Origin of the sequence: Neomicrococcus aestuarii, from assembly GCF_014201135.1 — a bacterium.
Lineage (GTDB): Bacteria > Actinomycetota > Actinomycetes > Actinomycetales > Micrococcaceae > Neomicrococcus > Neomicrococcus aestuarii.
In genome coordinates this window covers 922,743-1,038,085 of the sequence record NZ_JACHDR010000001.1, presented here as the reverse complement: position 1 = coordinate 1,038,085, position 115,343 = coordinate 922,743, and the positions used below count along the sequence as shown (strand labels likewise).

Annotated in this window: 103 protein-coding genes, 1 tRNA gene, 3 pseudogenes, 2 riboswitches and 1 other annotated feature (2 of these 110 cut by a window edge); of the genes and pseudogenes, 64 read left to right on the top strand and 43 right to left on the bottom strand. The window is 58.4% G+C overall.

What is annotated here, in order from left to right:
• Positions 1-345 carry the 3' end of an ABC transporter permease gene (locus tag HD598_RS04615; RefSeq protein WP_183664151.1) on the top strand. The gene continues 498 nt to the left of window position 1, outside the view, so only the last 345 of its 843 coding nucleotides appear in the window; the start codon falls outside the window, past its left edge; it ends in the stop codon at positions 343-345.
• Positions 346-382: 37 nt separating this feature from the next.
• Here HD598_RS04615 and HD598_RS04610 read toward each other — a convergent pair whose 3' ends face one another.
• The gene (locus tag HD598_RS04610; protein WP_183664149.1) at positions 383-1,591 is read right to left on the bottom strand and encodes an MFS transporter; all 1,209 of its coding nucleotides are present in this window, start codon (positions 1,589-1,591) and stop codon (positions 383-385) included.
• A gap of 111 nt (positions 1,592-1,702) precedes the next feature.
• Here HD598_RS04610 and HD598_RS04605 point away from each other — a divergent pair, with 111 nt between their 5' ends.
• The 3 genes from HD598_RS04605 to trpS all read left to right on the top strand — a co-directional run bounded on the left by HD598_RS04605 (position 1,703) and on the right by trpS (position 4,267).
• The gene (locus tag HD598_RS04605; RefSeq protein ID WP_071894040.1) at positions 1,703-2,266 is read left to right on the top strand and encodes a hypothetical protein; all 564 of its coding nucleotides are present in this window, start codon (positions 1,703-1,705) and stop codon (positions 2,264-2,266) included.
• 98 nt (positions 2,267-2,364) lie between these two features.
• A complete protein-coding gene (locus HD598_RS04600) occupies positions 2,365-3,189 on the top strand; it encodes an exodeoxyribonuclease III (protein ID WP_183666585.1) in 825 nt (274 codons plus the stop codon).
• Positions 3,190-3,208: 19 nt separating this feature from the next.
• Positions 3,209-4,267, top strand: a complete 1,059-nt coding sequence (trpS, locus tag HD598_RS04595) for a tryptophan--tRNA ligase (protein ID WP_183664147.1) — start codon at positions 3,209-3,211, stop codon at positions 4,265-4,267.
• 124 nt (positions 4,268-4,391) lie between these two features.
• On the opposite strand, the gene HD598_RS04590 is transcribed toward trpS, so the two are convergent.
• From HD598_RS04590 to HD598_RS04570, 5 genes are read right to left on the bottom strand one after another with little or no spacing between them, the layout of a single operon-like run.
• Positions 4,392-5,825, bottom strand: coding sequence for an LLM class flavin-dependent oxidoreductase (locus HD598_RS04590; protein WP_183664145.1), 1,434 nt, complete (start codon positions 5,823-5,825; stop codon positions 4,392-4,394).
• On the bottom strand, positions 5,822-6,937 hold the full coding sequence (locus tag HD598_RS04585; protein ID WP_183664143.1) for an ABC transporter permease: 1,116 nt from the start codon (positions 6,935-6,937) through the stop codon (positions 5,822-5,824). Before HD598_RS04585 ends, HD598_RS04590 begins: the two co-directional genes overlap by 4 nt.
• Complete coding sequence (locus HD598_RS04580; protein WP_183664141.1) at positions 6,934-7,938, bottom strand: ABC transporter permease; 1,005 nt, start codon at positions 7,936-7,938, stop codon at positions 6,934-6,936. The genes HD598_RS04585 and HD598_RS04580 overlap by 4 nt, the downstream gene beginning before the upstream one ends.
• Positions 7,935-9,473: a sugar ABC transporter ATP-binding protein gene (locus tag HD598_RS04575; protein WP_183664139.1), complete on the bottom strand. Its 1,539-nt coding sequence runs from the start codon at positions 9,471-9,473 to the stop codon at positions 7,935-7,937. The genes HD598_RS04580 and HD598_RS04575 overlap by 4 nt, the downstream gene beginning before the upstream one ends.
• Positions 9,463-10,506: a substrate-binding domain-containing protein gene (locus HD598_RS04570; protein ID WP_183664137.1), complete on the bottom strand. Its 1,044-nt coding sequence runs from the start codon at positions 10,504-10,506 to the stop codon at positions 9,463-9,465. The genes HD598_RS04575 and HD598_RS04570 overlap by 11 nt, the downstream gene beginning before the upstream one ends.
• Before the next feature lie 86 nt (positions 10,507-10,592).
• Positions 10,593-10,683: riboswitch (SAM riboswitch) on the bottom strand.
• Positions 10,684-10,791: 108 nt separating this feature from the next.
• Between HD598_RS04570 and HD598_RS04565 the strand changes: the two genes are divergently transcribed.
• Positions 10,792-11,022, top strand: coding sequence for a hypothetical protein (locus tag HD598_RS04565; protein ID WP_183664135.1), 231 nt, complete (start codon positions 10,792-10,794; stop codon positions 11,020-11,022).
• Between the two features lie 108 nt (positions 11,023-11,130).
• Here the strand turns inward: HD598_RS04565 and HD598_RS04560 are convergent, their stop codons facing one another.
• The 5 genes from HD598_RS04560 to sdhC form a co-directional block, all read right to left on the bottom strand.
• Positions 11,131-12,360, bottom strand: coding sequence for an acyl-CoA dehydrogenase family protein (locus HD598_RS04560; protein ID WP_183664133.1), 1,230 nt, complete (start codon positions 12,358-12,360; stop codon positions 11,131-11,133).
• A gap of 91 nt (positions 12,361-12,451) precedes the next feature.
• Positions 12,452-12,542, bottom strand: a riboswitch (SAM riboswitch).
• 386 nt (positions 12,543-12,928) lie between these two features.
• The gene (locus HD598_RS04555) at positions 12,929-13,702 is read right to left on the bottom strand and encodes a succinate dehydrogenase iron-sulfur subunit (RefSeq protein WP_071894034.1); all 774 of its coding nucleotides are present in this window, start codon (positions 13,700-13,702) and stop codon (positions 12,929-12,931) included.
• The gene (sdhA, locus tag HD598_RS04550; protein WP_071894033.1) at positions 13,702-15,489 is read right to left on the bottom strand and encodes a succinate dehydrogenase flavoprotein subunit; all 1,788 of its coding nucleotides are present in this window, start codon (positions 15,487-15,489) and stop codon (positions 13,702-13,704) included. The genes HD598_RS04555 and sdhA overlap by 1 nt, the downstream gene beginning before the upstream one ends.
• A 103-nt stretch (positions 15,490-15,592) precedes the next feature.
• Entirely contained in the window at positions 15,593-16,042 is a 450-nt protein-coding gene (locus HD598_RS04545) for a succinate dehydrogenase hydrophobic membrane anchor subunit (RefSeq protein ID WP_071894032.1), read from the bottom strand.
• A gap of 3 nt (positions 16,043-16,045) precedes the next feature.
• Positions 16,046-16,441: a succinate dehydrogenase, cytochrome b556 subunit gene (gene sdhC / locus HD598_RS04540; RefSeq protein ID WP_071894031.1), complete on the bottom strand. Its 396-nt coding sequence runs from the start codon at positions 16,439-16,441 to the stop codon at positions 16,046-16,048.
• Between the two features lie 256 nt (positions 16,442-16,697).
• Between sdhC and HD598_RS04535 the strand changes: the two genes are divergently transcribed.
• From HD598_RS04535 to HD598_RS04450, 18 genes are all read left to right on the top strand, one after another.
• Complete coding sequence (locus tag HD598_RS04535) at positions 16,698-17,810, top strand: mannose-1-phosphate guanylyltransferase (protein WP_183664131.1); 1,113 nt, start codon at positions 16,698-16,700, stop codon at positions 17,808-17,810.
• Positions 17,811-17,816: 6 nt separating this feature from the next.
• A complete protein-coding gene (locus HD598_RS04530) occupies positions 17,817-19,055 on the top strand; it encodes an amidohydrolase (protein WP_071894029.1) in 1,239 nt (412 codons plus the stop codon).
• Between the two features lie 240 nt (positions 19,056-19,295).
• On the top strand, positions 19,296-20,417 hold the full coding sequence (locus HD598_RS04525) for a BMP family lipoprotein (RefSeq protein ID WP_071894028.1): 1,122 nt from the start codon (positions 19,296-19,298) through the stop codon (positions 20,415-20,417).
• A 131-nt stretch (positions 20,418-20,548) separates the two neighbouring features.
• A complete protein-coding gene (locus HD598_RS04520) occupies positions 20,549-22,129 on the top strand; it encodes an ABC transporter ATP-binding protein (protein WP_183664129.1) in 1,581 nt (526 codons plus the stop codon).
• Positions 22,126-23,466, top strand: a complete 1,341-nt coding sequence (locus HD598_RS04515) for an ABC transporter permease (RefSeq protein WP_183664127.1) — start codon at positions 22,126-22,128, stop codon at positions 23,464-23,466. The genes HD598_RS04520 and HD598_RS04515 overlap by 4 nt, the downstream gene beginning before the upstream one ends.
• A complete protein-coding gene (locus tag HD598_RS04510) occupies positions 23,463-24,746 on the top strand; it encodes an ABC transporter permease (protein ID WP_071894026.1) in 1,284 nt (427 codons plus the stop codon). The genes HD598_RS04515 and HD598_RS04510 overlap by 4 nt, the downstream gene beginning before the upstream one ends.
• 10 nt (positions 24,747-24,756) lie before the next feature.
• Positions 24,757-25,164 carry a cytidine deaminase gene (locus HD598_RS04505; protein WP_071894025.1) on the top strand — a complete coding sequence of 136 codons (408 nt, stop codon included), beginning with the start codon at positions 24,757-24,759 and terminating at the stop codon, positions 25,162-25,164.
• 57 nt (positions 25,165-25,221) lie between these two features.
• On the top strand, positions 25,222-26,535 hold the full coding sequence (locus HD598_RS04500) for a thymidine phosphorylase (protein WP_071894024.1): 1,314 nt from the start codon (positions 25,222-25,224) through the stop codon (positions 26,533-26,535).
• 20 nt (positions 26,536-26,555) lie between these two features.
• The gene (locus HD598_RS04495; RefSeq protein ID WP_183664125.1) at positions 26,556-27,248 is read left to right on the top strand and encodes a DedA family protein; all 693 of its coding nucleotides are present in this window, start codon (positions 26,556-26,558) and stop codon (positions 27,246-27,248) included.
• A gap of 89 nt (positions 27,249-27,337) precedes the next feature.
• On the top strand, positions 27,338-28,618 hold the full coding sequence (locus HD598_RS04490) for an adenosine deaminase (RefSeq protein WP_071894022.1): 1,281 nt from the start codon (positions 27,338-27,340) through the stop codon (positions 28,616-28,618).
• A gap of 32 nt (positions 28,619-28,650) precedes the next feature.
• The gene (locus HD598_RS04485; protein ID WP_071894021.1) at positions 28,651-29,310 is read left to right on the top strand and encodes a MazG nucleotide pyrophosphohydrolase domain-containing protein; all 660 of its coding nucleotides are present in this window, start codon (positions 28,651-28,653) and stop codon (positions 29,308-29,310) included.
• A 122-nt stretch (positions 29,311-29,432) separates the two neighbouring features.
• Positions 29,433-30,713, top strand: a complete 1,281-nt coding sequence (gene eno / locus HD598_RS04480; protein ID WP_071894020.1) for a phosphopyruvate hydratase — start codon at positions 29,433-29,435, stop codon at positions 30,711-30,713.
• Positions 30,714-30,792: 79 nt separating this feature from the next.
• The gene (locus HD598_RS04475) at positions 30,793-31,659 is read left to right on the top strand and encodes an FtsB family cell division protein (RefSeq protein WP_183664123.1); all 867 of its coding nucleotides are present in this window, start codon (positions 30,793-30,795) and stop codon (positions 31,657-31,659) included.
• 139 nt (positions 31,660-31,798) lie between these two features.
• A complete protein-coding gene (locus HD598_RS04470) occupies positions 31,799-32,506 on the top strand; it encodes a DUF501 domain-containing protein (RefSeq protein WP_409366173.1) in 708 nt (235 codons plus the stop codon).
• Positions 32,506-33,477, top strand: a complete 972-nt coding sequence (locus HD598_RS04465; protein ID WP_183664120.1) for a Ppx/GppA phosphatase family protein — start codon at positions 32,506-32,508, stop codon at positions 33,475-33,477. The genes HD598_RS04470 and HD598_RS04465 overlap by 1 nt, the downstream gene beginning before the upstream one ends.
• Before the next feature lie 83 nt (positions 33,478-33,560).
• Entirely contained in the window at positions 33,561-34,955 is a 1,395-nt protein-coding gene (locus HD598_RS04460) for a S8 family serine peptidase (protein WP_409366172.1), read from the top strand.
• 69 nt (positions 34,956-35,024) lie between these two features.
• Positions 35,025-36,407 carry an NAD(P)/FAD-dependent oxidoreductase gene (locus HD598_RS04455; RefSeq protein ID WP_183664116.1) on the top strand — a complete coding sequence of 461 codons (1,383 nt, stop codon included), beginning with the start codon at positions 35,025-35,027 and terminating at the stop codon, positions 36,405-36,407.
• Between the two features lie 112 nt (positions 36,408-36,519).
• A tRNA-Leu gene (locus tag HD598_RS04450) sits at positions 36,520-36,595 on the top strand.
• A gap of 79 nt (positions 36,596-36,674) precedes the next feature.
• Here the strand turns inward: HD598_RS04450 and HD598_RS04445 are convergent.
• Entirely contained in the window at positions 36,675-37,586 is a 912-nt protein-coding gene (locus HD598_RS04445; RefSeq protein WP_183664114.1) for a helix-turn-helix domain-containing protein, read from the bottom strand.
• A gap of 178 nt (positions 37,587-37,764) precedes the next feature.
• On the opposite strand from HD598_RS04445, the gene HD598_RS04440 reads away from it, so the two are divergent.
• Both HD598_RS04440 and HD598_RS04435 read left to right on the top strand, forming a co-directional pair.
• A complete protein-coding gene (locus HD598_RS04440) occupies positions 37,765-38,664 on the top strand; it encodes an aldo/keto reductase (RefSeq protein WP_183664112.1) in 900 nt (299 codons plus the stop codon).
• A gap of 103 nt (positions 38,665-38,767) precedes the next feature.
• Positions 38,768-39,805: an alcohol dehydrogenase catalytic domain-containing protein gene (locus tag HD598_RS04435; RefSeq protein WP_183664110.1), complete on the top strand. Its 1,038-nt coding sequence runs from the start codon at positions 38,768-38,770 to the stop codon at positions 39,803-39,805.
• 300 nt (positions 39,806-40,105) lie between these two features.
• Here the strand turns inward: HD598_RS04435 and HD598_RS04430 are convergent, their stop codons facing one another.
• From HD598_RS04430 to HD598_RS04410, 5 genes are all read right to left on the bottom strand, one after another.
• On the bottom strand, positions 40,106-41,557 hold the full coding sequence (locus HD598_RS04430; RefSeq protein ID WP_183664108.1) for an MFS transporter: 1,452 nt from the start codon (positions 41,555-41,557) through the stop codon (positions 40,106-40,108).
• A gap of 348 nt (positions 41,558-41,905) precedes the next feature.
• Positions 41,906-42,841 (bottom strand): ABC transporter substrate-binding protein, encoded by a 936-nt coding sequence (locus tag HD598_RS04425; protein ID WP_183664106.1) that lies wholly within the window; start codon positions 42,839-42,841, stop codon positions 41,906-41,908.
• A gap of 48 nt (positions 42,842-42,889) precedes the next feature.
• On the bottom strand, positions 42,890-43,588 hold the full coding sequence (locus tag HD598_RS04420; protein WP_071894010.1) for an ABC transporter permease: 699 nt from the start codon (positions 43,586-43,588) through the stop codon (positions 42,890-42,892).
• Positions 43,585-44,256: an ABC transporter permease gene (locus HD598_RS04415; RefSeq protein WP_071894009.1), complete on the bottom strand. Its 672-nt coding sequence runs from the start codon at positions 44,254-44,256 to the stop codon at positions 43,585-43,587. Before HD598_RS04415 ends, HD598_RS04420 begins: the two co-directional genes overlap by 4 nt.
• Positions 44,253-45,065, bottom strand: coding sequence for an ABC transporter ATP-binding protein (locus HD598_RS04410; protein ID WP_183664104.1), 813 nt, complete (start codon positions 45,063-45,065; stop codon positions 44,253-44,255). The genes HD598_RS04415 and HD598_RS04410 overlap by 4 nt, the downstream gene beginning before the upstream one ends.
• 135 nt (positions 45,066-45,200) lie before the next feature.
• Between HD598_RS04410 and HD598_RS04405 the strand changes: the two genes are divergently transcribed.
• Positions 45,201-46,190: a zinc-binding alcohol dehydrogenase family protein gene (locus HD598_RS04405; RefSeq protein ID WP_183664102.1), complete on the top strand. Its 990-nt coding sequence runs from the start codon at positions 45,201-45,203 to the stop codon at positions 46,188-46,190.
• A 21-nt stretch (positions 46,191-46,211) separates the two neighbouring features.
• Here the strand turns inward: HD598_RS04405 and HD598_RS04400 are convergent, their stop codons facing one another.
• Together HD598_RS04400 and HD598_RS04395 are read right to left on the bottom strand one after the other, a co-directional pair.
• Positions 46,212-46,619 carry a barstar family protein gene (locus HD598_RS04400; protein WP_183664100.1) on the bottom strand — a complete coding sequence of 136 codons (408 nt, stop codon included), beginning with the start codon at positions 46,617-46,619 and terminating at the stop codon, positions 46,212-46,214.
• A gap of 112 nt (positions 46,620-46,731) precedes the next feature.
• Entirely contained in the window at positions 46,732-48,114 is a 1,383-nt protein-coding gene (locus tag HD598_RS04395) for an amino acid permease (RefSeq protein WP_183666583.1), read from the bottom strand.
• Positions 48,115-48,542: 428 nt separating this feature from the next.
• Here HD598_RS04395 and HD598_RS04390 point away from each other — a divergent pair, with 428 nt between their 5' ends.
• From HD598_RS04390 to HD598_RS04380, 3 genes are read left to right on the top strand one after another with little or no spacing between them, the layout of a single operon-like run.
• Complete coding sequence (locus HD598_RS04390) at positions 48,543-50,108, top strand: type I restriction-modification system subunit M (protein ID WP_183664098.1); 1,566 nt, start codon at positions 48,543-48,545, stop codon at positions 50,106-50,108.
• The gene (locus HD598_RS04385) at positions 50,105-51,292 is read left to right on the top strand and encodes a restriction endonuclease subunit S (protein ID WP_183664096.1); all 1,188 of its coding nucleotides are present in this window, start codon (positions 50,105-50,107) and stop codon (positions 51,290-51,292) included. Before HD598_RS04390 ends, HD598_RS04385 begins: the two co-directional genes overlap by 4 nt.
• On the top strand, positions 51,289-54,393 hold the full coding sequence (locus tag HD598_RS04380) for a type I restriction endonuclease subunit R (protein ID WP_183664094.1): 3,105 nt from the start codon (positions 51,289-51,291) through the stop codon (positions 54,391-54,393). Before HD598_RS04385 ends, HD598_RS04380 begins: the two co-directional genes overlap by 4 nt.
• 32 nt (positions 54,394-54,425) lie before the next feature.
• Here the strand turns inward: HD598_RS04380 and HD598_RS04375 are convergent, their stop codons facing one another.
• From HD598_RS04375 to HD598_RS04365, 3 genes are all read right to left on the bottom strand, one after another.
• The gene (locus HD598_RS04375) at positions 54,426-54,653 is read right to left on the bottom strand and encodes a hypothetical protein (RefSeq protein WP_183664092.1); all 228 of its coding nucleotides are present in this window, start codon (positions 54,651-54,653) and stop codon (positions 54,426-54,428) included.
• Positions 54,653-54,991: a hypothetical protein gene (locus HD598_RS13295; protein ID WP_221244594.1), complete on the bottom strand. Its 339-nt coding sequence runs from the start codon at positions 54,989-54,991 to the stop codon at positions 54,653-54,655. Before HD598_RS13295 ends, HD598_RS04375 begins: the two co-directional genes overlap by 1 nt.
• Before the next feature lie 77 nt (positions 54,992-55,068).
• Positions 55,069-56,336, bottom strand: a protein-coding gene (locus HD598_RS04365; RefSeq protein ID WP_183664090.1) for an IS3 family transposase whose coding sequence is annotated in 2 segments (ribosomal slippage) — positions 55,069-56,048 and positions 56,048-56,336 — 1,269 coding nt in all. Because the reading frame shifts where the segments join, the coding sequence is not laid out codon by codon here.
• Positions 55,918-56,049: a sequence feature (AL1L pseudoknot), on the bottom strand. (Overlaps the previous gene by 132 nt.)
• A 592-nt stretch (positions 56,337-56,928) precedes the next feature.
• Between HD598_RS04365 and HD598_RS04360 the strand changes: the two genes are divergently transcribed.
• Positions 56,929-57,378: a hypothetical protein gene (locus HD598_RS04360; RefSeq protein ID WP_183664088.1), complete on the top strand. Its 450-nt coding sequence runs from the start codon at positions 56,929-56,931 to the stop codon at positions 57,376-57,378.
• Positions 57,379-58,234: 856 nt separating this feature from the next.
• On the opposite strand, the gene HD598_RS04355 is transcribed toward HD598_RS04360, so the two are convergent.
• Positions 58,235-59,523 (bottom strand): IS3 family transposase gene (locus HD598_RS04355; protein ID WP_183662812.1). Its coding sequence is split into 2 segments (ribosomal slippage): positions 58,235-59,250 and positions 59,250-59,523, totalling 1,290 coding nucleotides; the frame shifts between segments, so codons are not numbered across the junction.
• 223 nt (positions 59,524-59,746) lie between these two features.
• Here HD598_RS04355 and HD598_RS04350 point away from each other — a divergent pair.
• Positions 59,747-60,673, top strand: coding sequence for a hypothetical protein (locus tag HD598_RS04350; RefSeq protein WP_183664086.1), 927 nt, complete (start codon positions 59,747-59,749; stop codon positions 60,671-60,673).
• 65 nt (positions 60,674-60,738) lie between these two features.
• Here the strand turns inward: HD598_RS04350 and HD598_RS04345 are convergent, their stop codons facing one another.
• The 3 genes from HD598_RS04345 to HD598_RS04335 all read right to left on the bottom strand — a co-directional run bounded on the left by HD598_RS04345 (position 60,739) and on the right by HD598_RS04335 (position 64,550).
• Positions 60,739-61,581 (bottom strand): ATP-grasp fold amidoligase family protein, encoded by an 843-nt coding sequence (locus HD598_RS04345; RefSeq protein ID WP_183664084.1) that lies wholly within the window; start codon positions 61,579-61,581, stop codon positions 60,739-60,741.
• Between the two features lie 106 nt (positions 61,582-61,687).
• Positions 61,688-62,656 (bottom strand): glycosyltransferase family protein, encoded by a 969-nt coding sequence (locus tag HD598_RS04340; RefSeq protein WP_183664082.1) that lies wholly within the window; start codon positions 62,654-62,656, stop codon positions 61,688-61,690.
• Positions 62,649-64,550, bottom strand: a complete 1,902-nt coding sequence (locus HD598_RS04335; protein ID WP_183664080.1) for a glycosyltransferase family protein — start codon at positions 64,548-64,550, stop codon at positions 62,649-62,651. The genes HD598_RS04340 and HD598_RS04335 overlap by 8 nt, the downstream gene beginning before the upstream one ends.
• 492 nt (positions 64,551-65,042) lie before the next feature.
• Between HD598_RS04335 and HD598_RS04330 the strand changes: the two genes are divergently transcribed.
• From HD598_RS04330 to HD598_RS04310, 5 genes are all read left to right on the top strand, one after another.
• Positions 65,043-66,317 (top strand): hypothetical protein, encoded by a 1,275-nt coding sequence (locus tag HD598_RS04330; protein WP_183664078.1) that lies wholly within the window; start codon positions 65,043-65,045, stop codon positions 66,315-66,317.
• Between the two features lie 131 nt (positions 66,318-66,448).
• Positions 66,449-67,765, top strand: coding sequence for a UDP-N-acetylglucosamine 1-carboxyvinyltransferase (gene murA, locus HD598_RS04325; RefSeq protein ID WP_183664076.1), 1,317 nt, complete (start codon positions 66,449-66,451; stop codon positions 67,763-67,765).
• 13 nt (positions 67,766-67,778) lie between these two features.
• Positions 67,779-68,573, top strand: a complete 795-nt coding sequence (locus HD598_RS04320) for a lysophospholipid acyltransferase family protein (RefSeq protein WP_183664074.1) — start codon at positions 67,779-67,781, stop codon at positions 68,571-68,573.
• Positions 68,573-69,595 (top strand): NAD(P)H-dependent glycerol-3-phosphate dehydrogenase, encoded by a 1,023-nt coding sequence (locus HD598_RS04315; RefSeq protein ID WP_183666581.1) that lies wholly within the window; start codon positions 68,573-68,575, stop codon positions 69,593-69,595. The genes HD598_RS04320 and HD598_RS04315 overlap by 1 nt, the downstream gene beginning before the upstream one ends.
• Positions 69,592-70,725 (top strand): D-alanine--D-alanine ligase family protein, encoded by a 1,134-nt coding sequence (locus HD598_RS04310; protein ID WP_183664072.1) that lies wholly within the window; start codon positions 69,592-69,594, stop codon positions 70,723-70,725. The genes HD598_RS04315 and HD598_RS04310 overlap by 4 nt, the downstream gene beginning before the upstream one ends.
• Here HD598_RS04310 and HD598_RS04305 read toward each other — a convergent pair.
• Positions 70,722-71,204, bottom strand: coding sequence for a DUF3515 domain-containing protein (locus HD598_RS04305; RefSeq protein ID WP_183664070.1), 483 nt, complete (start codon positions 71,202-71,204; stop codon positions 70,722-70,724). The genes HD598_RS04310 and HD598_RS04305 overlap by 4 nt on opposite strands.
• Before the next feature lie 77 nt (positions 71,205-71,281).
• Here HD598_RS04305 and HD598_RS04300 point away from each other — a divergent pair, with 77 nt between their 5' ends.
• From HD598_RS04300 to rsmD, 4 genes are read left to right on the top strand one after another with little or no spacing between them, the layout of a single operon-like run.
• Positions 71,282-72,361: an LCP family protein gene (locus HD598_RS04300; RefSeq protein WP_183664068.1), complete on the top strand. Its 1,080-nt coding sequence runs from the start codon at positions 71,282-71,284 to the stop codon at positions 72,359-72,361.
• A gap of 9 nt (positions 72,362-72,370) precedes the next feature.
• Positions 72,371-73,363: a DAK2 domain-containing protein gene (locus HD598_RS04295; protein WP_183664066.1), complete on the top strand. Its 993-nt coding sequence runs from the start codon at positions 72,371-72,373 to the stop codon at positions 73,361-73,363.
• A complete protein-coding gene (locus HD598_RS04290; protein ID WP_183664064.1) occupies positions 73,363-75,549 on the top strand; it encodes an ATP-dependent DNA helicase RecG in 2,187 nt (728 codons plus the stop codon). The genes HD598_RS04295 and HD598_RS04290 overlap by 1 nt, the downstream gene beginning before the upstream one ends.
• 11 nt (positions 75,550-75,560) lie before the next feature.
• Positions 75,561-76,139, top strand: a complete 579-nt coding sequence (gene rsmD, locus HD598_RS04285) for a 16S rRNA (guanine(966)-N(2))-methyltransferase RsmD (RefSeq protein ID WP_183664062.1) — start codon at positions 75,561-75,563, stop codon at positions 76,137-76,139.
• 51 nt (positions 76,140-76,190) lie between these two features.
• Here the strand turns inward: rsmD and HD598_RS04280 are convergent, their stop codons facing one another.
• Together HD598_RS04280 and HD598_RS04275 are read right to left on the bottom strand one after the other, a co-directional pair.
• Positions 76,191-76,973 (bottom strand): spermidine synthase, encoded by a 783-nt coding sequence (locus HD598_RS04280; protein ID WP_183664060.1) that lies wholly within the window; start codon positions 76,971-76,973, stop codon positions 76,191-76,193.
• Positions 76,970-78,253, bottom strand: coding sequence for an aminotransferase class I/II-fold pyridoxal phosphate-dependent enzyme (locus HD598_RS04275; RefSeq protein WP_183664058.1), 1,284 nt, complete (start codon positions 78,251-78,253; stop codon positions 76,970-76,972). The genes HD598_RS04280 and HD598_RS04275 overlap by 4 nt, the downstream gene beginning before the upstream one ends.
• A 48-nt stretch (positions 78,254-78,301) precedes the next feature.
• Here HD598_RS04275 and coaD point away from each other — a divergent pair, with 48 nt between their 5' ends.
• From coaD to HD598_RS04240, 7 genes are all read left to right on the top strand, one after another.
• On the top strand, positions 78,302-78,775 hold the full coding sequence (coaD, locus tag HD598_RS04270; RefSeq protein WP_183664056.1) for a pantetheine-phosphate adenylyltransferase: 474 nt from the start codon (positions 78,302-78,304) through the stop codon (positions 78,773-78,775).
• A gap of 117 nt (positions 78,776-78,892) precedes the next feature.
• Complete coding sequence (locus HD598_RS04265) at positions 78,893-79,522, top strand: YceD family protein (protein ID WP_232318040.1); 630 nt, start codon at positions 78,893-78,895, stop codon at positions 79,520-79,522.
• A gap of 2 nt (positions 79,523-79,524) precedes the next feature.
• Positions 79,525-79,728: a 50S ribosomal protein L32 gene (rpmF, locus tag HD598_RS04260; protein ID WP_071893404.1), complete on the top strand. Its 204-nt coding sequence runs from the start codon at positions 79,525-79,527 to the stop codon at positions 79,726-79,728.
• Positions 79,729-79,736: 8 nt separating this feature from the next.
• On the top strand, positions 79,737-80,423 hold the full coding sequence (gene rnc / locus HD598_RS04255; protein WP_071893405.1) for a ribonuclease III: 687 nt from the start codon (positions 79,737-79,739) through the stop codon (positions 80,421-80,423).
• Between the two features lie 5 nt (positions 80,424-80,428).
• Positions 80,429-81,361, top strand: a complete 933-nt coding sequence (gene mutM / locus HD598_RS04250; RefSeq protein WP_183664054.1) for a bifunctional DNA-formamidopyrimidine glycosylase/DNA-(apurinic or apyrimidinic site) lyase — start codon at positions 80,429-80,431, stop codon at positions 81,359-81,361.
• Positions 81,362-81,485: 124 nt separating this feature from the next.
• The gene (locus HD598_RS04245) at positions 81,486-82,313 is read left to right on the top strand and encodes a hypothetical protein (RefSeq protein ID WP_183664051.1); all 828 of its coding nucleotides are present in this window, start codon (positions 81,486-81,488) and stop codon (positions 82,311-82,313) included.
• A 336-nt stretch (positions 82,314-82,649) separates the two neighbouring features.
• The gene (locus HD598_RS04240; protein ID WP_183664049.1) at positions 82,650-83,645 is read left to right on the top strand and encodes a GIY-YIG nuclease family protein; all 996 of its coding nucleotides are present in this window, start codon (positions 82,650-82,652) and stop codon (positions 83,643-83,645) included.
• A gap of 987 nt (positions 83,646-84,632) precedes the next feature.
• On the opposite strand, the gene HD598_RS04235 is transcribed toward HD598_RS04240, so the two are convergent.
• On the bottom strand, positions 84,633-85,067 hold the full coding sequence (locus HD598_RS04235) for a hypothetical protein (protein ID WP_183664047.1): 435 nt from the start codon (positions 85,065-85,067) through the stop codon (positions 84,633-84,635).
• Positions 85,068-85,097: 30 nt separating this feature from the next.
• Entirely contained in the window at positions 85,098-85,679 is a 582-nt protein-coding gene (locus tag HD598_RS04230) for a hypothetical protein (protein ID WP_183664045.1), read from the bottom strand.
• A gap of 77 nt (positions 85,680-85,756) precedes the next feature.
• On the opposite strand from HD598_RS04230, the gene HD598_RS04225 reads away from it, so the two are divergent.
• Positions 85,757-85,996, top strand: a complete 240-nt coding sequence (locus HD598_RS04225) for a hypothetical protein (RefSeq protein WP_183664043.1) — start codon at positions 85,757-85,759, stop codon at positions 85,994-85,996.
• A 385-nt stretch (positions 85,997-86,381) separates the two neighbouring features.
• On the opposite strand, the gene HD598_RS04220 is transcribed toward HD598_RS04225, so the two are convergent.
• The gene (locus HD598_RS04220) at positions 86,382-86,771 is read right to left on the bottom strand and encodes a heavy metal-responsive transcriptional regulator (protein ID WP_183664041.1); all 390 of its coding nucleotides are present in this window, start codon (positions 86,769-86,771) and stop codon (positions 86,382-86,384) included.
• Positions 86,772-86,955: 184 nt separating this feature from the next.
• Here HD598_RS04220 and merA point away from each other — a divergent pair.
• Positions 86,956-88,400 (top strand): annotated as a pseudogene (gene merA, locus HD598_RS04215) (mercury(II) reductase).
• 38 nt (positions 88,401-88,438) lie between these two features.
• Positions 88,439-88,777 carry an organomercurial lyase gene (gene merB, locus HD598_RS04210; protein ID WP_260170491.1) on the top strand — a complete coding sequence of 113 codons (339 nt, stop codon included), beginning with the start codon at positions 88,439-88,441 and terminating at the stop codon, positions 88,775-88,777.
• A 612-nt stretch (positions 88,778-89,389) separates the two neighbouring features.
• Here the strand turns inward: merB and HD598_RS04205 are convergent.
• The 5 genes from HD598_RS04205 to HD598_RS04185 form a co-directional block, all read right to left on the bottom strand.
• Positions 89,390-89,911, bottom strand: coding sequence for a hypothetical protein (locus HD598_RS04205; RefSeq protein ID WP_183666904.1), 522 nt, complete (start codon positions 89,909-89,911; stop codon positions 89,390-89,392).
• Positions 89,835-90,290, bottom strand: coding sequence for a helicase associated domain-containing protein (locus HD598_RS04200; RefSeq protein WP_260170490.1), 456 nt, complete (start codon positions 90,288-90,290; stop codon positions 89,835-89,837). Before HD598_RS04200 ends, HD598_RS04205 begins: the two co-directional genes overlap by 77 nt.
• A gap of 210 nt (positions 90,291-90,500) precedes the next feature.
• Entirely contained in the window at positions 90,501-92,939 is a 2,439-nt protein-coding gene (locus tag HD598_RS04195) for a heavy metal translocating P-type ATPase (RefSeq protein WP_183664039.1), read from the bottom strand.
• Entirely contained in the window at positions 92,936-93,160 is a 225-nt protein-coding gene (locus HD598_RS04190) for a heavy-metal-associated domain-containing protein (RefSeq protein ID WP_183664037.1), read from the bottom strand. Before HD598_RS04190 ends, HD598_RS04195 begins: the two co-directional genes overlap by 4 nt.
• A 252-nt stretch (positions 93,161-93,412) precedes the next feature.
• Positions 93,413-93,820, bottom strand: a complete 408-nt coding sequence (locus tag HD598_RS04185; protein ID WP_183664035.1) for a MerR family DNA-binding protein — start codon at positions 93,818-93,820, stop codon at positions 93,413-93,415.
• A gap of 38 nt (positions 93,821-93,858) precedes the next feature.
• On the opposite strand from HD598_RS04185, the gene HD598_RS04180 reads away from it, so the two are divergent.
• The 5 genes from HD598_RS04180 (at position 93,859) to HD598_RS04160 (ending at position 100,285) form a co-directional block, all read left to right on the top strand.
• The gene (locus HD598_RS04180) at positions 93,859-94,059 is read left to right on the top strand and encodes a hypothetical protein (RefSeq protein ID WP_183664033.1); all 201 of its coding nucleotides are present in this window, start codon (positions 93,859-93,861) and stop codon (positions 94,057-94,059) included.
• A gap of 244 nt (positions 94,060-94,303) precedes the next feature.
• Positions 94,304-94,969 carry a vitamin K epoxide reductase family protein gene (locus HD598_RS04175; protein WP_183664032.1) on the top strand — a complete coding sequence of 222 codons (666 nt, stop codon included), beginning with the start codon at positions 94,304-94,306 and terminating at the stop codon, positions 94,967-94,969.
• A 282-nt stretch (positions 94,970-95,251) separates the two neighbouring features.
• On the top strand, positions 95,252-95,881 hold the full coding sequence (locus HD598_RS04170; protein ID WP_183664030.1) for a DedA family protein: 630 nt from the start codon (positions 95,252-95,254) through the stop codon (positions 95,879-95,881).
• 535 nt (positions 95,882-96,416) lie between these two features.
• Positions 96,417-99,167 (top strand): heavy metal translocating P-type ATPase, encoded by a 2,751-nt coding sequence (locus tag HD598_RS04165; RefSeq protein ID WP_311538948.1) that lies wholly within the window; start codon positions 96,417-96,419, stop codon positions 99,165-99,167.
• Positions 99,168-99,403: 236 nt separating this feature from the next.
• On the top strand, positions 99,404-100,285 hold the full coding sequence (locus HD598_RS04160; RefSeq protein WP_260170488.1) for a F510_1955 family glycosylhydrolase: 882 nt from the start codon (positions 99,404-99,406) through the stop codon (positions 100,283-100,285).
• A 131-nt stretch (positions 100,286-100,416) separates the two neighbouring features.
• Here HD598_RS04160 and HD598_RS04155 read toward each other — a convergent pair whose 3' ends face one another.
• The 5 genes from HD598_RS04155 to HD598_RS04135 form a co-directional block, all read right to left on the bottom strand.
• Positions 100,417-101,037 (bottom strand): DUF3105 domain-containing protein, encoded by a 621-nt coding sequence (locus HD598_RS04155; RefSeq protein ID WP_260170487.1) that lies wholly within the window; start codon positions 101,035-101,037, stop codon positions 100,417-100,419.
• Between the two features lie 41 nt (positions 101,038-101,078).
• On the bottom strand, positions 101,079-101,768 hold the full coding sequence (locus tag HD598_RS04150) for a DUF305 domain-containing protein (protein WP_183664024.1): 690 nt from the start codon (positions 101,766-101,768) through the stop codon (positions 101,079-101,081).
• A gap of 264 nt (positions 101,769-102,032) precedes the next feature.
• Positions 102,033-102,233 carry a hypothetical protein gene (locus tag HD598_RS04145; protein ID WP_183664022.1) on the bottom strand — a complete coding sequence of 67 codons (201 nt, stop codon included), beginning with the start codon at positions 102,231-102,233 and terminating at the stop codon, positions 102,033-102,035.
• Positions 102,234-102,235: 2 nt separating this feature from the next.
• A complete protein-coding gene (locus HD598_RS04140) occupies positions 102,236-102,475 on the bottom strand; it encodes a hypothetical protein (RefSeq protein ID WP_183664020.1) in 240 nt (79 codons plus the stop codon).
• A 566-nt stretch (positions 102,476-103,041) separates the two neighbouring features.
• On the bottom strand, positions 103,042-103,248 hold the full coding sequence (locus HD598_RS04135; protein WP_183664018.1) for a hypothetical protein: 207 nt from the start codon (positions 103,246-103,248) through the stop codon (positions 103,042-103,044).
• 69 nt (positions 103,249-103,317) lie between these two features.
• Between HD598_RS04135 and HD598_RS04130 the strand changes: the two genes are divergently transcribed.
• From HD598_RS04130 to HD598_RS04085, 9 genes and pseudogenes are all read left to right on the top strand, one after another.
• Positions 103,318-103,491: a YHS domain-containing protein gene (locus HD598_RS04130; protein ID WP_221244593.1), complete on the top strand. Its 174-nt coding sequence runs from the start codon at positions 103,318-103,320 to the stop codon at positions 103,489-103,491.
• A gap of 251 nt (positions 103,492-103,742) precedes the next feature.
• Positions 103,743-104,114 (top strand): annotated as a pseudogene (locus HD598_RS04125) (transposase); the annotation flags it as partial.
• 17 nt (positions 104,115-104,131) lie between these two features.
• Positions 104,132-104,557, top strand: a pseudogene (locus tag HD598_RS04120) (AAA family ATPase); the annotation flags it as partial.
• A gap of 626 nt (positions 104,558-105,183) precedes the next feature.
• Positions 105,184-106,377, top strand: coding sequence for an LCP family protein (locus HD598_RS04110; RefSeq protein WP_183664011.1), 1,194 nt, complete (start codon positions 105,184-105,186; stop codon positions 106,375-106,377).
• Positions 106,378-106,453: 76 nt separating this feature from the next.
• On the top strand, positions 106,454-107,743 hold the full coding sequence (locus HD598_RS04105) for a glycosyltransferase family 4 protein (RefSeq protein ID WP_183664009.1): 1,290 nt from the start codon (positions 106,454-106,456) through the stop codon (positions 107,741-107,743).
• The gene (locus tag HD598_RS04100) at positions 107,740-109,479 is read left to right on the top strand and encodes a glycosyltransferase family 4 protein (protein ID WP_183664007.1); all 1,740 of its coding nucleotides are present in this window, start codon (positions 107,740-107,742) and stop codon (positions 109,477-109,479) included. Before HD598_RS04105 ends, HD598_RS04100 begins: the two co-directional genes overlap by 4 nt.
• Positions 109,480-109,530: 51 nt before the next feature.
• Positions 109,531-111,663, top strand: coding sequence for an acyltransferase family protein (locus HD598_RS04095; protein WP_183664005.1), 2,133 nt, complete (start codon positions 109,531-109,533; stop codon positions 111,661-111,663).
• Positions 111,664-111,859: 196 nt separating this feature from the next.
• Positions 111,860-113,092 (top strand): UDP-N-acetyl-D-mannosamine dehydrogenase, encoded by a 1,233-nt coding sequence (gene wecC, locus HD598_RS04090; protein WP_071893418.1) that lies wholly within the window; start codon positions 111,860-111,862, stop codon positions 113,090-113,092.
• A gap of 85 nt (positions 113,093-113,177) precedes the next feature.
• Entirely contained in the window at positions 113,178-114,734 is a 1,557-nt protein-coding gene (locus tag HD598_RS04085; RefSeq protein ID WP_183664003.1) for a glycosyltransferase family 4 protein, read from the top strand.
• A gap of 76 nt (positions 114,735-114,810) precedes the next feature.
• Here the strand turns inward: HD598_RS04085 and HD598_RS04080 are convergent, their stop codons facing one another.
• Positions 114,811-115,343 carry the final stretch of a glycosyltransferase gene (locus tag HD598_RS04080; RefSeq protein WP_183664001.1) on the bottom strand. It continues 2,059 nt past the right edge of the window, so 533 of the gene's 2,592 nt are visible here — the last part of the coding sequence; its start codon lies off the right edge, out of view; the stop codon is at positions 114,811-114,813.

Below are 115,343 nucleotides of genomic sequence, written 5' to 3'. Positions count from 1 at the left end.
TTGCTTATGGTTCCCGCGGCCGTGCTGATTGCGTTCGGTTTCGCGTCCATCGGCATGGGCATTACCAGTTACCTCAAGAAGTTCCAGCAGCTGGATTGGATCAACTTTGTGATGCTGCCGATGTTCTTGTTCTCGGCGACGTTCTACCCGTTGAGCGTGTACCCGGAGTCGGTGCAGTGGTTCATTCAGGCGATGCCGCTGTGGCACGGTGTGGAGCTCATGCGCCAGCTGTCGATCGGCTACTTCACGCCGTCCATGCTGGTTCACGTGGGCTACTTCGTGGTCATGATCCTGGCGGGGGTCACGCTGACCACTAACCGCTTGCGGGCTCTGTTCTTGAAATAGCAATTTCCCGTACGACGACGCAGCTCGCTTCCCGCTTTTAGCCGCGGGCTGGTTGCCGCTTGCGCGCAAAGACGGCCACGTACACCGCGGTCAGTGCCAGCACGAAGAGCGAGACGATTCCGAACGTGGCGGACGGTGAGGTCGCTGCGACGATCGCTCCCGCGATGACCGGACCGGTTCCCATGCCCGCGTCGATGCCTAAGAAGAAGGTGCTTACCGCGAAGCCGATGCGGTGACGTTCCGCTTGTTTGATGGCGAGGGTTTGACCTGCTGAGAGCAGATTTCCTTGGCCTAGGCCCACGAGCGCTGCCGCGATTAATACAGTGGCCACGTTCTGCGCCATGGAGAGCGTGAAGAGTCCAGCGGCGAAAACAACGAAGGCTGGGATCAGGACAATGTTGAATCCTTTGCGATCCATGAGGCGGCCCGTGAATTGCCGGGACGCGATGGTCACCACTGCGTACACCAAGAAGAACCAAGAAACACCCGTTCCAAGGTCGCGTTCGTTCGCGAGACCGTTCAGGTACGTGACGATGGTCGCGTAGCCCAGCGTCCAGGCGGCACCAATAATCGAGATGGGGATGGCTGCTGGCTCCACAAAGCGAGAGATCCAGTTGCCTTTCGGAGAGTCGTCGGATGGTGCTGCTGGCTGTGCCGCGATGGGGGAGCCGGCCAGCTTTAGAAGTGCTATGACCACCGAACCCAAGACTGCGACCATGACGGCAGCCCAAGAAACCGCCTCAAAACCAAAAGTGCGGAACAGCGGCAATCCAACGAGGGGACCGGCCGCAACACCGATTACCGTGGAACTCGCGAACCAGCTGGTTCCTTCAGCCATGCGCATCGCGGGCACACGGTGAAGTGCGAGGGACGCGGTCACGCTCGAACCAATCCCGAATACCACGCCATGCGTGAATCGTTCAACGAGCAACACTTCAAAAGTTCCTGTCATGCGGTACAGGATGGGGAAGACGGCAAAGAGAGCGAACATGCCAAGCGCTAATCCGAGCATCGAAAATCGTGACATTGCCGGTCCAGCGAAGAGACGAGCGATCAGCGCGCCAATGATGAAGAGCCCTGACGCCGCTCCGCCTTGAGCGTCACCCACTGCAAAACGTTGGATTGAATAGGCCGCAACTGTGGACAAGAAAAGATGGACCGTGAAGAACACCAAGGCGTTACCGCTGCAGGCCAAGAGGAACCCGCGCGTCCACAACGGCTCCCTATGGGCAGAGGTACTCATCATGCATTCACGATAAATGACAATTGAACTGTGAAGCGGAATACAACCTGCGCTCGCGGCGAACGTGACACAAGACGTCATGGATGAAGGGGTTGTTCTGGAAGAATAGAAGGTATGCAAAGCTTGGGAAATTCTTCGACGAACGCGTCGGGTCAACGAAAGATCACGGTTGGCGCGAGCACCATCTCACTCGCGGTCATGATGACCATTTTCCTGGTGGCCGTGGTTTTCGCCGCCAACCAGAACGATGTCATCGGTTGGCTAGTTGTCATCATTTCCCTCGGCTGGCTCTTGCTGTCCCTCTTCTTGGTGCTCGGCCTGCGCCGCGGAGCCAAGAAGGTCAACGAAACCATTCAGCGCACCACCGCTGACATGGCGCCCCGCGCTCAAACGGCCCCTTCGCAGACCACGGTCTACGCCGAGGCTGACCGCACGCGCGATCTCAAGCTGGACCACTCGTTCAAAATTGTTCAGGTCCAGGCTGGCGTCATTAAGCAGTACCTCGACGGCGGAACCACGGAATCCCGCGAAATGGTTGATCGTGCCATCGAGACCATCGAAATCACCGCATCCAATGCCCGTGACATGATGAAGAGCTCCGGTTCGGCACCGTCGGGTCGTGGTTCGGCCCAGTCCAACGGTGGATCTGAGCCGCTCTCGGGCGACATCATCAGCTAACGAAAGGCGCGAGTGTGACTACCTCAGCACATGAACCCGCAAGCGAGGCAACTGCGGAAGCTCCGTCGTCGTCCTCAGTAGAAACCGCCGCACCCGTGGTGAGCTATGAAGCGAAGGCTCCGGGCGCGCTGCGTATTGCCTCCGTGAATGTGAACGGTATCCGTGCCGCGTACCGCAAGGGCATGCCCGAGTGGCTCGCCGCGCGCGACGTGGACATCTTGGCGCTGCAAGAGGTGCGCGCCCCTGACGCGATTTTCCACGAGCTGCTGGGCGACGACTGGCACATTCTGCACGCTGAAGCCGAAGCGAAAGGCCGCGCAGGTGTGGCGATTGCCAGCCGCAAAGCGCCGGTAGCGACGCGCGATCACATCGGCGATGACTACTTTGTGACCTCCGGTCGCTGGGTTGAAGCCGACTTCGAACTGCCCAACGGCGAGACCATCACCGTGGTGAGCGCCTACGTGCACTCCGGTGAAGTGGACACCCCCAAGCAGGTTGATAAGTACCGCTTCCTCGACGTCATGGTGGACCGACTGCCCGCACTCAAGCAGGCCGCGGATCACGTGCTGATCATGGGTGACCTCAATGTGGGCCACACGCAGCGCGACATCAAGAACTGGAAAGCCAACCAGAAGAAGGCCGGGTTCTTGCCGGAAGAGCGTGCGTACTTTGACCGTTTCTTCGGGGAAGAGATCGGGTACATGGATGTGCACCGCTCGCTCGCCGGAGACGTCGATGGCCCGTACACCTGGTGGTCCCAGCGCGGAAAAGCGTTTGATACGGACGCTGGCTGGCGCATCGACTACCACATGGCAACTCCTGCCTGGGCCGCAAAAGCCACGAGCGCCGTGGTTGACCGCGCCCCATCCTGGGACACCCGATGGTCCGATCACGCTCCGCTCGTGATCGATTACCAACTCTAAAAAGGATTTTCTGAATCTCATGGCAGATGTAACTTCGAAGACAAAAAACCTGCCCGGCGTGAGCGCTTCTGATCGCATGCGCGTGCTCTCCGGCATGCAGCCCTCCGCCGAGTCACTGCACTTGGGTAACTACCTTGGCGCGCTCGTGAACTGGGTGCGCGAGCAGGACGAATACGACGCATTCTTCTTCATCCCTGACATGCACGCCATCACCGTGCCCCAGGATCCGGCCGAGCTTCGCGAACGCACCCGCAAGACCGCCGCGCAGTACATCGCCGGTGGTATTGATCCGGAGAAGTCCACGTTGTTCGTGCAGTCTCACGTGCCCGAACATGCGCAGCTTGCGTGGGTCATGATGTGCCTGACTGGCTTTGGCGAGGCTAGCCGCATGACGCAGTTCAAGGACAAGTCCGCGAAGCAAGGCGCCGATAACGCCGGCGTTGGCCTGTTCACCTACCCGATGCTCATGGCTGCAGACATCCTGTTGTACCAGCCCAAGGGTGTGCCCGTGGGGGATGACCAGCGTCAGCACGTGGAGCTCGCTCGCGATCTTGCGCAGCGCTTCAACTCACGCTTCGGCGAGACGTTCGTGGTGCCCGAAGCCTTCATTCAGAAGGGCGGCGCGCGCATCTACGATCTGCAGGATCCAACGTCCAAGATGTCCAAGTCCGCGTCTTCACCGAATGGTCTGATCAACATCCTCGATGACCCGAAGGTGATCGCCAAGCGCATCAAGTCTGCCGTGACGGATGATGACACCGTGGTGGCGCATGACCGTGCCTCCAAGCCCGGCGTCACCAACCTCTTGGAAATCCTCTCGGCAGTTACGAACACTCCAGTGGACACTCTCGTGGCGTCCTACGAAGGCAAGATGTATGGCCACTTGAAGGTGGACGTGGCTGAAGCCGTGGTGGCTGCTGTTTCGCCGATCCGCGAGCGTACGGAACAGCTTTTGGCTGATCCTGCCGAGCTGGACCGCTTGCTGGCGCGCGGCGCTGAGAAGGCCCGCGAAGTTTCGCAGCCCGTTCTGGACGCTGTCTACGAGCGCGTTGGCTTCTTGCCGCCGTTCAAGGGCTAATTGCGTCGTCTCTAATTTGTAAGACGCCAAAGGCGCCGGTTCGCAAACCAAAGTTTGGTTGCGGGCCGGCGCCTTTGCTGTGCCAAACGGCGATCAACGTGAACACGCGTTTCAGCTCAACGAATTATCGCGACAACACGTTTTCCGGAGAATCGGTGGCGGCTGAATCTGCTGCGGACGGCAAGCCAACGTAAGCGTTACGGTATTGGGCGGCAGGGTGTGAGTCTGCCACACGCTTGTTTCCTTCACCGGCTACATATTCACGAAGCGTGTTTCCTTCGTACTCGTCCCACACTCGTCCCCGCTTTTGAAGTTCTGGGACAACGAGATCCGTGAATTGTTCGAAAGACCCTGGCGTGATGGCGTAGGCAAGGTTGATGCCATCAAGTCCAGAGTCATCAACCCAGCGTTCGACCTCATCAGCCACAGTTTCGGGCGAGCCAACAAAGACGGGACCGATGCCACCTACGCCCAAATACTCCGCAATGTCTCCGGGAGTCCAACGTTTGTTCGGGTTTGCCACAGTGAAAATGGACAGAGCAGAGCGCGCCGCATTGGTGTCAATGTACGCAAGTTCCTGATCGGTAGCGTATTGGCTCAAGTCCAAGCCCGACCATCCTCCGTAGAAGGTCATTGAGCCCTCTTGAGATGAATAGGACTGATACTCCTTGAAGAGCTTCTCAGCTGCAGCGTCAGAATCGGCGACCACGGTTGTGACGAGAGCAAACATCTTGGCCGCGTCTCTCGGGCGGCCAACAAGCTCTAGTTCATCTCGAAAAGCGTCCGTCTGCTTGCGTGTCACGTCCGTATTGATGGAGTTTAGGAAGACCCCTTCACCGTGCTGCGCGCCGAATCTACGGCCGCGACTGGAAGCACCCGCTTGGAAGATCGCAGGCGTTCGCTGAACGGACGGTTCGGACAGATGAATGCCGGGGACGTTGAAGTGTTCTCCAGCATGATTGATGGGGTGGACCTTAGACGGATCGGTGAAGACGCCGCGCTCGCGGTCTCGAACTACTGCACCGTCTTCCCAAGAACCTTCCCAGAGCTTATAGACAACCTCCATGAACTCGTCCGCTAGGTCATAGCGGGCATCATGATCGAGTTGCTTCTTGTATCCCAAGTTTCGCGCCGCTGACTCAAGGTAGCTCGTGACGACATTCCAACCGATGCGGCCTCGGGTGAGGTGATCGAGAGTGGAGAACTTTCGGGCCAGCGCGTACGGCTGTTCGTAGGTGAGTGCGCTAGTGACCGCGAAAGCGAGGTTTTTTGTAACGGATGCCATCGCTGAAACTTGCATAAATGGGTCATTGAGCGGCACTTGATCTGCGTCGATGAGCGCTGGAGCGCTGGAGTTTTTATAGACGTCATAGATTCCCAGCACATCAGCGAGGAAGAGTGCATCAAATTTTCCGCGTTCAAGGATCTTTGCGAGGTCTGTCCAATACTCGATGGTGTTGTACTCATCCGCTCGATTGTCCGGGTGTCGCCAGAGCCCGGGACTTTGGTGGGAAACGCAGGTCATATCAAAGGCGTTAAGGCTGATGCGCTTGCTCATGAAGAAGCTCCTTCGGGGCTAGTTTTCTTAGTGGTAATCCACCGAGTGAGTTCGAACGTTCGTCCTTCCTGCTTGGCAAGAAGTGCTGCAATCACGAGGATCGCCAGCAAGACGATGCCGCGGCCAAGTCCCTGCCAGAAGAAGGACAAACCAATGAGGTTCATTCCATTGCTCAATAGAGCGAAAATGAGAACGCCGACAAGGGTTCCTGGGACACTGACGCGTCCGAATCGGCTAAGAGTTGCCCCGATGCAGACGGCTCCAATCGCATCCATGAGGTAAGCCTGGCCGCTGCCCGGAACAAAGCTGTTTGTGCGCGATGCAAGAATCACACCGGCAAATCCAGCAATTAGTGAGCAGAGCACATAGCTGCTGGCAATGAGGCGCTTGGTTTTGAGTCCGCTCAATAGTGCTGCGCCTGGCTGTTCGCCTGTGTGAGTAAGCCGGCGTCCAAATCGTGTAACTCCCAAGAGAAGCCCTACGACTACTGCGACAACTAAAAAGTTGATGACAGCTGCATCTATCTCTAGCCAATATCCCCGACCAATGACTGCGAATCCTTCGGGAACGCGTGGTGCAGATAAATAGATCGGGGCTCCGCCGCTCGTGAACAGCTGTTGAACGCTCGTACCGACGAACCAAATGCTCAAGGTGGCGAGGAACGGGGGGATTCTCAAAAGGACAACGAGTCCTGCGTTGATGAGTCCCACAATGAGTGCGGCCAGCAAGCCGCCGACCACGGCAACCCACGCCCGGTAACCGTCGTAGATCAATGCTGCGGAAGCAAGCGCCCCAAGATCCAAAGCTACTCCGATGGAGAGATCGATACCGCCAGCACGAATCACGATCGTGAGTCCCGTTGCTACAAGGGCTAGTAACGCCATCTGGCTGATGACAGAGACCAAGTTTCCGCTAGTGAGAAACGTGGGGGTCATAACGCTGAAGGCGAAGAGAATGACACCAAGCGTGACCGGAGCGATTGCTCGTGTCAGCGTTTGAGCCGTGATCCGCGGGCGCGCCTTCACACTGGAACTGGCCGAAGCGCTCGGTACTTCAGCTATTTCGGCTGACGAACGAGGCATGGACTCTTCGATTTTCTGGTCAATACTCACTTGGCGGATCGCCCCTTCAAAGTTACTGAGGCGAGCACAACAAGGATCAAGAGACCCTTAGCGGCACCAACCCACTGGCTCTCCACGCCTATCAGTGTGAGTCCGTTGCTTAGCGCGGCAACGAAAATTGCGGCTAGAACGGTCCCGGGAACACTAACGAGCAGACGATTCGAGAAAATGATGGACATGTAGCTCACCAGAATGATGTCCAGGAGAATCTGACCGCCAATACCTGGAACAGCCGCGGATAGTCGCGAAATCAGGAGAACACCTGCGACGCCGGCCAATAATGAACTAATGAGGTAACTGGAGAAGCGGTATTTATTGACGGAAATTCCGGCGACGGTTGCAGCCGTGGGGTTTTGGCCCACTGCGTAACTGTTGATTCCCCAAGAGCTACGGCTATAAATTGCCCAGGAAACCGCTCCCACGAGGAGAAGCGTCCAGGCGCTCAGCGGTAGTCCCAAGAAAGTTCCCTCACGAAGGGCAACAAATAGTGAACCTTCGGCGACAACTTTGATGTTGTTGCTGACCACCAATTCCAAAGACGTTGCTATACCCATGGTGGCGAGTGTTGCTAGAAGTGGGCGGAGGCCAAGCAGCACGGAGGCTCCGTTGATCAAACCGATCACCAAGGCGGTTCCGAATCCACCAAGAATGGCAAGAAAAGTATTGGCGCCGCTGACGGTCAACACAGCCGTGACGGCGCCAGAGAGACCGGCCACAGCTCCGCTTGAAAGATCGATACCACCGCTCAAGACGTCGTCACCGCCGCAAATGATGACGATCGCCAACCCCACGCCGGCAACAGCAAAAACCGACGCCTGCGTGAGGATGGTGATGATGTTTCCGTATGTCAGGAAATAGGGGGACCCAAGAGTAAAAATGACGAGTACAGCTGCAAGGGCGATGTACCCAAGCTTTCCGAAGAACTTCCCACTTGTCTTTCCTGGTGCGGACGTCGTGGAACTGGTGGTTGCGGATGCAGTGAGGACGCTCATGCCAACTCCTTTACTCGTTCGTTGGAGCTGGCGTCGCCCGAGGACGCCAACCTTAAGATTTGATCCGTCGTTACGTCATGTCCTGAGAGCTCGGCAACGATGCGGCCGCGATACAGGACGAGGATACGATCCGCGATGCCCACTAGTTCTTCCAGATCAACGGTGACGACAAGTGCACCGGCGCCGGAATCCACGAGGCTGTTTAGTTGTTCGTAGATTTGAGTGCGGCTTCCCACATCAACCCCGGAAGTCGGCTGATCAAGGACCAATACACTCGCTTCACTTGCCAACCACTTACCAAGCACCACCTTCTGCTGGTTACCACCAGAGAGGTTTCCAACCACATATTCGGGGTCCGTTGGACGTACATCGAGCTGGGAGATAAGAGCACGGGAAACAGCCCGTTCCTTCGCCACGTTTGTAAGCCCGAACAACCTACCCAAACGACTCAAGCTGGAGACGACCAGATTTTCACGTACCGTACTCCTCTGGAAAGCGCCGTTAGCGCGGCGGTTAGAAGGGACGATTCCGCCGCCGAAAGATACAAACTCTGCCGGGCTTTGCACCTCGTGTTCACGAACGTGGACAGAACCCGTATGTGATTTGGCTCCGACGACGGCATCCGCAAGATTTTCAATTCCTGAGCCGACGAGTCCCGTTACACCTACGATCTCGCCTGCGTGGACGGTCAGAGAAACATCAGTCAAAGATCCTGAAGAAGTTAAGCCGGACAATCGCAAGACGGCACTGTTTGACTGGGCTTTTCGTGGGATGCGACCGTGATCAAATTCTGTGACGTGTCGACCGACCATCAGCTCAACAATCTGGGCAATGGTTGCACCGTCTTGGAAGCGTACGTCCGCAACTTTGAGACCGTTTCTAAGAACGGTTACTCGGTCAGTGATTTCTTCGAGCTCTTGCAGATAGTGGGAGACGAAAATGATTCCCACACCCTGAGCCTGGAGCCGACGCACTACGTCAAAGAGCTGGCTAACCTCTTTAGAAGCCAGAGGTGCTGTGGGCTCATCCAGGATGAGAACTTTCGGGGAGGAAAGTACTGCCCTTGTTATTTGAATGAGCTGTTGTTGTGCAACCGTGAGCTCCGAAACGAGTGCATGCGGGTCAAGGGACTGACCCGTGACTTCAGTGATCTTTACCGATGCTTCGCGAGCAACCTTTCGAAGATTGCTAAGTGCTCCAGACAGTTGGGGGAGGCCCAAGAATAGTTGTTCGTAGACACGAAGCTGAGGAGCAAAATGTCGCTCTTGGTGGATCACAGCAATGCCCAGCGCCTCGGCGTCAGCCGGGCGATTGATGCTTACGAGTTCGCTGTTCAGGCGGATCGACCCCTCGTCAGCTGCATACAGTCCTGTCAGGACCTTGATGAGGGTGGACTTTCCCGCTCCGTTCTCACCAACGAGACCAAGGACTTCTCCCGAGTGGAGGTCCAATGACACGTCCGAAAGGACCGTTACAGCGCCAAATCTTTTCGTGATGCCGCTTAAGGACAGTAGTGGCTCGAGGTTAGATTCCAAGGTCAGCACGCACCTTCGCAACATTTTCCTTGTCGATGAAGATGGGATCGACGTAGGTGGTTTTCCGAACTTTGTCTTCTTCTCCGCCGAGGAAGCGGGCGATATTTTCCGCAGAACGGACAGCAATGGCATCTGTCGGCTGCCCGACGGTGAACTGGTATGCGCTATTCGGATCTGCGATGAGATCCAAGGCACCAGGTTCGGCGTCCACGCCGTATAGGCCAATTTCCTCTCGGTTCGCCGTGTCGAGGGCCTGCGCCGCACCGATCAGTGGCATATCCCAGCAGGACCAGATGGCGTCTACGGACCCTTCCGGCAGGCGGCGCAACTGATCCGAGATCTGATTCTTTGCGTCTTCGATGGTGTCTTCGTATTTATCTTGAAGTTCCGGTTCGATGATCTTGATCTCTGGATAGTCCTTGAGAACTAACAGCAGACTCTCGTATCTGATGCGGCAGGGCGTGACACCTGGGAACCCATTGAACGCGAGAATCTCGCCATTTCCACCGATATCTTCGGCTAGCGTCCGAGCCAAATGGGTGCCAATGTTCCAGTTATCGCTCGTTACGTTGTTCTTGCTGTAAGGCGTCTGAAAGTCAATGGTGAAAAGCGGAATTCCAGCGGCGTCCACCTTTGCTAACGCAGGTGTCAGAGTTTGAGCATCGCCTAGGATCACTACGATCGCATCTGGCTTTTGAGTGATGAGATTCTCGACATTCGCCACATGTTTGTCATCCTTGGCTTCCGCCTGAGTCGCGATGACCTTACCGCCGAGTTCCTTAATACGTGCTTCTAGCTCCTGATAGACGCCTCGACTGTAATCATGCAAGATGTCTTTGGCCGCAATTCCAATGGTCTTGCCCTCGAGGGATGGAACTTCGGCTAGTTCCACTTCACTTGCTGCTCCTGCCACTGCGCCTACGGGTGCAGAAGCAGGTTGCACGGGTTCTTTGAGCGAGCAGCCGGAAATTCCAACTGCAAGCGCGAGCGCAGACACTGAAAAAAGTGCAGCAAATTTGCGTCCGTTAATCACGGGTTCTCCTTCGTCATTGTGATCCGAAGGAATCTCGAGAATTGCGCACGATTGATCAGAAATGAGCAGCGTTGCGGGCGCCCGAGTTTCCATCGATTCTGGCGTTAGCACTATGACCCCTCGGTCAATTTGCTGCGGCGTCAACGAGCCAGATCTCTCAGCCGCTCTGGATGGGTGCTAATAGACAATCAGAGTCTGAAGAGCAATCCAAAGAATGTTACATCTTCGGGAATATTCGGGTTTCGTGCGAAATAATTTCACTAGCAAACAAAATGTGTAGGATCATTGCCTGAATCTTCTACGCAGGAAGGTGATGCCTCGTCAATCTCCGTTCGTATCGTCGAATGGCTAACTCTTGACGTCCCTTTCAACCTTCGTAAGACTGTGGCCAGAGTGAAAGTTTGGGGGAGTATGCCTGGACTTTTAGGTTGGAACTTAGTCATGGGGATTTCCGTCGTGGCATTGATTGCCGTGATCGCTGTTGTGGCGATGGTGCTGCGGAGGAATTCGCGCTGACTTCAAGAATCTGGAGACGTGGAAAGCGCCGGCTCTCATGACCAAAGTTTGGTTGCGAGCCGGCGCCTTCGTTTTCTCCCTAGATGCCTAGATGAAGGCGATCAAGGTTTAGGTGTAAAGGGAAAGTGGCGGAACTTCTCCGTTGAGGTAATAAGCACCAACCTCGATCTTCTTGTAGTCCACGGGATCGTGAAGCGTGTGCGTGCGTACGTTGCGCCAATAAAGGTCAAGGCCAACGCTGTTCTTGGTGGAGCTAGCGCCGGTGACCTCGTAAATACGGTTGGAAACCTCGATGCCGATTTCGGTCGAAACTACCTTGAGCTCAGCGATCTCATTCGCGTAAGCCCAGCGCTCTTCGGAAGTGAGGGCACCTTGGCGAGCTGCGACGTCGTCGAATTTCTTATTCAGCTTTTCCGCAAGTGCGGCAACCGCGGCGGTGCGCGCCTTCAATTCGCCGAGCGTACGCTGGAAAATCTTGTCCTGCGCGTACGTATCTACACCGGAGAGGAACCAAGAGTTCTTGCGGCCGAGAAGGATCTCGCGGCCACGCGTCAAGGCACCTTCGGCAGACCCAAGGTAGAAGTTGGAGAACGCCAACTGGATGCTAGGAGTCAGGATGGTGGAGATGGGTTCGTCGGTGACTTCGCCGAGAACATCCACGGGATTGATGCGAACATTGGTGTTCCGAACGCTTCCGGAACCCGTAAGGCGCTGGCCGAGGTTGTCCCAGTCATCCACCAACTCGAGGCCTTCACGCGTGGTCTCGAGAACGAACGCGATGATCTTGCCCTGGTTGATTCCGTCAGCGACTAGCGCGTTGAAGACGATGACATCGCCGACGCCGGAACCCGTGGAGAAGTGCTTGAAACCGTTCAGGCGGTAGCCGTCACCATCTGCCGTTAGCGTGAGGTCGGGGTCAACCGGGTTGACCGAGTCGCCCCAGAGCCAGTTACCGTTCAGCGTTGCTTGCCACCACGCTGGTTGCGTTTCAGGAAGCGCGTAGAACGCGATGCCGCTCTGGTTGATGTAGTGGTAAGCAAGCAGCTGACCGATGGAGCCGTCGACGCTAGAGATGATGCGGACAGCGTTGAAAGCCGTTTCCCAGTGTCCGCCGGCGCCACCGAATTCTGCTGGCACCAACAAGTTGAGAAGACCGCTGTCCTTCAGGAGCTGGACTTCTTTGTGTGGCTGCTGGTTGGCGCGATCGCGTTCCAGAACATCCTTCTGAAGCTCGTTGGCGACATTGCGAGCAATGCCGTTCCAGTACGCGAGCTCGTCGGCGGATGCATTTCCCTGATACGGGACACGCGGTAGGGCTTGGATGGCCGTGGTGGTCATTGGTAGATCTCCTTCGTTGATGAGTAACAGAAGGAATCCCGAGAACTGCTCGCCGAGCCTGCCGAAGCATGAATCATTGCCAGCGCCCGAGGTTCCATCGATTCTGGCGTTAGCACTATGACCCGAAGGTCAATTTGCTGCGGCGTCAACGAGCCAGATCTCTCAGCCGCTCTGGATGGGTGTGACTATCAAAGCAGGAAAATGGAGCATATAGCGATTCATTGTGACGCAGATGACGTAAAGGGAGGTATTTCGTCGTAATGCTTGATTTGGTGATCTTTTAGCGTCAAAATTCGCCGATTTGAATGATGCAAGCGTCGATGTGAGGCCAAAATTCATCAACCTCCTTCCTATGCGAGCACGTTTTGCTACAACTTTTTCGAGTTTCGTCGTCGTGAACTGGCCGCACATGGGCGGCGTTGTAGTGAAGTGGCCTCACATGGCGGGGGTCGCGTTGGGAACGCTGGAGGACTCGGGGGAGTGGGAAACGTAAACTCGGCGGGAAACGCAAAGCGCGCCATCCCCGAAGGAGTGACGCGCTTTGTCTGTGCTTAGTGAAGCGCAGCTATTAGAACTGGCGAGCCAGGATAGCCTGCTTGACTTCCGAGATGGCCTTGGTGACCTGGATGCCGCGTGGGCAGGCCTCGGTACAGTTAAAGGTGGTGCGGCAGCGCCACACACCTTCCTTGTCATTGAGGATTTCGAGACGCATGTCGCCGGCTTCGTCACGGGAGTCGAAGATGAAGCGGTGAGCGTTCACGATCGCTGCCGGGCCAAAGTACTGGCCATCGGTCCAGAACACTGGGCACGAAGACGTGCACGCAGCGCAGAGGATGCACTTGGTGGTGTCATCGAAGCGCTCGCGATCCTCAGGGGACTGGTAGCGCTCCTTGGAAGGCTCGTGTCCCTTGGTGATCAAGAACGGCATGATCTCGCGGTAGGACTGGAAGAAAGGTTCCATATCCACGATGAGGTCCTTCTCCACCGGAAGGCCCTTGATGGGCTCAACGGTGATGGGCTTGGAGGTGTCCAAGTCCTTGAGGAGGGTCTTGCACGCAAGGCGGTTGCGGCCGTTGATGCGCATGGCGTCAGAGCCACACACACCGTGAGCGCAAGAGCGGCGGAAGGACAACGAGCCGTCGATCTCCCACTTCACCTTGTGAAGAGCATCAAGCACGCGGTCCGTGCCGTACATCGTGAGCGTATATTCGTCCCACTTTGCTTCTTCAGAGAACTCTGGATCGTAGCGACGCACCTTCAAGGTGATGTCGAACGATGGGATCTCTCCGCTGCCGCCGTCAGTCTTGAGGTCAATCTTGGATGCTGGTTCTACGGTGCTCATTAGTACTTACGCTCCATCGGCTCGTAACGGGTGAAGACCACAGGCTTCGTTTCAACGCGCATACCCTTGACGCCTTCGGTCTCTGCAGACTGGTCCATGTACATCATGGTGTGCTTCATGAAGCGCTCGTCGTTGCGGTCCGGGAAGTCTTCACGGTAGTGACCACCGCGGGACTCTTCACGGTGCAATGCAGACACCGTCATGACTTCAGCCAAGTCGAGCAAGAAGCCCAGCTCAACGGCCTCGAGGAGGTCCAGATTGAAGCGCTTGCCCTTGTCCTGGATCGAGATGTTCTTGTAGCGCTGGCGCAAAGACTCGATGTCGGCCAAGGCCTGAGCAATGGACTCGCCGGTGCGGAACACCTGCATGTTGAGGTCCATGCTGTCCTGAAGTTCCTTACGGAGAACAGCGATCTTCTCGGTGCCGTTGCCGTTGCGGATGGACTCAAGAAGAGCGACGGTGTCGTTCTCAGAGTTCTCAGGTAGCTCAACGAACTCGGCGTTGCGAGCATACTCAGCGGCAGAGATGCCGGAGCGCTTGCCGAACACGTTGATGTCGAGGAGCGAGTTGGTGCCCAAACGGTTGGAACCGTGAACGGACACGCAAGCAACCTCACCAGCGGCATAGAGGCCAGGAATGACGGTGTCATTGTCCTGGAGAACTTCGCCCTTGATGTTGGTTGGGATACCGCCCATGACGTAGTGCGCCGTTGGGAACACTGGAACTGGCTCGGTGTAAGGCTCAACGCCCAAGTACGTGCGAGCGAATTCGGTGATGTCCGGGAGCTTGGCATCGATGTGAGCAGGCTCAAGGTGGGTGAGGTCCAAGAGGACGTAGTCCTTGTTCGGGCCAGCACCGCGGCCTTCGCGAACCTCATTAGCCATAGAGCGGGCAACGATGTCACGAGGAGCCAAGTCCTTGATGGTTGGAGCGTAACGCTCCATGAAGCGCTCACCGTCAGCGTTACGGAGGATGCCACCTTCGCCTCGAGCTGCTTCGGAAAGCAAGATGCCCAAGCCGGCGAGGCCGGTCGGGTGGAACTGCACGAATTCCATGTCCTCGAGTGGGATACCGCGGCGGAACGCGATGCCCATACCGTCACCAGTCAAGGTGTGAGCGTTAGAGGTGGTCTTGAAGACCTTGCCAGCGCCACCGGTGGCGAAGACAACCGACTTGGCCTGGAAGACGTGAAGTTCGCCGGAAGCGAGGTCGTAGGAGACAACGCCTGCAACGCGCTTCTGCTTGTACGGCGTGCCGTCTTCGCGAGTCGCGTCTTCTTCAACGATGAGGAGGTCAAGTACGTAGTACTCGTTGTAGAACTCAACGTTGTGCTTGACGCAGTTTTGGTACAAGGTCTGAAGAATCATGTGACCGGTACGGTCTGCTGCGTAGCACGCACGGCGAACAGGTGCCTTGCCGTGGTCACGGGTGTGGCCACCGAAGCGACGTTGGTCGATCTTGCCTTCCGGCGTACGGTTGAACGGCAAGCCCATCTTCTCGAGGTCAAGCACAGCATCGATGGCTTCTTTAGCCATAACTTCTGCTGCGTCCTGGTCTACGAGGTAGTCGCCACCCTTGATGGTGTCAAAGGTGTGCCATTCCCAGTTGTCCTCTTCCACGTTGGCGAGGGCTGCACACATGCCGCCCTGTGCTGCGCCGGTGTGGGAGCGGGTGGGGTAAAGCTTGGTTAGAACGGCGGTGCGAGCGCGCTGTCCTGATTCGATCGCTGCGCGCATGCCAGCGCCACCGGCGCCGACGATGACAACGTCAAACTTATGTACCTGCATTCTCGATGCTCTTTCTTGTCTCTGATTCTGTGCCGCGTTCGTTACCGATGCTCTCGCCAAGATGCGGAGAGTCGTTCGGCAACGGAATCATCTAGCTAGCGGATTATTTGCAGACTTCCAGTGCGGAGCCAGGGATGCATGGGTCAAACGTGAAGATGACCAGCGTGCCCAGAACCACAATCACGGCGGTTGCAATGTAGAGGACAAGCTTGAGCCAGAAGCGCGTGCCATCCTTCTCTGCGTAGTCGTTGATGATGGTGCGCAGACCGTTGGTGCCGTGCAACATGGCGAGCCACAGCATGGCGAGGTCCCAGAACTGCCATACCGGGTCAGCCCACTTGCCGGCGACGAAGCCGAAGTCGATGCCGCGCACACCTTCGTCAACCAGAAGGTTGGTGAAGAGGTGACCGAAGATCAGGACTACCAAGACGACGCCGGAGAGGCGCATGAACAACCATGCGATCATCTCGAAGCGGCCGCGTCCCGTGGTGGCGCGGTTGTACTTGGAATCAATGCGACCCGTGCGGGGAGCTACAAATTCTGTAGTGCTCATGGCCTAGTGACCTCCAAATGCGAGCGAGAGGTGACGAATAGCAAAGCCGATGAAAGCGACAGCCCAGATGATGAGCACGCCCCACAGCATTTGCTTGTGGTACTTCGGTCCCTGCTTCCAGAAGTCAACCAAGATCAAGCGGAGACCATTGAAAGCGTGGAACATGATGGCTGCTACAAGGCCGAGTTCGCCGAGTGCCATCAGAGGGTTCTTGTACGTGGCGATGACTGCGTCATAAGCGCCGGGGGATACGCGCACAAGTGACGTATCCAGTACGTGAACTAATAGGAAAAAGAAAATAACGACACCAGTAATACGGTGTCCGACCCAGGACCACATGCCTTCACGGCCGCGGTAGAGGGTGCCCGAAGATGCCTTCGACACTGAAATAACCTCCATGCCTCGCAGTGGCGTTCGTGGTTGTCCAACGAGATTCGGCGCCGGTGCGTGAGCCTTGCTCGTTCGATCCTAGCCCCTGAGCGCCAGCTGAGTCCTCAGGGTAGGTAGTGCGTGTGATGATGTTCACGACTGCTCAAGTTTATCCCTTAATGTGACGCGAGATTTCGATAATTACGCAACTCAAAGATGGCCTATTTATCGTCATTAGTGGGACGTCATTCCTAATAATTCCAGAGCGTTGGGCTAACCTTTCCTCATGACTGATGCGGTACTGCAACGCTTTTATTGCGTGATCCCTGCCGGTGGCACCGGAACTCGCTTGTGGCCTCTGTCTCGAGCCAATGCTCCAAAATTCCTTCACGACCTCACTGGCTCGGGGTCCACGCTGATTCGCGCTACCTATGACCGGTTGGCCGAGCTAGCGGATCACCGCGTCATGGTGGTGACCGGAAACGCGCACCGCGATGCAGTCCTAGAACAGCTTCCTGAGCTTGATGACAACAGCCTGGTTCTCGAAAGCGAACCCAAAGATTCCGGCGCAGCCATTGGCCTCGCCGCCGCCATCCTGTACCACCGCGATCCCGAATCCATCATGGGTTCCTTCGCCGCTGACCAAGTGATCGGCCCGGTCCCCGTCTTCCAGGACACCGTTAAAGAAGCCGTCCACGCTGCGGCGACGGGCAAGATCGTCACGATCGGCATCACGCCCACCTACGCCTCCACCGGCTTCGGCTACATTCGCCAAGGCGAAGAGCTGGGCATCGAGAACGCTCCGCACGCAAAGAATGTTGCAGAGTTCGTGGAAAAGCCCAGCGAAGAAGTCGCTAAGAAATACGTCGAATCCGGTCTATACCTCTGGAACGCCGGCATGTTCGTGGCCCCCACCAAGCTCATGTTGCAGCACCTGGAACAGAATGAGCCCGAGCTCTACGCAGGTCTCATCGAAATCGCAGAAGCGTGGGACACCCCGCAGCGTCACGAAACAACCGCGCGCTTCTGGCCCACCCTGAAGAAAATCGCTATTGACTACGCGGTAGCCGAGCCTGCAGCGGCAGCTGGGGACGTCGCCGTCGTACCGGGTCACTTCACGTGGGATGACGTAGGGGACTTCGCCGCCATTGGCCGCCTCAACCCCGCCGCGGAATTGGGCGGGCTTACGGTGCTGGGGGACAAGGCGCGCGTGTATGCGGACCAAGCCAGCGGCGTTGTGGTCAGCGATACCCACCGGGTCATCGCGCTGATCGGAATTGACGACGTGGTGATTGTTGATACGCCTGACGCGCTCTTGGTCACCACTAAAGAACATTCGCAATCTGTTAAGAAAGCCGTTGAAGCACTCAAAGCTCAAGGCGATACTGACGTACTCTAGTTCCCAATGAAAACGGCTAATAACACGGACATTCCTCGCCTGGCTGGGCGCGTTGCAGCGCTCGAGCCGGAATTGATCGCGTTCCGGCGGGATATTCACTCCCACCCGGAGCTGTCCTTCCAAGAGCACCGCACTACCAAGCGGATTCTAGACACCCTAGAGGCTGCCGGTCTTGATCCGGTTCCCCTTGAGGGCACGGGGGCGTACGTGGATATTGGATCGGGAAAGATTCAGTTGGGGTTGCGCGCTGATATAGACGCGCTTCCTGTGCTGGAGGAAACCGGTCTGGCGTACGCGTCTATTCGCGAGGGCGTGGCTCACGCGTGCGGTCACGACATTCACACCACGGTGATGGTGGGCGTGTCCTTGTTGCTGAAGCAGTTGCACGATGAAGGTCAGCTGCATGGTCGTATTCGTGTCATTTTCCAGCCGGCTGAAGAGAAGATGCCAGGCGGCGCACTGCAGGTCATTGAGCAGGGCGTTTTGGATGAGGTTCCGCGTATTTTGGCGTTGCACTGTGAGCCTCGCATTGACGCCGGCACCATCGGCACGCGCATCGGCGCCATTACGTCCGCGAGCGACACCATCAAGATTGAGCTTCTCGGCCGCGGCGGTCACACCTCGCGCCCGCACCTCACTGAGGACTTGGTCTTCGCGCTCGCTGAGATCGCAGTGAACGTTCCCGCGATTCTGAATCGCCGTATTGACGTGCGCTCCGCGGTGTCCGTGGTGTGGGGTCAGATTCACGCAGGCTCCGCTCCGAACGCGATTCCCGCGACCGGTTACATGGCTGGAACCATGCGTTGCCTCGACGGCGAAGCGTGGGCTGACGCGGCGGATTTGCTAGATGAAGTGGTCAACCAGGTGGCTCAGCCGTACGGCGTTGAGGTCAAGCTTGAACACACGCGCGGCGTGCCTCCCGTGGTGAACACGGAAGAGGAAACGGACCTCATTGAAGAGGCCGCGCGCAATGAAATTGGTTCGCACGCAATCGTGCTGACGCCGCAGTCCATGGGTGGCGAGGATTTTGCGTGGATGACGCACCGGATTCCGGGCGCAATGTTACGTTTGGGCACCCGTACGCCGGGCGGCGAGACCTACGACTTGCATCGCGGCGACTACATTCCGGACGAGCGCGCCATCGCTACGGGAGTGCGCGTCATGGCTTCGGCTGCGCTGCACGCGATTGCGTACCCGCGGCAAACCCTGCAGGTGATTCCGCAGGACGCTGAGCCTACTGACTAGGGATTTCCTAGGGAGTACGACGACGCAGCTCGGCTAAGCAGGTTGACTACCGTAAGGTAACAATTGCGTGTCAATTCTGATTCAGGGGCGGTGTGAGGCTAGTCTCGCGGGCCGCTTTTCGGTATTGTTTGACAAGCTCTGTTCGTTAACAGCTTCTTGCCAGTTTGGCGAAATGTTTCGGATGTAGCTCTCAGGAAACATCCTGTCTCTCCATTCTTGTCCGGTTCCAGGAGGAATCACATGACCGTAAAGAGCACCGCCAAGCGCTCCTTCACTCTCACCGCTGCCGCACTCAGCGTTGCAGCAATGACCCTCGCCGGTTGTGGCGCAGCTCCAACTGCTTCGAGCAGCAGCTCTGCAGCTTCCGGAAGCGCCAGCGCAACCGCTACTGATTTCACGGGCTGCATCGTCTCTGACGAAGGCGGCTTCGATGACGAGTCTTTCAACCAGGCTTCTTATGACGGCCTCCAGAAGGCAAAGACTGACCTTGGAATTGAGACTAAGCAGGCTGAGTCCAAGGCTGCGACTGATTACGGTCCAAACCTTTCTTCCATGGTTCGCGGTGGCTGCAACTTGACCGTCACGGTTGGCTTCAACCTCGGTGACGCAACTAAGGCTGCTGCTAAGGCAAACCCTGACGCTCACTTCGCAATCGTTGACTACAACGATCCTGAGTTCACGGACAACGTCAAGCCAATCGTTTACAACACCCACGAAGCTGCCTTCTTGGCTGGCTACTTGGCTGCTGGCATGACCAAGACCGGCAAGGTTGCTACCTACGGCGGCATGCAGATCCCAACCGTCACCATCTTCATGGACGGTTTCGTTGACGGCGTTGCTTACTACAACGAGCAAAAGGGCAAGTCCGTCAAGGCTCTTGGCTGGGACAAGGCGAAGAAGACCGGTACGTTCACGGGTGACTTCTCCAACAAGGAAAAGGGCAAGACCAACACCATCAACTTCGTCAACGAAGGCGCTGACATTGTCATGCCAGTTGCCGGCCCCGTTGGCGCTGGCACCATCGACGCTGCTAAGGAATTGAAGAGCGCCGGTAAGGAAGCCAGCGTGATCTGGGTTGACCTTGATGGCTACGAGTCCCTGTCCTCCGGCAAGGAATTCATCCTTTCTTCTGTCGTGAAGGAAATGGGCAAGTCCGTTGAAGACGTTATCAAGGCTGACATCGAAGGAAACTTCGACAGCGAAGCTTACGTTGGAAACTTGGAGAACGAAGGCGTGTCTTTGGCACCGTTCCACGATTTCGATTCCAAGGTTCCTGCGGAACTCAAGACTGAACTTGAAACCTTGAAGGCGGATATCATTTCCGGCAAGGTCAAGGTTGAGTCTCCATCCGCTAACAACTAATTGAAAGCGGCCTGCACAGGCTAACCGTTTGCACAGTGCGCCGCCCGTTTTGACCTGTTGGTCAGGGCGGGCGGCGCACTCGTGTCGCCGATCGTTTTCGCCACCGAGCACGGGAAGAGCAAAGGCAAAGCATGAAGCTGGAACTGAGGGGAATCACCAAGAAGTTTGGTAGTTTCACCGCAAATGACAACATCAACCTCTTGGTGGAACCAGGGCAGGTGCACTCTCTTTTGGGAGAAAACGGCGCCGGCAAGTCCACCCTGATGAACGTGCTGTTCGGGTTGTACGAAGCAACAAGCGGCGAAGTTCTGCTTGATGACAAGAAAGTCAGCTTCTCGGGACCCCGTGAGGCTATGGCCGCAGGCATTGGCATGGTGCACCAGCACTTCATGTTGATCCCCGTGTTCACAGTGGCGGAGAACGTGGCGCTCGGCTCCGAATACACCGGCGTGGCAGGAAAGCTGGATCTCGAGAAGACCCGAGCGAAGATTCGTGAGATCTCGGATCGCTATGGTTTTGACGTTGACCCGGATGCGCTGGTTGAAGAACTCCCGGTGGGTGTTCAGCAGCGCGTTGAAATTATCAAGGCCCTGGTGCGTGACGCCGAGGTCCTCATCTTGGACGAGCCCACCGCAGTGCTCACCCCCCAAGAAACGGACGAGTTGCTGGAGATCATCAACCAGCTCAAAGCTTCCGGCAAATCAATTGTTTTCATTTCCCACAAACTTCGCGAGGTCAAGGCGATCTCTGACAAGATCACCATCATCCGCCGCGGCAAGGTAGTCGGCACGGCAGAACCAAGCGCACCAGCCACGGAGCTCGCGTCCCTCATGGTGGGCCGCAGCGTTGATCTGCACCAGGAAAAGAACCCGCCCAAGCTCGGTGCGGAGTCCTTCGTGGTCAAGAACCTCACCGTCCTGGACCACAACGGAACCAGTGTGGTGGATGACGTGTCCTTCTCCGTCTTTGAAGGCGAAATCCTTGCCGTGGCCGGTGTTCAAGGTAACGGCCAGACAGAGTTGACCGAAGCCATTATGGGCCTGCAGCCCCACACGCGTGGCTCCGTCCAGCTCAACGGCCGCGAACTCGTGGGCCGGTCCGTCAAGGACATCATCGAGGCGGGCGTCGGATTCGTTCCTGAAGACCGCAGCACCGATGGTCTCATTGGCGAATTTACGGTGGCTGAGAACCTGGTGCTGAACCAGTACGATCGCAAGCCTTTCGCTCGTGGTCTAGCCATGCGCCCTAGCGCCGTGGACAAGAACGCGTTCAAGTTGGTTCAAGAGTTTGATGTGCGCACGCAGTCTCCACAGAGCGCGGTGGGAACGCTCTCCGGCGGTAACCAGCAAAAGGTTGCCATGGCTCGTGAGCTGTCCCGTTCGCTCGAGCTGTTCATCGCCTCCCAGCCCACGCGAGGCGTGGACGTGGGATCCATCGAGTTCTTGCACAATCGCATCGTGAAAGAGCGCGACGCCGGAACGCCCGTGATCATCGTGTCCACCGAACTTGATGAAGTCATCGAGCTCGCGGACCGCATCGCCGTGCTCTACAAGGGCAAGCTCATGGGCGTCGTCGCAGGCGACACGGACCGAGACACCTTGGGCCTGATGATGGCAGGCATGTCAGCCGAAGAAGCAGACGCTACGAGCGCCGAAACGCCAGCCACTTTGACCTCCACTGACGAAGATTCAACCGCAGGAGAAACGCGATGAGCGAGACCCCGCTCCCAGCGCCGGCAACCGGGCCGGACAACAACCAGCCGGATATCGACCAGTTAGGCAAGGCGGGCGAACAGCGCCCGGCTGCGGCTGCTGTTGCAACACCGTCCACGCCAAGCGGCTCTGACTTCAACGAGCCAAAGGATTCCGTCTGGTCCCGCATTGTAAGCGCTTCCGGACTCGTCTCGATCCTCGCGATCGTGGCATCGCTGATCTTTGGCGCGATTCTTATCATTCTGACGGACCCCAAGGTGTCGGCAGCGTCGTCGTATTTCTTTGCGCAACCGGGGGACACCCTCACCGCAGCCTGGAAAGCGGTCTCTAACGCCTACGGAGCGCTTTTTGAATCCGCGTTCTTCAATCCGCAGGGCCGCAACTTTGGGGACATGATCTACCCCTTCACGGAAACTCTCACGGTTTCCACGCCGCTGATCCTCGCGGGTCTTGGCGTGATGATTGCGTTCCGTGCCGGCATGTTCAACATTGGTGCGCAAGGTCAGATCGTCATGGGCGCCGCACTTGCCGCGTATGTAGGGTTCTCTTGGAACCTTCCAGTGGGTATTCACCTGATCGTGGTGATTCTCGCGGGCATTGTCGGTGGCGGCATCTGGGCCGGTATTGCCGGCTTCTTGAAGGCCAAGACCGGTGCGCACGAAGTGATCGTGACCATCATGCTCAACTACATCGCGTTGAACCTCGTGGCGTACTTCTTGACGTTGCCGTCCTGGTTGCGACCTGGATCTAACAACCCCATCTCGCCGATCGTGCCGGAGTCCGCTCAGCTACCACTGTTGCTCGGCGAAAACTTCCGCTTGCACTGGGGCTTCATCATCGCGCTGCTCGCTACCGCGTTCTGCTGGTGGCTGCTCAACCGCTCCACCGTGGGCTTCGAGATGCGCGCAGTCGGCGCCAACCCAGCCGCGGCCCGCACTGCAGGCATGAGCGTTTCCAAGGGCTACATTGTGGCCATGGTGATCGCTGGTGCGCTTGCTGGTTTGGCCGGCGTCGCTCAGATCTCCGGTACCGAGCACTCCCTCACGGTGGGCATCGCAGCATCGTTCGGCTTTGACGCCATCACGGTGGCGCTCTTGGGCCGTTCCAAGCCCATCGGCACCATGTTCGCTGGTCTGCTCTTCGGCGCTCTTCGCGCTGGTGGTGTGGGCATGCAGACCGAAACTGGTGTGCCGATCGACATTGTGCTGGTGGTCCAGTCCTTCATTGTTCTTTTCATTGCGGCACCGCCGCTGGTTCGCGCTATGTTTGGCCTCAACGCTGGGGCTAAGCGCGCGAAGAAGCGTGCCGCCAAAGCCGCCGCTGGAGGTGCAGCATGAGCGCAGTAACTCTTGAACCCACAGTTTCAACGCACAAGGCCGTCATCCGCAACTGGGGTGCTCCCATTGCCATGGCCGTTCTCGCGCTGATTGCACTTCTTGTCTTTGGCATCCGCAACCCGGGAACCACGGCGAGCTTCGGCATTTCCAATGCCAACGACGCCATCCAGCTTCCCGCGCTCAACGTCAACACGGCTTTGTGGGGCTGGATCTTCTCTATCATCCTGGTGGCCCTCGCGGCCTACGCCCTCTACACGACGGCAAAGAAGGGCATCATCTCTTCGTGGGTGGGCTGGGGCTTCGCGTTTGTGTTCGTGGCCGCCTTCTTGGTGTGGGTCATCGGCTCCGCAAACACCACGAGCGTGTTCTTGACCGGTCTGATCGCCGGCTCCTTCACCCTCGCAGTTCCCCTGATTTTCGGTAGCCTCTCCGGCGTGCTCGGTGAGCGCGCGGGCATCGTCAACATTGCGATTGAAGGACAGCTCCTCGCGGGTGCCTTCGCAGCCGCCGTGGGCTCCTCCATCACGGGCAGCCCGTGGGTTGGCCTGATCTGCGCTATGGCCGCGGGCCTCTTGGTGGGCCTTGTGCTTGCCGTCTTCGCCATCAAGTACGTGGTGGATCAGATCATCGTGGGCGTGGTGCTGAACGTGCTGGTCACTGGTTTGACGAGCTTCTTGTTCTCGCAGGTCCTCGCGGATAACGCCGAAACGTTCAACAGCCCGGTTCACTTCGAGACCATCCGTATCCCGGTGCTGGCCGATATTCCGATCTTCGGCAACATCCTCTTTAACCAGACCATCGTTGGCTACCTCATGTACGTGGCCGTCATTGGTATTTGGTACGCACTGTTCAAGACTAAGTGGGGCTTGCGCGTGCGTGCCGTGGGCGAGCACCCCACCGCCGCTGACACCGTGGGCATCAACGTGAACCGCACTCGCTACCTCAACACCATGTACGGTGGCGCGGTGGCAGGCCTCGGCGGCGCGTTCTTCACACTGGTGTCCTCCGGGTCCTTCTCGAAGGAAATGACTGCCGGTCAGGGCTTCATCGCGCTCGCCGCGTTGATCTTCGGCCGCTGGAACCCGATCGGCGCATTCTTCGCCGCTTTGCTCTTCGGCTTCGCCACCAACCTGCAGTTCGTGCTCTCCATTTTGGGCACGCCGGTTCCGAGCCAGTTCCTCATCATGCTTCCGTACGTGGTCACCATCGTGGCTGTGGCCGGCTTGGTGGGCAAGTCCCGCGGTCCTGCCGCCGCTGGTGTGGCCTACGTCAAGGGTTAAGGATTTTTTGATGACGACGACGCAGCTCGCCGACGCTGATTGGCAGCGGCTTAAAGAGGCGGCTAGTTCCGCGATGACCCACGCGTACGCCCCGTATTCGGGCTACGCCGTGGGCGCCGCGGCGCTCACGAGCGATGGCCGCGTAGTGTCCGGATGCAACATCGAGAACGCAGCCTACGGCGTGGTCTTGTGTGCTGAATGCACCATGGTGGGCGAGCTGCACATGGGTGGTGGCGGAAAGCTGCGGGCGTTCTATTGCGTCAACGGCGAAGAAGACATCATCATGCCGTGTGGCAGGTGCCGCCAGCTCTTGTTTGAGCACAGCGCCGAGGACTTCGAAATCATGACCCCGCACGGGGTGCGGGACATGGACTACTTGCTGCCCGACGCCTTCGGCCCCCGCAACCTCGGCCTCTAATCACAAGGCCCCTCTGGTTGAGGGACCAGCTTCAGATACCTAGCTTCAGGAGATTTAGTGAGCACCGCAGAAAACTTTGACGCTGTTGACATCATCCGCGTCAAGAGGGACAAGGGCATCTTGTCTCCCGAACAGATCGACTGGACCATCGACGCTTACACGCGCGGCATCATCGCTGATGAGCAGATGTCGGCGCTGAACATGGCCATCCTGCTCAACGGCATGAACCGCGAAGAAATCAGCCGCTGGACGGCGGCCATGATCGCCTCGGGCGAGCGCATGGATTTCTCCGCCCTGCGCACTCCAACCGGTGGCGTTAAAGCAACGGCGGATAAGCACTCCACCGGCGGCGTGGGGGACAAGATCACCTTGCCACTCGCCCCACTGGTGGCCGTGTTTGGTGTAGCTGTTCCGCAGCTCTCCGGCCGCGGTTTGGGCCACACGGGTGGCACGTTGGACAAGCTGGAATCCATCCCGGGATGGCGTGCAGCCCTGTCCAACGAAGAGATGATGGCGCAGCTTCAGGACGTGGGCGCTGTCATCTGTGCGGCCGGTTCCGGCTTGGCGCCAGCGGACAAGAAGCTCTACGCGCTACGCGATGTGACCGGCACGGTTGAAGCCATCCCACTCATCGCTTCCTCCATCATGAGCAAGAAGATTGCCGAAGGCACCGGAGCACTGGTTCTGGACGTCAAGGTGGGCTCCGGCGCTTTCATGAAGAACCTCGAGGATGCCCGCGAGCTGGCACGCACCATGGTGGACCTGGGAACGGACGCTGGCGTGAACACCGTGGCGCTCGTGACCAACATGGACACCCCGCTGGGCCTGACGGCCGGAAACGCTATCGAGGTGGAGGAATCCATCGAGGTACTCGCCGGTGGTGGACCAGCTGACGTGGTGGAACTGACGGTCAAGCTCGCCGAAGAAATGCTCGCGGCAGCAGGCGTCACGGACGCCGATCCTGCAGCGGCGCTCAAGGACGGCCGTGCCATGGACGCATGGAACCGCATGATTGAAGCTCAAGGCGGAGACCCTCGTGCCACCTTGCCAGTGGCCAAGGAGTCCGAGGTCATCGTGGCGCCGGAAGATGGCGTGCTCACCAAGCTCGACGCCATGAGCGTGGGCGTTGCCGCCTGGCGTCTCGGCGCTGGCCGCGCCCGCAAGGAAGACGCTGTTCAGGCCGGAGCAGGCGTGCGCATGCACGCGAAGCCGGGGGAGACCGTGAAGAAGGGCCAACCTCTCTTCACGTTGTTGACGGACACTCCGGAGAAGTTTGTTCGCGCCCACGAGGCCCTCGAGGGAAGCTTCGAGATCTCGGCTTCAGGAAATTATCAGCCAACCGCACTAATCTTGGACAGAATTTCACGCTGACCTCACAGATTTAGGGGCTCATGGAAGCCGTCAACGAAGCGATCATCATGGCATCAGCCGCTTGGTGGGTGTTGCCAGCACTTTTTGTGTTCTGCGTCGTTGACGGCTTCTTTCCTGTTGTCCCCAGCGAATCGCTGATCGTGGCGTTGGCCTCTGTGGCCGTCACCTCCGGTTCCCCAAACTTCTGGCTACTAGTTCCAGTGGGGGCGCTGGGAGCGTTCTACGGCGACCAAGTGGCGTACCGCCTAGGGCGCGCCGTCGGAACCGAACGATGGCGGTGGATGCGCACACCTCGTGCGCGCAAAGCCTTCACGTTTGCACACCACGAACTCATGCGCCGCGGGGCGCTGTTGCTATTCACCGCCCGCTACATTCCGGTGGGCCGCGTCGCCGTGAACTTCACCGCCGGAGCCACCCGTTTCCCGCCCAAACGCTTTGCGCTCCTCGACGCTTTTGGATGCCTCACCTGGTCCGCGTACTCGAGCGCCGTGGGTGCCATTGCGGGCCAATGGATGGAACACAACAAGCTGCTGGGCATTGTGATTTCCGTGGTGGTCGCCATGATCTTGGGCTTCCTCTTGGACAAACTCGTGAACTTCATCCTGAAGAAGCTCGGCCGGAATATCGAAGTGGATGTCTCGGGAATTGATGTGCTCCGCGACGAACGAAACGGTGCGGCGTCGTCGTCCTCAAAACCCGGTCTGGAACGCTAGCCGCACGCGATAACCGGCCCTGAGCGAAACTCACGCACCACGGCCCTGAATTGGTGCGCGCGGGCAGTAAAACCCACTAGGCTGAAAGCGTGACTGACGAAACGATTCTCACGGCCTATTCCCCCGAATTCGACTTCCGCGATCTCCCTAAGGTTTCCCTCCACGATCACTTGGACGGCGGACTTCGTCCGGCCACCATCATTGATCTTGCGAAGGAAGTAGGGCACGAGCTTCCGGCTAACACGCCAGAAGAACTCGAGGAATGGTTCCTAGAGTCCGCTGACTCCGGCTCGCTTGAGCGTTACCTAGAAACTTTTGACCACACCATTGCAGTGATGCAGACCAAGGACGCCTTGGTTCGTATTGCTCGCGAGTTCGTTGAGGACCTCGCCGATGACGGCGTGATCTACGGCGAAGTACGCTGGGCTCCTGAACAGCACACCAAGAACGGCCTGACCATGTCAGATGCCATCGAAGCAGTGCAGCAGGGCCTCGACGAAGGCGTGGACGCTGTGCTCGACGCCGGCGGACGCATCCAGGTGGGACAGATCATCACCGCCATGCGCCACGCTGACAACGGTGTTGAGGTAGCAAAGCTTGCCCTCAAGTACCGCGATTCCGGCGTTTGCGGCTTTGACATTGCAGGAGCCGAGGATGGCTTCCCACCGTCAAAGCACAAGGAAGCGTTCGATCTTCTCGCTGAAAACTTCTTCCCCACCACGGTTCACGCCGGTGAAGCCGCAGGCCTCGACTCCATCAAGGACGCTCTCCTTGTAGGCCGCGCTTTGCGCTTGGGCCACGGCGTGCGCATCGCTGAGGACATCACGGTTGAGTTCGGCGGCACGGATGACGACGGCGAAGACGTGGATGAGAACACCGGACTGGTTAGCCTCGGAACCGTGGCTGAATGGGTTCGCGACCGTGGCATCGCCTTGGAAGTGTGCCCATCCTCCAACCTGCAGACCGGCGCTGTAGAGCAGTTCGGCGAGGGCATCGAGTCCCACCCGATCGACTTGCTGTACCAGACCGGCTTCAACGTCACGATCTCCCCAGACAACCGCCTCATGAGCGGCACCACCATCTCTGACGAGTTCGAGCTCTTGGTTGAAGCTTTCGACTACGACCTCGACGATCTCTTGGACCTCACGCTCAACGCTGCAGAAGCTGCCTTCTTGCCGCTTGAAGAGCGCGAAGCCCTCGTGGAGTACATCAACGAAGCCTACGAAGAACTCGACGAGTCCTTCGATGACGACGATGATGACGACGACGAAGAGTGGGACGAAGACGACTTCGACGAGGACTTCGACGAAGACGATGAAGACGAAGATGATGAGGACGATTCCGAGTCCTCAGAGAAGGAATCCAAGTAGTTTTGGGAGCCCTCTAAACATTGAGTAGCGAAATGGATCGTCTCCTGACGATCATCGACGAGTTGCGCGAGCACTGCGTGTGGACGAAAGCCCTCACGCACGCGCAGCTCGTCGAATTTCTTATTGAAGAGTCCTACGAGCTCGTCGAGACCATCGAAGAAGGCCACGGCGATTCTGAGCTCAAGGGCGAACTAGGTGATCTGTTGCTACAGCTGGTCCTCCATTCGGCCATCGCCGAAGAGCGCGGCTCCTTCAAATTCGACGATGTCGCGGGAGCCCTCGCTGACAAAATGATTCGCCGCAACGTTCACATCTATAAGCCGGACGGGACGTTCCAAGACTCGTTCCCCACCACCAGCGAAGAAGTAATCGCACAGTGGGACGCGGCCAAACGTGCCGAGAAACCAGAGCGAACCCACCCGTTCGCTGGACTTCCTTCCTCCTTACCCGCACTGATGTATGCCGAGAAGGCCATCGCCCGCACGCAACGATGGGAAGCCGGAACCGGTCAAAAGATTCCGGCTCCAGTCAACGAAACTCATGAAGTATCGGGGGAGTGGACCGAGGAATCGCTCGGCGAACACTTGTTGGCCCTTGCTCTCGAAGCCCACCGCGACGGAGTGGATCCGGAACGCGCTCTGCGCAGCGCGGTGAATCGCTGGAGAGACAGCATTGGCACTTCTCAAGAGTAAAAAGTTTGGAAATAGTGCTGCACGGTTTATTTCTGGAAGTTTCGCCGCGCTAGTCTGATAAGTGGCACCCAATAGGCATCACTGGGCCAAGGGCCGGACTGCCACAACAAAGGAGTTATTTCATGGCTTACATCGACGCCATCCACGCTCGTGAAATTCTTGATTCCCGCGGAAACCCCACCGTTGAGGTGGAGGTTCTTCTTTCCGACGGATCGATGGGACGCGCCGCTGTTCCTTCTGGCGCATCGACGGGTGAATTCGAGGCTGTCGAAAAGCGTGACGGCGATGCTGCCCGCTACCAGGGCAAGGGCGTACTGGCAGCCGTCGACGCTGTCATCGACGAGATCGGTGCAGCACTCGAAGGCGTTGACGCTACCGAACAGCGCCTCGTTGACCAGATCATGATTGATCTTGACGGCACCCCGAACAAGTCCAACCTCGGCGCTAACGCCATCTTGGGCGTCTCCCTCGCCGTAGCAAGCGCCGCCGCAGAATCTGCTGGCCTCCCGCTCTACAAGTACTTGGGCGGACCAAACGCTTACTTGCTTCCCGTCCCACTCATGAACATCCTCAACGGTGGATCCCACGCGGACTCTGACGTTGACATCCAGGAATTCATGATCGCCCCTATCGGTGCAGCGACCTTCTCCGAAGGCTTGCGCTGGGGCGTTGAGGTTTACCACAACCTGAAGTCCGTCCTCAAGGAAAAGGGCCTCTCCACCGGTCTTGGAGACGAGGGTGGCTTCGCGCCAAACCTGCCAAGCAACCGTGCAGCCCTTGAGCTCATCACCGAAGCCATCGAGAAGGCTGGCTACAAGCCGGGCGAACAGATCGCTCTTGCCCTTGACGTAGCTTCCTCCGAGTTCTTCGAGAACGGTTCTTACACGTTCGAAGGCCAGCAGAAGTCCGCTCAGGAAATGAGCGATTACTACGCACAGCTCGTCAACGACTTCCCACTGGTCTCCATCGAGGATCCTCTCGACGAGAACGACTGGGACGGCTGGAAGGTCCTCACGGACGCTATCGGCGACAAGGTCCAGTTGGTGGGCGATGACCTCTTCGTGACCAACCCTGAGCGCCTTCAAGAAGGCATCGACAAGGGCACCGCAAACTCCTTGCTGGTGAAGGTCAACCAGATTGGTTCCCTCACGGAAACCCTGGACGCCGTGCAGTTGGCTCAGCGCAACATGTACACCACCATCACGTCCCACCGTTCGGGCGAAACCGAAGACACCACCATTGCTGACATCTGCGTGGCAACCAACGCAGGTCAGATCAAGACCGGTGCACCAGCTCGCTCCGAGCGCGTAGCGAAGTACAACCAGCTTCTTCGCATTGAAGAAGAACTGGGAGATGCCGCTGTATACGCTGGAAAGAGCGTCTTCCCGCGTTTCAAAGGCTAGATTGACCTAAAACCCGAGTAACCTCTGAGGGGAGCTGCCACGCTGGCGGTTCCCCTCAGTCGTCCCCGGAAGGAGCATCATGGCGTATCGCAAACCGCAAAAGCCGCGCACGTACTTGAGTCCTTCCGGCAACTCATCCTCCGGCACGTCTTCTCACCACCAATCGGAGACGGATCCGGCAACTGACGCCATTCCCGTGGTTTCGGCTAAGGATTCGCGGAATACGCGCACCAACGTGTCCTCTCGTGACATGGCATCCGCCGTCCATGACTCCGAGACAAGTGAGATTCCTCGCGTTTCCGGAAGGCGACCCACTGCGGCCGCAACGAAAATTACGGATCGCGCGGCGGCGTCGTCGTCCTCTAAAAAATCTGAAAAGGCCGGACCTAAAACCGCGCCCGCCAAGAGTAACCAGCCCCATAAGCCGGCCTCGAAGCAGCATCGTCGCGCGCAAACTCGCGCACAACTCTCCGGCGCCGTCAAGGCCCCGCGAATCTCTGGTCATTCCAAGGAAATCGCGGACGCTAATGCCGCAAAAAAGCATGAGGCTGTTGGCGAGCCGGTACCCGCGAAGACGTTCTCCGGCAAGCTCGTGGTGTGGGCCGTCGTGGGCATTGCGCTCTTGGCATTCCTGTTTCCGACGGTGGGAACATTCGTGAAGCAGCGCGCCGAAATTAGCGCTCTTGAAGAGTCGATCGCCACGAAAACGGCTGAACAAGAAGAGCTCAAGCAAGAGATCGCGCGCTGGAGTGATCCTGAATACATCAAACAGCAAGCCCGTGACCGGATAAACTTGGTGATGCCCGGCGAACGGAAATACATGGTTATTGGGGCTACCGGTGAAGACACGAGCGTCCCCGAGAACCAATCACCCAATGAAGTTCGCACAGATTTGCCGTGGGCTGACGCCTTGTGGGACACCGTCAAGCGCGCTGCCACTGACTAATCGGCGTCGACCGCCAGAGTCTTCGCGGAAACCGTAGCCACAATGGCAGTGAGTTACGCGTTTTGTGCGGTTCACGGACCTCCAATCGCCAGGCAACGCCAGCAAGCCGAGTGCTTGCCCGTACTGAAGGAGTTGTGTGGTGACGGAAACCAAAACCCCCAGCCAACATGATCTTGACACGATCGCGCGCCAGCTTGGCCGCCCCGCTCGAGACATTGTGGAGGTGGGCGCCCGCTGTGTCTGTGGAAACCCGCTGGTAGCTACCACGGCGCCACGGCTATCCTCCGGGATCCCGTTCCCCACCACGTTCTACCTCACCCACCCCACGCTGACGAGCGCCGTGTCGCGCCTCGAAGCCGGGGGACTCATGAATGCCATGAACGAGCGCCTCACCGAGGACGCCGAACTCGCAGCCGCCTACCGCCAAGCTCACGAACATTACTTGGCTGAGCGGGATCGAATCGGTGAACTCAGCGGCGTGGGCGAAGTCCCTGAGATCAAGGGAATTAGCGCCGGCGGTATGCCTGAGCGCGTGAAATGCCTGCATGTTTTGGTGGGTCATTCTCTGTCCGCCGGTCCTGACGTCAACCCGCTGGGCGATGAAGCGATCGCCGGAATCGCTGAATGGTGGACCGCTGACGTGTGCTCTTGCGCGGGTGCTTGGGACAACGAAGCGCCGCTGCCCAACAAGGATTTGAGCCGTCACGTGAAGACCCAGGAGCTCGCGGACGCGGAGGAGAAGAAGCGCTTGCGCCGCCTCAAAGCAGAGGCGGAAGCGAACGCTGACGCAAACACCGGCGCGAACGCAGAAATGGCCGAGCAGAACTCCGAAGGGGGTGCACTGTAATGCGCGTTGCAGCCATTGACTGCGGCACCAATTCCATCCGATTGCTCATCGCCGACGCAATCTCCATGGATGCCGACCGCACCTCCGCCACCTACCTGAACGATGTGGTGCGCGAAATGCGCATTGTCCGTTTGGGTGAAGGTGTCGATGAGACCCACGCGTTCTCCGACGAAGCGCTCGCTCGCACCTTTGATGCGGCCGACGAATACGCGGACATCATTCGCCGTCACGGCGCCGAAGGCATCCGCTTTGTCGCGACCTCGGCAACGCGGGACGCCACCAACAGCGAGCTGCTGAAGCGCGGCATCCACTCTCGTTTGGGCGTTGAGCCTGACGTGATTTCTGGCGAAGAGGAAGCACAGTTGAGCTTCGCTGGTGCGCTGAGCGCCGTAGACGTCGCCGAAGATGACACCGTCCTGGTGGTTGATTTGGGTGGCGGCTCCACGGAGTTCGTGATCGGCACGCGCAGCGGCGTTGAGAGGGCCATTTCCGTGAACATGGGATGCGTGCGCTTCACGGAGCGCTACCTGACCACGGATCCGCCGCGGCTCGACGATGTCACGGCCGCTCGCGCCGAGATTCGCGCGATGCTCAAGAGCGTCGCCGAGGTGATTCCTTTTGAGAAGGTCACCAAGGTTATTGGCGTGGCCGGCTCCGTCACCACCATCACGGCCCACGGTTTGATGCTGGATCACTACGAGTCCGAACGCATCAACGGCGCCGAGCTGACCGTGGAACGTTACGCTGCCGCGACGCAGTCTTTGCTCACCATGACGCGTGAAAAGCGCGCTGAGCTGGGCTTCATGCACCCGGGTCGCGTGGACGTCATTGGTGCTGGCGCTCTCATTTGGCAAGAAATTTTGATGCGCGTGCGCGAAGACTCCCACGGCCGCGTCACTCACGCCTCGGCAAGTGAACACGATATCCTCGACGGAATCGCACTTTCACTTGCTTCACGCGTGACTCTATGACTCATACTTTTCTGCTTTCGAACACGTCCACTGATTCCTTTCCCGTACGACGACGCCGCTGGGGTTCCCGAGCGCGTTCTTTAGTGAGTGCCGGATTGGTTGCCGCTATTTTCGGGGCAGGCGTGTTTGCGCCAGCTGCCAGCGCCGATGAAGCGCGGGAGCAGCAGTACTGGATCAAGGACTACGGGATTGACCAAGCGTGGAAAGTCACGCGAGGCGCCGGTGTGACCGTTGCCGTGATCGACTCCGGCGTGGACACGTCCCACCAAGACCTTTCCGGTGCCATGGCTGGCGGCTACGACGCCTCGGGCGCGGGAGCTAAGAACGGTTCGAAACCGCTTGGATCCCTCCCCGAACACGGCACGCTGGTGGCCACCATGTTGGCCGGTCGCGGAAACAACTCGGAGCTCATCGGCAAGCTTCGTGCTCAACGCGAGAAAGCTCAAGAGAGCGCGGCAGCTTCAGCGAAGGCTTCAGCTTCTGCGCAAGCATCTTCCTCGGCATCATCGAGCGCATCTTCCAGCGCAACGAAAGCTGCGGCGTCGTCGTCCTCTGCAAAACCCTCACCCCTGCCCAAGCCGGGACCGGGGGACTCCGGAATCATCGGGGTAGCGCCGGAATCGAAGCTGCTCTCGGTGTCCCTCCTTATGGGTAAGGACAATCCGGGCGGTCCGGACGTGGACGCGCAAGTAGCGGACGCCGTGAAGTGGAGCGTGGACAACGGCGCCAAGGTCATCAACATTTCTCTAGGCTCCACGGGTCAGGACTGGCCCGAATCGTGGGATGACGCGTTCCTCTACGCCGAGCAAAAAGACGTCCTGATTGTGGCGGCGGCCGGAAACCGATCCGGCGGCATGCTGCAAGTAGGCGCTCCCGCAACGATCCCCGGCGTCCTGGTGGTCGCCGGCGTAGACCGGGACAACAAAGCCAGCTGGGACTCCTCAACTCAGGGAATCTCCATCGGCGTGGCCGCGCCAGCGGTTGATCTGGTGGGCGGCATTCCCGGAGGCGGCTACACCACGTGGTCCGGCACCTCAGGCGCAGCCCCCATCGTGGCTGGAGTCGCGGCACTGATCCGCGCGAAGTACCCGGAGCTTTCCGCGGCCGAAGTGCGGCACCGCATCGAAGCCACCGCGAAAGACGCCGGACCGGACGGTTTTGATAACCAGTACGGGTTCGGACTGATTGACGCCAATGCGGCCCTGACGGCCGAACTTCCCGCGTGGGAACCGGACGCCTCGGACACCATCGCCGATTGGATTCGCGTGCACCGCCGGGCAGCTGCTCCTACGCAGAGCGCAGCGGCGCCGTCGGCCACGGAAACCGATCTCCCCTCGACGCACGCAGCACCTAAACCGGTAGCCCCGAGCACGGGAACCAACCTTCCTGCGCTCTTGGTGATAGGAACGGGACTGCTCATCCTCGGGACCGGGGCGGCCGCCGTCGTGCTTTTTGTGCAACGCCGCAAGAACTCCTAACCACAGCGCTCCGGACTTTGACTTCGTGAACGTTTTCACAAAGTTTGCATTCGTGGGTAGGATGGGGATATGCCTACTTCTGTTGAGCTTTCAGAGCGCCCTCGTATCCTCGTTGTTGGCGGCGGTTACGTCGGGCTTTATGTTGCACTTGGTCTTCAAAAAAAGGTCAAGGTTCATGGGGGAATCGTTACCCTGGTTGACCCCAATCCGTACATGACGTACCAGCCATTCCTTCCTGAGGTTGCAGGCGGCCAGATCGAGGCTCGTCACGCGGTTGTTTCTCACCGCCGTCACCTCAAGGACACCGAACTGATCAACGGCAAGGTCATCAATGTTGACCACGCTCGCCGCGTTGCTACGGTGCAGCCTGAGTCGGGCGAATCTTTCGAGATTCCTTACCGCGACGTTGTGATGGCAGCTGGCGCTGTAACCCGCACGTTCCCAATCCCAGGTCTTGCGGAAGCCGGTATTGGCCTCAAGACCATCGAAGAAGCTGTAGCAATTCGTGACTCCGTGCTGGAGCGCGTTGAAGCTGGCTCCCTCATGACGGACGCCGCAGCTCGCGCTCGTGCGCTGACTTTCGTGGTTGTGGGTGGCGGCTTCGCCGGCATCGAGACCATCGCCGAACTCGAAGACATGGTTCGCGAAGCAGTCAAGCAGAACGACCGCGTCAAGCAGAGCGAAATCCGCTTCGTCATGGTTGAAGCCATGGGCCGCATCATGCCGGAAGTTACCGAAGAGCAGGCTCTTTGGGTTGTTGAGCACTTGCGCTCCCGCGGCGTTGAGGTTCTCTTGAACACCTCCCTCGCCGATGCAACGGACGGCAAGCTCAAGCTCATCAACATGCCGGACAAGACCCCAGCAGACGAGTTCGAGACGGACACCCTCGTGTGGACCGCTGGCGTTCAGGCCAACCCCATGGTCCGCAACTCCGACTTCCCGATCGAAGAGCGCGGACGCATCCGCACCGGTGCCGACTTGCGCATCACGGGCGACGAAGGACCAATCGAAGGCGCATGGGCCGCTGGCGACAACGCCGCTGTTCCTGATCTCACCGGCAACGGTGTAGGTGGCATGTGCGTTCCTAACGCTCAGCACGCTATCCGCCAGGCCAAGCGCCTCGTCAAGAACCTCTACGCAACCCGCTACGGCGTTGGCACCGTTGAGGACTACAAGCACGAGTCCCTCGGCGCTGTTGCAGGCTTCGGTTCTTGGAAGGGTGTTGCAAACATCAAGGGTCTCCCTGTTGTAGGCACTATCGGACTCAAGGGCCCCCTCGCATGGTTGGCACACCGCGGCTACCACGGCATGGCCATGCCAACCGTCGAGCGCAAGCTCCGCGTTGCTGGCGACTGGTTCGGTTCTTTGTTCTTGCATCGCGATATCTCGCAGCTCGAGAACATGGATGACCCACGCTCGGCATTCGTTGAAGCCGCTTCACCAAAGAAGTAGTTCTTGCTTCTGAGTAGTTTTTAGCAAGGCGCGATGCCCCTGAATTCGGGGACATCGCGCCTTGTGCTTTAAGCTGTTAAACGCGCTAGTTCGTGTACTCGGTAAGCGCACCGCCCCCATAGCCCAATGGCAGAGGCAATCGACTTAAAATCGATTCAGTCTGGGTTCGAGTCCCAGTGGGGGCACCATTAGTGCACCAAGACTGTCTTCCCAACCGTCGTTCCGTCCCGGAGTGCGCCAAGTAGGTATGTTGCCTCAGCTGAGTTCTCAACTCTCGAGGCGTGAGTCCGCAGTACTCGCAACGTCCGCGGTGCTTGCCGCCCACGAGGCCAGCATCTTGAGCGCATCGCTCGACGGAGAATTCTCGGCCGCGGTGTACACGTTGAGCTGGAGCCCGGGATCGGCTGGCAGCAGGAGTGCCTCATAGTCCAACTCCAGGGCGCCGACCACCGGGTGATGGAACGTCTTGGTTCCGGAGCGGTGGTGGCGAACATCGTGATTCGCCCACAACCCACGGAAATCCTCGCTGCGCGTGGAGAGCTCGCCCACCAGATCCGTCAGCGACTTGTCATAGGGGTTTTGCCCCGCTTGCGCTCGCAGGATCGCCACCGAGTCATGCATGATCCGGTCCGACTGATCGCCCCAATACGCGGCGGCGGCTTCTGGATCCAGGAATTGAAAGCGCGCCGAGTTCACCACGGAGCTACCGGTGCGGGCTGCGAAATCATAGAGCGGGGAGTACAGCGCGCGACCCAACGCGTTCGCGCCCACCACATCCAATCGACCATTCCGCACAAACGCGGGAACCGATTCCATCGAATCCAGCATCCGCTGAAGTACCGGACGCAAAACACTATTGGAACGTCGCGGTGCACGAGCTCGCGCGGCGCCACCTGCATTGGCGGCCCGGGAGAGATCGAAGAGGTGACTGCGCTCGGCGTCGTCTAGCTGGAGAGCCTCCGCGAGCGCGTACAAAACCTCGTCCGAGACGCCGCGGAGATTGCCGCGCTCGAGCCGCGTGTAATAGTCAACGCTGACTCCGGCAAGCATCGCCACTTCTTCGCGACGCAGCCCCGGCACACGCCGATTGCCGCCGTACGCGGGCAGCCCGGCCTTATCCGGGGTGATGCGAGCGCGGCGAGTGGCAAGGAATTCGCGGGTGTCGGCTTTCAAATCCATTCCTCTACGCTACGTCCTTTTCCGCTGGTGAGGCAGGTACTGCCTGTACCCCTTTTTGCGTCCGGCTTTTGATGACGACGACGCAGCTTGCGTCCGTGGGCGTGGTGAAGGACACGGTGGTGAAGGGGGTACCAACAGACCCTGCCCAAGCGTTGGCAAGTTCCCTAGCGTTGTAAACATGACAACTCATTCAATTCCAACTTTGACCTTCAACAACGGCGTGACCATTCCAGCCCTTGGCTTTGGTGTGTTCCAGTCCTCGCCCGAGGAAACGACTTCTTCGGTGACGGCCGCGCTTGAAGCCGGCTACCGTCACATCGATACGGCCGCCGCCTACGGCAACGAGCGCCAAGTGGGAGAAGCAATTGCCTCCTCCGGTCTGGACCGCTCCGAGGTTTTCATTGAGACCAAAATTTGGATCAGCGACTACGGGTTCGACGCCACTCTTCACGCCTTTGACAAGGCCGTGGGCAAACTCGGCGTCCAGCAGATCGACCTTCTGATCCTTCACCAGGCGTTGCCAAGCCGCTTTGAGCTGACGATTGAGGCTTACAAGGCGCTTGAGAAGCTGTTGGCTGACGGCAAGGTGCGCGCGATCGGCGTTAGCAACTTCATGCCCGAACACCTCAACCGTTTGCTCGCGGAAACCACCGTTGTTCCAGCCGTGAACCAGATTGAAGTACACCCGTACTTCCAGCAGAAAGAGCTTCAGGCTCTGCACACTGAGCATGGCATCATCACTCAAGCGTGGTCACCGATCGGTGGCATCACGTTCTACCGTGGCGAAAGCGGCGAGCAGCGCAGCACCCTTCAGGATCCAGTGCTGCTGGCCATCGGCGAAAAGTACGGCAAGTCCGCCGCCCAGGTCATGTTGCGTTGGCACCTTCAGGAAGGCCGTTCGGCTATCCCGAAGTCGGTGACGCCAAGCCGTATCCAGCAGAACTTCGATGTCTTTGACTTCGAACTCACTTCTGAGGATCTAGCTGCTATTGATGCATTGGACACTGGCGTGCGAGGCGGTCCAGAGCCTGAGTTCATCACCCTAGACAACTTCGGCATGCCAATTCCTGAGGCTTAAGCCCGTGGTCTAGTCCTCACTGATAGGCAGGCGATCTGGCCGTCCAGACGCCTGGCTTCAATCTCTTATTTCATTCTCAGATTTTTTGAAAGGCATATTTTTTATGCGCGCAACTTACATGTTCGGTGCCGGTGACGTCCGTGTCATCGACGTTCCAGCTCCTACTTTGCAGGCTCCCACGGATGCGATTGTTCGCGTCACAATGGCTTGCGTTTGTGGTTCAGACCTTCACGGCTACCACTCGATGCCCACCTCCGATGAGCCGCGACCCATGGGCCACGAGTTCATCGGAATCATCGAGGAGCTCGGCTCCGAGGTTACCGGTTTGTCCGTTGGCGATCTTGTCATTTCACCCTTCGCGTTCTCGGATAACACGTGCTCCTTCTGCCAAGAGGGCTTCCACACGGCCTGCAAACACGGTGGATGGTATGGCAATGTGGAGGTCGGTGGTGCTCAGGCTGAGCTCATGCGCGTGCCTCAGGCTGCCGGCACTCTCGTGAAGATTCCCAACGATGTTGACGAGAAGTTTTTGCCTTCGCTGCTCACCCTTTCCGACGTCTACTTGACCGGCTACCACGCGGCTCACATGGGTCGGGTTGAACCGGGCAAGACCGTGACCGTGATCGGTGATGGTGCTGTTGGCCTGTCCGCTGTTTTGGCTGCCAAGCAGCTCGGTGCTGAGAAGATCATCCTGATGGGGCGCCACACTTCGCGTACGGATCTGGGCCGCAAATTCGGTGCGACCCACGTAGTTGCTGAGCGCGGCGATGAGGGAATCGCAAAGGTCATGGAACTGACCGATGGCGAAGGCTCGCACGTTGTTCTCGAAGCGGTTGGACTGATGCCAGCCTACGAACAGGCATACGGCATTGTTCGTCCCGGCGGCATCATTTCTCGCGTGGGTGTTCCGCAGTACGAAGAAGCGCCGATCGGCTTCGGCTCCCTCTTTGGAAAGAACGCCATGCTCGCTGGTGGTCCAGCCCCAGTTCGCGCGTACATTGAGGCTGCGATTCCTCAGGTACTCAACGGGGAAATCGACCCCGGCCAGGTCTTCGACGCCGACCTTCCGCTCAGCGAAGTCGCCGAGGCTTACCGCCTCATGAACGATCGCGAAGCCCTTAAGGTCATCGTCCGCCCATAACTCCTCGGAGATCCACCACTTTTGGCCTCACATCAGGGCGTCGCGGTCTAACGAGCCGCCATACGCCTCGATGTGAGGCCATTTCACTACAACCACCCCTCCATGTGAGGCCACTTCGCTACAACTCCGCCCATGTGCGGACGACTTTCTACAGCTTCTTCGCGAAAAGTTGTCGCAAATTGGCCGCGCATCGGGGGTAGTCCGGGGTAGCCGAGGTATCCGGGGTGGCTGGATAGCCGAAAAGATGGTTGCCAGCACCTGGTAGTACTCGCGACCGTCTTTTAGATCTCGCTATCTCGGCTACTTTTGTGAGAGCTTCCGGCGGCTGGAAACGGCCGCCGGAACAATCAACACGAAGGCCACCACCAAGGACAGCACTATGAACAGGCTGCCCGTGGACAGTGCGACGCTAGATTCCAGCGCAAGCCGAGCGGCGTCGTCGTCCTCCGAAGTAGCTACAGGGGTCGCCACCGCAACCACCACCGCGAGACCCAGCGACATTCCCACTTGGTGGAACGTGTTGACCAGGCCGGACGCGGCACCGGCGTCCTCAACCGCGACGCCCGCAATGCCAGCCGAAGTCAGCGGCGCAAACGCAAGACCCTGACCTGCGCCGATCAGCAGCATGGGAAGCGCGAGGTCCGTGAGGTAGTTGGTGTTCACGTGCACATGGCTGAGCCAGAGCACTCCAGCGCAGGCGATTGCTATTCCGACGACGATGGGTAGCGTCGTGCCAAACCGGCGCGTGATAGCGGGGCTTGAGAGGGCAACGGCGAAGTTCACGATGGTCATCGGTAGGAACCCTGCGCCCGCTTGAAGCGGGGTGAAACCCAGAACGCCTTGCATGAACTGGCTGCTGAAATAGAAGAAACCGATCATTGCGCCCAAGAACAAGAGCCGCACGATATACGCGCCGGTGCGCTCGCGGCTTGCGAAGAGGCGTAGCGGCATGATGGGTTGCGCGGCTCGTCGTTCGTTGAAGACCAGCGCTGCCAACAGAATGACGCCGATGGCCAACGAGCTGAGCGTCGTCAGAGAGTTCCACCCTTGCTCCACTGACTCGATGACTCCGAAGACCACAGCGCCCACGCCGAAGGTCGCGAGGAGCGCGCCGGGAAGATCGAACTTCCCGCGTTGACGTTCACTTTCCGGAAGGTACTTCGGCGCTAGCGCGATCATGGCGATGCCGATCGGGACGTTGACGAAGAATCCGGCCCGCCACGAAATCCAGGACGTGAGCGCGCCGCCGAGAACGAGTCCAAGACTCGCACCGATGCCGACCGTCGCCCCGTACCACGAGATGGCGCGTGAGCGTTCGTTGCCCTCGGCGAAGCTCGAGGTGAGAAGGGATAACGTGGCGGGGGCGACGATGGCGGCGCCGATGCCTTGAAGCGCGCGGGACGCGATGATCCACCAACCTGCTGGGGCGATTCCAATGAGGAACGATGCCAAGGTGAAGATGGCGAGGCCGGCGATAAATACGCGGCGACGGCCTAGGAGATCGCCCGCTCGGGCGCCTAGGAGCAGGAATCCGCCGAACACCAGCGTGTAAATGTCCTGAACCCAGGACAGCTCGCCGGGCGTGAGATCCAGATCCGCTTGGAGGCTCGGCAGCGCCGTGAAGATCACGGAGTTATCGAGGAGCACCATGAAGTAGCTCAACAAGATGATGGTGAGGATCGCGGTCTGTTGAGAGACGCGTCCGGTAGATGGGCCTTCGGGCGAGGTGTTCGCCGTGGCGGGGGCGGACATTCGGGTTCCTGTCGTCATTCGTTGCGAGGTCATTTCACTACAACTCCCGCTCGAGGTGAGAACACTTCACTACAACTTTTTCGAAAAAAGCTGTATCAAAACGGCCTCGCATGGAGGTGGATGGTAGCCACTTTCCATACAACCGCGCTTTGAGCGGCCGGAGGAGTCCCTGTTGTTCCGGGTACTGGCATTACCCCCATGACGGACGGCCGGAAGACGGAGCACTGGCGCTGGAATAGTCCCGGGCATAGCAAAGCGGGCGGGTCGTATGGATTACGACGACGCCCGCTTGCGTTTTGCAGTCAAGCTTCCGAGATACTAACTGCTTCCGGGAACTGACCCCAGGAATTAGATGTTGGCTTCGGCCAGCCAGTCCTTCGCGATGGTCGCGGCAGGCAACTCTTCGTTGACGCTGCGCGAGTTCATGGCGATGAGTTCCTCAGGGGACATGGCGGCGCTGATCTTGTTGATGACCTCAGCGGCGGCGTCGTCCACGTTCTCGCTAGCGAGTGGGACTACGTGCGAAGCCAAGAACAGGCCCTTGGTGTCTTCGAGGGACACGAGGTCGTTTTCCTGGATGGAAGGATCGGCCGTGTAGATGATGGCGAGCTGGATGTCATCATCCTTGAGCGCCTTCACGGTCAAAGGTCCGCCACCGTCTTCAATCGGGGTGAAGGAGACGTCAACACTGTAGGTGCTCTTGAGGCCCTTTGGTCCGTTTGGACGGTTTTCGCCTTCGGAGTTACCGCCGAGGGTGAGTGGGGTGGTGACCTTTGCAAGGTCCTCAATGGTCTTGAGGTCCCACTTTTCAGCGAATGCCTTGGTGACTACGTAGGAGTCCTGGTCCGATGCTTCTGACTGGTCCAGAACGCGCAACCCGGACGGAGTAGCTTCCTTGAGGGCCGCGTAGACGTCATCGCTCAAGCGGGCCTTGGTGTCAGGTTCCCAGACCTGAAGCAATGGGCCGGAGTACTCGGGGAAGAGGTCGATTTTTCCGGATTCGATTTCCGGAATGTACACCTCGCGCTGTCCAATACGGAACTGGCGGTCAACGGTGTAGCCGGCGGCCTCGAGAGCCTGCGAGTAGATTTCGGCGATGATCTCGTTGGAGTAGTAATCCTGGGATCCCACTACAACGGTCTTTCCGGCGGCGGAGCTGCTGGCAGCGCTGCTGGAGGTGGCAAGAGGATCGGAGCTTCCACATCCGGCAAGTCCGAGGGCGCCAATCAGGGCGATGCCTCCGAATCCAGCGGTGAGTGTTCTGCGGGAGATAGTGCGAGTCATGATGGGTCCTTTCAACGGTGAGGTCATGAGACGAAATTTTTGGGTGGCTTAGACGGGACGGGGGCTGGTCGCGCGAGTCTTCGCGCGGTGAGGGGAAGCTTTGGCGGCTGCTCGGCGCTGGACCGCGGCAAGGAGGACTTCAAGAACAATGGCGAGAAGCACCACCAGCACGGAACCGGCGAGCATCTGTGGGTAATCACGGGATTTCAGACCGGCGAAGAGATAACGCCCCAGCCCGGTATCGGAGGTATAGGCAGCAAGGGTCGCGGTCGCCACCACTTGCAGGGTCGCAGCACGCAGACCACCGATCAGCACCGGCATCGCAAGCGGCAGCTCCACCTTGAAAATCACTTGTGACGGGCTCATACCAATGGCCCGAGCCGCCGCCACAGTGGACACATCCACGGACTGCACACCCGCATACGCGCCAGCCAGCAGGGACGGGATAGCCAGCACAATGAGCGCCAGGATCGGCGCCTCCAACCCAATACCCAGAGCCAAACCAAAGAGTGTGAGCAAACCCAGGGTCGGAATGGCTCGGGCAGCGCCAGTCAGCGCGCCCACGAACCCGGCTCCGCGTCGCGTGTGGCCAATCCACACGCCGATGGGCAGCGCGATGATCGCAGCGACCACCACGCAGATCACGGTCACCAGCAGGTGCTCTAGCAAGCGCGTGGGGATGCCGCTGCTCCCACTCCAGTGGGTAGGGTCAGCGAGCCAGGCGAAAGTTTCAGCGAAAAGATTCATGACGACGCCGCCGCTCGGGTTTGCTTGCCAGCTTTACGTGTGCGGGTCCACGGGGTGAGCGCCCTGCCGAGGAGAAGCAGAAGTGCGTCGAGCACGATGGCGAGCAGCGCCGTCGTAATAACTCCCGTGAGCACTTCGGCAGTGATGCCGCGTTGGAAACCGTCCGTGAGCAGCGTTCCCAGGCTTTGTACGCCAATGAGCGCGCCGATCGTCACCAAGCCAATGGTGGACACGGTGACTACTCGGATGCCGGAGAGCATGATGGGGAACGCGAGCGGCAGTTCCACGGTCCAGAAGATGCGCCGGGGTGAATAGCCAATCGCGAGGGCAGCGGCTTTAGCGTTGGGATCCACCGCCGAGAAAGCATCCGCTACGGTGCGCACCAACAAGGCAACACCGTAGAGACTGAGCGCCACGATCATGGTGGCGGCCGAGCGCAGCGGCGTTCCGAGGATCGCCGGAATGATGATCAAGAGCGGCAAGGCCGGGATGGCGTAGAGCAAGCTTGCGGCAACCAAGAGCGGTCCGCCAAGATTCGGAATGCGGTAGGCAAGGCGTCCGATCGGGATAGCAAGAAGCACGCTGATGAGGACGGCTGGAATTGTCAGCAACAGGTGTTCTCGAGAGAGCTCCACCACTTGCTCCCAATTCAGACTCAGCCAATTCATGAGCGGAAAACTCCCACCGGCTTCCCGTTGCCATCCACGGCAATGTCCTGACCGCCAACGTTCTTGATGCTCAGTGTGCGTTGGGCTTGGTCGGCGCCAATGAAATCGCGCACGAAGTCGTCCGCCGGGTGAGCCAAAATTTCCTCGGGCGTACCCTGCTGGGCGATGCGCCCGTGTTCGCGCAGCACCACCACTTGATCGCCGAGCAAAAACGCTTCGTCAATGTCATGCGTGACGAACAGGATGGTTTTGCCCAAGTCAGCTTGGAGTCGCAATAGTTCGTCTTGAAGCTCGCGGCGCACAATGGGGTCCACTGCGCCGAAGGGCTCGTCCATGAGCAAGATGTTGGGGTCAGAGGCTAGCGCCCGGGCCACGCCTACGCGCTGTTGCTGACCGCCCGAAAGCTCGGCGGGGTAACGCTTCGCGAGAGATTCAGAGAGACCCACTCGCTCCAGCAAGCCGAGCGCATCCGTTCGCGCCTTCGCGCGCGAGACACCGTTGAGCACGGGAACCGTGGCGATGTTATCGAGCACTGTGCGGTGGGGGAGTAGCCCACCCTGCTGCAGGACGTAGCCGATGGATCGGCGCAAAAGTACGGGGTTTGCGTCCCGGACGTCGAGATCGTCGATGAGCACGCGGCCGCTCGTGGGATCCACCATGCGGTTCACCATGCGCAAGAGGGTGGTCTTGCCGGAACCGGATGAACCCACCAAAACAACGGAGCGGCGTGATGGAATTTCAAGAGAGAAGCCGGATACCGCCGCAGATTCTCCAGGGTAAGTCTTGGACACGTCCTCGAAGCGAATCACTCGTGGACTCCTTCCCTTGTCTGCCGCAGCTTAGTGCACCAGAACAGCCGTCTGACTCTTGATGCTACTTTCTAAAACAGAAGCAACGCGAATCCCATTCCACTTATTTAGATTTCATATAACAGGAGAGATGCAGTGAATCAAAGGATGCGCGCCGTCGTACTGGACGCCCCGGGCCCCGTAACCAACCTCCGCCTACAAGAAATTCCGGTTCCCGAACCGCGCCCAGGCTGGGTCCGTATCAAAGTGAAGGCGTTCGGGTTGAACCGATCCGAACTGCACACCCGCTTAGGTTTCGCCGGCGACGCCGTGACGTTCCCGCGCGTCTTGGGCATCGAGGCCACGGGCGTAGTTGACCTCGATCCATCCGGAACGTTTGAACTGGGCCAACAAGTCATGACGATGATGGGCGGCATGGGCCGTTCCTTCGACGGCGGCTACGCCGAGTACACCGTGGTCCCGCGCTCGCAGGTCATTCCATTCCGCTCGGACCTGGACTGGGCGACCCTCGGTGCTGTGCCGGAGATGCTGAGGACCGCATACGGTTCCCTCACAGTGGGCCTGGATATGCAGCCGGGCCAGAGCATCCTGATCCGCGGCGGCACCTCCTCGGTGGGTATGGCTGCGGCGATCCTTGCCAAGCGCCACGGCCTCACGGTCCTGTCCACCACGCGCAATCCGGCGAAGGCGGAGGCGCTCACGGCCATTGGGGTTGATCACGTTGTAGTGGACGACGGCGCAGTCTCGCCCAAGGTGCGCGAGCTCATTCCCAGCGGGGTGGATTGCGCGCTGGAGCTCGTGGGCACGCCGACGTTGCAGGATACGTTGCGTGCTGTGCGGGTGCACGGTGTCACGTGTTTCACCGGGATGCTGTCCAACGAGTGGACCGTCAAGGACTTTTACCCCATCGACTACTTGCCCCGCGGTGTGCGTTTGACGGCGTACTCGGGTAACTCCGAGGATCTGCCAGCCGATGTGCTGCAGGGTTTCCTCGACGATGTGGCCGCCGGTAAGGCTCAGGTTCCCGTGGACTCGACGTTTGATATCGCCGATATTCAAGAAGCGCATGCGCGCATGGAAGAAGGGCATGCTCGCGGAAAGATGGTGGGCTTGACGGGGATGTAATCGGCTCCTCGCCGGAAGCGGCTAATCCAGAATCAAGTTGATGGACGGGTGATCTGCGAAGATCTCCAGAATGATCTCGAAGTAGGTGGGACCTGTGCCCGCACGGAGGTCATCTAGCTGCTTTTGAAGACTGCCCATGTTGAACCGGCCTTGGCTCTCGAGCTTCTCCAGGAACCACCGCTCCGTGGCGGCGAAACCGAGCGCCTCGCGGGAGTGCTCGTGGTCATGCCAGTGCACTGTGGCGGAAGCGTCGGCGGTGGGTTTATCGCTGTCGCCCTGATCCTCCGGCACTTCGTACAAGGCGTCGTTGAGCGCGTCCAAGCTGGGCCCGATGTTCCACGTCTTCTCGCGTTCTAGCATCAGGTTGATCTGATCATAGAACGTGGGGATGGAGTGAATGAGGGATCCGTTGAGATGCAGTGTCTTCATGGGTGCTCCCGCTGATTCGTCCGTTTTGTACGGAGTGACCCAAAAGAATGGGCCCAGTCGCGGTTGATTCCGCTACTGGGCCCATCTTCGCATGTGTTGATGCGTTGAGCTTTTAGTGCTCGGAGATGTGCTCTCCGGAGCGCTCGTCAGCAAGGATGCCTTCGGTCTTCTGAGGCTTGCGCTTGGCCAAGTTCTTGCGAACGAGAGGCCAGAACAAGACCAGAACAGCGGTGGCGATGAGGCTGGTCCACACCTGGGTGCGACCGGACTCGGTGGTCAGCATGACAATGATGATGAAGGCGATAGCCGCGAACAGCACAATGTTCAGCCACGGGTGCAGCCAGACCTTGAGCTTGAGGTTGGCAACCTCTTCCTTGGTCATCTTCTGGCGGATACGCATCTGGGTCAGCGCAATGAAAGCGTAGACGAACAGTGCAACGAGACCAGCCGAGTTCATGATGAAGTCGAAGACGCCCGAATCAGGAGCCGCGAAGTTCACGATGGTTGCCACGACGGCGCCAATGGTGGAAGCGAGCAATGCGAAGATCGGCACACCATTCTTGGAGCGCTTGGAGATGATCTTCGGCGCGAAGCCCTGATCTGCAAGGGCGGCGAACATACGCGATGCCGAGTACAAACCGGAGTTCAGCACAGAGATCACGGCGGTGAAGATGATCAGCTGCATGATGACAGCAGCACCCGGCAAGCCGAGCATGCTGAACACCAAAGTGAACGGCGCATTGGTGACGTCCGTTGGCTTCGGCAGTTCGTCCCAAGGGATCACCATGGTGATCACCAAGATGGCGCCTACGAAGAAGAGCAGGATGCGCCAGATGATGGTGGTGGAAGCCTGACGGATGCCCTTGGCAGGGTTCTCAGATTCAGCTGCTGCCATCACGGCGATTTCTGTACCGAAGTAGGAGAAGATCACGAGTGCCACGCCGGTGAACGCTACGGTGTAGCCGTTCGGGGCGAAGCCGCCATGAGCCCACAGGTTGGAAACGCTAATGGTGGAGTCTGGCCAGAGGCCAAGTGAGAAGAGCGTGCCAGCCACGAGGAACACCACAATGGCGATGACCTTGATGCTGGCGAGCCAGAATTCCACTTCACCGAAGGTGCGGACAGAGACAGCGTTGGTGCCAATGAAGATCAGGATGAGGATCAGCGACCAAGCCCAGGCCGGCAAGAACGTGAACCATGCGTGCATGGTTTCGCCGCCCAAGACTGCTTCGTAGGCGAGAACGCCCACCCAGAAGTACCAGTACAGCCAGCCCACCAGGTAGGCGGCCCAGTTGCCGAGTCCCACGCGGGCGTATTCCATGAAGGAACCAATCGCGGGGCGTGCGGCGGCCATTTCGCCAAGCATGCGCATAGCCAAGAACACCAAGAGTCCACCGATGAGGTAGGACACCACTGCGGCCGGGCCAACGGCGCGGATCACGTTTCCGGAGCCCACAAAGAGGCTCGCGCCGATGATTCCACCGAGGGTAATCATGGTGACGTGGCGCGGCTTGAGTTTCTTGTGCCCAGCGGCGGGAACTACTACACCGGCTGTGGTTTCGGGTGACACCGGCCGGTTATAGGCGGACTCTCGTGAAGAATCTGAAGGGATCACGAAGTGCACGTCCTTTCGAAGGTCCCTTTGACGCGAGTGATGAGACTGAAGGCGCCTAGAGGGATGTAAGAGGGAGTCGAGTGCGGCGATCTGAAAAAGGCTCGATGCACAACACCATTACTGATGATGGATACACAATAGAGCTCGTGATAGCACGCACAATATTTTTGATCGTTTTGGTCTTGTTCCGTGTTGTCATGCAGGTGTTTTATTTCGTGACCTTTTCGGCCGTGCGTCAGTTCTAAATGTCATATCTCTATATATAGAGTTACGTCAAAGACTTCACCATACTTTTTGGAGACAACGTCGTGACCCCTAATACCTCTGAAGCGCAGCGCGCTGAAGTTCATAAGACCATTTGGCGCATCGCCAATGACCTTCGCGGTTCCGTGGATGGGTGGGACTTCAAGACCTACGTTTTGGGGATTTTGTTCTACCGATTTATTTCGGAGAATCTCACGGCTTACATCAATAAGGGAGAGCACGACGCCGGAGATTCGGCTTTCGATTACACCCTTCTGTCAGATGACAATGCGGAATTCGCGCGCGAGCAGGTGGTGGAGGATAAGGGTTTCTACATTCTTCCGTCGGAGCTGTTCCAGAATGTGAGGAGGGCAGCTGCTCAGGATGAAAACCTGAACGAGACCCTCGAGCGCGTCTTCAGGAACATTGAAGGCTCTGCCATCGGCACGGACAGTGAAGCCGATATCAAGGGCTTGTTCGACGACCTCGACGTCAACAGCTCGAAGCTCGGCAACACCGTGGCCAAGCGCAACGAGAAGCTCGTGAAGCTCTTGGACGCTATCGGGGATCTGCCGCTGGGCAAGTTTGGCGACAACTCTATTGACCTCTTCGGTGATGCCTATGAGTACCTCATGCAAATGTATGCATCCCAAGCCGGCAAGTCTGGAGGTGAGTACTACACGCCTCAAGAAGTGTCCGAAGTTCTCGCGCGCATCACTGTGCATGGCAAGACCAGCGTCAATAAGGTCTACGATCCTGCCGCCGGTTCTGGTTCTCTGTTGCTGAAGTTCGCCAAGGTCCTGGGCCCAGAGAACGTGGGTGGTTTCTTCGGTCAAGAGATCAACCTGACCACCTACAACCTGGCTCGCATCAACATGTTCTTGCATGACGTGGGGTTCGAGAAGTTCAGCATCGCCCACGGCGATACGTTGCTAGATCCATTCCACTGGGACGACGAACCCTTTGAGGCGATCGTCTCCAATCCGCCGTATTCCATCAAATGGGACGGCGACGCCAACCCGGTGCTCATCAACGATCCACGCTTCTCACCGGCGGGTGTTCTGGCACCGAAGTCCAAGGCGGACCTCGCGTTCACCATGCACATTCTGAGCTGGCTCTCTGTCGACGGAACTGCTGCGATCGTCGAGTTCCCCGGTGTGCTCTACCGAGGTGGGGCCGAACGCAAGATCCGCAAGTACTTGATTGACAACAACTACGTCGATGCCGTCATCCAGTTACCTGCCGATCTGTTCTTCGGAACAACTATCGGCACCTGCATCATCGTGTTGAAGAAGTCCAAGAAGGATAACTCTGTGCTGTTCTTGGACGCTTCGGCCGAATTCAAGCGTGTGGGCAACAAGAACAAGCTGCTCCCGGACAATCAGGACCACATCGTCGATACGCTCGCCTCGCGAACCGATGTAGAGCATGTTGCGAAGCTTGTCTCCAACGAGGACATTGAAGCCAACGACTACAACATCGCTGTGTCCTCCTACGTGGAAAAGAAGGATGAGCGCGAAGAAGTCGACATCACCGCGCTCAACGCCGAAATCGCTCGTATCGTCGCTCGCCAGCAAGAACTCCGCGTCTCCATCGACGCCATCGTCGCTAATCTGGAGGGCGCCAAGTGAGCCGGATCCATGAACTGATTGAGTCGCTTTGCCCGGACGGTGTTCAACGAGTTTCGCTTGGAAATGTGACGACCAACTTCGACAGCAAGCGTCGTCCAGTGACGAAGAGCGACCGGAAAATCGGCGCTTATCCATACTACGGTGCAAACGGGATTCAAGACTGGGTAGACGATTACTTGTTCGATGGCATTTTCCTGCTGGTTGGTGAAGACGGAAGCGTACAGACGCCAGACGGGAAGCCTGTATTGAACTGGGCGGAAGGGAAGATCTGGGTAAACAATCATGCGCATGTGCTGCAATCGTCAACGGACAACTTGGACCTCCGGTTTCTTTTCTTCGTCCTTCAAACTATTGAAATTCGATCTCTTGTAACCGGTGGAACTCAGCCGAAACTCAATCAGAAGAACCTAAATTCGATTCAAGTTCCGCTCCCACCTCTCGAGGTGCAGCAGGAAATCGTGAGAATATTGGACCAGTTCACTCAGCTGGAGGCGGAGCTGGAGGCGGAGCTGGAGGCTCGACGTGCCCAGCAGTCTCACATTCACCGTCTGGTGGTGAAGACTTTGGAAAGCAGCAAAGTTCCTCTGGTTCCTTTGGGTGATACCGGTACTTGGTTCGGCGGAGGGACACCTTCTAAGTCGGTGTCTGACTTCTGGTCGAACGGAACGATTCCGTGGATCTCGCCGAAGGACATGGGACAACCTGTCGTTCATTCGACAGAAGATCACATTACGGAGCGGGCGATTGCTGCTTCGGCTACCAAGCTAATTCCTGAGGGATCTGTAGCTATAGTGACGCGGTCCAGTATCTTAGACCACACACTTCCGATCGCTTTTGTCCCCCAAGAAGCGACGCTAAATCAGGATGTAAAAGCGGTAAGGAGCCACGCGGGAATTGAACCGGAGTATTTGTTTCACATTCTTCGGACGATGAGACCGACGCTACTGAGATTCGCTCGTCGTGAGGGTGGCTCTGTTGCATCTCTGGAAACCAAAAAACTAATGAGTTTTAGGATCCCAGTCCCAGACTTGAACGAACAAAAGCGCATTATTGATTTGCTCGAGAATTTTGAAATGCTCGTCAGTGATCTGACGTCTGGATTACCCGCTGAGCTAGCAGCCCGTCGAAAACAGTACGAGTACTACCGTGACAAGCTTCTGACCTTCAAGGAACTAGCGGCATGAGTGAGATTCGGGTTCCTAGCATTGCGCCTATTGCGGTGTCTGATGAAAGCACAGTGGTTGCGGAGTTTGTTGCGGAAGACCATGCGGAGACTGCCTATCAGTCGGAGTCTGCTCTTGAGCGTGAGCTCATCAAGCTTTTGCAGTCTCAGGCGTACGAGTACTTGCCGATTACCTCGGAATCGCAGCTCGTCGACAATTTGCGGACGCAGCTTGAGAAGCTCAATCGAGTGCAGTTCACGGAATCCGAATGGAAGAGCTTCTTCGGAAACCAGATCGCCGGCAAGAATGACGGTATCCAGGAAAAGACTGTCCGCATTCAGGATGATCACGTGCTGAACCTTCAGCGAGAAGACGGTTCCACCAAGAACATCTCGCTGATCGACAAGAACAATATTCACAACAACTTCCTGCAAGTCATTAACCAGTACGAACTCGATCAGGGAGAAGGCGGAGCTCGCTACGCCAACCGGTATGACGTGACCATTTTGGTCAATGGTCTGCCGATGGTTCATATTGAGCTCAAGCGTCGCGGCGTGGACATTCGCGAGGCTTTCAACCAGATCAACCGCTACCAGCGGGACAGCTTTTGGGCAGGGTCCGGACTCTTTGAGTACGTGCAGCTTTTTGTGATCTCCAACGGAACGCTCACCAAGTACTACTCCAACACCACCCGGAATCAACACCTCAAAGAGGAAAAGAACCAGGCTAAGACCAAGAAGTCATCGAACTCCTTTGAGTTCACGTCCTGGTGGGCTGACGCCAAGAACAAGCCGATTCAGGATCTGACGTCCTTCACCAAGACGTTCTTTGCCAAGCACACGCTGCTGAACATCCTCACTAAGTACTGTGTGTTGACGGTGGACCGATCGCTCATGGTGATGCGTCCGTACCAGATTGTGGCGACGGAGCGGATCCTCAAACGCATCGAAATCGCCATCAACTACAAGGACCTGGGAACGGTCAAAGGTGGCGGCTACATTTGGCACACCACGGGTTCGGGCAAAACGCTCACGAGCTTTAAGACCGCGCAGCTCGCCAAGAAGATCCCAAGCGTCAAAAAGGTGCTCTTTGTGGTGGACCGCAAGGATCTGGATTACCAGACCATGCGCGAGTACGACCGCTTCGAGAAAGGCTCGGCCAACTCCAATACATCGACGGCCGTGCTGAAGCGTCAGCTCGAAGATCCGAGCGCGCAAATCATCATCACCACCATCCAGAAGCTCTCCAACTTCATCAAGACCAACAAGGGTCACACCATTACCAACGAGCATGTGGTGATCATTTTCGATGAGTGCCATCGCTCCCAGTTCGGTGACATGCACCGAGACATTACGAAGGCGTTCAAGAACTACAACCTGTTTGGATTCACTGGAACGCCGATCTTCTCAGACAGCAACGTGGTGGCTAAGAACCCCAAGTTCTCCACCACGGAACAGGTCTTCGGCGACTTGCTGCACACGTACACGATCGTCAACGCGATTGTGGACAAGAACGTGCTGCCGTTCCGCATCGACTACATCAACACCATCAAAACCGGCTACATCGAGGACAAACAGGTCTCCGCAATTGATACCGAAAGCGCGCTGCTGGCGCCTCAACGTATCTCCGAGATCGTCTACTACACGCTGGAACACTTCGACCAAAAAACCAAGCGTTCCTCCAGCTACGAACACTCGATCATCGCGAACGTCCCCGAGTCCACCCGCATCCGCAATGCTGCCGAAGCCATCCGTGTGCGCAAGCGCTCGCGCGGCTTCAACGCGATCTTCGCGACCGCATCCATCCCCGCTGCTCGCGCGTACTACGCTCACTTCCAACGCGCTCAAAAGGATTTGCGCCCGGACGAGCGCCTCAAGATTGGGTTGATCTACTCTTACGGAGTCAATGACGACGACGATGCCAGCACCCTGGACGAAGAAGAATTTGATACAGCCGGAATGAGCGGGGACGACCGCACCTTCTTAGAAGGCGCTATCTCCGACTACAACAAGATGTTCGGAACCAGCTACGACACCACGTCGGACAGCTTCCAGAATTACTACAAAGACTTATCCCAGCGCATGAAGAACCGTGAGCTGGACATGGTCATTGTGGTCAACATGTTCCTCACTGGGTTCGATGCCACTACGCTCAACACCTTGTTCGTGGACAAGAACCTGCGCATGCACGGCCTGATTCAGGCGTTCTCGCGCACCAACCGCATCCTGAACTCGGTCAAGACCTACGGCAACATCGTGTGCTTTAGGAATTTGGAGGACGCCACCAACGACGCTCTGGAAAGGTACGGCAACGAGCAAGCAGGCGGCGTCGTACTCATGAAACCCTTCACCGAGTATTACGACAGCTACCAAGCGAAGACGCAAGAGCTGCTCACCCTGTACCCGCTGGGAACGCCGATCATCGGCGAAACCGCGCAAAAGGAATTCATCAAGCTCTTCGGTGAGATCCTGCGAGTGCTCAACATCCTGACCGCCTTCGACGAGTTTACGGGCAAAGAGCTCATGAGCGATCGTCAAGTGCAGGACTACCGCAGCCTGTACTTGGACTTCTACCGCGATTTCCGTGGCCAGAAGGATGGTGAGAAGGAAGCCATCAACGATGACGTGGTCTTCGAGATCGAACTCATCAAGCAAGTCGAAATCAATGTTGACTACATCCTGCTGCTCGTGGAGAAGTACCGTTCCGCACACGGTGAGGGTGAGGACAAGGAAGTGCGAGCGGAGATTTCCCGCGCCATCGACGGCAGCCCGTCACTGCGGAATAAGAAGGACCTCATCGAAGCTTTCGTTGACTCGGTGACTGTTGCCGGGCCGATTGACGTGGTGTGGGAATCCTTCGTGGATGACAAGCGTGAAGAGGAACTGCAGCGCATCATCGAGGAAGAGAACCTCAAAGACTCTGAGACCCGCTCCTTCGTGGAGCGAGCTTTCCGCGACGGCGAACTGCGGACTACCGGCACTGCCATCACTCAAGTGATGAAGCCGGTCTCGCGCTTCGCTCCACAAGGCGGACTCGGCGAGAAAAAGAAGAGCGTGGTGTCCCGTCTAGGGGACTTCTTTGACCGGTTCTTCGGGCTGAGTGGGGCTGGGCGGAGTAACTAATGACGGCCACTGTCTAACCGACAGAAGCCTCACTATGCCGTTGGTGCCTCGGCCATAACCATGAAGTAGCGGGAATGCGTTTTCTTTATGGTTTCCAACGAGTCGCTATTCAAAGAGACGTATTCGATGTTTGAATCGTGTCGGCCCTTTTCAAGCTTGAGTCTTTGAACGAGCGCAAGACGAGGGCCGCCAGATCCTTTGAACTCGCGAATCTTGCTACGGCCGGTTTTTCGGTTGTATTCGATGAGAAATCCAGACATTACCCCTCCTCTCGTGCGATCTGCCGTTGGATGAATAGGTCTCTCAGTGTAGCGCAGAAATCAAATATCTCACGCTGCATCGCGACAATTTCCTGATCCAAACCGGCCGCAAAACTCTCTATCGCTTTAGATCGATCAACATCAAATGTGGCCCAATCTTTGGGTAATATCTCAGTCTTGCGCCTGGACGGACTCTGGCCAATTCTTGCCTCTTCAAGAAAGCCGATCTGCTGCGAGAGCCCGTGGAGGCTTCGAACGATCTGAGCTCGATCTTCGTCCAAAGGGATCCAGCCGTACCGAATGTCACGGCCGAAATAGTCCGCGGCAGCCTCGTACATATTTGCCCACTCGCCTTGAAGGTGAGTTCTGATCTGAACCTCAACGTGAACCGGCCTGGGTTTCGTAGAGAGCCGTGTTACGCAGCAGCGGGCTCGCTGCTGTCCCGTGGTTCATCGTAATACAACGCTTCGTACTCCACCGGCGGCAGGTCCCCGATACTCGAATGCAGTCTCTGAGTGTTGAACCAGCTCACCCACGCAGCGGTAGCCTGCTCGACCTGCTGCCAGGACTCCCAGAGCTTTTGTTCGTGCCAAATCACCTCGGCTTTGAACAGTCCGATCGTGGACTCCATCAACGCGTTATCCAGCGCATCACCGATCGTGCCGATCGAACCGGTGATGCCCGCCGCGGCCAGTTGCTCGGTGAATGCCAGAGCTGTGTACTGGCTGCCGGCGTCACTGTGATGCAAAAGCCCCTGCGTGGTGAACTCGCTGTTGGTCCTACGCCGGATGAATAACGATTGTTCCAAGGCCGATTGCACCAAAAGGCTGGTCTTGGTTCTCATCACCGGCCACCCGAGAATCCGACGCGAGAAGACATCGGTAATAAAGCTGACATAGCAAAAACCCTGGGGTGTCCACACATAGGTGAAGTCCGCCACCCACCATTGATCCGGTCGCGTGGGCCAGTTCCATCGGCGTTGGACGTGGTCCGGATGCCGCAGGCCCTGCGGATCCTGGCGGGTCGTGACCGTGGTGCGTTTCCCACGCCGGATCCCGGTGATGCCCAGCAGCTTCATCAGCCGTTCGACCTGATCCCGGCCTGCCTCGATACCGGCACGCAGCGCTGCTTTCCACAGCTTCCTGCGCCCATACAGACGGCGGTTAGCCGCCCAGAGGTCGTAGATGCTGTTGGCCAGGTACGCGTCGGTCAGGTCGTGGTCGCTGGGACCGAATCCGCGGGCCTGATGGGCATAGAAAGTGGACGGGGCAATCGTGATGCCCTGCTCGCGCAGGGCATCACAGATCGGCTCGACCCCGAACCGGTGCTGGTACTCGCGAATGTAGGCGATTACTGTCCGAGTTTGCGGTCGAGCTCCGCTGCCGCGAAAAAAGCTGACGCGGTCTTCAGGATCTCGTTCGCCCGCCGCAGTTGAGCGTTCTCGCGCCGCAAGCGCGCCACTTCTTCGTTGGCCGGCTCTTGACTGGCTGACGCCGCAGGGGTGAGGCCCTCGCCTTGCTCTCGACGGATCCAGTTGCGCAAGGTGCCGGGATTAATACCCAGCAACTCACCGATCTCTTGGCGCGCCCGGGTCTGTGCGATGTTTCCCTGCTCCAGGCGTTCTTGGTAGAGGCGGACCGCTCGGGCCTGGGACTCGGCGTCGTATTTGCGTGGTGCTGGCATGATTCCTATTCTCCGTGTTAGATCATGCTCTCCCGCAAACCCAGGCCGGTTCAAACTACTTCGGGAAACCTTTTGTTCTCTCTACACCCGGAGGCGACCCGGTGGCCTTGACCCCCGGATTCAGCTTCGACATGCTGGGGGGTGTAACTCGCGATCCTGCCAGACCCGGGTTACGCTTAAATTGAATTATCTCAAAGATAACGATGCCCGAGACCTGCCAGTCTCGGGCATCACTTTTTAACCCACGCTGACCTGCACCTATCACAACTGCCCGGAAAATAAGGGCAAGCGCCGAATCGAAAGCGAAGAAAATTCGATTTTGCTTTGGGCGTGTCGCTCATTGAGGTGCTGCCTGTGCAAGCGCCATTTCCGGTGTAGGCACTCTTTTCGCTGTGCTTGGCTGTAATTGTTTATGGTGCTATGAGACAAGTCATGTTTTCAAAATCCAGCTAAACATCTTTGTCACCTCTAGATTAGATAGATCTCTTGTGGGTATATTTAATGATGTCAGCCTCGATCAGAGTAAAAATTCTATAAACTATTTACTTTATCGAGGGGTCTGCACTTCACGTCTTATCTGAGAGGCTTGAGAATGAAGCTAACTAAACTTTTGGTGATTGCAGCGATGGCTGTGGGTCTATTAGTTCCTACAGCAGCAAATGCCGCCCCGGCGGCTCTTGCAGCGCCCGCTGTTGTTTCAAACCAGGTTGCAACGCCTGCAGCTGGTGGCAGGTTCTGCAGTCCCAACCACTTTGGTTTTTCCAACTGGAACGGACTTCAAACTTGGCTGAACAAAAAATATCCATATCGCGCTAAAACTCAGGTATGGCAGGCACCGAACGACACTTCTGTCTGGAACACATACTGCGTCTTGACTTCAAGTAAGGCCTACACCGTAAATGACACTGTCTACCCTCAGAGCATTACCCAAAAAGATGGGACTAGGATCAGTCTTCGGCTAGGAAGTAAAAGCGGTGGGTACACGATTGACATCAAACGTCCTGGTGTCTCAAAACTGTACAAAGTTCATGTAGCTAAGTAGCTGCTAGATCGTGAGACGGCTTAGTGATGTTGAATTAGAGATCATCGAAAACGGCGAGGACGACTGGGTACTCTTCGCTCATGTCATGGGGATTGTGGCAGATTCCAGTCGAACTACTCTAAGCGAACCTGAAGTACTGGAGATTGCATCATCAGTTTGTCTTGACTTGTGTGAGTCAGGTTTCGCGAAATTAGGCAGGTACACAGATAAAGAAGCTTTTGTCGCCTGGCCTGAAAGCGGCGCCGAACTTCGCCGGAGATTGCGAAACGAAATCGATCATCCACCTCGGGGAATCGATAGGGAGCTAAACCTCATGCGGATCATGGTGGATATCCTTCCGGAAGGCTTACGAGCTTGGAAACAGGAACCATAAAATTGTTTTGGTCAGCAGGGTAATCGGAAGCAGTACTTCTTTTAGAAGTACTGCTTCCTTTGTTCCTAAGAGAAGTTGTTCATTGTTCAGTTCGGAGCCCAGTGCAGCGCCCCCAGGAAGTGGGGTTGGAACGAGCCGTCGGAGACGGCCAGGCCCGTCAAGCCATTTAGGGCACCTAAATGTATAGCTTGCTCCGTCGCAATGCTGCACGGTCGCTATTCCTCCGACGTCCTGCGCGGCTTTCTAAGGCGTTGGAACGTGACCACATGCAGTTGAGTTCTCTGGAACCTGTTCGAGGAGCTCTGAGCCGGTGAGAAAGCCGCCCAGGCACACACGTAAGCACGCTTACCTCATGATCCGTCCGGATCAGTATCCAGCCCGTTGAGCTGGCACCCAGCCGTTGTTGTGTGGACCGAACTTAGCCGGCTGTTTTTGATCGGTGGTTCGCCGGCCTATTTCGGTCACACTGAACCGTCCCGGGAATCATGCCGCTTGTTTGTTGGCGGCGTCGTCGGGTAACGAGCTGGTTTGTAGATCATAATATGTCTGCTCGTATTCCTCTGGCGTTTGGTGGTCCAGGGCGGAATGCAGGCGTTCGTTGTTGTACCAGTGGACCCACTCGAAGACGATTTCCATGACGTCGGTTTCGGTCTTCAACGCCCCGCTGCGGAACGGTGAATCCTTCGCAACGGCCTCGTTCTTGAACAACCCCATCACGGTCTCGGCTGCTGCGTTGTCATAGGCGTCACCAACGCTGCCAATGGACGGTTGTAGGCCCTCCAAGGCCAGGGTGTCGGTGTACCGGATCGAGGTGTACTGGCTTCCGGCATCGCTGTGGTGAATTAGTCCCGTCGGTGCCGGGCGGCCGGTGTGTTCGCGCCGCCACAAGGCCATCCGCAGGCAGTGTTCGACAAACGCGGTGTCCTTGACGGTTGAAGTTTCCCAGCCGAGGATCGCCCGGGAATACAGGTCGATGACCAGGGCAACGTAGACGAATCCGGAGTAGACCGGGACGTACGTAAAATCAGTGACCCAGATCTGGTTCGGAGCCGCGGCGGTGAAGTCCCGGTTCACCAGGTCCCCGGCACGGCGGCCGTCCTTGCCGGGGATGGTGGTGCGGGTCTTGCGGCCTCTGACGAGCCCGTTCATGCCTTCTTCGCGCATGAGCCGGTCCACGGTGTGTTTGGAGGCTTCCGGGAAGCCGTTACGGCGCAGCCACTGTGTCATTTTCCGCCGTCCGTAGATGATCTCGGGACGGGGGCGTCCCTTCGCGTCGGGGACTTTCACAGCACGAAGTGCATCGGTGAGGCGGGCGTCTTCGATGGTGCGCAGGGCTGGAAGGCGTTTCTTCCACGCCCGGTAGGTTCGTGCGGCGACCCGCACGCCCTGCTCCCGCAGGACGGCACAGATCGACTCGACCGCGTAACCTTCAGCGCGCATTTCGTCGATGAATCGACAGATCAACGGCGGCGAGGGTCGAGCTCCCTCGCGAAGAAAATCGAGGCCTGTTTCAGGATCTCGTTAGACTCTTTCAAGTCCCGCACCTCAGCCCGGAGCCGCTTGATTTCCTCCAACTCATCAGTGCTTGGTCCGGTCTTCTCACCGGCATCGATTTGAGCCTGGACAACCCAGCGCCGGAGCGATTCAGGGCCCACCCCGAGCTTCGGGGCCAGTGCCTTGCAGGCAGCATAGACAGACGGGTATTCGGACAACCGATCCATGGTCATGCGCACTGCACGGTCACGAACTTCGGGCGGGAACTGCTTGGGCATAGTCACTATCTTTCTCACAGAAGATAGCGGCATCAAACCCGGGACGGTTCAGCCACGATGTTGAGTCATACGAATGTCATGTACTTCTGTGGAAGTTTTTTGGAAAGTATTGGTTGTACTAGTGTTTAGTTCTTGCGGATATAAGCGCGTCAATCGTTTCAGAGTGGTTAGTTAGTCGGGTGGCCCTGAGGCATTTGCGAACACGGAATGGAGCAACAGCAAATTGAAGTCGGACTACATCTCAATTGACCAACTAGATCCGTTTGGGTCGAACCCGCCAATTACTCTCGTTCACAGCGCACCTGAAGATACAATTGGTGCGCTTTCTCTGCCGTTAGACTCGGCGCTTCGACTCCGCGATGAGCTACTCCCAGAAATATTCCTGGATGCGCTTCTAGTACGCAAGGATAGCGATGTTCTGATTGTGGGTTTCCACGGGGCACTGAATCAGGAGAAGACCAATTTGCCTCGATTCGAGCGGCTATCCACAGTCTTGAAGTATCCAGTCAGCAGCATATTCTTTGGGGATCCCGCCCTCTGGAAATCACGCGATCTCCAGCTGGCTTGGTATACAGGGTGGAACGGGTTAGACCTGCAAAGAGTCATTGCAGATTGGGCATTGGCTGCGGCAAAGTTGGTCGGAGCGAAGAAACTGGTATTCACAGGCTCATCCGGGGGCGGGTTTGCGGCGCTTCAGATTTCAGCTTTGATTCCCAACAGCTATGCCTTGGTTTTCAACGCGCAAACGGATATAGCTAACTATCGAATCAACGGCACAGGATTTGGCGCGCAACGCACCTTTGTAAATGTCGTGTGGCCAGAAATTGCGGCGGACTTTAAGCATCACTCGGATATAGAGTCGCCCGCTTGGGCGGACATCTTGGGATCTAGGTCTTCAGCCGTTGAAAGATACGCGCAGCCTACTGCAAATCACGTTTTCATAGTTCAGAACGTAGAGGAGTTTCATTTTGAAGACCACTTTCTTCCATTCCTCGACGCGGCAAAAAAGGGCGGCAATATATCCCGCGTCAAAATGAAAACTTACTTGGATGGCCCAGTTCATGCTCAACCGAAGGCTGATGAATTCATAGAAGCTTTCGAAGAAGCCCTCCATTGGATCGAGGGCCTGCCTCTTACGTTATTGGACTAATTAGGAGGAAGGCGTTTGAGCCAACAAGCACAAATCTATCTTCGGGGCGATAATTCTGGATATCGCTATACGTTTGATTCATCTTTGGCAGGGCTAAGGCATGAACCTGCTAAACGTGCTTCCGCCTCTTCCCATAAATTTCCAAGTCTAATCGCTTCTTTCTCACTCATAAGCTTGCGGTTTTTATAATAGAAAGTCCCAGGAAAGAGCGTTATTTCGCCGAGATAGACATGCTTTCCTGAGGTATACATGTCAACTCTGCAAAATGCTGAGGGGACTGCTATTGAGACCCGCCGGGCCACTGCGAGTATTTCAGAGGCATTATCTGGGGCAGCTCGTTCAACGATTTCCTCAAGATGCAATGCCTTATCAGCGATACCAAATCTTTCGTGAACATCGAGCATTGGCGTGAAATCACCGTTGAAGTACGAAGCTCGGGTTCTCTCTCGCATGTGGTCCTCTATCAGAATAAAACCACAAGTGCCCTGAAACATATAGGCGCGAATATCGGCCGGCGGAACATCTCCGCTGTCGTCCCTGAGTAACTCTTCCACAAGATATTGGCCACGTTGAGAGTCAGAGTAGTAATTTTCAGCCAATTCTTCGTAACTCATTCTGAGTGTTTCGATCGTCATTTGCTCCGATGAAACGAGGCTCTGGAAATCAGTACCACGCTTGGCGAGGAGATATACGCCTTTCGAGGTGGAAAGATACTCTGGCTTTACAACAAATTCTTCTGGGAAATCGAACTCCAATAACGCTGACAGGCTCCCTTGAAATAGGAGCGCTGGTGTTCGTACACCGATGGAATCCGCAAAAGGACGTATGAATGCTTTCTCGCCAAGTCTTTCAGGCAGTCCCTCCTCGAATCTATTGATTCGTCGACTCATGCGCTCGAAATAGTCCATCTAACTGCCTTCAGACGATGAAATTGAGATACGTTGCGAAACAAAAATGAGAGGAGCGCCGGATACAGTCCAAATCCTTGGTCGCCTGCGCTCCTCTCGTATGGCCTTATTGTTCAGTCTGAATTACTTGCGCCAGACGTACGACGGCACCGCTTGGTACTCGATGCAGGAGTCCGGACGACTCGAAAAGATCCCATACGGGAAGATCTGAAACGGCGGCTCGAAGTCCGCAGGACGTGGCTTCTGCAACTGCATACCCAAAGGATTCGTTTAGGGATGTTGAAACCAACCATCCCTTCGCGTCCCTGACCGAACGATATGCATTCGCCATAGTTTTTGGCGAAAGATTAAGGTATATGCGAACTCTACTGAGAACTCCCATAGCAGCGCACTCGCTAAGGAACTTATTAGCTCTTGTTGGATCGTCTTCGAGGCTGACGACAACATGACCGACATAATTATCTGGCAGACTTCCCAATAATCTGGCGAAATGCGCAAATGCCTTACCGCTGTCAAAGCGCCCGATCCAGAGTAGAGGGATCTTTCCGGAATCGTCGAAGCCAGAATTTTCGAAGAAGCTTGCTGGACCGTCCACCGTAAAGTTTGTCGTGTCAACCAGGTTCGGCAGAACCGTCAATCGTTTCCAAGTTCTTCGAGGCAACAAGTCACGGATTTTATCCAGCATCACTTGCGACGGGGCATGAATTGCGGCGAGTCTATCAAGTTCAAGAATCTTGATTTCATTCTCGATAATTCCCATATCCGACGAGTGAAATTCATAGTGGACGGCGTTCTGTTCCAGAGCAGACAATTCATTTGCGATTTCTGGCGCGCTTAAAACGGAGATTTCGTCGTATTGCACCTGATTCGACAAGAAATTGGCGTAGTTCTTTGCTCGTGAGCTGGTTACAACAACAGTTTCCACATTATGTAGGTCGACAAAGCTGTCTGCGCCACCCTTGTCGTTGAAAAAGAGTGTGTCAAATGTGTTCTGGGGCTCGGCGGTAGCTCTTCCGCGAATTACTGCGCTAACGCCACCTTTGGAAAGGTTGGGGTAAACAATGAGTTTACGCATTTAGGGACTCCTTAACAACGATTCCGTAGTAGTCGAGGCATTGACGAGCGCGACTATCCCAGTCGCTGTTCTGAACCATCACTTCTAGCGCTTTAATCTCTTCAGCTGTGTATGGTTCAGTGAGGGCTGCTTGCAATTGCAGAACTAGTTGCTCCGCACCTCGATAGACATAGGTGGAGGGGTATTCCTCGACGCTGCCCATGGGGGCGGTCACGCATCGCAGTCCCCAAGCGAAATACTCGTAGATTTTGTTCGGGTCCACTGATCGAGTCAATGGAATGTCGAGGAACGGGATCAAGCCGACTTTCCAGGTTGGAACGATGGAGGCAAGCTCTTCATGGGTCTTTGGGCCAAGAATAACTACGTTGCTTGGAAGATCAAGGTTTGCAGGAGCGCCATGGCCAATGATCTCAAACTGAACATGAGGGAGCATACGAGCTGCTGACAGGACGGCTGGCCAGTCGAACCATGCGGGAGTGAGGTGTCCAACGTATCCGACAACGAGACTGTTTGCTCGTTGGTCAAACTGGTCTTGAGTTCTCAAATCAGCCGAAGCGTCGATCACAGAGCGGTTAACGGCATTTGGAACCACAACGTGATCACTCAGTTTTGGCCACATAGAGACTAATTTTTCATCGAGCCCAATACTAACGCTGACAACCTTGTCCGCAATGGTGAGCATCTGCCGTTCCAAGGAAGGTGCGTACCACTTTGAGTATCCGACTCGGTTGAATTCTTCCATGTCATCCCTAGCCTCGTAGATGACCTGCCAGCCCTCGGTTTTTAGTCTCGTTGCCAAAGTTACCGAAGCTAGACTCGGGAAAGAGCTGGAAATGAACGTAGATTCGTTTGGCATTCCCCGCTTTATCAGAGTCTCAACCAGCCGTCCGTACTCACTTCGTGGGACCTGCAAAATATGATCCGAGAAGCGCGGTTCGAATTCCTGGATGGAAGAGAATGGCAAGAAAATTACCCACGCACCCAAACGAGCAAATGCCTTAGCCAGATTGTTCGGTCGAAGAGCACGAGTGTCGTCCCCCATAGGTGGTGCCGTAGTGTCGATAACGATGAGGGGTTCGCCCTCTGGGATATCAGACAGGAACCCATCAATATCTACAAAGTCAGACGTGATTGGCGTCACGTCGAGTGGTCCATTGATAGTTACTTCCGGATCCCCCCATTCAACGCCCTTGATTTCTATTGAGGAGACGTTTGGTCGAGGAACTACATTGAATTCGAACTCCACGACGCCAGCATCACCCTTGATCTGGAAAAATGGCCCGTGTACTGGATTCTGCGGAAGATGACCAGGGGGCAACATCTTCCGTCCTTCCCGATCAACAAACGCAACAGTTAGCAACGCAGTGCTCTTGGAACTTGGCAGGGAAGCTTGCCCTGAAATTGTGACGCTCTTCATCGAATCCGCAATTTCGAGAGACTGCGAGAAATCGCGAATATGAATAGGTAGCGTGCTGCCACTGGGAAGTTGAACGGGGTAGGGGTCAATTCCTTGTCGAACGACGATCACGTCTTCCAAGATCCAAGTGTTGACGTTGGAACGCCACTTGACCCCCTGAATTACGAACATTGCGGAACGAGCCGGCGCCTCAACTCCAAATGTTGTCACGCCGATTTCGTCGGCATTGACTAAGTACTGGTAGGTTCCAGCCTTTTCCGAAGAGCTTTTCCAGCCGGGAATTTCGAGCTCGACGCCATCTTCATCCAAGAACCGGAGTGCAAAGAGAGCGGAACGTGGCGAAGGATCATCCGAGACAGACTCGGAGAATACTGTAATCTCAGTCCCCGCTGAGACTTCGATTACTTTTGTCACATCATCAATGGGTGTCATTGAAATTGTGCGGTCGGAAAGCTCATAGCCGTCCTTGGATATCATCGTTGCTCCCTTGTGACTGAAGACTTGGGGCAACCAGCCCAGCTTCTATTCTCACTGATTTGCGTCGGTCGTCTTGCAAACACTTCATGATTGTTACTGCGATTGGAAATCATCCGACAGTTTCCTTTTATGCCTACCATAAACAAATTTTGAAACACTGTCTTCTTTCCAGAATCCCGCTATTTTCCCTCGAGTCTAAGTAGTGATGCGCACTCAGTGGGATCTTGCTATCCAAATCCGGAATCGTAATTATTGACGAAATGCCGCTTCTAAGCGAATGAAAGGGTCTGTTAGATCTTCTTCGGCCGATTGCGCCAGATGCAACTTTCATCATTTATTCGCACTTACAGGAGGGCTATCAGATGAGAATTCCCCATTCAACGGTGCCATAGAGTGGAGGATACTTTCGTTAGGATTCAAGAAAGCGCCAACCGTCGCCGGTTTGCAAGAGAGCGATACATGGAGCGAAGTAATGCAAAGGTCTGGTAATTAGTGACAGATCGGGCTGAAAATGATTATGAATCGTGGCAAGTGCCCATTTATGAGCATGAGGAATTGGCGGAATTTGAGAGATTGTCGGTCCTTGCATGTGGCATCCACCGAATTCGATTTAATGACGGGCCCTCACTCGACGTTTTAATCGAGGGTCTTGAAAAACTTGATGGGTGGAAGAGAGTGCCCGTCTTCTTCAATGGTGCCGTCGGCAATCGTTCTGACAAGCAGGGCCCATTCTTTTCAGGTCGAGGTCTAGCAAGTAGCGCAGGTTATGGCTTTGTCGCCATCTCGGATCCTTCGACGACTCTTAGTAAAAACCTTGGTCTCGCTTGGTATGCAGGAAATCAGTTCTCCACTCTTGAAGAGCCTGTATTACGTGTTCTGAAAACCGTTCAACGTCTGCTGGGGCTTCAACTCTTGCTAATTGGAGGGTCCGGCGGCGGATTTGCAGCCTTAAAATTTGCGAGCTTAGTCGGGGAGACAGCTACAGCTCTTGCCTGGAACCCGCAAAGCGACATCCTGAAGTACAACGAAGATGCGGTCAAAAAGTATCTCGTGGCGGCGTTCCCAGCTGAATCAGTGAGTTTCGTCGACGAGGAAAATTGGTCGGATGGCGCATCGGATTTCCTGAAGAGAAACAACATACGGCATGAACTATTGACTCTTCCGGCGCGCCCAGGAAATACCGTGTTGCTCCAGAACGCCTCGGATTGGCACGTGAGCGCGCACCTTTCCCCCTTAGCTAGAGCATGGGAGATTAGGGAGGTCTTACATGGGATACATACGGATGGTAAGGGAACCTTTGTCCTCATTTCGGACTTTGGGGATGGTCATGCGTCCCCTCCCGCCGGATCATTGCAGGCCGCCATCGTTTCGCTTGCCAAGCTCGGCAGCTCCGCAAACGAAACTGTTCTTGAGCTGAAAATTCGGCCAGAACTCTCTAAAGGAGAACCGCGGTTACTGCCGACTGATCTATCTGCAAGAAGAAAAGAAATCCTTGACGCGACGCGCCTATCGGTGGCGCGCGATACATCCCATGAAGCTATCGTCGCAGTAGAACATGATGGATTTATCCATAATTACGGCGGCATTCGATATTCATTCTTTGTTACCACTGCGGATGGCAGCGAGCGGACAGTGGCATTCATGCCGGCCTCAAACAGACGACTAGAAATCAATGAAGGAGACGTCTCGGTTGGTGTGAGGTTGCGAGATGGATTTGGAACTGAGATATGCGAGATTGTGCACTCTTTAGATCCAGAACAGCAGTAATTCCCAAGGTTCTTCCATTTCGCTGATCGGTTTACGCCAATGGCCGAACGCGTCGCCACACGAATGGGGGAGTAGGGACGTATTCTTAAGCGAGCCCTAAACCAGCGGCAGAAATTGAGGTTGTTCGTCCAATGCAAAAGGTACTCACCATCCGAGGTGGCAAGCCACTAGAAGGCACCGTTCACGTTCGCGGAGCCAAGAACCTTGTTCCCAAGGCGATGGTGGCCGCACTGCTCGGCGATGGTCCGTCCGTGCTTCGCAACGTTCCCGAGATCAAAGACGTCGAGGTTGTCACGTCACTGTTGACCCTGCACGGCGTTGAAGTCACTAAGGATCCAGTAACTGGTGATCTGACGTTGGATCCGAGCGGCGCGAAGACCGCATCTGCTCGTGAGATCGACGCATACGCTGGCGATTCCCGCATCCCGATCCTCTTGTGTGGTCCGCTGATGCACACCATCGGTGAAGCGTTCATTCCTGATCTTGGCGGCTGCCGTATCGGCGACCGCCCCATTGATTACCACCTTGATGCCTTGCGCCAGTTCGGTGCCATAGTGGACAAAGTCGATGGCGGTATCTCCATCTCGGCCCGTAAGGGTTTGCGCGGAACCAAGCTGGAGCTTGATTACCCATCCGTGGGCGCTACCGAGCAGGTTCTGTTGACCGCAGTTAAAGCAGACGGCATCACCGAACTTAAGAACGCCGCCGTAGAGCCTGAAATCCTGGACCTAATTGCCATCCTCCAGAAGATGGGTGCGCTCATCACGGTGCAGACGGATCGCGTGATCCGCATCGAAGGTGTGAAGCGTTTGGGCGGCTACAACCACCGTGCGCTTCCTGACCGCAACGAAGGTGCCAGCTGGGCCTCTGCTGCTTTGGCTACTAAGGGTGACATTTACGTTCAGGGCGCAGATCAGCAGGACCTCACCTCTTTCCTCAATACCTACCGCAAGATCGGTGGCGACTTCGAGGTTGATGACAACGGCATTCGCTTCTTCCACCCCGGTGGAAAGCTGAATCCCTTGGTCGTTGAAACTGACGTCCACCCAGGCTTCATGACGGACTGGCAGCAGCCGCTCGTCGTTGCACTGACTCAGGCTGAAGGTGTCTCGATCGTTCACGAAACCGTGTATGAGAACCGCTTCGGCTTCACGGACGCCTTGATCCGCATGGGGGCAACCATCCAGCTTCACCGCGAATGCTTGGGCGCCGTTCCGTGCCGCTTTGGCCAGCGTAACTTCTTGCACTCCGCTGTGATCACCGGTCCGTCCAAGCTTCGCGGCGTGGACTTTGTGATTCCGGATCTTCGTGGTGGTTTCTCCCACATCATTGCAGCGCTTGCCGCTGAAGGTGTCTCCAACGCTTCCGGCATCGACATCATCAGCCGCGGCTACGAGCACTTCATGGACAAGTTGCAAGGCCTAGGCGCAGACGTCACCCTGTCCTAAGCGAAGGAGCATCATGGCAGAGTCGCTAAAAACCCGTGCAGTCTTCGGAACCCTCGCTTCGATTGTGCGTCCAGCAATGGCCGCAATCATGGCGCAGAAGTGGACTGGATTTAAAGATCTTCCTCAGGGCGGATTTATTGCATGCCCCAACCACACCTCTGAGATCGATCCATTGGTGGTTGCTGTTCCGTTGTATGTAAACGGGTATTTGCCGCGCTTCTTGGCGAAGGATTCGCTCTTTCGCGTCCCTGTCTTGGGAACCTTCCTGCGGGCTACGGGTCAGATTCCCGTGGAACGAACAGGTCTGAGCGCTAACCGTTCCCTCAAGGCCGCTCGTTCGGTTATTGACAACAGTGGCGCCATCCTGATTTACACGGAGGGAACGCTCACGCGTGATCCGGACTTGTGGCCTATGCGTGGAAAGACGGGTGCTGCGCGGCTGGCGCTTCAAACCGGAGCGCCCGTAGTGCCGATCGTTCACTGGGGCACCAATGAGGTCATGCCTCGTTATGCCAAGAAACTTAACGTGTTCCCACGCAAGACCGTTCGGGTTCACGCGGGTGCGCCCGTGGATCTGTCCGATTTGCGCGACCGTCCACGCACCAGGGAAATCCTGGAAGAGGCGACGTCACGTATTACCAATGCGCTGACAAGAGAACTTGCACAGCTTCGCGGGGAAGAACCACCGGCTGTTCCTTGGGATCCTGAAAAGCACGGCCAGGCTGCCACGGGACGCGGCAGTTTCGAATCCGCTGGGACTGTGACTTCTGGAGCCGAAGCCGCTGCTGTAATGGAGTCGCGTCAGTGATGGAGCCCTCGCACCGAATTGCGGTGCTGGGAGCTGGCAGCTGGGGAACTACATTCGCCAAGCTGGTAGCTGACGCTAACGCTGCTGCCGAGGTCATCCTCTGGGCACGTCGCGACGAAGTAGTCCAAGAGATTAATGAGCTCAACACCAACTCCCAGTATCTGGGTGACATTGTGCTTCCCTCAAATATCTCTGCCACCAGTGACATCGCTGAAGCCCTCGTGGGAACTCCGTTGGTGGTGCTGGCTGTTCCGGCTCAGTCATTGCGCGCGCAACTCGAGGCCGTCAAAGGACACCTTGAGCCGGACGTTTCCATCATTAGCCTCATGAAGGGCCTCGAGCGCGGCACGGACCTTCGGATGTCCCAAGTGATTTCTGAGGTCCTTGAGCTGACCATGGACCAGATTGCTGTGCTTTCTGGCCCCAACTTGGCCATGGAGATTGCACGGAAGGAACCCACCGCGTCGGTCGTGGCGTGTTCGAATTCGGAGCGCGCCGCGTGGATTGCGTCCTCGCTTGTCACGGACTACTTCCGTCCTTACACGAACAATGACGTCATTGGTGTGGAAATCGGCGGCATCGTCAAGAACGTGATCGCTTTGGCCGTTGGCATTTGTGACGGCAAGGGCATGGGGGACAACACCAAGGCATCTGTCATCACGCGCGGTTTGGCTGAGACCACCCGTTTGGCAATGGCGCTCGGTGGGCAACAAGAAACTCTGTCCGGTCTTGCTGGGCTGGGTGACCTTGTGGCGACGTGCGCCTCGCCGCTGTCCCGAAACCGCACGGCTGGCCGTTTGCTCGGGCAAGGGCACGCCGTTCAAGATTTAGCGCAGCACATGACCCAGACGGCGGAAGGCACAAAGTCCGCTGCCGCGGTCTTGCATCTTGCGCGAGAAAATAAAGTAGACATGCCGATCACCGAAGCAGTCGTTGCCGTCCTGGACGGTACTCTCACGGTGGACTCAATGGCTAACAAGCTCTTGGGACGGCAATTGAAATCGGAAGGTATCCCCTCATGACCACAGCGAGCACCCGCGTCCTTCTCTTGTTCGGCGGCCGCTCGTCTGAGCATTCGGTCAGTTGCGTGACGGCAGCCGGCGTTCTCAGGGCTATTGACCGGAAGCGATTTGACGTCATCCCCGTGGGAATTACTCCCGACGGCGAATGGACCCGAGTTAAGTCGAACCCGGACGAGTGGTCCTTGCGCGGCACTTCGCTTCCTGTGGTTCCACACAGCGGCGAAAGCATTCGTCTGTCCAAGGTGGGGGAGCACTTCGAGGTGCTCTCGGATCAGCTTGATGCGGATCATGAGACGGTTTTGAGTACGACGACGCTGGGTACCGTTGACGTCGTCTTCCCTCTGTTGCACGGTCCTTACGGAGAAGACGGAACGCTGCAGGGCCAGTTGGAATTGTTGGATATTCCGTACGTGGGTTCTGGTGTTGCGGCCAGCGCGATCGGCATGGATAAGCACTTCATGAAGGTTGCTTTCGAAGCTGCCGGCCTCGAGGTTGGTCCTTACGAAGTCATCACCAATAAGCAGTGGCTGCGTTCGCCCGAGGAAGCGATTGCGCGCCTTGAATCGCTCGAGTACCCGCTCTTCGTCAAGCCTTCACGTGCAGGCTCCTCCGTGGGTATCACCCGCGTTGAAGACGCTGACTGTCTCCGCGAAGCCATTGAAGAAGCTCGACGCTTTGATCCCAAGGTCGTTGTAGAACAGGGAATTCTGGGACGTGAAATTGAATGCGGTGTGCTCGAAGGCCGCGGGAGCGACCATGCCCGAGCATCCCTTCCAGGTGAAATCGTGGTGGAAGCCGGAGCACACACCTTCTACGATTTCGAAGCCAAGTACGTAGACGGATCCGCGGCGAAGCTCAGCTGTCCTGCCGAGCTTCCGGAAGATGCCATCAAGTCCCTCCAAGAACTCGCAGTCGTAGCATTCGATGCAGTGGACGGCGAAGGTCTTGGTCGAGTCGACTTCTTCTACACTCCAGACGGGCGCTGGGTGATCAACGAGATCAACACCATGCCCGGCTTCACACCTATCAGCATGTACCCGCAAATGTGGGACAAGACCGGCTTGAACTACAAGGACCTCATCACGGAACTGATTGATCTTGCCTTGGGCCGCAAGCTCGGCTTGCGCTAAGGCAGTGTTACATCCTGATCCACGCTGAGACAGCGCGATACCTGTGGGAGCTGACTAGCCGCCGTCGTCAGGGAAACCAGGGCGGAACTGGAGGGAACCTCATCCGGATCCAACAGCACTTCCACGGCAGGCGAGCGGCCATACGTGGTGAGCGTCCACGCTGGGTCGCCCTCTTGAGTGAGCCAATCCACGCCGTTGACGGTGGCGCACGGATCCGTCGACGGCGGGGGAGATGCCACACCGCAACGAATAATGACCGCTGCTGGATCACCGTACGCGGCTGTTGCCTGGCTCGTGGTGTCGCGACGCTCAAAGCCGGCCAACTCTTGAGGCAAAAGAACCATGAATTCTGCGCACTCAGGATTGTTGGCGTCATCGGCCGCATCTACGCTGACGGCGCTTGCACACCCAGCCAAGAGCGTGGAAGTTGCCAAGGTCAGAGAAATTGCTGCGAGTTTTCGGCGGCGCGTCACTATCATCCGAATACTCTACCCAGCCTCGGTAGACTGAAGCAGGCCGTACGCGCCAACCCTCGGAACCAACGTGAAAGTGCATCATGACACCAACTGAAGATACGTCGAGAATGATTCCGGACTCCGGAGACGGTTCGTCGTACGGTTCGGTCCCAGAGCGGCGCAAGAAGAAAAACAAGACCGGACGCAACGTCCTCTTGATCTTTGGTTCCCTGGTAGTGATCGCAGCACTGGTGGCTGGCGGATTCGTTTTCAACCTGATCAACAGCTTTGACAACAAGTCAGGCAAGATCGCCGACGCGTTCCCGGTGGAGTCTTCCCGCCCAACCAAGAGTGCTGCGGCTGAAGACGCCGTCAACATCCTGTTGCTCGGTGCTGACTCCGGTGGCGGAAGCGGCGAAACGGAAAACCTGCCCAACGTGCCGAATGCTGGACGTTCGGACACCATGATGCTGGTGCACATTCCGGGGGACCGCAAGCAAGTTTTCGTCACTTCCATCATGCGCGACACCTGGGTGGATATCCCCGGGTACGGAACCCATAAGATCAACGCCGCGTTCTCCTACGGCGGCGTCCCTCTTGCGGTGCAGACCATTGAGTCCCTGCTTGGCACGCGTATTGACCACGTCGCCTCCATTGACCTTGCAGGATTCAAAGGTCTGACGGACGCAGTCGGTGGCGTAGACGTCAACGTGCCGCTGACTTTCACGTCCTCGCACGCTTCCGGTTACGTCTTTGAAAAGGGTGTGCAGCACCTCGATGGTGAGCACGCATTGCTCTTCGTTCGCGAACGCTACGCCTTCAGCGACGGCGACTACCAGCGTGTGCGCAACCAGCAGACGTATATGAAGGCGCTCATTGACAAGCTGCTTTCCCGTGACGTCCTCTCCAACCCCACGGCTATCACCAATTCGGTCAACGAACTTTCCCCGTACATTCAGCGCGACGACAGCCTCAATGCGGTTGCTTTGGGGCAGCTGGGGCTCTCGCTCGCTGGACTGAATAAGAGCGACATGAACTTCTTCACGCTGCCCACCAGCGGCGTGGGTCGTTCAGCAGACGGCCAGTCCATCGTCCTCCCGGACGAAGCTGCCATCGCCGATCTGGGCGAAGCGTTGCAACAGGACACCGTCGGCGAATTCGTTGAGCAGCGCGGTCTCTAAATCCCAGCTATGAATAAGCAAAAGATTTTCACCGGACCAGTCGCCGTCGTCTCGTGGCTCAAAAAAGCCGTCCAAGAGCTCGGCAATCACTCGGACCGGTTGGACGCCATCAACATTTACCCCGTGGCGGACGGTGACACAGGCTCCAACATGTTCAACACCGCTCGAGCCATGCTGGGTGCGGTCAAGGACATCCCTGAAGCCGAGCTCACCGGAATGGATCTTGGCGCGCTCCTGAAGATCGCCAGCCGGGCCGGCATGGAACAAGCCCACGGAAACTCCGGCACGCTCCTAGCAGTCTTTTTGTCCGGGTTCGCCGAACCTCTCACCGGTCACCCTCGCCTGACGGGACCGGCGCTTGCGGACGCCCTGGAATCGGGCAGCGTGAGGGCCTGGTCGGCGCTGTCCGAACCTGTGCCAGGAACCATGCTCTCGGTCATTCAGGCTGCTGCGAAGTCAGCCAAGAAGAGCTTGCGCGAAACCGAGACCGATCCTTCCAGCCGCGCCTGCCTTCTGCACGTGATGGGCGCTATCTATGAGGACGTGCTCGCGGCCGTCCTAGCCACAGAAACACAGTTGCCGGAGCTCAACGACGCAAACGTCGTGGACGCCGGAGCGGTAGGCATGATGCTGGTGTTGGATTCCCTCTCTGCGGTGGTAGTGGGCGAACACGTTGTGGAATCGCGCTATCAGCCCCTTCATGGCTATGGCGTCCAGGACCCGCACATTCATGCGGAAGCCATTCACGAAGAAGGCTTCGAAGTCATGAGCACCATTGAACTGGGTGCTTTGGAAGCTGCAACCCTTCGCGCCAAACTGGACTCGATCGGCACCTCAGTGATTATGAGCCCCATGAGCTCGCCGTCGGTCGGTCAAGAGCTGTACCGGTGGCGAGTCCACGTGCACGTCACTGTAGCCGAGACTGCCATTGAATGCATGCGCTCCGTGGGTGAACCCACCGCGATTACCGTGACCGAACTGTCCTCGGTGCGCCACGACTAATGTCAGAAACCTTTGCCGGACTGACCCCGCTGTTCCCGCTCTCGCGAGCACTGGGGGACAAGCGCGGAACCTTTGAGAAGGCTTTTGGTTACACCACCGTGGAGGATCTTCTCTACCATTTTCCTCGCCGGTACCTCGATGTCGCTGAGATTTCGCCGATCGGAAGCTTAGAGATTGGCGAGGACGCATCCGTCTACGCGCGCGTAGAGCGGGTGAGCGAACGCAAGATGAACTCCCGTAAAGGCTTCATTCTTGAGGTCATCGTGACGGATCTCCAAGAACCGGCAGAAGAGAGTTTTGACTTCGCCGATGAGCTGTCGCTGACGTTCTTCAACGGCTACCAAGCGCGCAAAGATCTGGTTCCGGGCGTCGTCGGAGTGTTCTCCGGAGTGCTTTCCACCTACCGCCAGGAACGGGTCCTCACTCAACCCGAATACACGCTGCTCGCAGATCAAGAAGAAGCTGCAGCCCGGCCGTTCCCGATCTACAGCCGCAAGCAAAACATGGCACAAGAGCGAATCCGCACAGCCATCGGCACACTGCTGGATCAAGTGGATACTGAGTCTTTCCCAGATCCCATCCCCGCGGAAGTGCTCCGCAAACACCACTACCCGGATCTCGTCACCGCTCTTGAGGCGGTCCACCGGCCGGAAAACGTCAAGGATGCCTACCGGGCGCGGCGCCGGTTTGCCTTCCAAGAGGCGTTCTTCTTGCAACTTGCCTTGGCGGAACGCCGCGCGGCTCAAAGCGCCGAACGCGCCGTGGCCCGCCCGAGCATCAGCGACGGCATTCTCGCCGATTTCGATGCCTCACTCCCGTACCAGTTGACGCCCGGACAGAGCAGCGTGGGCCAAGTGCTCGCGGCGGACATTGAAGCGACCCGACCCATGAACCGCTTGTTACAAGGCGAAGTGGGCTCAGGCAAAACTCTGGTGGCGTTGCGAGCCATGCTTCAAGTCATCGACGCTGGCGGCCAAGCCGCGCTGGTAGCCCCCACCGAAGTGCTCGCCCAACAGCACGCACAATCCATCAGCGCCATGTTTGGTCCTCTCGGCCGCGCAGGTCAGTTGGGTGGAGCGGAGAAGGCCACCCGTGTGGAACTGCTGACCGGTTCCATGGGAACGGCCGCCAAACGGCAAGCACTCCTGAACATTGCCACCGGGGACGCCGGCATCGTCATTGGCACCCACGCACTCTTTAGCGACAACGTGAGCTTCTTTGATCTGGGCCTCGTGGTGGTGGATGAACAGCACCGTTTCGGCGTAGAGCAGCGGGACACCCTGAGGAATCGGGCGGAGATCACCCCGCACATGTTGGTCATGACGGCGACACCCATCCCGCGCACAGTGGCCATGACGGTCTTCGGCGATCTTGAACCACTGGTTCTCGAGGGCCTCCCGTCCGGTCGAAAGCCGGTCAAGAGCTTTGTGGTTCCCACCTGGAACAAGAAATGGCTGGATCGCATGATTCAGCGCATGAGCGAAGAAGTCGCCGCCGGCCATCAGGTTTTTGTGGTGTGTCCGCGAATTTCGGAAACTGATTCGGCCCCGAAGAACGGCGAGGCCGCCACTGCCCAACGCACCACGGTGGATCAGATGGTGGCGTTCCTCTCCCAACGCCCAGAGCTCAAGACAGCGCGTATTGATGCGCTGCACGGCCAGCTCCACAGCGAGGTCAAGACGGACACCATGGATCGGTTCGCGAGGCACCAATCGGACATCCTGGTCTCCACGACGGTCATCGAAGTGGGGGTCGACATTCCGAACGCCACCATCATGGCCATCATTGACGCCGAAAACTTCGGAACGGCACAGATCCACCAGTTGCGGGGTCGCATTGGCCGTGGTGGGCTAGAGGGCACGTGCTTCTTGGTCTCCAGTTTGGAGAAGGACCACGCGAGCCTCGAACGCCTCGAGCGAATTGCCCAGATTAGCGACGGCTTCGTACTCGCGGAAGAGGACCTCAAGGTTCGGCGCGAAGGAAACGTTCTGGGAACCGAACAGGCGGGCGCCCGCTCTACGTTGCGTGAGCTGCGGGTGATGCGTGATGCCGCGCTCATCGGACAAGCCCGCGAGGACGCCGAAGAATTGGTGGCACAGGGTAGTCTCGATCGGTACCCGGGTCTGCGGGCGGCCATTGATCGATGGTTTGACGCGGACACGCAGGAATACTTGGAACGAGGCTAGAGGAGGCCACCATGGGACGCATAATTGCCGGAGTAGCTGGCGGACTGTCGCTCGCTTCCGTCCCCGGAACGGCCACTCGGCCTACGACCGACCGCGTCAAAGAGGCGCTGTTCTCACGACTTGAAGCGTGGGACGTGCTCGCTGAAGCGCGCGTCCTTGACCTTTTTGCGGGTTCCGGCGGTTTAGGAATTGAAGCCGCCAGCCGGGGAGCGCGATCGGTGGTGTTGGTGGATCAAGCCGAAGCCGCCGTGAAGGTCTGCCGCGCGAACGCAAAAACCGCGAATCAAGCGATCGGCAAGGACGTGGTCTCCGTGCACCGCGCCAACGCGAAAACCGTCCTCGAGTCCACCACCATCGGATCCAGCTTCACTCTGGTTTTCCTTGACCCGCCGTACCTCATGACCGAGGACGAACTGGGGGAGATCCTCGAACGCCTTGCACCGCGCTTGGAGCCTGAAGCAACCATTGTGGTGGAACGCTCGCGGCGTTCCCCGGAACCGCAATGGGCGGCAGGGATGGAATTGCTGACGGAAAAGAAATACGGCGAGGCTCGGGTCTGGTTCGCAGGTTACGACGACGCAGCTCGCTAACGCGCGCACCCCTCAGGACACGAAAACGCAGACACGAACACTGCTGCAGAGTTAGCTGAGAAAATCCAACTCGGCGCCCGATAGCAATACGCCCGGATGCGGACCCCGCTGTCGGGCACTCTGCAACGAGTCTGACGACCATGACTTATCCGTGGCCATGAGAATCATGTTTCCTGGATAACGTTTGGTCAGCATGTCTTGAGACGTCGAAAGATACACGTGCTCAAACAGCTCATCCAAGTACTTCACTTGGGTGGCGGCGAACGTCAACGGCGGGTCATCGCCCACGTTGAGCAGCAGAATCCCGTCGGGGGCAAGGTGATCCTTGACTTGCTTGTAGAACTCCGCCGTAGCCAAATGTGCCGGCGAGTCCCATCCTGTGAAGATGTCTACGAAGACGACGTCGAAGACCTCGTCGGCGAGATCCTGAGCTAGCGCATCGGCGGCATCATTGATCACTACGCGAACCGGCGCCGCGGCCGGAAGCGGAAGCTCCTCAAAAACGAAGTCCATGAGCTCGCGTTCGATCTCCACGGCCACCTGAACGGATCCCGGTCGCTTCACGCCGACATAGCGGGCTAACGTCAAGGCGCCAGCCCCAATGTGAGCTACCGACAGCGGCTGCCCTGGACGGAATTCATCCAATAAGTTCGCCACGCGCGCCAAGTACTCGTATGCGATCTGCGTAGGATCGGCGAGATTGATGTGGGATTGCTCGTAACCACCCATGGACAGGATCTTTGCGCCGGGACGGAACGGATCATCGTAGATCTCCGCATGTAAACCGCCGTGTGACAACCACCGGTGTACGCCCGGGTGTGCAGACTGGCTCATGCGTTATCACCGGCGGCGGCTGCCGCTTTCAGCACTGCAGCGGTACGGGGCAATCCGTCCTTGAGGCGAGCTACGGCGTCGTGCAGGACTTCTGGACGTTTGCAGAACGCAAAACGAATCCACGAAGAGAACTCAGATTGATGCTCGGGGATCGCGAAAACTTCCACCGGAATGCCTGCGACGCCTGCGTGCTCGGGGAGAAGCCGTGCCAAATCGGCGGCGCTCGTAACGCCCAGGGAAGAGACATCGGCGATGACAAAGTAGGTTCCTTCTGGCTCAATGACGCGAAGTCCCGCCTCCCGCAGGCCGTTCACCAAAATGTCCCGGCCCTCCCGCAGATCCGTCCGCAGGGACTCGAACCACTTTTCGCCGTGATCCAATCCGTGCGCAACGGCCGGCTGAAAAGCAGGTCCAGAGCTGTAGCTCAAGAACTGCTTCACGGACTTCACCGCTGCAATCAGGGGAGCCGGACCTGAAGCCCAACCCACTTTCCAGCCGGTCATCGAGAACGCCTTGCCGGCAGAGGAGATGGTGACGGTGCGCTCGAAAGCACCCTCCAAGGTGGCGATGGGGATGTGTGGCGAACCGAAGGTGAGGTGTTCGTAGACCTCATCGGAAATGATGATGCAATCATGCGCGGCGGCTGCATCAGCGATGACGCGGAGCTCATCCTGGGTGAAGACCACGCCGCACGGATTGTGCGGGGAGTTCAAGAGAATGACGCGCGTCTTCTCAGTGACGGCCTGAGCGAATCGTTCGAGATCCGGGCGGGCGCCCGCGTCAGAGAGCGTCAACGGCACCGGCACTAGAGTCGCGTTGGTGAGCGCCGTGACCGCCGCGTAGGAATCATAGAACGGCTCGAAAGTCACCACCTCGTCGCCGGGGGAGAGGAACGCCATCAAGGACGCCGCCAGTGCTTCGGTAGCTCCCGTGGACACCAGAATCTCGGTCTCTGGATTCAGTTCGAGACCGTAGTGACGGTGCTGGTGGCGCGCGATAGCCTCGCGCAACGGAAGAATCCCGGAGCCGGGGGCGTACTGATTGCGACGAGCTGCGGCGTCGTCATTACTAATCAGCGCTGCCGCTATTTCCGCCAGCTCCGCGGGCCCATCCGTATCCGGGAAACCCTGGCCCAAGTTGATGGCGTCGAAGCGCTGCGCAAGCCCCGTCATCTCCTCAAAAATCGTAGGCCGCAAGCCACCCTCAGAATCCACCAAGTTGGCGGCAGCGGAGGTACGGAACCACGGAGAGCTCAGGGAGGAAGAAAGCGTGGGAGACATGGTGCCCAGTGTAGTGTCCGGGGAAAGGCTGTGCGGTAGGGTCACAGTATGCGACGCGCCGTATGCCCCGGATCTTTCGACCCTGTCCACAAAGGCCATATTGAAATCATCGCCCGAGCAGCCAACCTCTTTGACGAGGTGATTGTGGCGGTATCAACGAACTACTCCAAAAAGCATCTCTTCACTGAAGACGAGCGCGTGGACATCATCGCCGAATGCGTGGGCGGACTGCGCGGAGTCAGCGTGGAGCCAATGGGCCAAGGACTGCTCGCCGAATTCTGCCGGGAGCGCGGTGCCGAGTCCATCGTCAAGGGACTGCGCTCGCTTACGGATTATCAGTACGAAGTCCCGATGGCCACCATGAACCGCCACCTGACAGGCGTCGAAACGGTATTCTTGCAAGGCGATCAGTCTTATGCCCACGTGTCCTCGTCCCTGATCAAAGAAGTGCACCAACTTGGCGGGGATATCTCAGATTTTGTGCCATCAGCCGTTTTGAAGAGGCTCGAAGCTCGCCGATAACGGCACTTTGAGTAGCAAGTGTGATCAATGCCGCAACGCGCCGACAGCGCGCATTTGGGGCGAGGCGTGATCACCAGCTAAGATAGTTAGTCGGTCAACGTTCTATTAGGTGGTCTCATGAGTGGCAAGAATTCGGGCGCTGTGTCTCGTGGCATGGTGGACCGGAAGTCCCCTCTAGTTTTTCAGGTGAGGGATTTGCTTCTGAACCCGGGAACCATGAGAGAGCTCAAGGAGCGCGTCGCCGCCCCAGCTGAGCTGGGAACGGTGATGATCGGCGTACAGGAGAATTCAGATCTCGATTTGGACCTGCGCCTGGAGGCTGTGCACGAAGGAATCTTGGTATCCGGTACCGTATTTGCAGAACTTACTGGCGAATGCGGCCGATGCCTGAACCCCATCGCGGACGACCTCGAAGTTGACCTTCAAGAACTGTTCTACAAGGACGCATCCGAAATTGAGGGTGCGGACGAGGAAGAGATCTTTGAGGTAGTCGATGACTTTATCGACCTGGAACCGATTATTCGGGACGCCGTTGTCACGGCACTCCCGTTCCAACCGGTCTGTCGGGAAGATTGCGCTGGATTGTGTTCTGAGTGTGGCATTCGTCTTGACGACGAGCCCGGACACCATCACGAAGTAGTTGACCCTCGCTGGCAGGCTCTCGCAGGCCTAGTCAGCACGCCGGATTCTGGTGATCACACCGAGGATGCGGCTGTACCCCTAAACGACGAGAGAGAAAAGAGTTAGCCGTGGCTGTTCCAAAGCGGAAGATGTCTCGCGCCAATACCCGCGCACGCCGTGCCCAGTGGAAGGCTACCGTGCCTACCTTGGTGAAGACCATTGAAAACGGCAAGGTTGTTTACAGCCTTCCGCACCAGGCAAAGGTTGTTACCGACTCTGCAGGTACCGCATTGTTCCTTGAATACAAGGGTCGCAAGGTAGCAGACGCCTAAGTCGTCCTATGCCTCAAACTGAAGAGCTTTTGAAGCGTCTCGGGGTCACTATTGATCCCGAGACGCTTCGTCTTGCACTCACACACCGTTCCTTCGCATATGAGAACGGCGGTATCCCTACCAACGAGCGCCTCGAGTTCCTCGGCGACTCCGTGCTGGGTTTCACCGTCACTGATTACTTGTACGCGAATTACCCGGATCTTCCGGAAGGGGACCTCGCGAAGCGACGTTCCGCCGTGGTGTCTACTCGTGCGCTCGCGCGCCTAGCTCGCGAACACCAAGTGGGGCCGCACATCCTTTTGGGTCAGGGTGAGATTCTCACTGATGGGCAAAACAAGTCCTCCATTCTGGCGGACACTATGGAAGCGCTCATCGGCGCCACCTACCGCTCTAACGGGCTGCGTGTTGCGCAGGACCTGGTGCTTCGTCTGGTGCTTCCTTTGCTGACCGAGGTGGAAGATCACGGTCTAGGAATGGACTGGAAAACCACCATTCAAGAAGCCGCGGCAGGCCGCAAGCTGGGCGCCGTGGAGTATTTGGTGACTGGTTCTGGTCCCGATCACGCCCGCCAATATGAAGCCACGCTTAAAATTGGCGAAAAAACTTACCGTTCTGGCACCGGACCGTCTAAAAAAGAAGCAGAACAAATGGCCGCAGCAGCATCGTGGCCGGATCTTCAAGACGAAGGACTGTAGGTCTTATGCCGGAGTTGCCCGAAGTTGAAGTAGTACGCCGAGGTTTGGCTACTCACGCTTCGGGCCGCACGGTGCACCGCGCCATCGTTTATGATCGTCGCTCGGTCCGCCGGCACCCGGGCGAAATGGAAGCTTTCGAGTCCGAAGTCTCCGGCGTACGCCTCGGCAACTTGGTCCGACGCGGAAAATACTTGTGGTTCGAACTCCCTTCCGGGCTTCCCGACCAGACTCCGCAAGCGGCTCTTGTGGCGCACCTGGGGATGAGCGGTCAATTCCTCGTGAAGAGCACGAAGGACCGCCGCGAGCCTCACTTGAAGGTCTCCTTAGCGATGGATCCGCTAGAGCAACAACCCAACGTGGTGCGCTTCATTGATCAGCGCATTTTTGGGGGCCTCTTTATTTCTCCGTTAGTTCCCACGGACGACGGCGCAGCGGGCGGCTTAGGCAGCGACCTTGCGTTGGTCCCTGACGCGGTAGCGCATATTGGTCGGGATGTCCTTGATCCCGTGTTCGACGGACCTTATCTGGCGTCGCTGCTGTCCGGCCGGCCCTCTGCCATCAAGCGCATTCTTTTGGACCAGAGCGTGGTCTCCGGCGTAGGAAACATCTACGCTGACGAGGCGCTATGGCGAGCCAAGATTCATTACCTGCGCCCTGCAGCGGATCTCAAACAGAAGCAGGTTTTCGCCCTAGCCCAGGCGCTCAAGGACGTCATGAGCGAGGCGCTCGAAGCAGGAGGCACCAGTTTTGATGCCCTGTATGTCAACGTGAACGGGGCTTCCGGCTACTTCGACCGTTTTTTGCATTCATACGGAAGGGGCGGCCAACCCTGTGAGCGCTGTGGTGCCCTCATCGTTCGCGAGCCGTTCATGAACCGTTCGTCTTATCGCTGCCCCAAGTGTCAGCCGAAGCCTAGAACAAGATCACCACGAGGCTGAGTTCGTACTGGCCACACCGGTTACGAACCAAGCGTCCTGCTGGCGTGGGATCGTCGCTGGACGTGTATGCCGGACTCGCCGAAGTAATGGGCGGACTGGCAGCGGCACAATGTAGTCTCCGGTCATGAACATCCAGAACCGAATCCCAGGACTTGACCACAGCCAGACGACTCCGCGGTATGCCACATGGCATACAGATGAACTGGAACTGAGGAGCTTTCTACTTGGCACGACCAAGGGTATGAAAGCCTGGTTCAAAGCTGAGGAGGAAGCTTCAGAAGACGAAGCCAATCGCATGGTAAACCCGGAAGACGCCTACGGGGACGAAGGCTACAGCCTATTCATGGACCGTGTGGGGATCTTCTGGGAGCAGTACTGGTATCAACTTGCGGCGGCTGTCATCAAGGATGCTTTTACCCTGTACGAGGTCTTCTTGGAAGAGTCAGCCCATGACTTGCTGCGCAGGCACGGCTCCGGGCTGGTCAACCTTTCGACTGAGAAGACGTGGCTGTTGGACCAGTGCGACGACTTTTATGTTCGCTACCTGGGTTTCCCCATCAAACAAGGGGAGATCGAGGATATTCAGTGGATCCGCAACAAGATGTCCCATCTTCGCGATTCGCTGCGCACAGAAGAAGGCAAAGCTGAATTTGAGGCAAAGATTAAGACCCTCGACATCAGTGGCGACCCGACGGAAGACGAAGACGACCTGGACTTGCCCCACCACGAGTATGGGCGGGAGCTCACTTTCGGACCGTCACTAATACTGAGTCCACTGGAAGCATGGCGTGTACTGAATCTGCTTCGCAAAAGCATCGAGGAACTGACCGTGATCCTCCACAAAATTCAGTACGGAAACCGCACAACCACGCCGCTTCACAACCTGAGCCAGGGAACCCCTGTCAACGAAAAAGACCGGAGACTGCTGATCATTCCAGTGCCGAAGGTGTAACCCCGGACGTCCCGATCAAATTCGACCAGCTGAAGCCTAAAGCAGGACCGCCAGCCTGACTTCGGAGCAACAAGCGACCCCCGCCCAGTGGGCGGGGGTCGGCGTGTGTTTGTAAGCGAGGATGACGCGCGGCCGCCTCGGGGTTGCTGGATTCAACTATGCTCACGTGGCCGCTTCCCAGCACGGTCCCGGTCCGGCCTGAAGAAAGCAGCCCGGCGTCAGGAAGCATCAGCATACAGTCAAGGTGATGCCGGTCAATGCTGCTCGTGCTGGATCTCGCCGCACCGGCAGCCGCCAATACGAGAGAAAAAACCTCTTCCGGATAAGTTCTATCCCATGAGGGAACCCAAGCTTTTGCTCCATCCAGGTATCGAACACTTCGGAGAGCAGCTGCGTGCAAGCCGCTTTGGTCACAAGATGACCAGGGAACTTTACGCGTATCCGAACCGGAAACCGAAGGAGAGGCCCAGACGCGAGGACTGGCCCGAAGAGGTCTGGAACGACAGTGCCTGGATGTACCGCGATGAGGAGCACACCGAGCATTCGGATGTGTTCCTCCTGGCGTACCGCGACGCGGCGCTGACCAACTTCGACCTGTCCATGAAGTACTTCTCGTCCCTGGACCAGGACGACTTTGAGGGTGCCTTGGACCATGTCCTGACCAAAGGCCGCACCTTCAAGCCAGTGCAGTCGCTGAAGCCTTGGGACGGTGTCGCGGGCGCATACATCATGGTCTTCGATGAGTACCGTCAGTTCTACATAGGCCAGTCCAACGACATCCGATCGCGGATCAAGAAGCACTGGACCCATCGAAAACCGTTTGACAGTGTGCTCTTTGGAACCAGATATGACTCGATCTTCCCGGTGGACGAGCTGCGGGCTCTGGATACGACCCGGATTTTCGCTGCCCGCAGCACCAACCCCTACGCCCTAGAAGAACGAACTGAGAAGGCCGCAGACCAGCGATACTGCTTGAACCGCATGGCCGGTGGTGAACCGCCATTGACTGTGATGCTTGGAAGCCACCTACCGCGCAACCGTTCGCACGGGCTCGCTGCGGTTCCGCTGTCACCGGAGGACTACGACCTTGAGTGGGACAAAGTCAGCCTTGTGATTTCGCAAGCAAGAACCTCTCAGAATCTGCGCCTCATAGAGACCCTCGCGGGCCTCGACATGACAATCTATTCCATCCAGCGGGAGGAGGGGCCGCCGTTCCATTGGTCGAGGAGAGACGCGGTCGCGGGTGCCGCCGCCCGCGGCGAGCTGACCGTCGAGGAATATGCTGCGTTCCTCCAGCTGATGGGCGAAAAGGTCATTTGGCCGGAAAGCTGATCGGACGGATTGGGACCTCTACCGACGTGGGTCAATCCCAGGTCTGGCCGCACCAGCAGCTGCCATCTTTGTGGTCTTGGATGACCAGGACCCGCTCCTCGCCGAGCAGGATGATGTCTTCGTAAGCATGCCTCCAGTGCAGCATCTGTTGCCGACTGCCGGCAGGGGAGTCTTGGCGTATGTGGAAAGCCGCGAGAACTTCCGGACTAGGCAGCTGCCTCGATGAGCTCGCAGCCCCTCTGGCTCGGAGGGCACGGGTCACAAATCGGCGGGCGGTGTTCCACTCAAGAACGCGGGTCGCTGGTCTTGGTTGAGGCCTGGCGGCCCGAGGTGTACCTACTTCTCGGGCGGCGGGCTTTGCGGCCCGAAAAGCCAGTTCTAACCGGCATTCGCGGTCCTGAACATCAGAAAGATCGCGATTATGCCAAGCAAAAAGGAATTGGGGGTCGACAACGCCCACACGCCTACAGCCATTGAGGCCACGAAACCGAGAACAGCTTCCCGCCCCCATTGGGATCTCGTCTTCATGGGCACAGCCTACAGAACCGGAACGGTGACGAACACTGAAGCAATGCCGGATTCCGACTCTCAAAGAGGGCCCATCCACGACGAGGTATCCCGCACCTACGAAAGTGCTTTTAATGACAAGCGGGAACGGAAATGCGGTCGGATGTCGGTCCTCGCTGGCAGACAGCCTAATAGCGACTTCAGGGACGACTGCTGCCAGGAATTCGCCCATCGTGCCCACAGCGAGGGAAAAAGAAGGCCCGCCGATGGGGGACCGGCTGGCCTTCAGCCGCAGCCGCGGTACAGCAGCGCGCATGGAACATCGACTGGACGAACGGTGGACGGTCGACGGTGAGACGAGGAGGTTGACGGCCACCTTTGGCCACGCCGCAGGTAGCGCCGGATGGGTTGAGCCGATCAACAACCGTAAACCCCTCACGCCAAGCGGAACGCCCCTCTGAAAGCAGAAGTCATCCGTAACTAGGCCACGAAGATTTCGCGGGGGCGGATCTGTTCCCAGGACTTACCGTCGCCCCAGATCGAATTGAAGTGAATGAGGCGGCGGACCTGCCGTAGGCGCTTATCCGCTGCTGTTCCCGCCAAGGCGCACTCTGCGACCTGACGAGTGAATCCCGCGGTGATATCGGCCAACTGTATACGGGGGTCTGTTTTCGAGTCGATGTGTTTCACATCTACTAGCGGGAACTTGTAGTTGGGCAGGTTGAAGCCGCGCGGAGTACCCTCATTCGCTACTTTGAGAAGCATTTTAAGCAATGGCTCGGTAAGGGCAGTTTGTTCATCGTGCATGATGATTAGAGGCTGCTTCAGCTTGCGATGCCATGTGAGTGCGAGTTGATAGAGAGTCGTCTGTAGTGGATCGAGAGTCTTCAGGGCCAAACCTTCGGCGATGGCCACTTGGAAGGCGTCAGCGTGGTGCCGCGTTCTCTACACCAACTCCAGCACTCTGCTCACCTTGTCGCGCCGTGACTTCAAGCGGTAGGTGTCCACCTTCTCGAAAAAGCTATCGACTGCCTCCTTTTCTCCGCCCTTGCGCTGTTTAGTCCGCATTAGCGAAGTAAAACCAGAGACCAGATCGTTCCATCCCTCAGCACCGAGTGCGCGGGAACCATACTCGTACAGATCGTCGGCCATCTGTTTGGCCGTGCCGCCGGCATAGAGGTTGATCCCACGACGGTAGGCCTCCTCCTCGATCAGGAGGTCGATGATTTTACCGACCGCAAACTTGGCCTTTTCGACTAGGTACACCTGGACATGGCCACCGAGCTTTCCATTCGCCCCGAACAGCTCATCGATTGCCTGGCCGTCGCGCAGCACATCTGAAGACTTCAACGCCGGGCTTTGAGCTTTTGTCTTCCTGCGGAGATACGCGACCAGATCAGTCGCTTCGGCAAGTTCCATGTGAAGACTGCTGTGCGCCAGAACGGGAGTGGTGCCTGCCATCAGGTTCTCGCCGTCGTGACCAGACTCGTCGCAGAAGATCTCAGCGATATCGGTGGTGGCGGTCATCTCGTTCTTCATCCTTTTGCCTCGGCGTAATCCCAAGGGTAAGCATTCCAGAGCCAGTTACTGCTTTCACAACTAGCTTGAGAAAGCCATGTGCCTGGCCCGCGAGTGGGGCTGGGGATGCAGTAGGTCTCGCTTACCTGGCTGCTGTCCCGGCCGGCCGTGGCCTCGGCGATCGGTCGTCCGGGCCGAAAACCGTGGACGATCTCCCCGGGAACGCCTCGGCTGCGGACCTCGAGCTCACCCCGGAGCAGCTGGACGCCGTCTTCGCCTTGACCACAGCGACCAGGTCCTTGACCGGAAGATACGAGGAAGACTGATGAAGTACTCCCTCCTTGGCCATTCCTGCGGGGAGTCTGCTTGGACACATACGATGGATCCATGCCCGAAGAGAACAAACCGTCTCCGCGTTTCCTGACCATTGTTCAGTAGCGACGCAACTGAACATCGGCCAACCCTCGGTACGCGGCCTGCTGAAGAGCGGCGAACTGCGTAGCCTTCAGTTGGACGGCCGCAGTTATCTTGGGTTAATTCTTCAGTCGCGGCGGTCCTGCCCCCGCCATCACTGGATGCCGCTGTTGACAAGGTGTTCGGATTCTGTGCCGTAAGGAAGGTGTGGGCCACAACTGATTGGACGGCGGAAAATAGCGGCTCAGCAATTTAGCGAGCTTGTACGGCTTCGCGGATGTGGCTCGCATCAGTTGCTCAGAGGTAACTGCAGATCCGTTCCGGATCGCAAGACTCCGGATCGGCGGCCTCGGCGGCTGCATGGTATCGGGCAACAGTGGCCCGAAGGGCCATGATCTCCGCGATCTGGCGGTCCAGGTCCATTAGCTGGCGCGCCAGCACGTCCCGGACATGCAAGCACGGCGTGGAGCCGGCGTCCCGGATCCTCAGGATGTCCTGGATTTGTGCCAGGGTCAGCCCGGCCATCTGGCTGCGGCGAATGAATTCAAGGCGGCTGACGGTGTCGTGGGCGTAGTCCCGATAGCCATTGGATGCGCGTTCAGCTGGCGGGAGCAGCCCGCGGTCCTCATAGAACCTGATCGTCTTGGTCGTCAGGCCGGCCGCGGCTGCAGCTTCACCGATGCGCATTGTGCATCCTTCTGGTCGCTGGAAAGCCCTCTAATAACCCTCCACTTTTGAGGGAAGGCTTTGGACGTGCCGGGGGCTCTTGACCTTCCAGCTTAGGGAAAGGTGCAGACTGAAACCAGCATCCTATAACCCTAAGGACGATGCGCCTGCCGGGCGCACTCACGAAAGACTCAATGGAGGATCCATGCCCGAGGCAGCAGTACCGGATTTCGATTTGGCCGTTATCGGCTCCGGAGGCGGTGCCTTTGCGGCCGCCATCCGGGCCACCAACCTGGGTAAGCGCGTTGTGATGATCGAGCGGTCCACCGTCGGCGGAACCTGCGTGAACACCGGCTGCATTCCCTCCAAGGCTCTGCTGGCCGCGGCCGAAGCTCGCCACGTGGCACTCGACGCGCACGGCAGATTCCCCGGCATCAGCACCTCGGCGGGCCCTGTGGACATGAGGGAGCTCATCAGCGGCAAACGGTCCCTGGTCCAGACCATGCGCTCGGATAAATACGCGGACCTGGTCGGGGAGTACGGCTGGGAACTGCTTGAAGGCAACGCCGCGTTCGCCGGCACCCCCGAGGAACCGGTCCTGGAAGTCACAGGCCCCGACGGTGCCCGCAGCGAGGTCCGCGCCGCCCACTACCTCGTCGCCACCGGATCGAGCCCCTGGACGCCGCCGGTAGAGGGCCTGCAGGCCACGGACTACCTGACCTCCACCACCGCCATGGAACTGGAGGAAGTGCCAGAGACCCTACTCGTCTTCGGCGGCGGCTACGTCGCCCTGGAACAGGCACAGCTCTTTGCCCGCCTCGGATCCCAGGTGACCATGCTGGTCCGTTCCCGCCTCGCTTCTGCAGAGGAACCCGAAGCCTCCAGGGCCCTGATGGGAGTCTTCGCTGCCGAGGGCATTCGCGTAGTCCGGGGTGCGGACGTAACCTCCGTCCGCACGGACCCCGACGCGGCAGAAGTGATCGCCACAGCCACCATCGCCGGAGGCCAGGAGGAGTTCCGCGCCTCGACACTGCTGGTCGCCACCGGACGCCGCGCCGTCACCGACGGCCTGAACCTGGACACTGTTGGGGTCAAAACCGGAGACTGCGGAGAGATCTTGGTCCAGAACACGCTCGTCAGTTCCAACCCTAGGATCTGGGCCGCCGGAGACGTGACCGGGCACCGTGAATTCGTCTACGTCGCCGCCGCGCACGGCTCCATCATGGTCGAAAACGCGTTCAACGACGCAGGGAGCGAAGTGGACTACCGGCACCTGCCGCGTGTCACGTTCACCAGCCCGGCCCTGGCCGCGGTCGGCATGACCGACAAGGAAGCCCGGGACCCGGCATCCGATGCGAATGCCGGGTCCTGCCGCTCGAATACGTTCCCCGTGCCCTCGTGAACCGCGACACCCGCGGCTTTATCAAAATCGTTGCCGACGACAGCACCGGCCGGATCGTGGGCATCACCGCGGTCGGCAAGGAAGCCGGGGATCTGGCAGCGGCCGGCGTGTACATCCTGGAGGCCGGCATGACCGTCGAACAGGTCGCGAACCTTTGGAGCCCCTACCTGACCATGGCCGAAGGCATCAAGATCGCCGCCCAGTCATTCACCACAGACGTCTCCAAGCTTTCCTGCTGCGCCTCCTGACCCCAGCCGCACCAGCACCAAGTACCCGAAGGAAGACCATGAAGCACGATGTCAATCAAGTCGCCGAACGCCTCGCCAGCGTTGAACCTGCCACCGCCGTGGTTTCACTGATCAACTCGGAAGATATCAGCTCCGTTCGATCCTTCTTCTGCAACCAAGTCCATTTCTTAACATCACCCGAAGAAGGCGCATCCTGGCTCGAGAACCACCCCGGTGATCCCCGTAGACGAGGCCTACCGGCTCGCCTCGACCATGGCAGGACAAATGCTCGCCCAGGCTCCGGCACCCAACACCGGGCCGCGGACCAACGTGATACAACGCTGCAACTGCGGACACCAAGACCCGCTAGGAAGACCGGCCTGATCCATGGACTCTGACGCCGACTACATGTGCTCCTGTTGTGGCAGGACGATGCCGCGTAAAAGGCTGCATGCCCTGGGATCCGAGCCCTCATATATCTGCCGTCGATGCGGCCTGTGGGTCGCATTCCGGCTTCAACGGGATAATTTCGTCTGACGGATCGGCGGGCCTGACGAAAGGCAGACGGCCCGCGGGTACGCCCGCTCGGCCAGCTCGGCCATGCGTCCGGCAGTCGATTCCCAGATCCTCACACGCGCGACAAAAGTGTTAGTAACGGCGGGGGAGCGTCCCTGAACGTACGATCCTCACAGCTGTAATCGACTCAAATAACCGGGGCCAGTGGCGGGTTGAGACGCGTCTTTTGGAGGAGTACATCTTTGGGGAGACGACTGCGGAGTGAGTCTGCCTGCCGCGGAGAGTGGCCCGGCTCGTTGAGACTTGGTGTCTTCTATAGTTTTCGCGGCTCGAGTTTCGCGACCGGTGTCGGCTAGTCCTTCTGTTTCATGATGGTCCGGTTGATGGACTGCGCAGCCCGCACCTGGTCGTTCAGGTCCTCAACCCTGGCTTCGAGCATTAAAATAGTGGTGCGGGCCTGGTCAGCAAAGGCATGCTGCGAGGCCTAAAGGTCTCTATTCGCTTTCCCTGGGCTTGGTTGCATCGAAGAACCGCAGGTCGTCACTGATGTCGGCTGCGCCCACGTCAGTACCTTTCTCGCGGATGAAATCGAGATCTTCACGGGAGGGGATCATCTGACCGTGCTCATCTACTTCGATCTGCCTATCGGAAGTGTCCTGGATCCGGGCTGTGATCGTGTTCGGCACAAGCACGCATCCTGGATTATCGAGAAGCCAGTGGTGTGTCTCTGCATCAAGTCGGTCCCACTCCTCTTTGAGGGTCATCTCCTTCAGCCCATCCTCATCATTCCCGTTGAACCCGAATCCCAAAGTCGAGGGATTCCGCTTACAGTACGTCCGGCGTCCAAGAAAAAACAGTGCTCCCACGGCGAACCCGAAAAACCGGGCAGGCATCCCCCTCGTTGGCGTGACTGTGATGAGCTGGGGCTCCGTGCACGCCTTAACCTGCGGGGCGACTGCTTTTGCGGCCGCCACTTCTGTGTGACCTGCCTGGCCGCCAGCCGTCGAGCTGGGCATCCAGTTTGCCTTCGTGTTCCTTGCTGAGGGTTCCGTTGCGGAAGCTTATTCGTTGCCCGTGCAGCCACATTCCCAGCACCCGTTCCTCTTCGCTGGAGGCTTTTTGGTACAGGGGCCAGTCATTACCGTCCTGCCGGTATTGAACCAGCTCGGCCAGACGGCGGTCCCAACGGGCCGCGTTTTCCTCGGCCCGCGTCGGCTGCCTGTCCCAGCCAGGAATGACAGCCAGGCCCTCACGATATGCGGTGGATAGAGTGCCGCGGGCGGCTGCCCTCGATCTGGACAGGAGCCACGAGGCGAGGGCCCGTTCACGCGTCGTGTACCCGCCGCTGGATGGGAGCCGGCCCTCCCTTTCGTAAGAGCTGATGGCGTCGGCCATGTTCTGCAGCCCACCCGCCGTCACCGGGCTGACAGCACCCTTGGCTCTCTTGTGCTTCGGCCGGGATGTCGGGATCGGTCCTGGCTGCGATGCGCAGGTGGTAGCGGACGGTGCTGGCCGCCACGCCATCCATAGAAGCGATCTTCGATGTCGGAGTGCCATTCCGGTACATCGCCACCCACTCAGCGTTCGGTGCTTTGCGTATGCTCCTTAGTCCTCGTGGCGGCTGCGTCCGACGCTTCCGATGGCTTGGAACAGCAGGGATGGGCGGCCGCCGAGACTGTTGATGAATATCGTGGTGACCGACAATGCCATCGCGACCATCGCCCAGACGGGGTAGACCAGACCGGTTGCGGCGGCAGGGATGCCGATGCCGTTGAACAGGAAAGCCAGGGAAACATTTTGGCGAGTCCGGCGGTAGCTGGAGCGGCTGTTCTCCTGTCCTGCCAGGATTAGCCGCAGGTCGTTACGGACAATCACGACATCGGCGGATTCCATCGCGATGTCCGTTCCACCGCCCATGGCGATTCCGACGTCGGCCTGCATCAGCGCTGGGGCGTCGTTGATCCCGTCTCCGACCATCGCCACGCTGGTTCCGTCGGCCTGCAGTTCGCGGACCAGCGCGGCTTTCTGCTCGGGCAGGATACCGGCGTGGACGTCCCTGATCCCGACTTCGTCTGCTATGTGCGCAGCAGCGCGAGCATTATCGCCGGTGGCCAGCACGGGGTGGATCCCTGCATCCTTCATCGCCGTGACCGCTTCGACTGCCTCGGAGCGGATGTCATCGCCCAGGGCAAGGACTCCTTGCAGGCGCCCGTCTCCGGCGACAGCTACGACAGTGCGTCCGATATTTTCGGGTTCAGTGACGGATTCGGCCAGGGGAGCCAGGTCCACTCCCTGGTCCTCCAGGAATTGCGGCCGTCCTACGATGACCTGCCTGTCTTCGATGCGTGCCGTGATCCCGAATCCGGTATGCGATTCAAAGTTCTGCCCGGCGGGAACGGTGAGTTCTCGCCGCTCGGCTGCATGAACTATGGCGCGGGCGAGGGGATGCTCGGAGGGACCTTCCGCGGCCGCCGCCAAAATCAGCAGGTCCGATTCGCTCCCCAGGGCTCTGATTTCCCGGACGGTGGGGCGGCCTTCGGTCAGTGTTCCGGTTTTGTCCAGCACTATGGTCTTCACCTGACCGAAGGTCTGGAACGCTTCACCGGTGCGCATGATGATGCCCTGATCCGCGGCCTCTCCCGCTGCCCGCACGATGGCCAAGGGCGCTGCAATGCCCACCGCACAGGGATAGCCCATGACCAGGACGCCAAGGCCGGTGAAGACTGCACGGCGGACGTCGGGTTCACCGGTGAAGGCCCAGCTGCCCAGCAACCATCCCAGCAGTGCAACGGCAGCCACGAGGAGAACTGATGGCGTGTAGACGCGCAGCACCCGGTCCACGAGGTGCAGGATACCCGGCTTGAGTGCCCTTGCGTCTTCGACCTGGCGGACCACTTGGGCCAGGAAGCTGTCAGCTCCGGTGCGCGTGACCTGCACCAGAAGGGATCCGGTGCCGTTGATGGAACCCCCGATGACCTCCCCGCCCGGTGAGCGGTCCGCTGGGACGGGTTCGCCCGTGACCATGGACAGGTCAAGGGTTGAGCGTCCCTCGATGACCCGCCCGTCCACCGCTACCCGGTCACCTGGCCGTATCCGCACGACATCGCCAACGATGACCCTGTCCACAGGGATCTCTTCCTCGCGGCCGTCCCGGACCACGAAGGCCGTGTCGGGCTGGAGCTCGAGCAGCTTGCGTACCGCCTGGCTGGAGCGCGTTTTCACCAGCAGAGACAGCCATTCGGAGAAGACGTGGTAGTTCGCCACCAGCACCGTGACGGCGAAAAACGGTGCGGCCGGGTAGTCGGGGAAGATCCCTGTCAGTCCGATGATGCCGCCCGCGATGCCGGCGAAGGCTCCGATTTCGAGCAACACGTGCTGGTTAAGGATTCCCCGCCGTGCGGCCTGATAAGCCATCCGCAGAATATGCGGTGCCACGCCGAAGACCACTGCCACGGCGAGAACTCCGGTGATCCAGGCGGCAGATGTCTCGGGGATCAGGCCCAGCTGGCGCCCGGCATATCCCAGTGCGGCCGGGGCGATTATGCCCAGCGCCCCCAGGACCGCGCGGGCCTTTCCTGCCGGGAGCAGGACCGCATAGGCCACCGGAACCATCAGCAGCACCACCGACGCCGGCACCAGAACCGACCAGATCCCGGCAACCTGCAGTATCAAGGCGATCGCTGCCAGACTGGCCGCGACGGCTCCGAGGAGCCGTTTGCCCTCGCGGATCAAATCGGCTTCCTCGTCCTCGAACGGACGCAGCTTCCGCGGATCGTACAGGTCATATCCCATATCCCGGAGAGTCCCCAGGATCTGCCGCGGCTGGATCAGCATGGGGTCATAATCAATCAGCGCCTGTTCATGGGTCAGGCTGACCGCGACCTGATCAACACCCGGGTGGCGGCCCAGCGCCTTCTCAATGGTTCCCGTGCACAGGGAGCAGTGCAGACCCGCGATGCGCGCCCTGATCCTCGCGTGACCGGCCAGATGGCTAGGCTCCTCCGCCCACAACTCGTCGTCGCGGGATTCAGTATCTACACTCATTTCCCGGACCCGCCGCCTACTTCATAACCGGCCGTCTGCACCCTCTCAATCAGGGCCGCACGGGTCGTAATGGCCGGGTCATAACGCAGCGTCAGATCTCCAGTTACGTGATCGGCAGTTGCCTCACTCACCCCTTCAAGACGCCTCAAAGCGGTGCCCAGGCGCTGCTCGCAACCGGTGCAGTCCATGCCCAGAACCTTCAAGGTCACCTTCTCAGCCATGGTCTTTACCTCTTCCTTCCCCATAACCGTCCACACGTTCACGGCCGGCCTGACCGGGGTTAGGAAATTCCGTCCTGTGTGCTGAATCCAATCTAAACCTTCCACTCGAATGGAAGGTCAAGCGGTCACGGCTGCTACCGGGTGGCCTTCCAGCGAGCAAGGTTTAGAGCTTCCTGTTAGCGGGGGTTGGGAATGTCGCTTCGGTCTGACTGCAAACGGCCGAAGCCTGCTTCGAAACAGGCGAAGGGCTCCTCAGCTGAGCTGGTCTGCGGCGAAGCCGCCAGGTGAAGCTTTGGCGGTGTGCCCGGTCTTCAGTCGCACGTGCTCAATCAAACTGCACGTGCAATCAGCAGCCGCAGGGGGAAGGTCTTCGGCGCCGGAGACGATTTCCGTTAGCTGGTCCCGTAGAAGTTCCAGCTCCCGGATTCGCGCGTCAATCCCGTCCAGCTGACTCGTAAGGACGCTCCGAACGTATGAGCACGGCGCTTCACCACGCTCGCTGAACAGGAGAATTTCCCTGATTTCATCCAGCGTGATGCCCAGGCTTTGAGCTGACCGGATGAAGGTCAATCTTCCCAGGAAGGAACTGTCGTAGTCCCTGTACCCGGATCCGGTGCGTTGGGGTGCCGTACGCCCGCAATCCCGGACGATGGCTTCCATGGTAGTTTCACCGTTTGCGTTCCTTTGCCATCAGCTAAGTGTTCTTCCAGAAGCAGCTCGATGCCGCTACGGCGTCCCTGCATGCACGCTTGTCCGGCCGGGCCAAGCCCTTGTGCGCCGCAGGTGAGATGGAGGACTCCGATGCGGAGGAAGCACTGGTGGACAGCCACGCGGGCCTCACCGCCCGGCAACAACATCCGGAACAAGGAGGCGGAGACGCGCCTGGTGTGGGGTCATGAACCGCGCCGCCCGGGAGCATGCTTGACAGCCGGGTGTCCTCCCAGCCGGCGTTCGGCATACCCGGTTAACCCGTCGCCGCTTTGACCAACAGGATGACGGTCAGGCTCAAACCGGCACCCCGATTACGTCGGCGTCGGACAAGGCGCTGGCGGTTGGGTTCAGCAGCCACCACCAGGGGGGTGCCACCCGACGGCACTCCCTATACAATCCTCCCAGTGACCCCGACCCAAGGACTGCAAATTCATGGCGCCAACAACGGAACAATATTCGGCTCCCACGGGTGGGCTTCAGAACGCCGATGCGGCAGTTCCGGATGTCCCCTCCATCACGCGTAACAGGCCCTTTGGCCTGCTGATGGTCATCACGGGTGTCGTCGGCTGGATCGCTTCCGGAGTCCTGGCACTCGAGAAACTCGAGGCTCTGAGGGATCCCAACCACATCACCAGTTGTGACATCAATCCGTGGATCTCCTGCGGCGAAGTGATGAAGACCTGGCAGAGTTCACTCTTTGGCTTCCCGAACATGTTCATTGGCATCGTGGCTTTTGCCGTGATAGTCACCACCGGCATGGCCCTGCTCTCCGGGGCCGTTTTCGCCCGGTGGTACTGGATCGGTCTGCAGGTCGGCGTAACGCTGGGAATGGCCTTCGTAGGCTGGCTGTGGTTCCAGGCACTGTACGTGATCGGCATCCTCTGTCCCTACTGCATGGCGGTCTGGGCCATGATGATCCCCCTCTTCGTCTGGGTCACCATCAGAAACATCACCTCGGGGGTTCTCAGGCTGCCGGCGCACGCCGCCCGCCTGATCGGGGACACGGGATGGATGCTCGTGACGCTTTTGTATGTGGCGGTCATTGCTACCGTATTCTTCCGGTTTATCCCCGTCTTCATCGGGACCTCCGGGCAGTAACGCTGCGCCATAACAGCAAATTTTGCTGCGCTGCCGCCGGACGGCAGCGGCTCCGGCAATCCCCGCCAAATGCTACGCCGGCCGCGCCGGACGTGACCGTCGTGGCCAGTGCTCGGCAGGGGGCTTGCACGCGGGGAAACGCGGACCAGCAGCCGCTGGAGTCGCAGATTTTGCGTTAGGATCCGACGCAGCAACCGAGTGTCGGATCGCCCACCCCCGGGTCCCGGATAGCCGCTAGCGACAACCCGGGAGAGAACAGGACGGGCCAGGCGTTAGGAAACTGTGCAGGCAATCAACGACTTCATCCTGGCGGCCGCGGGCCAACCGTGGGTGCTCCTGCTCGTGTTGGCCTGCAGCATCGTCGACGGCTTCTTTCCTCCGATACCCAGCGAATCCGTTGTGGTGGGGCTGGCAGCCGTTTCCGCCAGCGCCGGCGTACCCAACACGTGGCTGCTGTTCCTCCTGGCAGCCGTCGGCGCCTTCACAGGCGACAACGTCGCCTACCTCATCGGTCGAAAAGTGGGTCTACAACGCTTTCGCTGGATGCGGTCGCAACACGCCCAGACCGCCTTCCGCCGGTCCGGCAGGGAGCTCCACCGACGTGCGGCCTCGGTGATCATCGTCGCCCGCTTCGTGCCGGTGGGCAGAGTCGCGGTCAATCTCACCGCCGGAGCCACGCATTACCCCCGTAGGCGTTTCATCGCATTGACAGCCGTCTCCGGAAGCCTTTGGGCCGGCTATTCGGTGACGATCGGATTGTTTTTCGGGCAGTGGTTCAGGGACAACCACCTTCTGGCAGTAGCTCTGGCGATCGTCTGCGCCGTCACTCTGGGTATCTTGCTGGATCTGGTCATCAGCCGCTTCCGGGAGAGACGCCTGGACGAAGTCGAGGAGCCGGCCCCCGGCCCTTGAGCTCCACATGGAGGAGATAGGCGGCCATAAGAATGACGGTTTAGCCCGCGTCCTCCTCGCCCTGCAGGGCACACAATCGCCAATTTGACACTTAATCACGTCGTCATCCGGAACAGGACGAACGCTGGGAGGTGCCCGTCGCCACTCATCAGAGCATTTGACCGTACAGACAGAACAGCGGCCTTCAACCCAGCGGTGCCAACTGTGATCTGCTTACAGCAAATCACGTTGCCGGACCAGCCCCAGGGCGCAAACTGAATCAGTGCCACTATGCAGGATAGTATTCAGAGGAGTACCGCTTGCACACCGCCGAAGTCCGAGGTCGTGTGGTGCTTCCGCCGGACGCTGAAACGGCCGCAACGTCATCGTGCAACGCGGAGTTGAGACGGGTAAGGGTGGAGTAGTTCCGTAGATGGGAGAAGGGCAATGAACCTAGATGATGTTGTTGTGATTCTCGCCGGCGCGGTCCTGGTGGGGTTTCTCGCCTGGTACTTCTTTGCCCCGCGCCGGGCCGCTTCGGCAGAGTTTCGCGGGGGTGTGCAGGTCGTCGATATCGCGGTCCGCGGGGGGATATTCGCCGGACCTTGTGCGCGTCACGGCGGGGGTTCCGGTGCAGCTTCGTTTCGACCGGCAGGACAACAGCGACTGCACGAGTCGGGTGGTGTTTCCGGATCTGCGCAAGAGCGTCTCGCTGGCGGCCTTCGACACGACGGTCCTGGACCTGACCGTTGATGAGCCGGGCGAGTATTCATGGGCGTGCGGCATGAACATGCTTCACGGTCGGCTGATCGTTGAACCGTCCGACGGTGGTACAGCGGGGGATGGGCAAGATGGCGATATCACGGAGGAGCGGCGTGCGGCCGTGGACCCGATGCCTGCCGGCGGCAATCCAGTTCCGGCGTCCGAGCCGTCGGGCGCTCGGAACAGGGGCGGGGAGACGGCGCGGTCGGTCGGTGTGGGGCCCATGGTTGAGCAGCAGGACCGGCCCGAACGGGCCGAATTCATGCTTCCCGGCGCCCTGCGCAGCATGCCGATAGACACTGGCCGGGCCGAGGCGGTACTCCGGCGGATCCCCGGCGTGGACAGCGCCACCATCAATTTCGGCGCCGAGCGGGCCGTGATTCTCTACGACCCGCAACAGTCGGACGTTCCGGCTCTCGAACGCGCCGTCACCGAAGCCACAGGTTTTCCGGCCCGGCTGCGGGCGCAGCCCGGATCGGCGGATACGGAGGACGCGGAGGCCAAGTCCCGGGAGGCCGAACTGCGCGATCTGCGCTGGCGCGTGGGGCTGGGAACACTGCTCACCCTGCCGGTCCTGTACGGGGCGATGGGGCCGTACTTCATCGACGACCGGTATGTGCCGGATGCCCTGCAAAGTCCGCTGATGCAGCTGCTTCTGACTATGCCGGTCATGCTCGTCGTCGGGTGGCCGGTACACAGAATTGGATGGCACGCCCTCGCCAACCGTTCGGCCGAAATGAACAGCCTCATCACCCTCGGCACCACCGCCGCCTTCGCTTACAGCCTCGTCGTGACCTTTGCCCCGCAGGTCCTGCCCGCCGATGTCCGGGAGGTCTATTACGAGGTCGTGTCCTTCATCATCACGGTGATCCTCTTAGGCCGGCTCGTGGAGGCCGGGGCGCGGGCCGGGACCGGCAACGCCATCCGGGCCCTGATAGCCCTCACTCCCGCAACCGCGAGGGTGATCCGGGACGGACAGGAAATCGAGACGGCGGTCGACGACGTCCGGCTCGGGGACGAGATCCGGGTCCGGCCGGGTGAGAAAATCCCTGTGGACGGTGAGATCATCCAGGGCCGCTCGGCTGTGGACGAATCCATGGTGACCGGTGAGAGCCTGCCGGTGACCAAGCATGTCGGCGACGCCGTCATCGGCGCGACCGTCAACGGCACGGGGGCATTCACCATGCGCGCCACCCGCGTCGGGGCGGACACGGCGCTGGCACAGATCATCCGGCTGGTTCAGGAGGCGCAGAGTTCGAAGGCGCCGATCCAGCGGCTGGCAGACGCCGTGTCCGGTTACTTCGTGCCTGCCGTGGTGTTCATCGCGATCGCCACCTTCGTTCTGTGGTTTACGGTGGGTGATTCCCTGTCCCTGGCCGTGGTGGCCGGGGTCAGTGTGCTCATCATCGCCTGCCCCTGCGCACTGGGTCTGGCTACTCCGCTGTCGATCATGGTTGCCACCGGCAAGGGCGCAGCGCTGGGCGTTCTCGTCAAGGACGCCGCCGCCCTGGAAACAGTCCGCAAGCTCCATACGGTGGTGCTGGATAAAACCGGAACACTGACCCGCGGAAAACCTGCACTTACTGACACCGTCCCGACCCCCGGGTACGACGCCGGGGAACTCCTGCGCCTGGCCGGGGCTGCGGAAGCGGAGAGCGAACATCCCCTCGCAGCTGCCATCGTCGCCGGCGCCCGCGAAAACGGCAACCTTCCGCGGGCGACCGCTTTCGACTCGATCACCGGCAAAGGGATCCGGGCAACAGTGGAACACTACGACGTGCTCATCGGGAACAGCCGGCTTCTGGCCGACGCCGGAATCGCCACCGCCGCACTGGAGGCCGAGGCGGAACGGTTCGCCAAGGATGGGAAAACGCCCATGTATGTTGCCGTCGACGGAAAACCGGCCGGGATCCTCGCCGTGGCGGACACGCTCAAGCCCGATTCCTCTGACGCCGTCGCTGAACTGCGCCGGAACGGGCTCGAGGTGATCATGATCACCGGAGACAACAAGGCGACCGCGGAGGCAATCGCCCGGCAGACCGGCATCGAACGCGTACTTGCCGACGTGCTGCCCCAGGACAAGTCAGCCGAGATCCGTTCACTCCAGGACGAAGGGAAACTGGTGGCCATGGTGGGCGACGGCATCAACGACGCCCCTGCCCTGGCGCAGGCCGACGTCGGCATAGCCATCGGCACCGGAACCGACGTCGCCATCGAGGCCGCCGACGTCACACTGATGTCCGGTGAACTGTCCGGACTGAACAAGACCGTAGCCCTGTCACGGGCCACCATGCGCAACATCCGGCAAAACCTCGTGCTGGCCTTCGGCTATAACACCGCCGCAATCCCCCTCGCGGCGGGCCTGCTCTACCCGTGGACGGGAGCGCTGCTGTCCCCGATGGTGGCTGGAGCCGCCATGGCACTGTCAAGCATCAGCGTTGTCGTCAACTCCACCCGCCTAAACACCTTCAAGGCCCCTGCCACGACGGGATCCCGTCACGACGAAGAAACCCAAAGCCGAAACGTGGCAGAAGGAAGCCGTTGAGCCTCATGTATCCGGATCAATGTGGAGCCGGGCCCTGGAATCGGCGGGATGACCGTCTGGCTATAGGGCCGGAAAGGACCCGCGCAAATTCCCTCCGCGCCGTGCCGGCCGGGAATGATGAGCGGGGTGGGCATAAAAGACCATCGGTGCGGCCTCGGGCGCCTCCGCCCTGCGGGATCTCCGCAGTTCCGGCGATGCGCCGTCCTTCGCAATGACAATCACTTCCAGGAGCCTCCATGCCATCCACCAGCCGTTTGCGCCCTATCCGATACGCCGGCATGCCGGCGGCGGCAGCGGTGCTGCTGTTGGCGCTGTCCGCCTGCGCCGCACCGGCAGCCCCCAGCAAATCATCTTCCTCCACAGCCGTCGGCGACTATCCGTCCGCCCACATCCATGGGATTGCCGTTGAGGAAGCCTCCGGAAAAATTATGCTGGCGACTCACGACGGCCTTTTCGACGTCACCTCCAAGCCGGCCGTCAAGATCGGCCCGACCAATGACCTGATGGGCTTCTCGCCCACGAAAGATGAGGGCGTCTTTTACGCGTCCGGCCACCCGGGGGAGGGATCGACCCTTCCGAACCCGGTGGGCCTGATCAGGTCCAGCGACGGCGGCAAGACCTGGGAACAGCTCTCACGCCAGGGCGAGTCCGACTTCCACGCCATGACCCTGACCAAAAGCGGCATAGTGGCCTCTGACGGAATACTCCGCACCAGCCCGGACGGGAAAACCTGGAACACATCCGCCGCCGAGTTCCAGCCCGCCGTACTGGCAGGCAACCCCGGCAGCGCCACCGTCCTGGCCACCACCGAGCAAGGACTGCAGCGCTCCACCGACGGCGGCAGGACCTGGCAACTGCTGGGCTCCGCACCCGTCGTTCAGTTCGCCGCCTTCGCCACCACCGCTGACGCGATAGGCATCGAGCCCTCCGGAGCAGTCCACTACTCCTCCGATGGGGGCGTGACGTGGGCACGTAAAGGAAACGTCAACGGGGAGATCCAGGCCATCACCACAGCCAAAGCGGCCGACGGTCAACTGAACATCTGGGCCGCCACAGGGGAGGGCGTCCTGGTCTCCACCGACGGTGGCGCCAACTTCGCACCATACAGCCCGTCCTGACTTCAACTTGAGGGCCTTCCCCAACGGGGAAGGCCCTCTGGTCCGGGTTTAGCGGGATTGACTGAGGGCCTCATTCTCGGCTCGCGTCGCTGAAGCGCAGGGCTGCCCGGAGAGCACGGGTGCTGCCGCGTTCAGCCGTCGACGCCCCCGGTGCAAACGGCTCCGGGTTCGGGGGCGTCGGGGCCCTGCCGGTATTTCTTGATGAAGGTCGCGATGCGTTCGTCGCTGCTGCTGTCCACCGAGAGCTGTTTGCCCCAGGCTGTGGCGGTAACAGGCGAGGTCTGCTCAGTCACCGGGCTGAGCAGGAGGTAATCCTGGCTGCCGGCCAGTGAGGTCAGTTCGGCGACCTGGTCCTGGGGGAGGTCGGGACGGTAGGAGAGCCAGACGGCACCGTGTTCAAGGGAATGCACCGCCCTGGTCGGTTCGACCGGGGCGGTGTAGGTACCGCAGTTTGTCCAGACCGGCGCGTGGTCACCACCGGTTGGCGGGTTCCGGGGGTAGCTGACGGAGCCGGAGACGTGGTTTCTGGACTGGTCCGGGAATTCCTGGGCGCCTTCGATTGGCCGGGCGGCCTCAGCCTTGACCGTTTCCTGTTTTTGGACTTCCCCTACGACGACGAAGGCCGTGGCAGCGATGATCGAGGTGATGACGGCGCCGCCGGTGCCGTAGATCAACCATGCCTTGCGCCGTTCGTCGGCGCGTTGTTTGGCCTGCATTGCCTTGACAAGGGCTTTTCGTTCCTCGGCGCTCATCTTGGGTGACGGCATCTGTGTTCTCGCTTTCCTTAGGACGGTCAGAGTCTGCTGCGCAGCTCTTGGAGTGCGGTGATTTCGGCAGTCTGGGCGTCCACGATCAGGGCCGCGAATTCGCGGACGGTGGAGGTCTCGGCCAGGCGTACTCCGGCAGACGCCATGGCCACGCCACCTTGGTGGTGGCGGATCATCAGATCGGTGAACAGCCGGTCCGCTTCGACGCCGGAGGACCCGCGCAGCGCCTGCATCTGCTCAGGGGTGGCCATGCCCTCCATCGCGCTCTCAGCGCCGCCTGCACCATTCTGCCCCGCATGCGCCGAACCGCTTCCATGACCGCCGGCCTCTGACTCCATCCACGCCATGGGCGCGATCGAGCGTGCCTGCGGCAGCCCCCAGTTCTGCAGCCAGGCGTACATCTGCCCCTTCTGGTGCTGCTGGCTGGTGGCAACGTCGTAAGCGACAGCCCGGATCTCCTCGTTACTGGACTTGTCACGGATCAGCAGGGCCATCTCGACGGCCTGGGCGTGGTGTGCCTGCATGTCCCGGGCAAACCCGGCGTCCGCCCCCGTATCCGACACGGGCCGCGGCGTGGCGGACGACCAGCCGATAGCAAAAAAGACCAGCGCGGTGAGGACAACAACCGTGACGAAGCCAAACCACAGATAACCGGCCCGGAGCGGGAGGATAACCCGTTCCGGAACGTATGGCTGAGCTGCGGATGGAAGGGACATGGGAATCCTTTGGTCGGCTTCGACGTCAGCTGTCACGTGCGTCTTGAGGGGCGGTCGATCCGACTGAATCCGCGGAACGTCTTACAAGTCGGGCATACGACATGCTCGTTAGGCTGAGGGTTGGGGAGGAAAACAGCTCCCTCCCCAACACTCGTAACCATGCTAGCCCGCGGAAGCGCCCTGGATACCCGCGTCCGCTGCAGACCGGAATGCACGGTCGGGTAACGATTCCGGGCCCCAATTCCCCATGCAACTTTCTAGCCGTCAGATGACGTATTCATCACTTGGATCGACGGCATCACGAGTGGCTGCGTCGTCCTGCTGCTCGGAGGTGCGGCTGCGTTCGGTCTCTGAGCGAGGGTGCTGTGCCCCGTCCGGGGCAGCGGAGGCGTCCGGCGAAGCGCCCTTTTCGCCTCTCATCATGAACGACATCAGCAGCGGCTCTGCAGACAACGCCTTAGTCATCGTCAGTTTCGTCCAGTGGTGTCGGTGGGGGCTGCCATAAGTTCGTGCATGCGTGTCATGCCGGGGTTGCCCTCGGTCATAAGTTCGTGCATGCGCGCCATGCCGGGGTTGCCCTCTTCGGAAGCCACTGCTGCTGGACGGGGGTTGCGGCCGCAACCGCCGGTACCGTAATGACGGTCCCTGCAGCCAATGCCGCGGCCGCTGCGGCCACCACTACGGAAGAACCTATCAACATCATGCATTCCTTCGATTATTTACTAGCAGACATAGTAGCCTACCTACAATCTGACATAGTAGCCATGCGGCGGATGACTTTTCAAATATGCGGGGCAGCCCCGTGTCAGTGAAGGCCACCCTCCATCAGTTCAAAGGTGTAGGGCGCGGGGCGCCGAAGGACGTAGCCCGGAGCTTCGGAAGAGCTGCCATGAAGGTCGCAGGGCTCTTTGTAAGAGGAAGGGTGGGGCATGATCAATAGCCCGGATAAAGGACCGGGCAGCCAGCCTTGCGCCTTGGCGCCGCGTCCTATCCTCGGTGGGAGAACGGCAGTACTATCTGACATAGGAGAAGAAGGAAAGCTAAAGAGCCAGACGCTGCCCAGCTTTAAGAGGGCGTTCTCATGCTGAACCTGTTTCCGGCACACCAAGTTTCGTGGACCGCTGATATTAGTTCTTGCCCCGATATTCTTTTCGACTTGCCTGCACTGCCGAACCCGCCGTCCACCTGGCCACGCGACCAGAATGGCAGAACTCTTAGTGACGCCCACGTTTGAGCTCGACTAACAGCGGAGGAGGTGAGCTGGATGAACACCCTATGCTGCGGCGACGACTGCTGTGATGATTGCTGCGATGACGACGATTAGAACTGCTGAAGACAGCATTCCCGATGCCTGCCGGTCCTCTACGGACCGGCAGGCATCGTGGCGGTGGACAAGGACTTCACCTTCCCGGGCTGGAGCTACAACGGCCGCATTCCCTGCCCCCACAATTCGGGACCGCGAGGGGAACGCGCTGCGCATCCACTTCACCCCTTAGCCCTGCCAGCCGTCGATCTGATGGTGGGGGAGCCGATAACAAAGGAGGAATACATGTCCAACGCACCAGAGCTGGTGACCGATCCCGTCTGCGGAATGGCCGTGGACCCCACTACCGCGGCGGCCAGCGCCGAGTACGAGGGCCGGACCTACTACTTTTGCTCGCAGACCTGCGCGACCAGTTTTAAGGCCACTCCAGCAAGGTACGCCGCAGGAGCCGCCACCTGACGGAATAGCTCTTGTCGGAGCTGTAGTCTGCCCGGTCCCATACCTTAGGGATCCTCCAGCGGAAAGGGGGCGCGTCACATGAGATTCGAAACGTCGCGGGCGCACCGGAGATTGTATCGCCGCGTGTTTTGATTGCGCAGGCGTGTACCGCCTGCGCGGATGCGTGCCTGAGCGAAGACATCGTCGCCGAGCTGACCAAGCGCATCCGCACCAACCTTGACTGCGCGGACAACTGCACCACCCTGGCAGGCCTGACGAAGAACGTGCTCGAGACTGCGCTGGAGGCGGAGATTACCGAGCACCCCGGCCACGAGAGGCACGGGCCGGCCGAGTACGGGTACGTGAGTAACGGGACCCGGTCCAAGGCCGTGTTCACGGAGGTCGGCCCGGTTGAGATCGATGTTCCGCGAGGGCAGCTTGGAGCCGCAGATCGTGAAGAGCGCCAGTGCCGCTTGGACGGGATCGAGAAGGGCGTCTTGTCCCTGACCGCCCGTGGCGTGACGACCGGAGAGATCGCGGCGCACTTCGATGACGTCTACGGCGCCACCGTCTCCAAGGACACCATCAGCCGGATAACGGCGAAGGCCTCGGAGGAGATGGCCGAATGGACCAACAGGCCCTTGACCGCGACTACCCGGTGGTCTTTATCGTTGACGAATCTGAGAGGCCGAGCGCGACGGCGCTGGGGCTGTTGCGTTACCGGTACGACCGGGACAACATAGCCCTGATCCTCATGGGCATGCACAGGATCGAAAAATGGTTCAGCCGCTACGCGCAGCTCTACAGCAGGGTTGGCTTCGCCCACGAATACCGTCCGCTCGCCCAGGAAGAGCTCCATTTCGTTCTGGAGCGCCGGTGGCACAAACTCGGTCGGACCCTGGATCCGGAAGGCTTCACCGACGCCTAGGCTATCGCAGCCGTCACGCGGACTACCCGAGGCAACTTCCACCTCATCGACCGGCTCATCACCCAAATCGAGCGGGTCATGAAAATCAACGAACTCAGCACCATCACCGACGACGTCGTTGAGGCCGCCCGCTCAACCCTCGTCATTGGAATCAGCTAGAACCGCCAAACCGGGCCGTGAAAAAAACCGCCATTGCGAACTAACAGTCACACCAGACTGATTCGGAATCACACTGTCACTTAAACGATCGTATATATAACTGAGGAGGGATCCGTGCTGGTCGGATAATGTGCGTTTCCAAAGGGTGTGACTCGCAGCGATAAATAGCGGTCTTTTCGCAGCGCTATTTGTCACCCCGCAGCCCGTAAGCGGATCGGCATCCCCTACAGGCCTGCTGCTCCTTGATGTGGCCCTTAGGCAAGTAGCCGGTCTACTAAATTGCGCGGGTATGGGTGATGATCCAGTGCGGCTACTTTGACCGCTCCTTGAACGCCTATGGGCAAGCAGGGTCAGTCTGTAAGAGATGCGCCGCCGAAGGTGCGGAGATGCTCATGAAACGCGACGCGTTCATGGGACGCGGCTCCTACTGGTGCCCGCGCTGCCAACCCAAACCGCGAAAAAAGAGAACTTCGCAAGCCTCACCTACTGCCTAGTCAGGCAGTAGACAGAGCACGCAAAGCCAATACCTAAAATTGCACCTTATGATTGATCGGCGCCATCTCTTGATGGGCTTCGTAGACGTTGACCCGAACACGGGGCACAGTGGAAAGTGAACAGCGGCCAATATGAATGATTCGAGCCAAAGCGCGGGACCTTCGCCAGAAGAACATGGCGTAGAAGCCGACGACGCAGTTGGGCCGCGCCGGCAAGCTCGCGAAGAGGGTCGAAAGAAGAGTCGTAAGTGGGCCTGGTGGATCACAGGGGCCGCTATCGTCGCTGTGGTTGCCGTCATTGCTGGCTACCTGCTCAACCTTGCTAACGTCTACTCTTCCCAAGCCACCACCATCGACGTGCGGGCCGACGGTCAGCTCACGAAGGACCCCAATGACGGGGCGCTCAACATTCTCCTTTTGGGTTCTGACACGCGTGGTGAAGGTCAAGACACCGCCGAGAACAAGGGTGAGGACGGCGCGCGAAGCGACACCATCATGCTGGTGCACGTCTCCGCAGACCGCCAGAACATGTACGTGATGTCCGTGGTGCGCGACCTCTGGGTAGAAATCCCCGGTCAGGGCGAACGCAAAGTCAACGCCGCGTATAGCCTAGGCGGTTACCCACTCGTGGTTTCCACGATGGAGAGCCTCTTCGGAGTGCCCATTGACCACGTGGTGTCTATTGACTTCGAAGGCTTCAAAGGACTTACGAACGCACTCGGCGGCGTGACGGTCAACAACCCGATCGCATTCTGCTCCGGCCAAGAGAGTCCTTCGTGCTACGAAAAGGGCACTATCCAGCTCCAGGACACTGCCGCGTTGCGCTACGTGCGGGAACGCAAGGCCTTCGAAGATGGCGATTTCCAGCGCGTACAGAATCAACAGCGCTTCTTGCGCGCCGTGGCTCGCAAGCTGTTGAACCAGAGCACGCTGAACAACCCTTTCACCGTGGCGACTATCGTCAACGAAGTCAGCCCCTACCTGAGCGTGGATAGTAGCCTGGACGCGCAGACCGCCGGCGCCCTCTTGCTCCAGCTCAAAGACATCAAGCTGGATAACGTTAAAATGTTCACGCTTCCTACCGACGAGGCCGAAACCGGTCCCGGTGGTGCGTCCATCATCACGCAAGACGAGTCCGCCATGGCGTCCATCTCAGAAGTGCTGCAAAATGATGATGTTCAATCGTTCTTGGATGATCCGAACCATGGCACCAACGCTTACGGGGGATCTATCACGGATGATTCCGTGGAAACCTCACCAGCGTCGTCGTCCGCTAGCGAATCCGCAAGCACCTCTTCCGCAAGCTCCTCCAGCGCAAGTGAGTAGCCTCGTCGTTCGTCACGGTGCCCGTGAGTGCGCGCCGCGACCCCGGCAAGCGCACTGCGCAGTTTAGGATCGAATTGTGCGCCTGTTACTCATTACCCACTCCTACTCTCCGGAGTCCACTGCCCCGCAGCGCCGCTGGTCCTCATTCATCCAGCACTTCCGGGGGAAGGAGTGGAACGTTTCGGTCATCGCGCCGCAGCCTGATGACCGTCACGTCCCTCGCAGCAAGCAGTCGCAACGCTCAGCGGTGAGTGTGAAGGCCAAGCTGAGCTTCACAGCCGAGCGTGGCGCGCACGGTGAGCAGATTCTCCGGGTACCGCTTTTGGCGTTATCGGAGTCCCGTGTGGGACGTTTTGCCGGCAACGTACTCAGCGCCGGACTCATGATTCCGCGAGCAGCACTTAATGCGGCGCTCCATGCAGAGAAACCGGACGTCGTGATCGTGACCGTGCCGGCGCTCCCGTCTCTGGTCACCGGATATCTGATTTCAGTAGCGCTGCACCGCCCCCTGATAGTGGATATGCGCGACGCCTGGCCGGATCTGGCTCGGGAAGCGCAACTCAAGCAAGAAGGCTTGGTACGACTTCTCGAATTCGTGGTTCATTCCATCCAATCCCGCGCAGCGGCAATTGTTACCGTCACGGAAGGATTCCGCGACATTCTGGTGCACCGCGGCATGAAGTCCGTGCGCCACATTCCTAACGGCATCTCTGAAACACGGTTGCGCGAACTAACATCAGTGGAGCGAGCCTCTTACGGCGTCGAGCCACTAGAACGTCCGTTGCACGTGTTGTACATGGGAAATCATGGCGAAAGCCAAGCCCTTGAGCTGATCATTGATGCCGCCAAGCTTGCCGCTCCGGCTGTGTCCCTTCGCTTTGTAGGCAGCGGCACCCAGAAGGACGCACTCACCGAGTATGCGCGCGGGTTGGGCGTGGACGCCGAATTCTTACCTGTCGTTTTCGGCGACGAAGCCGCTGCCCAGTACGAATGGGCGGACACGTGCGTGGTGTCTTTGCGCGATGACTGGGAAAGTTTTAAGTGGACCATCCCGTCGAAAACCTTTGAATTGCTGGCCACGGGCCGTCACATCACCGGCGTGGTTCAAGGCGAAGCGGCGCTCTTGCTGGCCAAGAATGTCAACGCCACCGTGGTGCCCGCCGATCCTGCCGCCGTCGCCAGCTTGTGGAGTGAGCTCCGCGCGAACCCCGCCCGCATGAATACGGCAAGCGGCGATCGCTTTGGCGCGCTCCAATCGATCACCTTTGAAAGCGTGGCCCAAGAGTACGTTGACGTGGTGGAACACGTAGTCCGCACCGCGCGCGCCGGCCGCGCCACAATCTTGAACAGCAAGGAACGCTCATGAATCTTTTGAAGAACCTGCGGGTCATGTCCAGCGTTGCCGCGTCCCACTTAGCCGATGACCCTGTGCACTTGGGCTTCCAGATTGCTCGGCGCGTTCCAGGGAAGATCAGTCACCCCCTGGCCCGCTTGCTCGCTCAGCGCTGCACTAGCGAGTCATCGCTCATCGGCAACATGTCGCTCTCCATCCTCGGCGAGGACAAGTTGGTTTCTGCGCACCTGGAGCAGTCCGCGGGGCAGGATTTGTCAGTACGACGACGCCTCCAGCTTGCGGATATAGCCGTGGTAACGAAAAACATCGGTACCGCCGAGCGCCTCTTGAGCAGTGCACCGGATAGTGCTCGAAAAGCCATCAGCGAAGCTCGGCTCCTGTGGTTCAACGGCCGGTTCTCGGAAGCTGTTGAACGACTCTCGGATTTCGGGGGAGAAGCGAGTCGTCTGCGCGAACGGTATCTCTCCGAGTACCGCACCTTCCGGGGCCAAGGGCCGGTCATGCATCGCTTCGCTGATTACCGACCTGTCTCCAACCGGGTCCTGCAGGTCCTCACCAATTCGTTGCCGCACACCGGAAGCGGGTACGCGCAACGTTCGCACTCGATCCTGGTATCCCTCAAAAATCAGGGCTGGGAAGTAGCCGCAGTAACTCGCTTGGGTTACCCGCTAGACGTTGGTCTTCCGAACGCCAAGCCACAGGATGTCATCGATGGCATCACCTACTACCGGCTGATCCCCAACTCACTGCAGACCGGGATGGACCACCGGCTCCAGCAGTTCGTCGATGAGCTCAGCGCGTTGGTCCGCGAATTTCGTCCGGCCGTCCTGCACACCACCACGCACTTTGTGAATGCGTTGGTAGTGCGTACGGTGGCGGAGGCCTTCGGGATTCCGTGGGTGTATGAAGTGCGCGGCCAACTGGCGGACACCTGGGCCTCTGCAGATCCGGAGCACCGAGCTACCTCTGAGCGCTACCGACTCTTCGTGGAACGCGAGGCCGAAGCCGCCCGGTCGGCGAATGCTGTGGTGACACTCGGGAAGTCCATGCAGGAGAACCTCATGCGCCAGGATGTGGATCCTTCAAAGATCTTCATTTGCCCGAACGCCGTGGGGGAGAGCTTCCTCGAAACGCCCGGAACCATGGAGAGTGCTCGAACCGCGCTAGGACTAGATCCTTCACTGGATTACCTTGGCACCGTCAGCTCGATTGTCCCGTATGAAGGACTCGATGTTCTGGTAGACGCGTTCGCACGACTGACTCCGGACTTCCCGCGGGCCCGACTTTTGATCGTGGGTGATGGCGTGTCGCTCCCAGCGCTGAAGACCCAAGTGAGAGACCTCGGTCTCGAAGAGAAGGTTGTCTTTACCGGACGAGTGGCTCGAGATCTCACGCCGACCTATCATCAAGCACTATGCTTGTTTGTCGTCCCTCGAAAAGACTTGGATGTGACTCGCAGCGTGACCCCGCTGAAACCAGTGGAGGCATCTGCGAGTAGCCGTGCGATTGTGGCCTCGGATCTTCCAGCGCTTCGCGAGCTTGTTCAGGATGGCTTCAATGGCATTTTGAGCGAGCCGGATTCTCCGGAGGCTTTGGCTGAGGCGATCGCTTGCGGACTGAGTGATCCGAAGCTTCAAGAAGAACTTGGTGCTCGCGGGCGAGAATGGGTGCTCGAGGACCGGACGTGGAGTGCCAATGCACGAAAATACTCCGCGATGTACGAGTCTTTGGGCGCTGAACTTCGATGATCTGGACGCGGACGCAGCCTGGACCTGAATCAACTATGCGAAACGGAAGGTATGACCTTGCCGCTTAAGGTGACACCACCCACTGCTGGAGGGACGGCACTTCCTGCCGAACCACAACGCAAGTTCCAATCTGAAATTCAGGGCCTTCGTGCTATTGCCGTGCTCCTTGTGGTCATTTACCACTTGTGGCCCGAGCGTCTCCCCGGTGGCTTCGTCGGCGTCGACGTGTTCTTTGTGATCTCGGGTTACTTGATCACTTCGCACATCTACCGCGAGATCCAAGAGAACGGGCGACTCAGCCTCATCAGCTTCTGGGCTCGACGCATCCGGCGTCTCCTACCGCTGGGTTTTGTGGTGCTGCTGTTCTCAGCAATCGCAGCAGTCCTCTGGGTTCCTAGCACCATGTGGGATGCCACGTTCCGTCAAATCATTGCCTCGGCGCTCTACGTGCAGAACTGGGTCCTTGCCTCCGCGGCCGTGGATTACTCGGCGCAGGACGAATCGGCCACTGTGGTGCAGCACTTCTGGTCACTGTCGGTGGAAGAGCAGTTCTACATCTTCTGGCCGCTTGTGATCGTCCTCTTGCTCTTCCTGTTCCGAAAGTTCCTGCCCAAGAGCGCTGTGAGCGTTAAAACCATCCTCATTGTTGGGTTGAGCCTGATTGGGCTGGCTAGCTTGGGCTACTCGATCTGGCTGACCGCCTATGACCCCGCGTCCGCCTACTTCGTCACCCCCACCCGCATTTGGGAGTTCGTTGTAGGTGCTCTCGTAGGTCTGACCTTGGGACATCGGCAGTTCACTGGACCTATCGCGAATATCGCTGGATGGATCGGCCTCTTGGCTGTCTTGGCCTCCGGCGTGCTCTACAGCAGCGCCACTCCGTTCCCTGGATACACCGCACTTCTTCCGGTGCTCGGCACCGCTCTGGTGATGATCGCCGGAAACCACGCCCCGTACATCGGCGTTCACCGTTGGCTTTCAATTCGCCCGGCCAAGTTCTTGGGTGACATCAGCTACGGCCTGTACTTGTGGCACTGGCCGCTCATCATCGTGGCGCCCTACATCTTGAATTCAGGCTTCTTCTGGTATCACAAGATCGTTGTCCTGCTCATCGCAATTCTCTTGTCCTGGGCTACCAAGGTCTGGATTGAAGATCCGTTCCGCATTAAGCCGTGGATCAAGCAAAAACGACGCTCCTACAGCTTCTTGGTAGCAGGCGCCGTCGCTATCACGGCAGTGAGCTTGATCCTGCCAAACGCAATCATCACCGCTCGTCAGGGTCCAACTCTCAGCATGAGCGACCCTTGCTACGGGTACTCAGCGATGGTGAATAACTGCACGCCTATTGAAGGTGAACAAGCACCGAATCCTTCCGCTGCAAAGGTGGCGCTGCAGCCGAAGAATCCTCTGTTCCCGCAGTGCCAAGCTGCAGAAACTGTGAACAAGATTGTTGAGTGCCGGATTGGTGCCTCCGCTGAAACTGCCACCAAGACCGTGGCAGTCATGGGCGATTCCCACGCTCGCGCTTGGCTTCCCATGCTGGACGAGCTGGGCAAGAAGAACAACTGGAGCATTCGATCCTTCACCCGGTCTGCGTGCACACCGTCCATTGCAGACCGCGCAGGCCTCAACAGAATGACTGGCGCTTCTTTGGAAGTTGCTGAAATTTGTACCTCGAAGAACCGCGAGGTAGTCGATCTGATCGCCAAGGATTCCGAAATCGACGCCATCGTTGTTGCGGCGTCACCGATTGACCGCACCTTTGTTGCGCCGGCTGACATTGAGATGTCTAATCCTCAAATCGAAGGCTTCACGATGGCCTGGGATCAATGGATCGAGGCAGGCAAGGATGTTATCGCCATCAACGAGGTTCCTCGCCTTGGGCCAAACATTCCCGAATGTGTTGATCTGAACTCAGAGAACTTGTCAGAGTGTTCCTCGACTATCAAGGAATCTTTCTCTCGCGATCAGAACATCAAAAACGCGGCAGAAACTATGAAGAGCGATCGTTTCTTCAACGTGGATATGACGTCTGGTTTCTGCGACAGCGAGCGGTGCTACGGTGTCATTGGCACGGTCATCACGTTCCACGACAAGTCCCATGTCTCCTTTGAATACGCGAAGTCGCTAGCGCCTCTGTTTGAGAAGCAGCTTGATGGCTCAACGCTAGTGGCCAGCAAATAAGGTCTGCAGGCAACGTGACGCTACTGTGTGTGTCACAGTAGACGTACGTAACGACGCCATTGAGTCAATGGATTCGTGAGGCGAACGCATATAATTGCAACTGGCTCGACTTCCCCGTCTTACAAGAGAGGGAAGCGTCGAGTCTCAGAATCCGTCAGCTTTGGTGCTGAGGGAATACCAGAAGAGGGAAGGCCATATGCCGGAAATTAAGACAGTCGCAGTCGTTGGATTGGGTTACATCGGCCTGCCAACCGCAGCAATTCTCGCTTCAAAGGGTGTTAAGGTTATCGGCGTTGACGTCAACCCCAACACCGTTGAGGCAGTAAACCGCGGCGAGGTTCCATTCGTTGAACCAGAACTGAACACTTTTGTGGCCGCAGCTGTTGCCGACGGAACGCTTTCCGCTTCGCTGGAAACCCCAAAGGCCGATGCTTACATCGTTGCCGTTCCAACGCCTTTCAATGCTGATAAGACTGCCGACCTGTCTTACATCGAGGCTGCCGGCAAGAACATTGCCCCGCAGCTCACCGGTGACGAACTGGTCATTCTCGAGTCGACCTCCCCTCCAGGTGCTACGAAGCACTTGGCTGACCACATCTTGGCTTTGCGTCCCGATCTTGCGGACAAGGGCCTCTTGTTCGCTCACTGCCCTGAGCGCGTTCTCCCGGGCCGCGTCATGATCGAGCTCGTGACCAACGACCGCATCGTCGGCGGTATCACTCCTGAAGCGGCAGAGGTTGCTCGCGACCTCTACAAGACGTTCTGCGAAGGCGAAATCCTCCTCACGGACGCCACCACCGCCGAAATGGCAAAGCTTGTTGAGAACTCCTACCGTGACGTCAACATCGCTTTCGCTAACGAACTCTCCGTCATTTCCGCCAAGCTTGGAATCGACGTATGGGAGCTCATCGAGCTGGCTAACCACCACCCACGCGTGAACATCCTCCAGCCAGGCCCAGGCGTTGGCGGTCACTGCATCGCCGTGGACCCATGGTTCATCGTTTCCAGCGCTCCAGAAGAAGCTAGCCTGATTCGTCAAGCTCGCGTCACGAACGACTCCAAGCCAGCTTGGGTTATCAACCAGGTTGAGGCAGCTCTCAAGGATGCCGGATCCGATGTCAGCATCGCCGTCCTTGGCTTGGCTTTCAAAGCCAACATTGACGACCTGCGTGAATCCCCAGCGGTCTCCATCGCCAAGGATCTTGCCCAGAAGTTCAATGACGTCAAGATCGCTGTTGCTGAGCCTCACGTCAACATCCTGCCAAGCTCCTTGGCAGCTATTCCTAACGTGGAACTGGTTGACACGGAGAAGGCTATTGCTGACTCTGAGATCGTCTTGCTTCTTGTTGATCACCAGGCGTTCAAGGATCTTGACCGCTCCGTGCTCGAGGGCAAGAAGGTCATTGATACCCGTGGTATGTGGCGCTAATTAGATAGCGTACTAATGTGGGACGTAGCACTTTTGTGTTGCGTCCCACATTTCTTTAACGCCGGAGGCTTGATTGGTTGATGTGATGGGGAAATCGGTAACGGTTATCACCAATAAGTACCCGAGCGCCGAGAGCCGATACCAGAACGCCTTCGTTCACACACGAGTGCTGGCCTATCAAAAGTGCGGAGTAGACGTACGCGTCATTGTCATTGACCCCGCAGCCTCGGAACCCGCAGAGACCACTTTCGAAGGCGTCTCTGTCACACATGCCTCCTCCGAGTCTGCCGGCACGATCATCCGTCTTGTCAACCCGAGCGCTGTCGCTATTCACTTTGTGTCACAGGGCTGGTTCAACACCCTTCGCCCCGAGCTGGTGGGGCGCAAAGTTTTCATTTGGATGCACGGGTTCGAAGTTGAGGCCTGGTACCGCCGCTGGTTTAACACGGATCTGATCCCGGAAAAGATCAATAAGCTGCTGGTACGAAGACGTGCCGCTTTTAAGAACCGCAAGCAGTTTCTCCAAGAACTCGCGATCGATGATCAGCTGGACATCGGATTCATCACGGTCTCCAAACACTTCCGCGATCACGTGGTGGCACCGGATACCGGAATTCCCCCAGAAGCTGTTGCAGTGATCCCCAACCCAATCCAGACCGACCTCTTTACATATCAGCCCAAAACGGAAGAGCAACGGTTTCAGGTGCTGACGATTCGTCCCTTCACCTCGGCAGCCTATGGAAACGACCTCTTGGTGTCAGCCATCAAGAAGGTACTGACCAAAGACTCTTCACGCTTTCACTTCACCATCATCGGCGATGGTGAGCAGTTCGAGTCCACACTGAGTGAACTGCGTTCATTCCCACAAGTGACGCTACGCCAAGCGTTCCTCACACCAGAGGAGATCGCCACCGAGCACTCCCGCCACGGGATCTTCTTGGCGCCCGGTCGAATCGACAGTCAAGGCGTCTCCCGCTGCGAAGCAATGTCCTCCGGTCTGGTTCCGATTGCGAACGATGTCGCTGCGGTATCCGAGTTCATTCACCATGAGGTAGACGGCCTGCTCGTTCCCAGCGAGGACGCAGATGCCTTGGCCAGTGCCCTCTTGAGGCTGGCCGAGGATCAGAACCTCTTCATGCGACTATCCTCGACCGCCGCGGAGAATATCCGAGAGACGTGTTCGCTGGATACTGTTATTGATCATGAGCTCACCGTCCTCTTCGGTTCTGGTACTGCGAGACAAAACGCTCAGCGGTTCGCCGGGGTAGAACCCGGTGAATCTATGACAGTGAGTGCCGCCGAGGAAATGGACCAAGCCTTCGCAGCTGCCCTTTTTGCAGCGGCCCAGAAGCTACGCTCACAAGCTTCGGTGATCGCCGGCTTGGAAGTATCCGTCGAGAAGAAATCGCAACGCATCTCAGCGTTCGAAGGTAGTTTTGCCCGCGCGAAGAAGCGCCAAGAATACCTGGAGAAAGAGCTCGACTCTGCGCAACGGCAGCAACGTGAACTCCAAGCCGAACTCAAAGAGCTTCGCGAGCGAAAGATCCCGTGGAAGCATCACGCTATCGAAGCCGTGCGCCCGATAACGACGGCTCCCCAACGCGTGAAGAACCTAGCAAAGCGACTCACGAAACAAAGCTAGGTTCTTCAGGGGATTGCCGATTTCGAGCTAGCTGGTTGGAAGCTAGCTGGTTAGACGTTGGCTAGTTCGAGGTTCGCTAGTTTGCGGGCTGCTGTCGCAGCTCATCGTAAGCGTCCGTGAACGTGCGCACCACCGTTGACCAGTCACGCTCCCGCGTCACCCAATCACGGCCAGTCTCGCCCAGCTGAGCGCGTCGCTCAGGGCTATCGATCAGCTGTTCAAGAGCCTCAGCAAGAGCGCGAGCATCGCCGGTCGGGAAGACCAAGGCGCGCTCATTCTCGCCGGCGATCTCCTTCAGCGGAGGAACATCGCTGACGATGACAGCTTTTCCGGTGGCGAGAGCCTCAAACGGCTTCAGCGGCGTCACCACGTCTGTTGCCGGAGTGGAACGACGTGGATACACCATGATCTGCATCGAATCATAGATCGCCTTGACCTCGGAGTGCGGAACGCGCCCCGGGGTAGAGATCAGATCCTTCACGCCGAAGCGCTTGATGGCTTGCTGCAGGCTAGGCAGTGCAAGGCCATCACCCACAATGACAACGGAGAAGTCATCACGGCGTTCCTTCAGCAGTGCCACGGCGGCAGCAAGGTCCTCGAGGCCCTCGT

What these genes read in the sequence shown, in the direction of transcription:
- HD598_RS04610 (WP_183664149.1), bottom strand. Translation starts at nt 1,591, where the DNA reads ATGATGAGTACCTCTGCCCATAGGGAGCCGTTGTGGACGCGCGGGTTC.
- HD598_RS04605 (WP_071894040.1), top strand. Translation starts at nt 1,703, where the DNA reads ATGCAAAGCTTGGGAAATTCTTCGACGAACGCGTCGGGTCAACGAAAG.
- trpS (WP_183664147.1), top strand. Translation starts at nt 3,209, where the DNA reads ATGGCAGATGTAACTTCGAAGACAAAAAACCTGCCCGGCGTGAGCGCT.
- HD598_RS04590 (WP_183664145.1), bottom strand. Translation starts at nt 5,825, where the DNA reads ATGAGCAAGCGCATCAGCCTTAACGCCTTTGATATGACCTGCGTTTCC.
- HD598_RS04580 (WP_183664141.1), bottom strand. Translation starts at nt 7,938, where the DNA reads ATGAGCGTCCTCACTGCATCCGCAACCACCAGTTCCACGACGTCCGCA.
- HD598_RS04560 (WP_183664133.1), bottom strand. Translation starts at nt 12,360, where the DNA reads ATGACCACCACGGCCATCCAAGCCCTACCGCGTGTCCCGTATCAGGGA.
- HD598_RS04555 (WP_071894034.1), bottom strand. Translation starts at nt 13,702, where the DNA reads ATGAGCACCGTAGAACCAGCATCCAAGATTGACCTCAAGACTGACGGC.
- sdhA (WP_071894033.1), bottom strand. Translation starts at nt 15,489, where the DNA reads ATGCAGGTACATAAGTTTGACGTTGTCATCGTCGGCGCCGGTGGCGCT.
- HD598_RS04545 (WP_071894032.1), bottom strand. Translation starts at nt 16,042, where the DNA reads ATGAGCACTACAGAATTTGTAGCTCCCCGCACGGGTCGCATTGATTCC.
- sdhC (WP_071894031.1), bottom strand. Translation starts at nt 16,441, where the DNA reads ATGGAGGTTATTTCAGTGTCGAAGGCATCTTCGGGCACCCTCTACCGC.
- HD598_RS04535 (WP_183664131.1), top strand. Translation starts at nt 16,698, where the DNA reads ATGACTGATGCGGTACTGCAACGCTTTTATTGCGTGATCCCTGCCGGT.
- HD598_RS04530 (WP_071894029.1), top strand. Translation starts at nt 17,817, where the DNA reads ATGAAAACGGCTAATAACACGGACATTCCTCGCCTGGCTGGGCGCGTT.
- HD598_RS04525 (WP_071894028.1), top strand. Translation starts at nt 19,296, where the DNA reads ATGACCGTAAAGAGCACCGCCAAGCGCTCCTTCACTCTCACCGCTGCC.
- HD598_RS04520 (WP_183664129.1), top strand. Translation starts at nt 20,549, where the DNA reads ATGAAGCTGGAACTGAGGGGAATCACCAAGAAGTTTGGTAGTTTCACC.
- HD598_RS04515 (WP_183664127.1), top strand. Translation starts at nt 22,126, where the DNA reads ATGAGCGAGACCCCGCTCCCAGCGCCGGCAACCGGGCCGGACAACAAC.
- HD598_RS04510 (WP_071894026.1), top strand. Translation starts at nt 23,463, where the DNA reads ATGAGCGCAGTAACTCTTGAACCCACAGTTTCAACGCACAAGGCCGTC.
- HD598_RS04505 (WP_071894025.1), top strand. Translation starts at nt 24,757, where the DNA reads ATGACGACGACGCAGCTCGCCGACGCTGATTGGCAGCGGCTTAAAGAG.
- HD598_RS04495 (WP_183664125.1), top strand. Translation starts at nt 26,556, where the DNA reads ATGGAAGCCGTCAACGAAGCGATCATCATGGCATCAGCCGCTTGGTGG.
- HD598_RS04485 (WP_071894021.1), top strand. Translation starts at nt 28,651, where the DNA reads ATGGATCGTCTCCTGACGATCATCGACGAGTTGCGCGAGCACTGCGTG.
- eno (WP_071894020.1), top strand. Translation starts at nt 29,433, where the DNA reads ATGGCTTACATCGACGCCATCCACGCTCGTGAAATTCTTGATTCCCGC.
- HD598_RS04475 (WP_183664123.1), top strand. Translation starts at nt 30,793, where the DNA reads ATGGCGTATCGCAAACCGCAAAAGCCGCGCACGTACTTGAGTCCTTCC.
- HD598_RS04465 (WP_183664120.1), top strand. Translation starts at nt 32,506, where the DNA reads ATGCGCGTTGCAGCCATTGACTGCGGCACCAATTCCATCCGATTGCTC.
- HD598_RS04455 (WP_183664116.1), top strand. Translation starts at nt 35,025, where the DNA reads ATGCCTACTTCTGTTGAGCTTTCAGAGCGCCCTCGTATCCTCGTTGTT.
- HD598_RS04445 (WP_183664114.1), bottom strand. Translation starts at nt 37,586, where the DNA reads ATGGATTTGAAAGCCGACACCCGCGAATTCCTTGCCACTCGCCGCGCT.
- HD598_RS04440 (WP_183664112.1), top strand. Translation starts at nt 37,765, where the DNA reads ATGACAACTCATTCAATTCCAACTTTGACCTTCAACAACGGCGTGACC.
- HD598_RS04435 (WP_183664110.1), top strand. Translation starts at nt 38,768, where the DNA reads ATGCGCGCAACTTACATGTTCGGTGCCGGTGACGTCCGTGTCATCGAC.
- HD598_RS04430 (WP_183664108.1), bottom strand. Translation starts at nt 41,557, where the DNA reads ATGTCCGCCCCCGCCACGGCGAACACCTCGCCCGAAGGCCCATCTACC.
- HD598_RS04425 (WP_183664106.1), bottom strand. Translation starts at nt 42,841, where the DNA reads ATGACTCGCACTATCTCCCGCAGAACACTCACCGCTGGATTCGGAGGC.
- HD598_RS04420 (WP_071894010.1), bottom strand. Translation starts at nt 43,588, where the DNA reads ATGAATCTTTTCGCTGAAACTTTCGCCTGGCTCGCTGACCCTACCCAC.
- HD598_RS04415 (WP_071894009.1), bottom strand. Translation starts at nt 44,256, where the DNA reads ATGAATTGGCTGAGTCTGAATTGGGAGCAAGTGGTGGAGCTCTCTCGA.
- HD598_RS04400 (WP_183664100.1), bottom strand. Translation starts at nt 46,619, where the DNA reads ATGAAGACACTGCATCTCAACGGATCCCTCATTCACTCCATCCCCACG.
- HD598_RS04395 (WP_183666583.1), bottom strand. Translation starts at nt 48,114, where the DNA reads ATGATTACCCTCGGTGGAATCATCGGCGCGAGCCTCTTTGTGGGCTCC.
- HD598_RS04380 (WP_183664094.1), top strand. Translation starts at nt 51,289, where the DNA reads ATGAGTGAGATTCGGGTTCCTAGCATTGCGCCTATTGCGGTGTCTGAT.
- HD598_RS04375 (WP_183664092.1), bottom strand. Translation starts at nt 54,653, where the DNA reads ATGTCTGGATTTCTCATCGAATACAACCGAAAAACCGGCCGTAGCAAG.
- HD598_RS13295 (WP_221244594.1), bottom strand. Translation starts at nt 54,991, where the DNA reads ATGTACGAGGCTGCCGCGGACTATTTCGGCCGTGACATTCGGTACGGC.
- HD598_RS04360 (WP_183664088.1), top strand. Translation starts at nt 56,929, where the DNA reads ATGAAGCTAACTAAACTTTTGGTGATTGCAGCGATGGCTGTGGGTCTA.
- HD598_RS04345 (WP_183664084.1), bottom strand. Translation starts at nt 61,581, where the DNA reads ATGGACTATTTCGAGCGCATGAGTCGACGAATCAATAGATTCGAGGAG.
- HD598_RS04340 (WP_183664082.1), bottom strand. Translation starts at nt 62,656, where the DNA reads ATGCGTAAACTCATTGTTTACCCCAACCTTTCCAAAGGTGGCGTTAGC.
- HD598_RS04335 (WP_183664080.1), bottom strand. Translation starts at nt 64,550, where the DNA reads ATGATATCCAAGGACGGCTATGAGCTTTCCGACCGCACAATTTCAATG.
- murA (WP_183664076.1), top strand. Translation starts at nt 66,449, where the DNA reads ATGCAAAAGGTACTCACCATCCGAGGTGGCAAGCCACTAGAAGGCACC.
- HD598_RS04320 (WP_183664074.1), top strand. Translation starts at nt 67,779, where the DNA reads ATGGCAGAGTCGCTAAAAACCCGTGCAGTCTTCGGAACCCTCGCTTCG.
- HD598_RS04315 (WP_183666581.1), top strand. Translation starts at nt 68,573, where the DNA reads ATGGAGCCCTCGCACCGAATTGCGGTGCTGGGAGCTGGCAGCTGGGGA.
- HD598_RS04310 (WP_183664072.1), top strand. Translation starts at nt 69,592, where the DNA reads ATGACCACAGCGAGCACCCGCGTCCTTCTCTTGTTCGGCGGCCGCTCG.
- HD598_RS04305 (WP_183664070.1), bottom strand. Translation starts at nt 71,204, where the DNA reads ATGATAGTGACGCGCCGCCGAAAACTCGCAGCAATTTCTCTGACCTTG.
- HD598_RS04300 (WP_183664068.1), top strand. Translation starts at nt 71,282, where the DNA reads ATGACACCAACTGAAGATACGTCGAGAATGATTCCGGACTCCGGAGAC.
- HD598_RS04295 (WP_183664066.1), top strand. Translation starts at nt 72,371, where the DNA reads ATGAATAAGCAAAAGATTTTCACCGGACCAGTCGCCGTCGTCTCGTGG.
- HD598_RS04290 (WP_183664064.1), top strand. Translation starts at nt 73,363, where the DNA reads ATGTCAGAAACCTTTGCCGGACTGACCCCGCTGTTCCCGCTCTCGCGA.
- rsmD (WP_183664062.1), top strand. Translation starts at nt 75,561, where the DNA reads ATGGGACGCATAATTGCCGGAGTAGCTGGCGGACTGTCGCTCGCTTCC.
- HD598_RS04280 (WP_183664060.1), bottom strand. Translation starts at nt 76,973, where the DNA reads ATGAGCCAGTCTGCACACCCGGGCGTACACCGGTGGTTGTCACACGGC.
- HD598_RS04275 (WP_183664058.1), bottom strand. Translation starts at nt 78,253, where the DNA reads ATGTCTCCCACGCTTTCTTCCTCCCTGAGCTCTCCGTGGTTCCGTACC.
- coaD (WP_183664056.1), top strand. Translation starts at nt 78,302, where the DNA reads ATGCGACGCGCCGTATGCCCCGGATCTTTCGACCCTGTCCACAAAGGC.
- HD598_RS04265 (WP_232318040.1), top strand. Translation starts at nt 78,893, where the DNA reads ATGAGTGGCAAGAATTCGGGCGCTGTGTCTCGTGGCATGGTGGACCGG.
- rnc (WP_071893405.1), top strand. Translation starts at nt 79,737, where the DNA reads ATGCCTCAAACTGAAGAGCTTTTGAAGCGTCTCGGGGTCACTATTGAT.
- mutM (WP_183664054.1), top strand. Translation starts at nt 80,429, where the DNA reads ATGCCGGAGTTGCCCGAAGTTGAAGTAGTACGCCGAGGTTTGGCTACT.
- HD598_RS04245 (WP_183664051.1), top strand. Translation starts at nt 81,486, where the DNA reads ATGAACATCCAGAACCGAATCCCAGGACTTGACCACAGCCAGACGACT.
- HD598_RS04240 (WP_183664049.1), top strand. Translation starts at nt 82,650, where the DNA reads ATGAGGGAACCCAAGCTTTTGCTCCATCCAGGTATCGAACACTTCGGA.
- HD598_RS04230 (WP_183664045.1), bottom strand. Translation starts at nt 85,679, where the DNA reads ATGACCGCCACCACCGATATCGCTGAGATCTTCTGCGACGAGTCTGGT.
- HD598_RS04220 (WP_183664041.1), bottom strand. Translation starts at nt 86,771, where the DNA reads ATGCGCATCGGTGAAGCTGCAGCCGCGGCCGGCCTGACGACCAAGACG.
- merB (WP_260170491.1), top strand. Translation starts at nt 88,439, where the DNA reads ATGAAGCACGATGTCAATCAAGTCGCCGAACGCCTCGCCAGCGTTGAA.
- HD598_RS04205 (WP_183666904.1), bottom strand. Translation starts at nt 89,911, where the DNA reads ATGCCCAGCTCGACGGCTGGCGGCCAGGCAGGTCACACAGAAGTGGCG.
- HD598_RS04200 (WP_260170490.1), bottom strand. Translation starts at nt 90,290, where the DNA reads ATGGCCGACGCCATCAGCTCTTACGAAAGGGAGGGCCGGCTCCCATCC.
- HD598_RS04195 (WP_183664039.1), bottom strand. Translation starts at nt 92,939, where the DNA reads ATGAGTGTAGATACTGAATCCCGCGACGACGAGTTGTGGGCGGAGGAG.
- HD598_RS04190 (WP_183664037.1), bottom strand. Translation starts at nt 93,160, where the DNA reads ATGGCTGAGAAGGTGACCTTGAAGGTTCTGGGCATGGACTGCACCGGT.
- HD598_RS04185 (WP_183664035.1), bottom strand. Translation starts at nt 93,820, where the DNA reads ATGGAAGCCATCGTCCGGGATTGCGGGCGTACGGCACCCCAACGCACC.
- HD598_RS04175 (WP_183664032.1), top strand. Translation starts at nt 94,304, where the DNA reads ATGGCGCCAACAACGGAACAATATTCGGCTCCCACGGGTGGGCTTCAG.
- HD598_RS04160 (WP_260170488.1), top strand. Translation starts at nt 99,404, where the DNA reads ATGCCATCCACCAGCCGTTTGCGCCCTATCCGATACGCCGGCATGCCG.
- HD598_RS04155 (WP_260170487.1), bottom strand. Translation starts at nt 101,037, where the DNA reads ATGAGCGCCGAGGAACGAAAAGCCCTTGTCAAGGCAATGCAGGCCAAA.
- HD598_RS04150 (WP_183664024.1), bottom strand. Translation starts at nt 101,768, where the DNA reads ATGTCCCTTCCATCCGCAGCTCAGCCATACGTTCCGGAACGGGTTATC.
- HD598_RS04145 (WP_183664022.1), bottom strand. Translation starts at nt 102,233, where the DNA reads ATGACTAAGGCGTTGTCTGCAGAGCCGCTGCTGATGTCGTTCATGATG.
- HD598_RS04140 (WP_183664020.1), bottom strand. Translation starts at nt 102,475, where the DNA reads ATGCATGATGTTGATAGGTTCTTCCGTAGTGGTGGCCGCAGCGGCCGC.
- HD598_RS04135 (WP_183664018.1), bottom strand. Translation starts at nt 103,248, where the DNA reads ATGCGCAGCGCGTTCCCCTCGCGGTCCCGAATTGTGGGGGCAGGGAAT.
- HD598_RS04130 (WP_221244593.1), top strand. Translation starts at nt 103,318, where the DNA reads ATGTCCAACGCACCAGAGCTGGTGACCGATCCCGTCTGCGGAATGGCC.
- HD598_RS04110 (WP_183664011.1), top strand. Translation starts at nt 105,184, where the DNA reads ATGAATGATTCGAGCCAAAGCGCGGGACCTTCGCCAGAAGAACATGGC.
- HD598_RS04100 (WP_183664007.1), top strand. Translation starts at nt 107,740, where the DNA reads ATGAATCTTTTGAAGAACCTGCGGGTCATGTCCAGCGTTGCCGCGTCC.
- HD598_RS04095 (WP_183664005.1), top strand. Translation starts at nt 109,531, where the DNA reads ATGACCTTGCCGCTTAAGGTGACACCACCCACTGCTGGAGGGACGGCA.
- wecC (WP_071893418.1), top strand. Translation starts at nt 111,860, where the DNA reads ATGCCGGAAATTAAGACAGTCGCAGTCGTTGGATTGGGTTACATCGGC.
- HD598_RS04085 (WP_183664003.1), top strand. Translation starts at nt 113,178, where the DNA reads ATGGGGAAATCGGTAACGGTTATCACCAATAAGTACCCGAGCGCCGAG.